Source organism: Petrocella sp. (assembly GCF_059865615.1).
Window position 1 is genome coordinate 1 of record NZ_JCBCDA010000113.1, and the last position, 115343, is coordinate 115343.

Sequence of the window (115343 nt, forward strand, 5' to 3'; positions counted from 1 at the left end):
GTGCTTCTGTCTCTGTTCCTGTTTCCGGCGTTTCTGTCTCTGTTGTTGGGGTCTCTGTTTTCCCACAGCCGGCAAACAATGCTGTTACCATTGCAAGTACCATTATCATTGTTAACAATTTTTTCATTTTTGTTCCTCCCTATTACTTTGTAGTTGTGTATTTCTGAAGGCTTGAAAAGCTTTTCATAAAATGATTTTAGTATAATATGCACATAATGTCAAGTGTTTTTTAGTTGTCTTTGTGCTATTTATTTTTATAATAACTTTTCTTTCTCTCGAACACATACTTTTACTTGTTTTCTTTTGCTATGTTTATTTAAATTTATGAAAATTTTCATAAGAAATGTTCTAATTAAATGATATTTAATATGCTTTTTTCTGGATTGGAAATCTTGAAAAAAACGCTCAAACACTATCTAATGATATTGTTTGAGCGTTTTTTATTCAATCCCTAATTCTACTATTTTATTTCTATCTTCTATTTGACCAATTATTGGATCCTGTAAGGCTTGATTTTTATGCTCAAATAAGTTCTTTTCTAATTTTAGTCGGATAATTTTTCTTACTGCCTCCTCTATTTTTATTTCTGTCTCTATGGAATTTCGAGCCTTTTCCATAAGATATTCATAGGCATTCTCCATATTCTCCGGCATAAGAAATAAGCTTAATCCGGCATCTAAACCCCGATCAATCATCAACTCTGTACCATAATAATCGACAATGCTCTTCATATTCAAGGCATCGGATATAACCAGACCTTCAAAACCCAATTCTTTAATTAAAATTTCTTGTATCATTATCTCAGACAAAGAAGCTGGTGTTGTGTCCCCAGTCACTTGGGGAACCTGTAAATGACCCACCATAATAACATCTACCCCATCCTTAATCGCCTCAATAAAAGGTACAAGTTCAACAGACATCAATCGTTCTATATCATGGCTCAGTATGGCTGTACCTAAATGACTATCCTCTTTCGTATCTCCGTGCCCTGGAAAATGTTTTATGACCGGGATGATTTCCTGTTCCTTATATGCTTTTATGGCTTCTATCACTTTTTCACCAACTATATGTGGGTTGTCTGAAAAAGCCCTATGCCCAATAATCGGGTTGCTTGGATTCGTGTGTATATCACCTACCGGAGCAAAGTTCATATTAAACCCCAAAGAACGGATTTCTTTTGCAATAACTTCATTGGCTAAATAGACTGCATTGGGGTTAGTGGCATGACCCAGCACCCATGCGTCGGGTATTTTTGTACCACCGATACTTGCTTCACCGGTTATTCTTGTTACCAATCCACCTTCTTCATCCAATCCTATAAAAGGAGGGATGTCTAGTTCACTTTGAATCTTACGAATTATTTTTTGGGTCTCTATAGCGGTTATCATATTGTGCTTAAAAAATATAATTCCACCATAGGGCAAACCTGTTGACTCGTAATCTTCTAAGGTTACATAAAACATCTGGGCCACTTTGGCTTCTAATGACATATTAAAAATTATCTCATCAATGGACATTTCTAATAAGGTCGCTTCGTCTAAAGCTTCTAATACTACATCTTCTTCCGATTGTTTTTCTCCTTCATCCTCTAATTCTACAACTGATTGCGTTGGTTGCTGCACGTTCTCTTTTACCTTTTGATCTTGTTGATTCAGTTTTTCCTCGCCTTTTTGACAACCACTCAATAGTAGAAATAATATCAAAATCCAGGTATATTTTATCATTCAACCACCTTCAAATTCTTGATTCATTGGCCATCAACTCTATTACATATATGCATCAATGGTGTCATAGTCAATGGGCGCCTTGTCCATAAAGGTTTTTAATGCTTGTAGATAAGCTTTTACGGTATCCAAACAAGTAAAACTTGGTACACTAAGGTGTTCAGCTAAATTTCTTAATTTGTAGCCATCTCGGGTGACATCTTTACCTTTTGTCGGTACATTAATGACCATGGCAATTTCATCTTTTTTAAACATAACCTGTAAATCGGACAAATCGGATATATTCACAGATTCATTGGCAATGCCTTTTTCCGATAGAAATCGGCTTGTCTTACTAGAAGCCACAATACTAAATCCAAGCCCCTCTAATTCTTGTACAAAAGGTAAGACCTCATCTTTAGAAGCATCGGACACAGAGACCAGCACTTTACCGGCTGTTTTAAACTTAAATCCTGCGCCTTGAAAGGCTTTCAGCAGTGCTTTTTCATAATTACTATCTACACCTAGAACTTCCCCTGTTGATTTCATCTCAGGTGTCAGTGCTGCGTCAACCCCTGCTAGCTTAACGAAGCTAAATACAGGTGCCTTAACCGCTATAAGATTGCTGGTCTTATATAAGCCAGTCCCATATTCAAGGACAGATAGTTTGTCGCCTAAGATGACCTGCATAGCGATTTTCACCATAGGAATTTTCGTGATTTTGCTGATGATTGGTACCGTTCTTGACGCTCTTGAATTCACTTCTATAATATATACTTTTTCATCCTTGATAACAAATTGAATGTTCATAAGACCTACGACCTGAAGTGCCATGGCAATCTTATAGGTATAATCGACAATAATTGTCATCATGTCCTCTGAAATATTTTGTGGCGGATAGACACAAAAACTATCGCCGGAATGAACACCTGTACGTTCAATATGCTCCATCACGCCTGGAATCAATATGTTCTCTCTATCAGCAATGGCGTCCACTTCAACCTCCATGCCATCAATATATTCATCAATGAGAATCGGTTGGTCTTCTGATAAGGATGCCGCTTCTTTTACATAACTCATAAGTTCAATGTCATTATGAACAATCATCATAGCACGACCGCCAATAACATAAGAAGGTCGCACCAGAACCGGATATCCTATACTTCTAGCCGTGGTGATGGCTTCATCTATATTGGTTACAGCTTTACCCATGGGTTGGGGTATATCCAGTTCTCTTAGTAATCGCTCAAAGCGCTTTCGATCTTCCGCAACATCAATAGAGTCCACCGACGTGCCAAGAACCTGAACACCACGACTCACCAACTTTGGTGCCAAATTAATGGCTGTTTGACCACCATATTGTACGATAACACCTTTTGGCATTTCTTTTCGAATCACATTCATAACATCTTCAATAAATAAAGGTTCAAAATACAATTTGTCGGCTATGTCAAAGTCTGTACTCACAGTTTCAGGGTTGTTGTTGATAATAATGGATTCATAACCCAACTCTTGAATGGCCCATACAGCATGGACCGAACAATAGTCAAATTCAATCCCTTGACCAATCCGAATAGGTCCGGAACCGATAACAATGATTTTTTCTTTTTTACTGATAATATTTTCTTCTTCATCTTCATATGTCGAATAATAATAAGGCGTTGAGGATTCAAATTCTGCTGCACAGGTATCCACCATCTTATACACCGGATACATACCATGAGCACGACGTATGGCATCAATAATCCGATAATCTTTGCCGGATAAGGCCTGAATCTCAATGTCTGTAAAACCCATCTTCTCTGCCTTTGCTAGCAGCTCTCCTGTTATTGGTTCGCTGGATAAGCGTTTTTCCACTTTAATGATGTTGTTGATTTTTTCCAAAAACCAATTATCAACACACGTAATTTCATTGATTTTTTCAACGGATACACCTTTTCTCAAGGCTTCTGCAACCACAAAAATCCGTTGGTCATCTACCATATCCAACATCTTAATAATGACTTCTTTAGACAGCTTAAGTAAGGATTCTTTCCTAAGACCTGTTTCTTTACCTTCTAAAGATATGATGGCTTTAAGCAGAGAGCTCTCAAAAGTACGATCAATGGCCATGACTTCGCCAGTTGCTTTCATTTGCGTTCCAAGAGTTCGATCTGCATAATCGAATTTGTCAAAAGGCCATTTAGGGATCTTGGTGACGATATAATCCAAAGCCGGTTCAAAAGAAGCTTTAGTCTTTTTCGTAACTGCATTGGAAATCTCATGGAGATGTAAACCAATGGCTATCTTGGCCGCTATTTTGGCAATAGGATAGCCGGCTGCTTTTGATGCCAGTGCTGATGAGCGGCTAACTCTTGGGTTGACCTCAATCACTATATAAGATTTGGATTTGGGATCTAGTGCCAGCTGAACGTTACAGCCACCTTCTATTTTTAGAGCTTTGATGATCTTAAGTGAAGCCGTACGCAACATATGGTATTCCTCATCCGATAAAGTCTGTGAGGGTGCAACAACTATGCTGTCACCTGTGTGTATGCCGACGGGATCAAAATTCTCCATATTACAAATGATAATGGCCGTATTGTTTTGATCTCGCATGACTTCATATTCGACCTCTTTCCAACCGGCTACAGATTGTTCTAGTAATACTTGGCTGATTCGACTGTGCATAAGGCCGGTATGCAAAAATTCTTTGAGCTCGTTCATGTTTTTAGCAATACCACCACCAAGACCACCCATGGTAAAAGCCGGTCTTATGATAATCGGAAAACCTATTGAATCTGCTACAGCTAAACCTTGCTCCATGGTTGTTACAATCTCACTTTTTGGAACGGGCTCACCGATATCCATCATAAGTTGTCTAAAGCTTTCTCGATCTTCAGCTTGATTAATTGCTTTTAGAGAGGTTCCAAGAAGTCTTACCTTGTACTTCTCAAGCACCCCTGCTTCGTCCAACTCTGCCGCCATATTAAGGCCAGTTTGTCCACCCAAAGTTGCCAATAAGCCATCCGGACGTTCTTTATCAATAATCCATGTTAATGCTTCTAAGGTTAAAGGCTGAATGTAAACATGGTCTGCTATATTGTCATCTGTCATGATGGTAGCTGGATTAGAGTTCACCAGAACCACTTCGATGCCTTCTTCTTTTAATGATTTACATGCTTGTGTGCCGGCATAATCAAATTCCGCTGCTTGTCCAATAATAATCGGTCCTGATCCAATAACCATAACTTTATGAATACTTGTATCTCTAGGCATGTGTCATCACCGCCTTTTCATAGCCTTTGACCCAATTTTCAAAGATATAATGGGCATCTTCAGGGCCAGGCCCTTCTTCAGGATGAAACTGTACGGATAAGACTTTATAGTGATCACAGCTTAAGCCTTCATTAGTTTCATCGTTGACATTATAATGGGTTACTTTGATGTGCTCTGTAAATGTCTTTTCATCCACAGCATAACCATGATTTTGTGAGGACATGAAGACTTTACCGGTTACTGTGTCAATAACCGGATGGTTGGCACCTCGATGCCCAAACTTAAGCTTATACGTATCGGCACCAAGTGCCAAGGCTAAGACCTGATGACCAAGACAAATACCCCACATCGGTTTCTGACCGAGTAATTGTTTGGCTAATGCAATAGCTGATGTGGCATCTTTAGGGTCACCGGGGCCGTTAGAAAAGAAGACCACTTCCGGGTTATGTTTTTGCACTTCATCTGCCGAGATATCATGTGGGAATACAGTAATGTCACAGTTCAAATTTTGTAATTGAAGGATAATACCCTTTTTTATACCAAGATCTATAAGTGCGATTTTTAATCCGTCTCCCGGATAATGCATGATTGTATCGCAAGAAACCTGTGCAATAATATCTTTAGGAAAACGATAGTTCTTAAGTTGGCTCATTAAATCAGGGGTGATTTCCTCTGTGGTAATGATGCCGTTCATAGTACCATTGTTACGAATAATCTTCGTTAATTTTCTTGTATCAATGCCTGAAATACCCGGAATATTGTTGGCTTTTAAATAGTCATCCAGTGAGCGCTTGCTTTGCCAATGATTGGGTATCTGTGCATATTCTTTCACAACAAATCCGGACACTTGAACCTGATCCGATTCATAGTCCACATCGTTAATGCCATAATTCCCAATCAAGGGATAGGTCATGGTTACAATCTGCCCGCCATAGGAGGGGTCTGTTAATATTTCTTGATAGCCTGTCATGCTTGTATTAAAAACGATTTCGCCAAATATGGTGGTTGTAGCACCAAAGCTCTCACCTTCGAAAATTGTACCGTCTTCTAGATATAATCTACATTTCATAAGATCCTCCTTGCCATTAACAATTAATCTGTGGTCAACACGGCTTCTAATATATGAATCATTTCGTCGATTTCTGTCTGCTTTATGGTAAGGGGTGGTACAAACCTAATAATATGTGTACCTGAATTAATAAGCATAAGCCCTTTGTCTAGAGCCCTAGCAATGATGTCACCAACAGGTCGGTCCATTTCAATTGCCATCATTAACCCCATGCCCCGAACCTCTAAGATGGAGGTTTGACGCTTTTTAAGTACCGTTAGACCGCCTTCTAAATAAGCGCCCATAGCTTTGACATGTTCTAATAAGCCATCATGTATGAGGGCATCCAGTACAACGCCAGCTGCTGTTGTGGATAATGGGTTCCCACCAAATGTAGAAGCATGAGTTCCAGGTTCAAAGCCTTTGGAGGTTTTCTCATTGGCTATGATGGCACCAATTACATAACCGGCACCTAAACCTTTGGCTAAGGTTACAATATCCGGCTTAACGCCATATTGTTCATAAGCAAAAACCGTTCCTGTACGTCCGATGCCACATTGGACTTCATCAAAAATCAAGACAATATCCAATGCATCGCATAAGGCTCTTGCTTTTTTAAGAAAAGACTGTTCCGCCGGTCTTATACCCCCTTCACCTTGGATGGGTTCAATCATTAAGATGGCTGTTTTTTCTGTTAATACCAATTCAAGAGCTTCAATATCATTAAACTCTGTATAGGTAATCCCTTCAAATAATGGTGCAAAACCTTCATGGTATTTAGTTTGTCCTGTTATGGAAACAGTCGCAATGGTTCTACCATGAAATGAGTTCTTCATGGTTATAATTTCCGTCTTATTCCCATTTACAAATTTATTAATATATCTTTTACCCAGTTTAAGAGCGGCTTCATTGGCCTCAGCACCGCTATTGCAAAAAAATACTCTACTTAAACCGCTAAGTTCGACCAACTTTTGGGCCGCACGAATACTGGGTTCATTGTAATATAGATTGGAACAATGGGTGATCTTATCTATTTGATCTTTTATTGCTTTTTTTAAGGGCTCGTAACTGTAACCTAAGGCATTGGTCGCAATCCCAGCCACAAAATCCAAATACTTATTACCTTCTTTGTCAAATATATAGTTGCCTTCTCCCCGTTCTATAACAATCGGAAGGGGTTTGTAGTTCTGCAAAAAAACTTCTTGACCTTTATCAATCCATGCCTCATGCATTCTGCTACCTCCTAATCAAATTCCTTGCAAAACATGGTTCCGACACCTTTTTTGGTAAAAATCTCAAGTAGCATACTATGGAGTACACGGCCATCCAAAATATGTACGCTTCGAACACCATGGTTTAATCCTTCGACACAACATTCTACTTTTGGAATCATACCGCCTGAAATAACGCCTTCCTTAATCAATGTTTCTACTTCATCCATAGCAATCTTTGAAATCAAAGAGGAAGTGTCATCTATATCTTTTAATACACCTTCAACATCTGTTAGAAATATAAGCTTTTCTGCTTCTAGGGCACCGGCAATAGCCGATGCTGCATAATCAGCATTTATATTGTAAGTATTGCCTGCCTCATCCGTACCAATCGGTGCAATAACCGGTATAAAATCATTTTCCAATAGTGAATCAATAAGTTTTGTATTGACTTTTGTAATCTCACCTACAAATCCTATATCTTCACCATCAACCAGTTTTTTCTTTACTTTTAATGTCTTTCCATCTTTTCCTGTAATTCCAACAGCGTTGATATCATGATTCTGAATCAGTTGTACAATGCTTTTATTCACTTTTCCAGCCAATACCATCTCTACGACATCTACTGTTTCTGCATCGGTTACTCTGAGTCCGTTTTGAAATCTAGATTCTATACCGATGGCATTAAGCATATCACTGATTTCTTTTCCTCCACCATGGACAATCACCGGCTGAAAACCGACTAATTTCATAAGTACAATGTCTTCTATTACCGATGTTTTTATGGCTTCGTCCACCATGGCTGAACCGCCATACTTTATGACCACCTTTTTACCGTTAAATTCCTTTATATAAGGTAAAGCTTCAATTAAAACCTTTGCTTTATTAATATATTTTTCCATAATTCACCTTAATGATGATGGCTTATGCCATAGTATCATAATTCCCTTTCTTATATTAATGGTTAGTAGGACCATAATTAGGTTCTATATTCCCCATTTATTTTTACATATTCATAACTCAAATCACATCCCCATGCTGTTCCTTTGGATGTACCTTCTTCCAAATAAGCATTCACCATTACTTCTTTTTCTTTTATAATGTCAAAAGCACGTTCCTCGTCAAATTTCTGAGGTACACCATTCACCATTAAATCAATTGTTCCGGCAGAACTTTCATAATTCAAGGTCACTTTCTTGGCATCAAATTTAACACCTGAATAACCCATGGCACATAAGACCCTTCCCCAGTTTGCATCATTACCAAAGAAAGCCGTCTTAACCAGATTGGATGTGACCACAGACATCGCCAAAGCCTGGGCTTCTTTTTTACTTCTTGTTCCATACATATTCACTTCTATGAATTTGGAAGCACCTTCTCCGTCTTTGACAATCAGTTTAGCTAAAGTCTTATTCACATAGTCTAAGGCCTTCTTGAAAATTAAATAGTCTTCATGCTCTTCAACAATCATTTCGTTACCTGCCATACCATTCGCCATAATAGTACACATGTCATTGGTAGAGGTATCGCCATCTACACTAATCATATTGTAAGCATCCTGGACACTTTCTTTGACTGCCTGGTCTAACATGTCAAAAGATATGGCGACATCGGTGGTCACATAACTTAACATGGTTGCCATATTGGGGTGAATCATACCTGAACCTTTTGCCATGCCACCGATGGTTACGGTCTTACCACTGATTTCAATCTCTACAGCGACTTCTTTGGTAAACGTATCGGTTGTACAAATGGCTTCTGCTGCTAAAAGGCCTGCTTCATAAGTCGACTTAATGTGGCCAATATTTTCTTCAATTCCGCTGACAATTTTCTCAATTGGTAATTCAACGCCAATGACACCTGTCGAACCCACTAAAATATTTTCTTTTTGGACACCTAAACACTTAGCCACTGTTATTGCCATTTTTTCGTTATCCGCATCACCTTGATCCCCTGTGCAGGCATTGGCGTTGCCGCTATTGACCACAACGGCTTTAACCAAATGCTTATGTTTATATACATCCATATTCCATATAACCGGTGCTGCCTTTACCACATTGGTCGTAAAGGTACCTGAGTATAAGGCCGGTACCTCTGATACTATCAGAGCGAGGTCGTTTCTTTTTCGTTTTATACCAATATGTGCCCCGTGCGCACTGAAACCTTTGGCCGCTGTTATGCCACCTTGTATTATTTTCATTTTTCGACTCCTTCCAATACCTAACCAATTATGCTTCTATCTCTGAGCTTATGATTTTTTAAACTATACTGCCTTCTATTTAGTTTATAATTATACATTTTAATTCATATTAATGCAAGATGTTTTCCCATTCTTTTTACTTCTCATTCACCTTTCTTTATTATTTCATGTATTCCACAGGGTTTCAAGTTATTCAATCAACTTTCTTATTCAATTAACATAGGGGTAAGGGTAAGGGGGGCAAAAACAAACACAATATAAAACTGTTGCATTACTTTCCAATATATAGGAGAATATAAGTGTATCCAATTGGCTACTTCAAGATTTTTGTATGGAGGACATGATGATTACTTATATAGCCACATTCACCCAAAACTATACCATTGTGCTCATACTGAACTTAATTTTTTCCATTATTATTATATCCCTTGAGCGTAGGAACCCCATTTCAGCTTTGGCTTGGTTGTTTTTTATGACTATGTTGCCGGGCATTGGTTTCTTTTTCTACCTTCTATTGTCACAAAATATATCTAAGCGAAAAATCTTCAAATATACCCATGAAGAATCCGCTGCTTACAACTTCGTCTTAGACAAACAACGTTTGGCTCTTGAAAAAGGGTTTTTTAAATACAATGACCCTGATATGGATATGTATCGTGACATAATAATTTTTCACAATAAATTAAGCGAAGCCTCCTTTACTCAAAACAATGACATTACCATTTTTACCAATGGTCAGGAAAAGTTTGATCGACTGATTGACGAAATGAAGGCAGCCAAAACTCATATTCATCTTCAATATTATATCGTTAAAAATGATATGCTTTCTTCACTTATTTTTGACGTTTGTAAGCAAAAAGCAAAAGAAGGTGTTGAAATAAGGTTACTTATTGACCATATCGGTGGACGTCATTTGCCAAAGTCCACAATCAATGATTTGAGGAATTCAGGTTGTGAGGTGTATTTCTTCTTCCCCTCTGTTTTCAAATACTTTAATCTAAAGGCAAATTATCGTAATCACAGAAAGATTGCCGTTATAGACGGATGTGTTGGTTATGTTGGCGGCTTTAATATAGGGATGGAGTATCTCGGACTCCGAAAGCGTTTTGGTAAATGGCGTGATACCCACATAAGAATCCTCGGTGATGCTGTTATTCAACTTCAAATTCGCTTTCTTCTAGATTGGCGTAGTGCATCCAAAAAACAATTAATTGATATTGCACGTTATATCAAATACAACAAAGACCACCCCGGTGACGCCGGTGTTCAGATTGTCAGCAGTGGCCCTGATTCCATCAACCAACAAATCAAGCAAGGCTACATTAAGATGATTAATAGTGCCAGAAAGTATATCTATATTCAAACACCTTACTTCGTTCCTGATGAAAGCGTTATAGAAGCTTTGAAAATAGCTGTTGTATCCGGTGTTGATTTAAGAATCATGTTCCCTAATAAACCGGACCACCCTTTTGTCTACTGGGCTACTTATTCCTTTATTGGCGAGCTTTTAATGTATGGTGCTAAAGCTTATATCTATGATGACGGTTTCATTCATACAAAGGCCATTATTGTAGATGATGCCATAAGTTCTGTCGGTACTTGCAATTTTGACATTAGAAGCTTTAGGCTTAATTTCGAAGTCAATGCCTTCATTTATGATAGGCCTACCTCACAATCATTATGTTCTATCTTCAACCAGGATATACTTGTTTCTAGAGAGCTTACCCTTGAAGACTATCTACATAGACCCTTCTGTATTAAAGTGAAAGAGTCCATATCCAGGCTTTTTTCACCCGTACTATAAAGATGGTAAAAGTAGAAATAAATTCAAGTAAGTGTTGTATAATTATTAATTATAATGTATAATTAACCAATATCAAACCTAAGTATCTGATATTCATCAGATTCAAATATAAGGAGGACAATCATGAACAATAAAGTTGTACTAGCCTATTCAGGTGGTCTTGATACTACCGTCATTATACCTTGGTTAAAAGAAAACTATGACTGTGAGGTCATCGCAGTTTGCGTTGATGTCGGTCAAGGAAAAGAAATTGATGGACTCGAAGAAAGAGCTTTATCCACCGGTGCCAGCAAATTGTATATAGAAAACATAACCGATGCATTCGTCGATGATTATGTCATACCTTGCGTCAAGGCAAATGCTGTGTATGAGGGCAAATACCTTCTAGGAACTTCAATGGCACGTCCCGGCATTGCTAAAGCGTTAGTTGATATTGCTCTAAAAGAAGGTGCTACTGCCATCTGCCATGGTGCTACCGGTAAAGGAAATGACCAAGTGCGTTTTGAACTCACTATAAAAGCCCTTGCACCTCATTTGGATATTATTGCGCCTTGGCGCATATGGGATATCAAATCTCGTGAAGATGCTATTGCTTTTCTTGAAGCAAGAAATATTCCAGTACCCATGAAAAAGAAAGAAAGCTATAGCCGCGATCGCAATCTATGGCACTTAAGTCATGAAGGACTTGAACTGGAAGATCCAAGCCTTGAACCGGTCTATGATAACCTACTTCAAATGTCCGTAACACCTGAAAACGCACCTGACAAACCAACATATATAGATTTAGAATTTGAACTAGGTAACCCCACTAAGTTAAACGGAGTACCCATGAAAGCTTCTGATATTATTGCCACTCTTAATGAGATAGGTGGCGCCAATGGCATCGGTATTATTGATATATGTGAAAACCGTGTAGTTGGTATGAAATCTCGTGGCGTTTATGAGACACCTGGTGGTTCCATACTCTACTATGCACATAATGAATTGGAATACCTCTGTCTTGATAAGCAAACACTGGCTTACAAAAGTCAACTGGCCATCAAATTTGCTGAGTTGGTTTACTCAGGCGAATGGTTCACACCTCTTCGTGAGGCCCTCAGTGCTTTTGTAGATGAAACACAAAAGACGGTTACAGGTACTGTAAAGTTAAAACTCTATAAAGGCAACATTATTCCTGCCGGAGCAAACTCTCCCTACTCTTTATACGACGAGGATATTGCAAGCTTTACAACTGGTGATCTTTATGACCATAAGGATGCAGAAGGTTTTATTAATCTTTTTGGTTTACCACTCAAGGTTAGAGCCATGATGAAAGAACGTTCCGGTTTGAAATAGATTGTCCACTTTACCTCTCAGATATAAAGGAGATTAACTATGAAATTATGGGGCGGAAGATTCGCAAAAAGCACCAATGTCATGGTGGATGACTTTAATTCATCCATTCGTTTCGATGAAAGATTATATAAACACGACATCATAGGTAGCATTGCCCATGTTACCATGTTAGCAAAACAAAATATTATCTCTAAAGAAGATATGAATACCATTAAAACAGGTCTTGAAGGACTTTTAAGGGATATTGAATCCGGACAAGTTGCTTTTGACATTCATGAAGAAGACATTCATATGAACCTTGAAAAACTTCTGATTGAAAAAGTAGGACAAGTTGGTAAAAAACTACACACCGGCCGTAGCCGCAATGATCAGATTGCACTAGATATTCGACTATATATGCGTGATGAGCTGACGCTAGTGGATGAAATGATTATGAACCTTCAAAGTATCATTCTTGATATGGCAGCAGAGCATCTAGATACCATTATGCCCAGCTATACCCATTTACAAAAGGCACAACCTATAACTTTAGCTCACCATTTAATGGCCTATTTCGAAATGCTAAAACGTGACCGTAGCCGTTTAGAAGATGCTAAAAAAAGAATGAACCAGCTGCCACTTGGTGCCGGTGCGCTTGCTACAACAACTTATCCTTTAGATCGGTATTTTGTAGCCGACATGCTTGATTTTGAGGGTATTTGTTTAAACAGCATGGATGCCGTAAGCGATCGAGATTTCTTAATTGAGGTCCTATCAACCTTCTCAGTCTTAATGATGCACTTAAGCCGCTTTTGCGAAGAAATTATTCTATGGTGTTCTAATGAGTTTCAATTCATCGAATTGGATGATGCTTATAGTACAGGCAGTAGTATCATGCCACAAAAGAAAAATCCGGATATCGCCGAATTGGTTCGTGGCAAGACCGGACGGGTTTATGGTTCTTTAATGAGCCTACTTACAACCATGAAGGCACTTCCACTTGCTTATAACAAAGATATGCAAGAAGATAAAGAGGTTACATTTGATGCCTTAGATACGGTAAAAATGTGTTTACCTGTTTTCTCCGATATGTTACGTACGGCTCGAATCAATAAAAAGAATATGTATGATGGTGCCGGTGGTGGCTTTACCAATGCCACTGATGCGGCCGATTACCTTGTTAAAAAGGGTATGGCTTTTAGAGATGCTCATGAGGTTATCGGAAGATTGGTTCTTTATTGCCTAAAACACAATAAAACATTAGAGACATTGACCTTAGATGAATACCAAGACCTCTCAGAAGTTTTTGAAAAAGATGTATATGAAGCTATTTCCTTAGAGACCTGTGTCAATAAAAGACAAGTCATAGGAGGACCTGGAAAAGATGTTATGAAAGAAGTCATTGCTATTAATAGAAAGTATTTAGGTAAGGTTGAGTAATTTAAAAAGAGTAATATCATTTGGGTCCATCAACTTGGACAAGTGACTTACTCTTTTTTTTATTTATTTATTTTTAATTATAATCTCTTGAAGGATATGTTATAATCATTTATGTACTTATCATATAATTAATACTTAAAATACATACTTAAACCTGTTTTTATGAACGCAAAATACTATTATATGAGAGAATAAACGCTTTGTTAGCGTCAGAGGGAGGCCATTAACATGGAACAATCACTGATCGACACATTGAATGCCTATATTGAGAAACAATTGGATACGCAACTTAATACTTCAAAGGAAGATCACAACCCATTGAGTAGCCTAGAAGATTATATTCATCTCAACCATATGCCTAGTTTTAGAGAACTACTCTTTAATTTGATCGATGAAAGCAATGCACTCGACTCAGATATTTTTGAGCGAGCCGGTATTAATAAGGACCACTTCATTGATATGCGGTTGCATCCTACTATTGCTGTGGATGTTAACACTGTCATAAGTTTATGTTTAGCCCTAGAACTAAACCTTGATGAAACTGAATCATTGCTCTATACAGCTGGATTCTCACTGGATACGACAAAAGTATTTGATCTTATTGTACAATTTTGTATCGAACATAAGATTTATGAAGTCGCAGATGTTAATGAAGCACTGGCTATATATCATATCGATCCACTTATTGTTGCAAACACATACTAGCATAATGGGTCAAAGCTAATTTTCACAAATTCACATAGAGTATATATATTTGACGCCTTAACCATGATATTGAATGGTATGAATTAAAATTTTTTGACTCGATTCACATATTGTGATATATTTATAGTATTATAGTCAACTATATCACGTAAGGAGTGATTCTATGTATTACTTAAAAATATTTATCGTGACATTTTCAATCTTTATCATTATAGATTTAATATGGCTGGGTGTGGTTGCTAAGAACTTTTACAGCAAACATTTAGGGTACATTATGGCACCTCAACCTAACTGGCCTGTAGCTATTACATTCTATGTGCTTTTTATAGTAGGTATGATGTTGTTTGTTCTATTACCTGCACTTAATGCAAATGATATGGGTCATGCATTACTCTATGGAATGCTCTTTGGATTCTTTACTTATGCGACCTATGATTTAACCAACTGGGCTACCCTTAAGGATTGGCCTTGGTTTCTTAGTCTTGTAGATATCATATGGGGTTCATCTTTAGGCGCTTTGACTTCTTCTATAAGCTATTACGTCTTAAAACATTTCTTTAAACTATAGACAATGGTTAAAGTGTCAAAACTATGTTTCTCCAAATAACATACAACATATAGATTGCATTGATACATTCATAACTATATATAGTATGTGAAAGTTCAACTGTATTTAAGAGCAAAGCGGTTACGCCTCGCTTCGTAAAGCAAATTGTTCCGGCATGAAAGATTTCCATAATAGTTAATGCGACGTTTAAGTATATATCTGTCTATTCTAAATTGTACCCTTATTGGCGATTTACCGTAGTAATTTCTCCATCCATCAATCTTCCGATTAAGTTTCTTGATGACTATCTTTAAGTCTTGATAGAGCGTTGCATCCTTTAGTTTCACTTTATGTTATGGTCTCTACCTTTGATAGAACCACTTGGGTCCATTTTCATGACGCTTCATGCATCACTTCTCAACCATACATGGTCATATATCTATCACGTCCCTTGGCGATTTCGTGAGTCGGACTTACACCGACTTGCAAGTGGCCGGCTTTGCTGGACACGCTCGTAGAGAACAAGAAAAAAGCAAATGACAATCACGTCATTTGCTTTTTTCTTTATAATTAGCCTTTAATTTGTCTAAGGAACCAGAGGTTCTTCTCGAAATCAGCTATATAATCTTCAAACATGCCAACCGCAGTAAAATCGCTTTCTTCATCGGCTAGGTTACGAATTTCAAATGCAAAATCACGCATCAGCTCAATATCACTTCCAACATAATCTAGTACTTCATTTGCAGTAAAATCCTTATAATCTAATTCTTCTATTGTCGCAACTTCAAGGTAATCCTTAACTTTGACCAATGGCTTAAAACCTTTGATCTTAATATGTTCTGCTACATCATCGTAGGCTGCAAAAGTCTTATCATACATTGCTTCCGTAAATTGATGTAAAGGCATAAATTGCATTCCCGTTACATTCCAGTGTAAATTATGAAGCTTAACATTCCAAACAGATAAATTCGCTAGGTACACATTCATTTTCTCAATATATTTCATTTTTTTCCTCCTTCAATTCATGATTGACTTGCTATATTCATAGTATATCTTATATAATAAGAAACAAAAAGAAACAAATATGTTCTTAAATAGAAAGGAGTTATAATGACAACAACAAACCAAGGTTTTGAAATAATACACGACATCATGAAACTAAGATGGGTGCCTGAAATACTCATGACCATATCCATGGGGTACTCCAATTACTCTGACATACTCAATCAGGTAGAGGGCTTAAGCCATACTGAACTCAATCGAAAACTGTCATTGCTTTCTGAAAAAAAAGCCATCGTCAAAGAAAGTGACCACTTAAGGTCCGGTTATATATTAACCGACTTCGGTTATGATTTAGAGCATATTTTTAAGCATTTTTTAGATATTGCAGAAAAATACGAACCGCTCCTAGCTGATTAAATCTAATACTCGCCTAGTGTTGATGTTCTTAGCACCAATGATAACCATAGGGAGGCATAACTAGCTTTTCTCCCTGCCAAACCATCTTATTACCTAATAAATCTTGTTTCATTCCATTCAGTTCTTTTATAGAAAAGAGCTGTTCTTTTTGTGATAGGTTTTGTAATGCCAAAATGGACTCATCTTCATAGGTTCTTCTATACGCTAAAATCCCTTTATTAACCACACCTTTTTCATCTTGAATATCAATAAAAGTTCTATCTCCACGTCCAAAGGCTTTAAAGCGGTTTCTAGTTTCAATCATTGTCTTAACACCTTGATAGGTTTTATATGCTAAAGTCTCTGAATCTGCTAGTTTTGATTCAACATCGGGCCAATCTATGATGCCACGTCCAAGATATCTCGTATCTTTATAGCCGGTTTCTTTGTACATTTTGTCATAATAATCTGTATCATTGCCTTTTGCAAATTCATCACCATAAAAAACAATGGGTGTACCAAGCAATGTAAACATAATGGAATTGGCAAGTAGAATTCGATCAAGATTTTGGTCCATCAGTTCTGCTAATCTGGCTGAAATACCTTCTCCTTGTCTGAAATCCCAACTAGGGTCTTTAGCGTAATACTCAAAAATGAACTTACGTTCTTCCGGGCTTACCATTTCAAGGGTCAATTCATCGTGGCATCTTAAAAACATAAACCATTGACTGTCCTTTGGAATATCCGGTGTAAAGCTAGGATGAAGGACCATTTCTATGGCGTCTTTTTTCCCCTCTGCTATGGCCTTATAAACTCTTGGCATAACTGGGAAATGGTAGGCACCGTTACACTCATTATCATTCCCAAAATAATCAACAACATCTTGTGGTGGTTGACATGCTTCTGCAAGTAAGAGTGTTCCTGGTTTCAGGTAATCTAAAACAGCTCTAAAAAACTGAACCACTTTATGCGTTTTTGGAAGATTTTCACATATGGTCCCTTCTTCCTTCCATATATATGGTACAGCATCCGCTCTAAAACCATCTACACCTTTGATTTGCCAGTTGACTAAGGCATTCGTCATTTTTAACAGTACTTGAGGATTTCTATAATTAAGATCTGGTTGTATTTCAAAAAAACGATGGAAATAATACTCACCTGTAACAGGATCTAGTTCCCAATTGCTCTCACACATACCCTTAAAAATTATCCTAGCCTCTTTGTATAATGATGTGTCTTTTGACCAAATGAAATAGTCTCTCATAGGGGAATCCACTGATTTTCTGGCTTCTTTAAACCATTCATGTTCTGTTGAACAGTGATTCATAGCAATGTCAAAAATAACTTTAATGCCCTTTTTATGCGCTTCATCAATAAAGTCTTTAAAAACAGTGTTCTTCTCTTTTGATGTAGCATCGTCTGGCAGACCAAGTAATGACGCTCGTATACTTTCATAGTCCGATATATCAAAACCGGCGTCTTTCATAGGTGACTCTAAGATTGGCAATAACCATAGACAATTTGCACCTAAGTCTTGAATATAATCTAGTTTTTCCTTTAGGCCTCTCAAATCTGTATTAAACAGATCACCATAGGTAGAGTAGACCACTGCATCTTTGTACCAAGTCTTATTTAATGTATAATCTTGATAAAAATGCTCTTTTTTTATTGCTTCTATTGATTCAAGAAACGGTTCGAGCATTTGATTTGCATTCTCATACAAATCACCATAAATTTCATGCCACACTTTAATAATATTTTCCATAGATAATCCTCCTAAAAAACAATTTCTTATCGTCATTTTTCGGCTTTCCTGTTTTAAGCATTGCTATTGAAGTAATGCTCTGTCATAACATTGTACCTTAAAAAATAAGCAATAACCTATAAAATAATGTCCATTCTTATGAAATGAAGACATGAAATATTATTTTCATATTTACTCGTTCTTATTATGGTTTATAATGATTATAGGTGCTAACTTATAAGCTCTTAGATAAGGTCTAATCACATGAAAGAAAATATAGATTTCAAAAAAAACGGAATGGCTAAAAATAATAACTATAGCAATCATTGTGACGTTTCCACCAAGTTTACTGCCCTCACTCTATGATTGGATTATAGCTTTCCTTATAATCCTTATTATTCTGTTTAGATTTGCCCACTTAAATAAGCATGAAGACTTATTAACCAAGCAAAAACTAAAAGAGCTTAGTACAAGCTCAAATGACCATGTTCGTATGCTCCGTTCTAAAAGAATTTTGCTGGAGCTAAGCAATACCATGATTCAAGTTAATGGGCTAAAAGAACTAATGTCCATTGTTCTAACCAAAGCCATTGAGGTCAGTCCAAAAGCCAAATTTGGTTCTATTCTGCTTTTGAATTGTGAGGGTAACTTAGAATTTCAAGCCATTTTCAGTTTTGATGATAATCTATACAACACGCTCGAGGCGATGAATTTATTGACCTATCACCACTTGATAAAAAATATACTGTTCATTTAGCTATGGTCTTGGGAAATTTTCAAAAGAGGGTGATATTTTAAAAACGCTATTTTATATTGCTGAATATAGAATATATGGTATGATATGAAACCCAAATAAGAAAGATTGGGTTATATTTATTAAAAAGATAGCAGATTAGTATAATAAATGTTAAAATGTAATTAATTCATTTTATAGGGGGAATAATTATGTTCAAATCAAAGCCTAAAAACAATGTCACAAAACAAGAACAAGAAGATATTTATGTATTGGTCAAAGAACTAGAAGCCATCAAATCCGGTCAACAAAAAAATTTTTCTCATTCGTATAAGGATATAGATCACAACTTACTAGATCGATTAAATATGGTCGCTTGCTCTAATTGTCCAAGTCATAATACTTTCATCAAACAAGTAAATCAACTCCTTCAAACCTTAATGAAGATGGACTTTGTTCGCTCAATGATTCATGAGGCGGACGAACAGGCCAATATGGTGGAAACTATAGCCGCAACCAGTGAAGAAATGGCTGCGAACATTGAGGATATTGCTTCCTTTGTTCGAAAAGCTCTTGTATCTGCTCATGATTCCAATTCCAAATCTGTCCATAGTAAAGAATTAATGAATATCAGTATGTTAGCTATCGAAGATAGTTTTAAAGAAACTGAAGTTGCCAAAGAACAAATCATTCGCGTGAACGAGCAAACAGAAAAAATTGATGAAATGGTAAATATTATCATGTCCGTAGCCGCTCAAACAAACTTGCTTGCTCTAAATGCTTCAATTGAAGCAGCAAGAGCCGGAAATAGTGGTAAAGGATTTGCCGTTGTTGCAAACGAAATCAAAAAGTTAGCTGATCATACTAAAGAGTCTGTCAGCTTTATTCAAGAGAGCGTCAATAGTCTCAGGACACAAATTCAAGGTTCAACCAGTGCTATCGAAAAAGCCAGTAAATCCTTTTTGAAAGGTAAGGAAACCTTAACACAAGTACTAAATGCCCTTGAAGAGGTGGAAGATTCCTCCAAAAAAATCGAGTCAAACATGGAACAAATTAACATGAACATTGAACAACAAACTGCTTCTTCTGAAGAAGTGTCCTCATCTATTCAAGTCATTAATGAAAAAACCAAATCACTTCACGAAGATAGTATTCGAACTGGACAAGGCTTCTTCACCGTATCTCTTGAAATCGATAATCTTAGAAAAAATATTATCCAAAAAGCCACGAACATTGATATGTACGATTCCTTAGACCTTGTTATTACGGACAGTTTGAATTGGAGATGGTGTGTTTATAACATGATTCTTGGTAATGCACAAGTTGATGTCTCTCTCGTTTCAAATGCTGATAATAGTCGTTTAGGTCGATGGATTACCAATTTTGGTTCAAAAGAACCTGCACTTAAAAACCTTATACGTATCCTTGATAAACCTAGGTACAAAATGCATGAGTTAGCACAAAAAGCACTTGAAGCTTATAACCTCGGTGATAAAAAATCCGCTGAAGACTATCTGGCGCAAGTTGATCGACTCGCTCTTGAAATCGATAATACTCTAAGAGAAATGCAATCCAAATATAGAAAATAACTCGAACAAATATTAAACAACAAGAAGCGATGCCATATGGCATCGCTTCTTGTTGTTTAATATTTGTTCGAGCCTAACCTGTCAAAAAAATGTAATCGCCATCTTCATAGTCAATATGTATGTCTGTTCCTTCTAGAATGGACCCATCTAATAATTTTTTACCTAGTTTTGTTTCTATTTGTTTTTGTATAAAACGTTTTACAGGTCTAGCACCAAACTGAGGGCTATATGCTTCATGGGTTACTTGCTGAATAGCCCGTTCACTCATGCTAATCTTAATATGTCGCTCATCCAGTCTTTTTTGTAAATCCTTTAATATCAAGTTAATAATGCCCGCTATCTGATTATAATGTAATGGCGTAAAAAGAACAACTTCATCTAAACGGTTTAATAGCTCTGGCTTAAAATATTGATGCATCAACGCTAATACCTCTTTTCTTGCCTTCTCATTTATGTCACCTTTATGATCGATCCCATCCAGAAGAATTTGGCTACCGATATTGGAAGTCATGATAATGACTGTGTTTTTAAAATCAACGGTCCGACCTTGGCTATCTGTTAATCTACCATCGTCTAGTAATTGAAGCAACACATTAAAAACTTCAGCATGGGCTTTTTCGATTTCATCAAATAGTATGACTGAGTATGGATTCCTTCGCACCGTTTCCGTTAGTTGACCACCTTCTTCATAACCAACGTAACCTGGCGGCGCACCAATCAACCTAGCTACTGCGTGGCGCTCCATATATTCACTCATATCAATCCTAACCATATTGGATTCACTGTCAAACAAGGCCTCCGCCAACGCTTTAGCAAGCTCTGTCTTACCTACACCTGTTGGACCCAAAAATACAAATGAACCAATTGGTTTGTTCGGATCTTTAAGACCCGCTCTTGCTCGAAGTATAGCATCACTAACAGCGCTAACAGCTTCTTCTTGACCAATGACCCTTTCGTGAAGCTTGCTTTCCAAGTATAATAATTTTTCTTTTTCAGACTCATTTAATTTGCTTAAAGGTATGCCAGTCCATTTAGATACAATCTCACTGATTTCATCTTCCGTCACCGCTTCTTTCAACATTTTTATAGTTGTTACGGCCTCTTTATTTTGTTCCTGAACAAGTCTTTTTTCTAATTCCGGTAAGCGGCCGTACTTTAGTTCAGCCAGTTTGCTTAAGTCATACACTCGCTCTGCTTCTTCAATATCTCGCCTAATATCTTCGATGGCTTGCTTGATTTCTTTTTCTTTGATCAACTCAGACTTTTCAAGCTCCCACTGTGCTTTCATAGCTTGGGATTTTTCCTTTAAAACTGCAATTTCATTTTCTAAAATCGTTAGCCTCTCTCTTGTGCCTTTATCTTTTTCTTTGATAAGCGCCTGTTTTTCTATTTCTAACTGCATCTGCTTTCTTAGTATCTCATCTAACTCACCAGGCATCGTATCAATTTCAGTTCTAATCATTGAAGCTGCTTCATCCATAAGGTCAATTGCTTTATCTGGAAGAAAACGATCCGTTATATATCTATGGGATAGAGTGGCACAAGCAACCAATGCTTGATCTGTTATATGCACACCATGGTGAATCTCGAACCGTTCCTTCAAACCTCGTAAAATAGAAATCGTATCTTCAACTGTAGGTTGGTTGATAACAATTGGTTGAAATCTTCTCTCAAGTGCAGCATCTTTTTCAATATACTTACGGTATTCATCCAGTGTCGTTGCACCAATACATCGTAGCTCTCCTCTTGCCAACATCGGCTTCAGCAGATTGCCTGCATCCATAGCCCCTTCTGTTTTACCTGCACCCACGATGTTGTGAATCTCATCAATAAAAAGAATGATTTCCCCATTAGATTTACTGATTTCATTTAGTACTCCTTTGAGTCTTTCTTCAAATTCACCACGGTATTTAGCTCCGGCAATCAGTGCACCCATATCTAAGGCATAAACTTTTTTATTTTTTAAGTCTTCCGGAACATCGTTATTAAGAATTCTTTGAGCCAACCCTTCAACAACCGCTGTCTTTCCCACGCCTGGTTCTCCAATTAAAACAGGATTATTCTTTGTCCTTCTGGATAAAATTCTAATCAACCTTCGCACTTCACTGTCTCTACCAATCACTGGATCCAATTTACCCGCTCTAGCCAATACAACTAAATCACGTCCATATTTTTCCAGTACATCATAACTCGATTCAGGGTTCTGATTGGTAACTCTCTGATCCAGCCGAAGTACTTTAAGAGACTTTAAAAAGCCTTCTAAGTCAATGCTATATTTCTCAAACAGTTTTGATGATGGTGTGTTCTTCTCCTTAAGTAAAGCGATATAAATGTGTTCAACACTAATATAATCATCCTTAAAAGCTTTTGCTTCATCTTCCGCTACAAGAAGGAGTTGGTTCATTCGTCTGGATCCATAAATCTGAATGCCTTCACCGGATACTTTAGGAATTTGTTCAATGATTTGCTCAAGGTCATGAGCATAAGCCTTAATGTTGACATTCATATGTGCAAGTACCTTCAATACTAATCCATCCTTTACTGCAATAAGTCCGTAGTGAAGATGCTCACCTTCAATATATTGATTATTAAGCTTAATAGCCATTTTTTGTGCCCACTCAAGGCTTTCAGAAGATTTTTGTGTAAATTTATCCATGTTCATTTTGACGCCTCCTTTCTTTAACCCAATGGATTTAATGGTATTGTTAGCACTCTCTAGTGACGAGTGCTAACCTAGCTTTATTATAAATCTAATGTGGTATTTTGTCAATAATAAGAAAAAGACCGAGAGGGTCAGTCTTTTTCTTATTATTCTTTAGGCATGCTTTGAGATAAAACAATTCCAATAACACATAAACTTATAATAAAATAAAATATCGCATTGTGGTGATTAAAATAGTCAAAAAGTAGACCTGAAACATAGACACCAGCTATAGCACCAATACCATAGGCTGTAAATACAACACCATAATTTTGACTATAATTTGTACTACCATACAATAATAGCGTCGATGTTGGTGCAATGGCAAGCCAGCCACCTAAATTCATCCAGAAAATAGAAAAAGATATAGCATAAATAAATACACTGCCATCCTTGGCAAAAAGCATTAAGACAGCACTTGATAAAATTAGGGAAAAAGATAATAACATTACTTTTTTATAAGAAAGCTTATCTGTTAACCATCCAAATAGTGGTCTTCCAACGCCGTTAAACACTGCAAAAACAGATACGAATAAAGGTGCCGTTAACACTGATAAGCCAATAAGATCAACGCCAATACTATTGGTCATACCTATAATGGTTAAGCCAATCATTGTGCCTAAGACAAAGCATATATAAAGGTTTTTAAAACTTTTTTGTTTAATCATATCTTGAGTTGTCATGATTTGATCTTCGTGACTCTGCTTAACCAAAATCAAAGGTTTTTCCGGCGGTTTTATAAACCATGACAGCATGGGTATAATTATAGCAAAGATGAAGCCCAATAGCTTAAAAGCATTTAAAACACCAAAACCTTCAATCAAAGCTTTTGCAGCTGGTGCGGTAATGAAGGGTGATAACCCAAAGCCTGTTAATACCAACCCAACTACGAGACCTTTTTTATTTGGAAACCATTTTGCGACTACAGATATCGGCACACCGTATATAATACCAACACCAATTCCAATGATTATACCGTAAGTTAGTGTTAACATATAAATATTAGTAGCAAAACCGGACGCAAACCAACCAATACCCACTAACAACCCGCCAACAGACATCATGCTCTTAGGTGAAAACCGATCAATGTATTTACCTGAAATCAACATTGAAAAAGCATAAAAAGCTAAAGAGAACATGTAAGGCATACCACTTTGAACGGTACTAACGCCAAACAAAGTCTCAATAGAAGCCCTAAAAATACTCCACGAATATACTGTACCTAAACACATCATGATAATAATGCCTAAAACAACGTATATCCAGGGATTGGTTTCTCGAATCTTTATAATCTTATATTCTTCTAGCATTTTCTTTACCTCATGGTTTTTATATATACATTTTTAATATAACATATAAGAGGCTTTTATAAAAAGAGTAAATTTAATTTAAGTCAACCTTTACCTGTCAATCTTATGCTATAGAAAAATCCTTTTCAATCATGTATACTTGAGCTATAACTAGTCAAGACAGGAGAGATTGCTTATGCATATCATTCAAAAATATATGCCTGGCATGCGAACATTCAAAACAGCTTTATCTGTTTTCCTTTGTATTATCATATGGCGCCTTTGGAATACAGATCTTCCTTTTTTTGCTTGTATTGCGGCTGTTATCACGACTCAAAATTCTATAGAGAGCACAAAACGTGTTGGACTCAACCGGTTCCTAGGCACTTTAATTGGCGCTTGTGTTGGTGCTTTAATTGTTTGGTTCTTACCAAATAACACCCTCATTTTAATCTTAGGTATCATCGTGGTCATCCATCTGACCACCTTGGTCAAAAAAGGTGGGTCAGCTGCCATTGCTTGTATTGTTTATCTAACTATAATGATTAATATTGGTGTCGAATCCATTAATACCTATATTTTATTGAGGGTTGTAGAAACAACCCTGGGGATACTTGTTGCCACAATTATCAACACCAGTATTCGACCTCCTGATAAAGCTGATACTTAATGGCCCTCTTTTTCTTCTCTAGTAAAGTCTATGCTAGAGCACTAACGGCATCTTCATAACTGATGACACCTCTTAAGCGGCCAGCTTTATCTGTTATTGCAACATCATAATTACTCTTATCCAACTTTCCCCATACTTCATGTAAATAAGCATTTCTATGTAAGCTTTCTACATCTGTTACAATGGCTTCATTAATATTGCTTTTATCCAACTTAATCAAGTCCTTATAGGCAACATACCCTAACAGCTTTCTGTCTTCATCAACAACAAAACAAAACTCTCTATCAAAGCCCTCCAGTTTTTTAATGACCGCTTCTCTTGACTCACCTTTTCTTGCGAGTGTAAAGGGTTCACGCATAACTGTTCTTACTCTCAGTACTCTCGATTTATCCACGTCTTCAATAAAGCTTTTCACATAGTCATTGGCCGGATTTTCAAAGAAATCTTTTGGTTGTCCGATTTGTACCAATTCACCATCCTTTAATAAGGCGATTCTATCTCCAAGTTTAAAAGCTTCATTCATATCATGGGTTATAAACACGATGGTCTTTTCCATATAATCTTCCATACTTAAGAGCTCAGATTGCATTTCTCTACGTATTAATGGATCCAAAGCACCAAAAGGTTCATCCATAAGTAAAATCTCCGGTTCATTCGTCAACGCTCTGGCAATACCAACTCTTTGCTTCATGCCACCACTTAACTGTCTCGGAAAATAATTTTCCCAGCCTTTAAGTCCGACAAGTTCTATGGCTTCCATAGCTTTTTTGGTTATTTCTTCTTCTGAAACACCTTGAACTTCAAGACCATATTCTACATTTTTCAGAACTGTTCTATGACTTAGTAAACCAAAATGTTGAAATACCATAGCCACTTTGTTACGCCTCATATCCATCAGTTGTTCTTTATTGTATTTGGTTATGTCCTCACCATCAATCAGTAATTGACCTTTTGTTGGTACATTCAGCATATTCATACACCGTATCAAAGAGGACTTTCCACTTCCTGACAGACCAACGATAACAAACATCTCGCCTTCACCAATATCAATATTGATATCATTAACACCAACAGCCGTACCTGTCTTCTCTCTTATTTCTTGTATCGTAATACCCTGTTCTAGCATTTTAAGGGCTTCTTCTTTTTTATCTCCAAATACCAAGGTCAAATCCTTGATTTCAATTTTCTTATTTTCCATAATTCATCACTCCGTTTCCTTAAGTCTGTTGGCAAACCCTTGCAAGACGCGATCTAGTATAATCGCTAAAAAAACAATACCTAAGCCTGCTTGAAAACCTTGTCCAACTTCAAGTCTACGAATCGATATTAATACTTGCAAACCAATACCTTCTGCTCCAATCATGGATGATATAACAACCATGGCCATAGCCATCATCGTGGTTTGATTCACACCGGTCATAATGGTTGAAAGTGCTTGTGGTAATTCGATCTTCATTAACATTTGTTTTGGCGTAGAACCAAAGGACAATCCCGCTTCAATAACTTCTTTATCCACATTAGAAATACCAAGATAAGTCAATCGGATAAGGGGCGGCAGTGCATATGTCGTAGTTGCAAATACAGCCGGCACTTTACCAAAACCGAAAAGCATAACCGCTGGTAATAGATATACAAAGCTTGGCATAGTTTGCATGGCATCAAGTATCGGCATTATAATCTGTTTGGTTCGATTGGATTTTGCCATGAATATACCCAGAGGTAATCCTAAGACTAGAGATACCAACACTGAAATAATGACAATTACTAAGGTGTACAGCATCATATCCCATAAGCCGAAAAATCCGATAGATAACAACATAGCTGAAAGCACAATGCCCATCTTAAGACTATATAATTTATAACCTGCATAAAATAAGGCAATTACCATCAGCCACCACGGTATGATGTTCAATGTTAGTTCAATTGCATTAAATATTGTCAATATGAACCGAGTGATGGCATCAAAGAAACCACCTAAATTTACCAGCAACCAATTGACAAAATCATCAATAGGACCGCTGATTTGAAAACGTAATCCTTCTGGAAAACTAAACATGTTACAATCAACTCCTTTTTATAAAAATGGCTAAGCCACATGAAGTGTTCAATATTATTTTACGATAAAAAAATTTTTATCGGCATGTATGATTAGATTATCAAAACTATATAGTTGAACTTTTGCATACAATATATAGTTATGAATGCGTCAACGTAATCTATATATTGTATGTGAATTTAGTGAAGCTTAGTTTTGACCCTTTAACCAACCATGTTTGCAGATAAAAATTATTTATCAGAACAAAAACTACGCGGTTATATCGCATTTTGTTTACAAATTCGGCAAGAAAGATCCTTGACACTTAAGCTTTTGTAGGACTTTCCTTTAGAATATAGAAATCAAAAGATGTCACCATCTTTTGATTTCTATATTACGGTTACATTATATATTACAATTTATTGAATGGTAGCCATAACTTTTTCAAAAGCGTCATCAGTAACCCAACCTGCCCATATGTCTTGTTTTTCTTGAAGAAACCATCTTGCGGCTACATCTGCTTCAACTTCGTTTTCTTGCATATATGCAAGGGCTTCACTTGTTAATTGTGACGAGGTTGTATATTGTTTTAGAAACGCTGTGATTTCTGGATACGCCTCCACAAATTCAGGTGTAGATACAACTTGTACGTCCACAGATGGGAATGATCCGATTCCGTCTGCAAAATCTTCTGCAGAATATGGGGTATCTTCTAGCAATACCAAGTCAAACAAGCCCATAACCCATGTTGGTTCCCAGTTATAACCTAACCATGGTTCACCTTTTGCATAAGCAGATGCAAGTGTTGCATTCAATGTTGCACCTGAGTCAATTGTCTTAAAATTATAGTATTCATCTAAGCCATAGGCTTCCATCTTAGTATGAAGGAACGCGGTTGCTGACCAACCTTCTGGTCCACCATAGATGATACCCATATCTGGATTTTCAGGATCCGTAAAGTATTCAACGTAGTCCGGTAAATCTTGTACAGATTTTAAATCCGGTAGTAAGGCATCATCGCCTTCAACCAAATACGCTGGTACATATAAACCTTGGACGTTATCATCAAAGTTAGTGGCTAATTTTACATAATCACCATTTTCAATATCTTCCGGATATGTTGGCACATTGTCCGCCCATAATTCCAAAGCCAAATCAATGGTTTTGTTTTTAAGTCCCGAAATCATAACCGCTGTATCAGCAATAATGACTTCTGTTTCAACGCCATAACCCTCTTCTATAATGACTTTAACTACTTGATCATGGAATGCATTGCTATCCCAGTCGCCTTCTCCAATAACAATTTTTTCCGGTTCACTGGCACAAGCACCTAAGCTTATAACCAACACAGCACTCATAAGTACCATGGTTATTTTTTTCCATATTTCTCGCTTCATAATAATCCTCCTATTTTTATGTATTATATTCAACATATACATTTACCAAACTAACAACCTCATTATGAATATAGGTTGTCTGTCCGCACAACATTTATTGTAGCATAATCCAAAATATTTGTAAAGAGAGATGTCCTCCCGTGCTTATAGTTCAAGTTTCTAAACTGTTGTTATAACTCGGGTGTAGGGTTTTTAAAAAACTTCATTTTTTTAATTTTTACTTTCTTAAAATTGGATTAAAACGTAAGTTTTATCATCATTTTTTCTTTTTGGTGTGCTATACTACTTTTGTTGTATATTCAATTTTCTAAGATTATGCCCAAGCTCTTGACTAGAAAACTAGCCTAATCTACATAAGGAACATTGAATTGTTTATTAAATCGTAAAGATATTAGAAGGGAGTATTAAATGAAAGGTAATAATTTCAATAAAATTCTTAAGCTTTTTGACTATTTCAAGATTGCTTTTCTATTGAATCTAAGTAACAAACAGCTTTACAAGCCGCAAATCATTTTTCTTGTTATACGAGGGCTTCTGATTATCACCAGTGCCTTCACTTTGCTCAGTATTGGTGACAAGATGATTCATCTTACAAGTATGGACTTTAATCGATTTATAAGTCTTTTTTGGTCCGAGTTCCAAGGTATACCTTTATTATTAACGCTCATCACGCTCTTGGTTATGATTCTAGGCTCAACTTATGTAGAATCCGGACTTTATCATATGTTCTTCAGAGCATACAAAGGCGCGCTTACAGATGGCGATTTTTTAACAGGTACTGGGTCTTACTTTCTAAAGTTTTTAGGTGGTAATATTCTCATATTCTTATTTTGGATTCTAGCACTTATACCTTATCTTATTACCGGTATCCTAACATTAACTATAGGCTTCACCTTGATTCCCATCCTAGTCAGTACTTTTTTACTGGTATGGAAAGCTTCCTTGGTGTCAGACGACAGTACACTTGGCAATGCCTTTAAAAAAAGCTACCAATTTGCTAAATCTAATTTTATACCTACCATGTCATTTGTTGTTTTCAGAAATGCCATGACAAGCATTGCTTCTAGTGGCAGCGGTAGTGGTTCAAACTTCTACCAAGCTTCAAATAATGCAACTACTTTTTTTCAAGATATGCCTTCCGATTTTCCTATACAAGTTAACCCCTTCTCGAATCGCTTTTTCAATTACGAAATCCTAAAAATTTTTGTTATTGGTATAACCACTCTAATCACCATCGGAACCATTATAACTGGACTAATACAAATGCTTTTTAACATTTTCTTTGGATTGACGACTATCGTTCTCTACAATGAAGGATGGAAGCTAGCTGCCCCGGATTATATGGACCTATCCACTCAAGATATTCAAGATGAGGAGGTGCAACCATGAAAAGCTTTAATGAGTTGATGGATGACATAAAGGAAGCTCTAACACTTAGTCATCGTTATAAAGGCCTTTTCCTACCTGCTTTAATCGCAAATCTGATTATGCTAGTACTTGGTTTTGTTATGTTTTTTATTGTTATCTTTTTTGTTATGGGTACCATAATGTCAATCAGTTCTTATGAAAGCAATTGGTCTTTTTTAATTAGTATTGCTGCCATAACTATACTTCTAATCTTAATCTTCAGTTTAATTTTTATGGCCTTGGATCTTGGTATCAACAGTATTGTTATTGGCTCAGTGAATGGTGAGAAACCTACTGTTCAAATCTTCTTCAAAGGCATTCGAAAATTCTTTTTTAAGGTGCTTATAACCAAGTTCGGTCTCTTTTTCCTATATACAATCGGATTTATTTTATTATTGGTACCCTATATATTATATTTATTAACCATGGGGGTATTAACTGGCGGTTATGGTGTTCTTTTCCTAACATGCTTACTCCAAGCTTTCCTTGGTTCCTGGACTCTGCTTCTCATGGAGAACGAAGATTATCCTATGAGTGGCTTTTCAAGTGTTGCAATGAATTTAAAGTTTGGAAAAAAATACTTTTGGCTTATGATTTTGGTCTTTTTTACTCGGTTACAGTTGACGGCTTATCTTCCTGGTTTGTTAGGCTTTTTGGGTGCCACTTTAGCATCTCTTTTCATAAGTTATATGGTTATGACTGTTTTCAAAATAGTGGTCCTACTTACCTACAGAAGATATAAAGAAACTATTTAGATATATAGATTTATGTGTCAAGTTCACTACCTCTTTTAGAAACTCGATTTCTGATATTGTTATTAGCATTAATGATGATAAAATGTTATAATCTAGACGTTGATTTATATATTAAAAATATGGTTAAAAGGTCAAAACTAAGTTTCACCAAATTCACCTATATAGTTTTGACGCCTTAACCAAATATATAACATAACTGAAAAACAAGGAGGTCATTATGTCATTTGATCATCTTAAAAAAATTTTTTTAAAACAGAACAAACGACATCTCTTAAGTTTACCTGAGGGTCTCGTTATTAGGACTATTCTTAATAATTCAGAAGATACCATTTACTTCAAAAATCTTGATTCTAAGTTTATACTAAATAGTAAAGCCCATGCATTTCAGCAAAATGAGCACGACCCTTCTGATATGGTTGGTAAAGATGATTTTGACTACTTTCCTTACGATTTTGCCAAAGCCGCTTATGATGATGAGCAACGCATTATCCAAACCGGGAAATCTATGATTGGACATATTGAAAAAATGGGTTCAAGAAGATGGTTCTGTCACATGGTTCTTAGCTTCAAAGTACCCTCTTCTTGACGATCAAAATAAGATTATTGGCACTTGGGGCACTTCCAAAGATATCACTGACCTCAAAATCGCACAAGAGCAACTGACCTTACTCAACAAGCAACTACAAGAAGCGAATCAACGTTTGGAGTTCTTATCTGTGCGCGACGGCTTATCCGGTCTTTTCAATCACCGTCATTTTTATGAATCCTTAAATATAGCCTTAACTCAAGTCTCTCGGCAAAGAAAAGCGCATCCAAAGAATGGCTTTACGATTTTGCTCTTAGATATCGATCATTTCAAAGTTATCAACGATACTTATGGACATCTGGTTGGTGATATTGTTATTCGTACGATTGGCGAAACACTTAAAAAATCAACCCGTATAGAAGATACCTGTTTTCGATATGGGGGCGATGAGTTTGTAATTATTTTATCCGATACTGAACTAAACTCCGGTTGGCATGTGGCCGAAACATTACGAAAAATGTTGGCCTCTACTCCTATAGTAACAGAAGGTTTGTCTTTTCATATCAAGGTCAGCTTTGGTGTTGTTAGCTCGCATAAGGCAAGCTCTGCAACAGAATTAGTTGAATTAGCAGACAAGCGCCTGTATCAATCGAAAACTGAGGGGCGTAATCGAGTGAATTAGAAGTACCACTAGAACAATTAGGCCTGTCACTAATGGTGAAGCATCGTAATTAATAACAGCAATATTTGTTTTGGATTGAACAAAGCCTTTTTCCCGCTCAGTTCTAGTAGCGCTTGCAATCAGAAGAGATATGACTAGAAAGAGACCAACATATATCATCATAACCGGCAACTTCTTTTTGAATATTTTAAGACATAGTCTAAATACTGGCATATTTTTCCCTCCTTGTAATTATGTTAGCCATATTTATCCGCTTAAAAAGTAGAGATATAGTTGGTTTTAAGGCAAAGTATTTTCGGCTTTTGGACACAAGAAAAGAGCTGTCCCTTAAGCTAGAACAGCAAAATCAAAACTTGATTGATAAACAAGATCATGAAATTCATATTGCCACCTTAAATGAAAGGAACCGAATCGCTAGAGAAATTCATGATCATGTTGGCCATCAGCTATCCTCTTCTTTATTGCAAATTGGTGCACTCATGGCTATTTGTAAAGATCAAGAACACTTAATGCGGTTAAATGGACTCAAAAAAACCTTAAGCCTTGGTATGGATAATATTAGAAATAGTATTCACAACCTATATGATCATGCAATCGACTTGAATGCACAACTTACTGAGATTCTTAAGGACTTTACCTTTTGCAAGGCAATATATAATAACTCTATTCTAGAAGCTCCCAACCAGAAACAAAGCTATGCCTTTATATCCATCGTTAAGGAAGCTTTATCTAATATTATGAAGCATGCCCAGGCTACTGAAGTTAGTATTTTACTTCGTGAACACCCTAGCATGTATCAATTAATCATCCGTGATAATGGAAGTGTTGCCGATTATAATCCTAATGATGGGATCGGTTTAAAAAAAATGGCACAACGGGTTGAGCTTTTGAAAGTCCATTTACAACTTAGAACACAAAATGGATTTGAAGTTTTTGTTTCACTACCAAAAACCTAATTACTGGATTTTATAACGATAGGAGATTCATATGAGAGTTATTGTTGTAGATGATGACCGCTTGGTAACATCATCCTTGAAAACCATCATAGAAGCTGACCCGATTATAAGTGTTGAAGGCATTGGCTATAATGGTCTTGAGGCAATCGACTTGTTTAAGCAGCTTCAACCAGATATTCTGTTAATAGACATACGGATGGAAGAAATGAATGGTATCGATGCAGCGCGTATCATATTAGAGCGTTATCCTGAGGCTAAAGTATTATTCTTAACCACCTTTTCAGATGATGAATATATCATTCAAGCTCTGAAAATAGGGGCAAAAGGTTATTTGCTTAAACAAAATTTTGAAAGCATTATACCTTCTCTTAAAACCGTTTACGCCGGCCAAAGGGTGTTTGGAGATGAAATTATTACAAAAATACCTTCTCTCTTAAATGATGCTTCTTCAAATCCTTTATCTGATTTAGAATTAAGTGATAAAGAGTTACTGATGATCACTCATGTTGCTGAGGGATTGTCCAATAAAGAAATAGCCGATCTGATTTGTCTTGGGGAAGGTACTGTTCGTAACTACATAAGTATCATCCTTGACAAGCTTAGTCTAAGAGATCGAACTCAACTGGCAGTCTTCTATTACAAGCGTTATCATAAATGACTTGACTTTGTTCTATAAAAAAGCCAAGTATACAATTTACGGCTAAAACAAGTGTTAAAAAAGCCCTTACCTTGATAAAAGTCAGTGTAAGGGCTCTTCTTTGTTTCGATCTTTATCACTTTTTTTCTTTACAATCAGGACAATAGCCGTATATTTCTAGACGATGACCCGATATGTCATAGTCTGTTTGTTCTTGTAGGATTTTTTCATAGGCGCCTAAAGGACATCCTTTAATGACTTGCATTTTTTTACAACAATAGCATATTAAATGGTGCTTATGTTCCATATTGTTTATCTCAAATACAGCCATATTATCTTCAGATAGATTTCTTTTTATAACCAGACCTTTGGATATAAAAACCTCAAGAATCCGATACACCGTTGATAAACTGATTTTTTCATCTAACTCTTTAAGCTTCAAAAAAATCAGTTCAGCTGTCACCGGTAAGTTTTCTTTCATTAATATATTATAGGTCATATTTCTTTGTTTTGTATTTTTTATGCCTTTTTCGGCAAATAGAATTTTATTTTCCTTATTTATCATATAAGTCAATCCTCAACATAAGGTGTATTTGATTAAAATGTTTTCAAATCCGGATCACCACCAAAACCGCATGCGCCTGTCAAATTAGCTATGTCTTCAACATCTCTTTCTTCAAGCTGAAAATCAAATATATCCGCATTGGCTTCTATTCTTGAGGGTGTTACTGATTTTGGTAGGGGCAAATAGCCTCTTTCCAAGCTCCATCTCAAGCAGATTTGAGCAATAGTCTTACCATATTTTTGTTCAAAGAACTGCATTTGGGGAATATCAAAAACTTTACCGGTACCTAAAGGACTGTAAGCTTCCAGTAATATATTATGTTTTCTACAAAACTCAACCGTCTCCTCTTGCAGATCTCCAGGACACAATCGAATCTGATTTACCATCGGTACTATTTTTGCCTGAGCCATAATTGCCTCTAAATGATGAGGTCTAAAGTTGCTGACACCAATCGCTTTGATCTTCCCGGCTTCATAAAGTTCCTCCATTGCCTTCCATGTTGCTGAGTTCACTTCTTCCCACTTATCCCTAAACTTAGGTGGGTTTGGCCAATGAATTAGATAGAGGTCCAAATAATCGGTATCCAAGCGCTTAAGACTTTCTTCAAAAGCCCTAAGGGTTGCTTCGTAGCCATGGTCGTCATTCCATAATTTGCTGGTGATAAATATTTCTTCTCTAGGAATGTTACTGGCCTTGATTGCTTTACCCACACTGACTTCATTGCCATATATGGCTGCAGTATCAATATGTCTATAACCCACATCCAATGCTGTTTTTACCGATGTTATCCCCACTTCATCGTTAGGTGTCTGCCATGTACCAAAGCCAACACAAGGGATTGTCACACCATTATGTAAAGTATAATAATCTGTTAAAGATTTCATTAAAATCACTCCTTTTTCATAACATCATTATAAGGATTCTATAGGATAACCATGTCTAATTATATACCAATCTGCTTCCATAAGGTATACCCTATTTTTCCTCACTGGTTTCTATCTTCTTCGGTTCTCTTTGCCCTTTTAATTTTTCGATTGGTTGAGGCTTAGAAAACAAATAGCCTTGAACAATACTAAGACTTGTTCCTTGAATCATCTCCAACTGTTCCATGGTCTCAACACCTCTTTATTGCATTGTTTCATTCTCGTTATAACATGTTTTTTAAATCTATTTCTATTTGGCAGTTTAGTCAACTCGTCATTATAAGCTAAATAGGTTAGCCTCTCTGTCTGTAAAGTAAGATTCTTTCTCGTTACCTCCATGGACGCCACCATAAGATTATAACCCTTGGTCAATTGGCCGATCTCGTCTTGAGAATTGACTTCCGGTATGGTCTGATACACTCCCTTGCTCACCCCACCCATGCCTTCTGACACCAGTATAACCGGCCGTGTCACCCGCCTAAGTATACCTGCAGCTATAACCGTTATAAGAATCATAAGACCTAAGTAAATGAAGACTAAAACAAAGAGTATGATGCGAGCTGAGGCATTAAAATCCATCTCATAGACCGTCGCCGAAACAATCCACCCCCAGTTAGGATAATAGCCTGCATAGGCAATCTTATCTGCAATTATATCTGAATGGGGTAATAACCACGAGTAATAAGTAAAACCACCACCATTTAGTCCTTTTTCTATCTGATCTCTTACGATATAATGGTTTGGATTTTTCATATCTGTAACATCTATAACATTTAAACCTTCCAAAGTCGGATGCATGATTTCCGTACCTTCTAGATCATAAATAATCATATAACCATTTTCTCCAAGATCAATTCTACCATGTAAGGTTCGGGTTCCATCTTCATTCATCGGACCCAGTAGAGCAACTTTAATATTTTCCTTTGCTTCTTCCTCTGTTGTTGCTCCAGTGCTTCTTCCTCTGTTGTTGCTCCAGCCAAGCTTTTATCATATTCTGCCTCAATAAGCTTCAAAGCCATAACCACTGCATTTTTCATGGTAACTTCACCTTTATCCTGAAGGGCCTTACATGCAATATAATACCCTGAGACCCCTATTCCAAAAGTAGCCAAAGACAACAAAACAACAAAAACCATCATCAGCTTCTTATTGAGTGAGTATTTGAATTTATTGGGTGTAGCCTTCATAGATGACCTCCATAAGATGTTATATTAATGCCTTAATTTCCTACCTTAGAACCCTTAATTATACGCATAGCAATGGAAAATAACAAGGATTACACGTATAAATTTTTTAACGTCATACAGGTTGTGGAAGGGTTTTCATGGGATCTTCTATACCCCTTCGCTGACATATATTTGATTTTTTCCAAGTTCTTTCGCCTTATACAAAGCCTGGTCCGCCAATGCAATCAGCTGCTCTTTATTAAGATCTTCACTTGGTACCAAACTTATTAAACCAATACTAATGGTTGTCCTAGGTTGTTCCTTCTCAGAATCAGCTTGGATTGGAATTTGACTAATTTCTTGCTGTATGATTTCACATAAAGCATAGGCACTCTTAGGATTGTTATCATATAGAATAATAATAAACTCATCTCCCCCATAGCGAACCGCTTTGTCTGTGCTTCGACTTAATAGTCTATGAACAGTATCTGCAACATCTACCAAGTAGTAGTCGCCTGCAATATGTCCATATCGATCATTAATATCCTTAAAGTTATCTATATCAAACATAATTAATGTCAGGTTGGTCTTTGAACGTTTTGCCAACTTTAAGAACTCATCTAATTTAAAATCCAGATACCTTCTATTGTAAAAATCTGTTAAGGCATCTTTAATCGATAGCGTTTCCAGTTCAACATTTGCAATCTCAAGCTTTTCATTGATTTTTGCTAGCTTAGAGTTTCTTCGCTTTAGTTCACTTGCCTCAATAATCTTAAAAATCCCATAAGCCAATAAAATTAACAACATAACATAAATAAAGTAGGCTATTGGTGTATTATACCAAGGTTTTTCAATAGTAAAATAGACACTTACCGGCTCTGATTTATTATAACGAATACCTTCTGCCACTACCATTAGCTGATAGTCACCAGAAGGTAAATTGGAATAAGATGCATAATCTCTCGTACCAGCATAAATCCAATCCTGATCAAAGCCAACCAACTTATATGAAAACATAATCTTATCCGGTGAATCATAGTCAAGCGCAACAAACTTAAACCCTAAAAAATTCTCTTCAGGGGCAAACTTCAACCGTGATTCGTTGTAATATGGGCGCTTTTCTTCAATGGGTTCTTGGAACAACTCAACTTCCGTAATATATAACCTTGGTGGGTTCATTTTGAATTCCGTGTATTCTTTGGGAATCACTGTAATACCGTGCACACCACCAAACATCATGCTACCATCTCTGTTTTTCAAATGTCCTTTGGAGAATTCCATACCCCCAATACCATCATCTGTTGTTAGTTTTCGAATCTCTCCTGTTATAGGATTCAAAATGGATATACCATCATAAGTAGCAATCCACAACAAGTTGTCATTACCTTCTAGCATACTAATAACCGCGTTACTTGAAAGTCCATCTTCATCTGTAAAACTAACAAAATTATGATTGAATTCATCATAGTAAGCAACACCACCATCTAGCATACCAAACCATACACGCCCAGTGGAATCTTCAAATATATCTGAGATTGAATTATTCGCCAACTGATTTTCTTCTCTTTGTCCTTTTTTAAAGACTTCAAATGACTTTGATGCTTTTTCAAGAAGATTAAGGCCATTATTAGTGCCGACCCATAGGCGACCTTTACGGTCGTGGTGGATCGTATATACAAGATTATCTGACAGGGTTTTATAATCATCATTAATAGAGCTATATTGTATGGTTTCATTGGTGTTCATATTGTAATAAAACAAACCATTGGTATAGGTTCCAATCCATAACTCATGTTCACTGACCTGTTCAATGTCATATATTCTCAAATTATTGGGTAAGATATTCCAAGGTATAAATGTATCCGTACTTGGATTATAAAATACCAGTCCTTTAGCCGTTCCTACTAGAATCCTTCCGTCTTCTAACAACTCCATGGCCATAACTTGGTTATCAATCAAGGATCCTACTTGGTTCTCCTTATACTTGTACTTGGTAATGGTCTCTGTCCTAGAGTTATACTTATTCAAACCATTATTATAAATTGCAAACCAGTAGTTGTCTTCTGCATCTTGAAATATAAAGTTAATCTTACCAATATCCATAGAATCGGGATTTTGAGGGTCATGTGAGAACTTCACATAGTCTCTTTTTCTTGGGTTCAACTTAGATATCCCACCACCGTTCGTACCAATCCACAATATACCTGAATCATCTTGAAGCATGGAGTATACTATCGGATGTACCAAAGCATGGTCATTTTCCCCATTGACAAAATGATGGGTCCTATTGTTTTTTTCAGTGGCAAATAGGCCACCACCCCAAGTGCCGACCCATAGTGTTCCATCATTTGTTTTTTCCATGCTATATACTCGGTTGTCTGAATAACTAAATGTACTCAATAGATTAAAGTCCAAATCCAAATTAACAACGCCACCATCCCAAAGTCCTAATGTTAATACATTTTCTTCAAAAGCCTTGATGACCATTACATTTGGTGATGGTAGTTCAGTCTCAATGGGAATCACTAGATCACCATCAGGGTCCATCATCAATAGACCATCATAAGTGCCAATCAACAAGCGTTCCCTCGAATCTATAAATAAAGCCCTTACAGTCTCTTTTGGAATATCATATTGCTTAACTGAACCATCTCTTGGATCCAATCGATTTAATCCGTTCATGGTTCCAAGCCATATATAACCTTCTGAATCTTTCTCTATAGCAATTATAATAGGATTAGATAGATTATCGTCTTTTACTGTATAATTCACGAAACGATTTTCATGTATTATATAATGTGATACACCCTGATAGGTTCCAACCCATAGTTCATGTAGTTCCATGTCATAGTAAATGGTCTGAACCAGATTGTGTGCAAGTCCGTCCTCTCTAAAAGGTACGGTTTTATAAACCATAATCTCTCTACCATCAAAGCGGTTTAATCCACTTTGGGTTCCAAACCATAAAAACCCATATTTATCTTGAACCATTGATGACACTGATAAATTAGATAAACCGGATTCTCTACCCATTCTTTCAAAAAGTATACCTACATCGTCACGTATAATAGGGGCTTCCAACATCTTTGCTTGACTATCATAAGCCATGATAGATACGACTAAAACAAAAAAAAGTACTGATATAATTTCTCTATGCCAAACTTTATACAAAGTTGTCATAAAACAACCTCCATATTTTTATAGAATCTTCTTTTTTATTATCACACATTCCTTGTTATTATACAACTCATGGTAATAACCCAACTTTTCATTTATCACTAAAGGTGGGTTATTCAATTGTTGGTTAAGGTGTCAAAACTATATAGTTGAACTTTTGCGTACAATATATAGTTATGAATGCATCAACGTAATCTATATATTGTATGTAAATTTAGTGAAACTTAGTTTTGACCTTTAACCATCTTTGGCATTGTTTTGTTTTTATAAGCTATACTTCAAAGCTTTTATACCAAATATTCATAGACTCTATGCCTCCAGATATTTGATTATTATTCCATAGTGTTCCACAATACTTATACCCACTTTTCCCAAAAATCTTATTCATGCTTGCCGAGCCAGCACGGGTCATAGTATATGCTGTTTTAATACCTGCTGCCTTCATAACCGTTTCCATTTTTTTCATCATATGCATACTATAATTATATCCACGATACTTAGGTAAGATTGCAAAGTCTGTCACCTCCACGTTTTCCTCATGAAAATTAACACTACAGGCACTAACACCAACAAGTTCATCATTATATACTAGACCAAAATATAATGTCTCTTGCCCCATATTCTCTTCAATGTAAGAAGGGTCCGCAACTGGGTATGGATGGGTCTTAAATATCTGATTATAAATGTCTGCAATCTTTTTTGCATCACGTAAGTCCAATAATTTTATTTCATAATTCTCTTTTAAAGGCATAAGCTTTTTTTTGTTGTCCTTCTTCTTTTTTGCCTCCCGTATAATTGATAAAAGCTCTTCTTTGTTCTTCACATTTTTTCTATTCGGATCGGTATATTTCGCCATAAAAAAACATGCTTTTTTCCCATTATAAAATCCGGGTATTTTTGCCTCTTGATCGAAACCATGTCTGATAAATTTGATTTTCGCTGCTTTTGGGGTTTTTGCAATAATTTTACCATACTCATGGTCTTCAATCAATAAATCCAATTTATTAATAAGATAGGGGTCCAAGGCATGTTTATAGTCATCTACAAAAATCCTATCATTGTGTTGTCCATATTGAACTTTACTCCTACCCATTACAACTATTTTTTCTTGTTCTTTCACAATTTTATCTCCTTTGTTTTCTTTTCACTTTTTTCAAATGATTGGTAACTAAGCATACCACAATTTGTTCTTACTTTTTAAGTGAATAATATTGACAAAAGCACCATAACCCAAAAGAGTTAGAGTGCCTTTACATCGCTCTCGCTCATATTATCAACCGCTTTTATCAACAGTTTAGGTCATACCATCGTCCAATCAAGCCCCAGTTCTAATTCTTATTTTCATACACCTTATTTTTGCTTATAATGTCTAATATATTCCCCAAGTCTAACACTTATGGCTGCTTCTCCAACATAAAGTAGCTTATCATCTTTATAAATCTTTTCATTGCTTGACGGTGATAATAAAATATTTCCATCTCTTTTTATGCCAACAATCGTAGCACCTGTATTTGTCCAAAAATCAAGTTCTTGTATGCTTTTTCCAATGACTTCTGAAGCCATATTAATGCTATATTCATGAACAGTTATATGCTCACTATGATTAAATCGACTTGTATAATCTATGATTGCATTCATTGTTTCATTCATTTTGTCTTCTATCACTTCTCGTTTTTGCATTAATTCTATTAATTCATCTTTTAATTCATTAACTGAAGAACGAATTCTATATCTCTCAATAAACTCTAAGGCCCTGTCAACAGACGCTACATATATGCCATTTCCATGTTTTACCTCAACGATATCCATATCCGATAAAAGTCGCATCGCCTTTCTAATGGTTTCAGGCGATACATTGTATTCTCCCGCCAGTGTGGATCTTCCACTGATTTTTGCTTGTTTTTTTATATCTTCACGACTGATTCGAGCAGCTACGTCCACAGCTACTTGCATATAAATCGGTGTAGAGTTTCTTTTTGCCATGGTTCACCTTCCTTACAACTTAATAATCATCTTCGCAAAAAGAGACAACTTTATTGTTTAATAAGATTGTCTCTATTTTTGTATCATTATACCTCAGGTATTTTGTTTTGTCAAATCCTATGCTGGTTTCACAGTCACGCTCTCATTGCTATTTGTTTTTCCAACTCCGGATAGGGCATGGGCTTTGCAAAATGATACCCTTGTCCAAACTGACAACCCATGTCATGGAGTAAAACGCCTTGTGCTTCATGTTCAATACCTTCTGCCACTGTTACAATACCCAATGCTTCTGTCAAACTTAATAATTGTTTCACAATAATATAGCCTTTGTCTTTATCCAGTATATCATCAATATATGATTTATCTATTTTCAACACATCAAAAGGAAACATACTCAAGTAATTTAGAGAGGAGTACCTCGTACCAAAATCATCTAAGGACACAGAAAACCCAATTGTTTTTAGTTGTGACATGACTTCTTTGGCCTTCGTCATGTTTTTTATAATTGAATGCTCTGTTATTTCAAAAGAAATTCGTTTCGTATTAATCTTATAGAGATCGACCATTTCTACAAGATATGGTATAAATTTTGATGAGTTAAAGGTTTGAGTTGATATGTTGATAGAAAGATTAAGATTACTAAAAATCTCATGTTCCGCAGATATACGCAAAAAAGCTTTTTCAATGACCCATCGATCAATTCTTAGTATTTGCCCTGTTTGTTCTGCAAACTCAATGAGCTTACCAATGTTCATATCTTTATGAGTGGTACCCTGCCACCTGAGTAATACCTCACAGGCATTAAAAGTTCTTTCTTTTAAATTGAATATAGGTTGATAATATAACTCAAACGCATTTTCTAACAAGGCAATGTTGATTTTCTTTTCAAGGCCTGCACGAAAAAAAACTTCCTCTAATAGTTCTTGACTGTAGAATTCATAACGGCCTCTACCATTGGCTTTTGCCTTATACAAGGCAATATCAAGTTGTTTTAATACTTCTGATACGTTTTTTTGACTCATAAGGCTGGTTACAACACCAACACTTAATGTCATCTGGTATTCTACTTCCACAAGTTCCCATTTACGATTGGATAAATTCAAAATATACTCCAGCATTTTTTGAATCTTTTCTTCATCTACAGTTTCTTGAATAATCAAAAAACCATCGCCTTGCCACCTGTAAGCATGGGATAACTCCAAAAAATTAAGTGTTTTGGATAACGCGACTAAGAACAGGTCACCGTAATCATGGCCGTGTATATCATTTAAGTCTTTAAAAAAATCAATATTTATATAATACACAGTATATGGCTTTTTCTCTTCTATGAGCGTTTCAATTTTTGCATCAAAAACCACACGATTATCTAGCCCTGTAACAAAGTCTTTTGTGGCCATCTCAATCAATTTTTGTTGTTGTTTATGTTCATCTGTCACATCGATGCCAAAGGATACAATTAGGGGCTCTTCATTTTTAGCTTCCATTAAGACATCGTTCCAAATCATATCCTTTACACTTCCGTCTTTTGCTCGCATTCGTGTCTCATAATTAATTAGTTGCTTCTTTTTATAAAGTAGGTTTATAAATGTTGATAGGTCAAAGTCCTCTTTGCTTGTTCTTGTATATTCAATCCAATTTTCTCCAACAAAGCTCTCATCATAACCTAACACTTCATAATAATGTTTGTTTAAATCTACAACTACTCCAGTGGTTCTCCAGATCATAATAGCCGCATTACTATTGTTATATAATAAGTCGAAATATTTTTTTTGTTTCTGAAGCTCTAGATTCATTTTATCCAGGCTTCTAACTTTTTCTACCAACTCATCATCAATGGCTATAAGTTCTTCTGAAGTAGCCAACAATTCTTCATTCTTATCTTGTATTTTTTGGTTTAATTGAAATATTCTATTATTATTAAGGGACGCAAAATAATAAAACAATATGCTGGTCATTGCTACATAGAACCATCCTTTATAAAGCTGCATCTCTTGATAAACCCGATGGTCTTGAACCAAGATACCAAGGATGCCGTCTGAAAAAAGAATCCATAACACACCAATAATTGTATAAACAAGGGTAATCCTCCAAGGGTTATACTCTTTTTTGGATATATGAGTGATTTCCTGATGATTCAGCAATTTTTTATGTACATGATCCAGTTTTTTTTCCAATTGTACACCTCTTAAATTTTGTCATCTATTGCTTGTTTTATAGAGCATTTTAGTTTAAAGCATTTAGTCTGCCTAAAGTTATTTCCATTATCTACATTCATACGAATATAATAAGATTAAGTTACCATTTCTTTTCATCTTACAAAGTTAAGTCTTTTAGGAGATAAACATCTACAAGGGTTCCTTTTTCAAAACTTCCTTTTTCAAGAGGTATTTTAATATAACCACTGGCTTTTGATAGTAAAGTCATCATGCCGGATTTTCCATTAAGCGGAAGGGCCTTCCATACGGTGTTTTCTCTGCTTAATCGAACCATTTGGTATGTTTCTCTACTTGGTGCAGCGTAAACATTATCGGTAAGTACCGCCTGAATCCGAATCACCTCTTGATGGTTCTTTTGAATGGTCAAAAAGTATTTCTTAACAAACAGACTAAATGTGACCAATGCTGATGCTGGATGACCTGGAAGTCCAACTACAAGTTTACCATCTATTTGTCCAAAAATCGTTGGTCTACCGGGTTTTATGGCTATACCATGTGCCCAAATACGACTGTACTCAAAAGATTCTATAACCTGTCTTGTATAATCCTTAGTTCCTACAGAACTACCACCGGATATTAATACTATGTCACTTATCTGCATACATTCTTTAAGAGCTTTTCTGATCAGTTCAAAATTATCTTTTACTATCAAGCGTTCTTCAACTTCACCACCTAATTGCCTAATCAATCCACCTAGAGCATAACTGTTAACTTCTCTTATTTGCCCTAATGACTGTTTTTCATGAAGATCAATAATTTCATCGCCTGTAGAAATAATAGAAAAAACTGGCTTAGTATAAACTTCTATTTGTTCAACACCCATTGAAGCAAAAAGCCCTAAGTCATATGCAGTTATTCTCTTTCCTGCTTTAATATAGGTTTCATCTTTGGATAAATCGTCACCGGTATAACTAATGTTCTCACCTTTTTGTATAGATTTATTGACAAGTATGGTTTCACTGTCAAGCTTTCTGGTATATTCGACCATGACCATGCCTTCGGCTTTTTCTGGTATCATACCACCTGTAGGTACATAAACAGTCTGGCCTTTTGTTAACACCTCAGTTACAACTTCACCCATCACGACTTCACAAACCAACTTAAGTAGTCTTGGTTCATCTTCAGTCGCAGTCATGAGATCTGCTATTCTAACTGCATAACCATCAACCGTTGAGCGATTAAATTGTGGTAAATCAACTATGGCCTTGTAATCTATAGCAACAATACGATCAATGGCATCTACAAGTGCTACCATTTCAGTTTTCATTTCATAGTTATTTGCTAACTCTTTTATAATTTGAACCGCTTCGTTCACAGATATCGCATTAAAAAAATCCATAGCCATCTCTTTTCTTTTTATTTTGGGTTTTCACCACATTCGAATGTATCACCTACAAGAATTTGCAAACCATGATGCAAGGGTTCTAAGATAAAAGTTAAGGATTCTTTGACAGCTTTGGGGCTTCCCGGTAGGTTAACAATGAGTGTGTTGCCGCGAATACCTGAAACACCTCTTGAAAGCATGGCTTTTGGTGTTATATTCAAGCTGTTATGGCGAATAGCCTCTGCAATACCCGGTGCTTCTTTCTCAATAATATTCATCGTAGCTTCCGGCGTCACATCCCGTTGACTGAATCCGGTCCCACCTGTCGTTAAGATTAAATTGATTTTTAACTCATCCGCCATAAAAACCATCTCATTGGATAACCCGATTGCATCATCCGGCAACATAATGTATTTCAGCACCTTATAACCTGCTTCAGTCATGATTTCTTCTATCAACTTACCACTAAGATCTATACGTTCACCTTTGGCGCCTTTGTCGCTTGCTGTTATAATCCCCACTGAATACATACGATTCCTCCCAGTCTAAGACATAATTACAAGATCAAAACTAAGTTTCACTAATTTCACATATATAGTATATGAACGTTCAACTATATCGTTTTTGATGCCTTTACCACACATAATGATTCAATATTATCTACTACTCATTATTTTACGCTAGACACAATCATATTACAAGACATATGCGTGTTTTATTCCTATAATACTCATATTTAAACAAAGCCACACCTAAAGGCATGACATTGTTTAAAATATAAGTTTTCGCTTTATTCTTAACATATGATAAGCTATACTTAAAGTAATTGTTTATGAATGGAGGCTGTATCTATGCAAACCACCTATTTCCCTTTACAAGACATGACATCCAGTTCATTACCTATTTATTTATCCAGTTTAGGGTATGACTATATAGAAGGACACATGCATAGACCTGATGGTTTTGGACGTTATCAATGGGTGCATACCACTAATGGTGAAGGTGAGCTTTCTTTAAATGGAAGATCATACAGCCTGCCAGTTGGACATGGAATGTTCTTATATCCGAATGTTCCTCATACTTATTACCCTAAATCAGCGCAGTGGACCACAGAGTGGTTAAGCTTTGACGGCAAAGATATTGCACAGCTCATAGACGCCATTGGTTTTCATTCAAGTGGTGTTTATCAATTGGAACACCTTGATCAGTTTAAAATGCTTTTAAGAGAAGGCTATCGATTGGCTACTTCTACTAATCAATATAGCTCACTAGATTTGTCATCATTTCTATATAGTTTCCTTATTGAGTTGATAAAAAATATAAAACCCTTACATAAGACTTCTAGATCAAATCAGTATGACAAGTTACAACCTATTCTACTATATCTTGAAGTTTATTATTCACAACCTATTGTACTTGAAACTTTAGCAGACCTGATTCATGTAAGCCCTCAATACCTTTGTACTTTATTCAAAAAAGTCTTTAATACAAGACCATCTGTCTATCTAAACCACCTTAGGATTAATAAAGCTAAAGAAATGATGCTAACTCAGCCTCACAAAAGCATTGCCCAAATTGCAAAAGAAGTCGGAATAGAAAGCCCTAGCTATTTCAGTGCCTTGTTTAAAAAGCATGAAAAAAGGACACCCAATGATTTCATATCCTTACATAGGCCGCAATATGATTAATTCTTTTACCTCTGTATCAACGTTTTTTTAATATCGGAAGCAAAAAGAAAAAGCAAGCCACAAAAAAACACCTACCTGTCTCTGAATTATATGCTGCCTATCTTCTTTAATGGTGCGATTCTAAATAAAGCTTTCCCTTCGATTTGTCGTGCTGAAACCAAACCAAAATGACGACTGTCTCGGCTAACATCTCTGTTGTCTCCCAATAGGAAATAATAGCCTTCGGATAGAGTAAGTGGATACTGAATGATGCTTGGAAAGGTTAAGTCCTCAGTATAGTTTTCGTCTAATAGGGTGCCATTAACGAAGACATACCCATCCTTTATGTCAATACTATCTCCCGGAATACCAATGACACGCTTAACCAAACGCATCCGCTTTGAATTGCCGGTGAATTTTGCAATCATATCTTCGTAAAGCACGTTAATCTTCTTAAAAAAGTTGTCTGTGACATACTCATTTTCAACAAATACGACAATATCTCCTTGCTTTGGTGCTTCAAAAATCATGCTAATTTTTTCGATGACTAGAACATCGTTTTCCATCAGAGTGGTTTCCATTGAGCTTTGCTTAACCGTAGAAAATGTAAAGACCAATGTATTTAGTAACGTGGTAATCACCAAAACAAAAAACAGGAGCTTTAAGTAATCAATAATCTCTATTACAATTTTGTTTTTCATATGCTTTTCCTTCCTACTTAATCAGCATTGCATCCCCAAAGCTAAAAAATCTATAAGAAGATTTTATGGCCGCTTCATATGCTTCAAGAATAAAGTCTCGTCCTGCCAAAGCACTTACAAGCATGATTAGAGTCGACTCCGGTAAATGAAAGTTCGTTATTAATGCGTCAACAATTTTAAATGAATAACCGGGGTAAATAAATATATCTGTCCAACCACTGCTTTTTCTAATAATTCCGTCCTCATTAGCCACCGATTCTAAGGTTCTGGAACTTGTTGTACCTACTGCAATGATTCTACCGCCCTTTTTCTTAGCCAAATTAATTTTTTCTGCTTCTTCCTCTTCAATAAAGTAATATTCCGAATGCATGTCATGTTCCAGTACATTCTCAACCTTTACCGGTCTAAATGTCCCCAGCCCCACATGCAAGGTAATATAAGCTATTGCTATACCCTTTTCTTCAATTTTCTTCATCAAATCATAGGTAAAATGTAACCCTGCAGTAGGTGCCGCTGCTGAACCACTATGCTTAGAATAGACGGTTTGATATCTTTCTTTATCCTCTAACTGTTTTGTGATATATGGGGGAAGTGGCATTTGACCAAGTTGATCTAGGACTTCCTCGAAAATGCCTTCGTATGACATAGATACCAATCTATTGCCACCATCCATAATCTCCAGCACTTCTGCTTGAATCATACCGTTTCCAAACTCTATAAGATCACCTACTTTTGCCTTTTTCCCTGGCTTCACCATAACTTCCCACTGATTCTGCTTTTTTCTACTTAAAAGTAAAAATTCCACTTTACCATGGGTGTCAGGTTTTTCTCCTATCAGTCTCGCCGGCATGACCCTTGTATTGTTAAGTACTAAGCAATCTCCTGAATAAAGTTCATCTAATAGGTCTGTAAATTTTTTATGTTCTATAGAATGATGTTTTCGGTCCAGTACCATGAGTTTTGAACCTGACCGATCTTCTAAAGGTTCTTGTGCAATTAATTCTTGTGGTAATTTAAAAGAAAAGTTACTTAACTTCATCGTATACTCCTTAATTTTAATACATCATTTTTACACTGCCTCTCATTATATAAAAAAAGACTTAAGGCGTCAACTGAATTAGATTTTAAGAGGATTTATTTAAGAAAACTAAGTTATATAAATTTTTAATGTAGAAATAATAAGAATACCCTTACATTATTTCTAAGTTTGTAGTAAAATATCAATATATACTTATTACTCAACTTCCCACCTGTAGAATCTCATTAGGCAAAGTTGAGTTGTTTGTGGCCGTGGTATTATTATTACCGTTCACCTCTACTACATGCAATAAAATTTAATCAAGGATAGCATTTCATTTATTTTAGATTTTCATAGAAACGGAGTTGATCATGAATGTATCAATTGTCCCATCTCGTTAAACAGAAAATATTAGATCTACCGCTCATCGAATCTCTCGCAAAGACACTGTATTATGGTACAGGACTGTCGTTAACGGTTATAGATCAAAGCCACAATAAGATTTTCTCTCATGGCCCAAATGCCCATGTGGATGATTTTCTGGAAGATATCTTTCACCCTTTTGTTGGGTTTGTGAAGGATACCATTAAAAATCATGGTAACGGTGTCTACACTTATGATTCTGATTATGCTTTATCATATCTTGTCACTGTTGTCGCAGATTCATCTAGCTATTATGGTTCAATATTACTCGGTCCATTCCTGAATAAAGAGGTTAACGAACACTTAATAAACGAAGTCATGCACGAACAGAACTTTTCCATGTCTAAACGCGAACAGCTCAAAGATCTTTTCAATCTAATACCTATTCTCAGCTCTTCGCGAAACTATTACATTCAGCAGTTAGTAGCCGCTATTGTTACCAACCCACACGTGGTTGATTTATACCCTGAGGCACATCTTACCGAGCTAACAGAAGAGATGGCCGATACTTTTGATCACACTATTGAAATTGAAAAAAGTGATCACAATCATGCTCTTGAGGTTCTTTTTCTAACTAAAGTTCAAATCGGTGACATTGAAAAAGTTATTGATTTATACAATGAGCATATCAAGGCTCAATACTTTAGTCAAACTTCACCAAATCATCTTAGAAATTCAAAGAACAAGGCTATTGCGTTTTCGACTTTACTTTCAAGAACTATTATAACCGGTGGGGTTGAAGCTGAAAAATCCTTATCTTTAGCTGAATACTATGCTCAAAAAATAGAACATTCTCATAATTTTGAAGAACTCATCGATATCATCGAACGAATGATTATCAAATATACCAACAGTGTCTTACAATTATCTAATATAAACCATGTTAGTGTCATCAAAAATGCTTCAAAATTTGTCCACCTACATCTTTCAGAACCTATACGACTCAATGATGTAGCTAATTATGTCAATCTCTCACCTAATTATTTTTCATCCTTATTTAAGAGAGAAATGAACCTTTCCTTTGCTGACTACGTTAATCAGACTCGTGTCAAAGAGAGTCAGTATTTACTTGAAACGACCAACTACTCTATTTTAGATATTGCCATTTCAGTCGGCTACAACAATCAGAATTATTTTACAACCATTTTCAGAAAATTCACAGGTATAACACCTAAGCAGTATAGAATGAGAAGTGCGAAGTAATCGTAAAAATAATACTTAAAAAAAGAAGTACAAAAGACTGACTCAGATTAAATTTCTATTTGAGTCAGATTTTTTTGTATTATAGTAGGTCCCATGAAAACCTTTCCACAGTCTGTATGATTACGGCCTACTGTTTGCTTCAGCGCGTCATATAGTAATTTACGCATATTCTAACCGAATGAGTCGAAGAAAAGCTGTGTGTTACATCTACGATTATAGCCTAGAACCAAAGTCAAAGCGTTATTTTGCAAAACACCTTTATTTCACTTTAGCACCTTTATAGTAATATTCCAATATATCCTTATAAGTGTAACCTGCCAGTGCCATCCCTTTTGCCCCGGACTGACTCATACCGACACCATGTCCATAACCAACACCAGCTAAGATAAATTTACCGGTTTCCCCCGAAATCATAGGTTGATTAATGATATTATCTGCACTCATAACAATAACTTGTTCCTTCTTACCAAGAATTTTTTCGGATTTTCCACTACTATTCATAACATAAGCATTATTGTAGTCCACTACGCCAATGTAATCCTTCCTAGAAATAACCGAGTGTTTTAGAAAAGGTACATCCATTGGCTTTATTAAGGTGAATTTACGACTATCCATGCCCAACCACTGGCGCATGGTTTCTTTTTTCAGAATATATGTACCTCCACTACCTATCACTTTTAATTCAAGGACCCTTCCTGCATTAGTATAACCCATCGTCTCAAGATCTAGGACTGTACCTATTGTTATATCTCTTTTAATCAAGGCACTTTCTATTTCTGCAGGTGTATACATCTTAATCCAAGGTGGTCTAGCTGGTTCTGTTTCATAAAGATCCGGCATACTTTTTAAATATGGTACAGCTGCTGACCATACATGCTCACTGGCTTCTGTACGTCCGCCGCTTGTCGAAAAAAAGTAAGCAGGTATGACAGTTCCATCATAATAAATCATTTTTCCTCTTGTGCCATCCACTGCGACCGTTACCCTTTTATCTTCAACACCATAGCCTTTATATACTTGTGAATTCACTGTATCATCTAAAGCATAAGGTTCATTGGGGAATTTTTTTGCAACCGTAACATAATAGATTGCAAAGGTACGTGCTGCAACTGCTTGTGCCTTAATGCTTTCTATCGGCCATGATGCATAGATTTCCGAAGCGACAACACTATAGAGGTAGTCTTCAATATCAACGATATTGACTGCCAGTAGTCTATCTTTACCATAACGGCCAATCTCTATCTTGCCTCGGTAAGTCCCTTTACCAAGATTAAGAACAGATGTATCACTTATCTTATCCTTGGTGCCTATAACCACCTTATCCAAACTGTTATCAAAAACTATTCCTTCAACCTGGTCATAAGTCATGATTATCCGTTCATTATTATGAGGTGCCTCTAAGAAGTTAGTATCATATACTGTATTTATTTGATCCAGTGTCATTTGAACGTCTACTGTTTCAACATAAACTTTCCATGTATTGATATCCAATAAAGAGGGATAAGCGGTAAATCCATCTGCCTTTAGTTGATCTGACTTAGCCTTAGCATCCTCGTAATCCTTATAATTCTCATCTGACATTAGATAGGTCGCTATTGAAGGCCTATAAGTAAACATCTGGCCTGGTGAAATAATCGTGGTTTCCGGCATCCAAGTGCCTTTTTTATAGAATCCAGGTACTATCGATTTATTAAATACTTGTATATTGTCCTGGTCTTTAAACTGAGTCACCAAACCAACCCTTAAAGTGTCAAAATCTGCGTCTTTTTCATTTGCACTTATTTCTATAATACTCATAAAAATCATCAAAAAAGAAATCATAATGATAATATGGCTTTTTTCCTTGAGTATTGTTAATTTTTCTTTAACCAAATACTTTTTTCTAATCATAAGAAACCCCTTTATAATAATGATATCTCTCATTATTATAAAGGGGTTTACTTAAAAAAGCTAGTCAATATAAGCCTATTTTCTTAAAGTGGCACCTAGTTCATTCTTAAGACCTTTCAAAATCTTTTCCATGGTTTTACTGATTTCCTTTTCTTGTAGGGTACGATCAGCCGCTCTAAAGGACAAGGCATATGCCACTGATTTATAGCCTGCTTCAATCTGTTTGCCTTTGTAGACATCAAATAATTCTAATTTTTCAAGCATTTTTCCCGAGCGTGCTCGAATGACTTCTTCAATGGCACCTACCAATATTTCTTCTTTTACTAGCATGGCCACATCCCTGTTAACCGCTGGATATCTAGGTACCGGCGTGTATTTATGGTCTAATGATGCTTCATCTATTAAATCTTTCATATCAATGACAGCAATATATGCTTTTTCATGAATATCATAAGCATCCAATACATCCGGATGCACCTCACCAATATAACCTATTTCTTTATTTTTCATTATGACTTTGGCTTTACGTCCGGGGTGAAGGTAAGAGACCTCGATGCTCGGATCCCATTTTGCATGCTTAAGACAATTGAAGGCTTCAAATAAGGTCTCCAGAATTCCTTTTAGTTTGAAGAAATCACAATCACCATACATACCAATTGTCAACTTCTGTGACTCTTTTGGCAATTCTTTAAGAGGTATGACTTTTGGTTCATAGATGGTGCCGATTTCATATAAACCAACCTTTTCGTTTCGTTTGGCATAATTATTAGATAGAGCTTGTAGCATACCATTAACCGTTGTAGTTCGCATGATACTAAAATCTTCTCCAAGTGGGTTATCAATCTTCACCGCTAACCTAAGATGGCTATCCAGACCAAGATTTAGCTTTTCATATACTTTCGGCGACTCAAAAGAATAGGTCATAGCTTCATTAAGACTGCAGTCTTCCATGATTTGCCTTGTTAGGTCTTCCATTCTTTGAGTGAAGCTTTTTTTGCCAACCGTTGGTGTTCCAGTTGCTAAGGTTGTCGGTAGACGGTCATAACCATAAAGCCTTGCCACTTCCTCAGCCAGGTCTGCCTCACATTCGATATCAGCTCTAAATGTAGGTGCTAAGATTTCTTTTTGATCTTCGTCAACCACAAACTCCAAACGTTTGAAATAAGTTACCATTTCTTTTTCAGAAATATCCGTACCCAGTAGTCTATTTATGTTTCCAACATTATATGCCACTTTATTTGGCTTTCTTTCACTCTTATTAATATCTATAATACCTGCCATAACACGACCGGCACCTATCATTTCTGCCAATTGACAGGCACGTTCCATAGCTATCAATGCCGTATTCGGATCTAGGTGCTTTTCGAATTTCGTGGACGCATCCGTTCTTAGTCCGATTTTTTTCGAAGTTTTTCTAATACTGGCCGGATCAAAGTTGGCTGCTTCAAGTAGAATCATACCTGTATGGTCTTTAACCTTTGAACCTTCGCCACCCATAACACCAGCCACACCAATAACTTCTTCTTCACCGGCTATGACTAACATGGTGTTATCTAATTCTCTTTCTTCACCGTCAAGAGTCATCATTTTTTCTTTGTCATTTGCACGCCTTACAATAATTTTCCCATGTATAAGCTCTTCTAGGTCATAAGCATGCATCGGTTGGCCCATCTCAACCATGACAAAATTGGTTATGTCTACTAAGTTATTGATGGGTCGAATTCCTACAGACCTTAACCTGTCTTGCATCCATTTTGGTGAAGGCTTTATATCCACATCTACTAAGATTTTTGCAATAAATCTAGGGCATAGGTCGCTGGCTATCACTTCAACAGAAGCATGCTGATTCATATCACCTGCCACTTCGTTATACTGTATTTTGGGATAATGAAAATCTGTATTTAAGGTTGCTGCTGCTTCTCTTGCTATGCCAAGTAAACTAAAACAATCTGGACGGTTCGAAGTAATCTCAAACTCAACAATGGCATCACCCAGTCCAAATATAGGTTTTGCATCACTACCTAATTGATAGTCGCCTTTAATAACATAGATACCGTATTCCGGTGCATCTGGAAAATGTTCCGGGTTCAATCCCAGTTCTTCTAATGAGCACATCATACCATTGGAGGCTATTCCTCTAAGTTTGCCTTCCTTGATTTTTAAGCCTTCTGCCAGATTTGCTCCTGGAAGGGCAACCGGCACCAAATCACCAACCTTCATATTTTGTGCACCTGTTACAATCTGAATGCTTTTTTCTCCCACATCCACTTGGGTAACAACTAACTTATCTGCATCCGGATGCTTTATGATTTCAAGCACCTTACCAACAACCACATCCGTTATGGCTTCTCCCTTTTTTTCTATACGATCCACATTCGAGCCGGACATGGTCATCTTGTCCGCGAATGTCTGTACATCACAATCTATTGTTACATATTCTTTTAACCAATTCATTGATACATTCATAATCCGCTACTCCTTTCTGTCCACCTCATTAAAACTGCTTTAAAAATCGAATGTCATTTTCGTAAAAAAGTCTCAGATCCTCAATGCCGTACCTTAACATGGTTATACGCTCAAGTCCCATACCAAAAGCAAACCCACTATATTTAGTTGAATCAATGCCTGACATCTCAAGGACTTTAGGATGTACCATACCGCAACCCAGGATTTCTATCCATCCCGATCCTTTACATATGTTACAGCCTGTACCGCCACATTTGAAACAGGATACATCTACCTCAGCACTGGGTTCAGTAAAAGGAAAATAATGAGGTCTAAACCGTACTTTTACATCTTCTCCATATAATTCTTTGACGAATTCCGCTAATGCGCCCTTAAGATCTGCCATGGTAATATGCTCATCAACAACCAAACCTTCTACCTGATGAAACATAGGGGAGTGAGTTGCATCTACCTCATCTGAACGGTATACTCTACCCGGAGCAATGACACGAATAGGTGGTTTTTCATGTTCCATGACATGCACTTGTGTCGGTGATGTTGATGTTCTAAGTACAAAATTTTTATCTATATAGAAGGTATCTTGTTCATCTCTAGCAGGATGATCTTCCGGTATATTCAAAGCTTTAAAATTATAATAGTCTTCTTCAATTTCCGGACCCTTTGCTATCTGATAGCCCATACCTATAAAAATGTTTTTCAAATCTTCAAGGACAATATGCATAGGGTGACGATGTCCTAGGACCTTTTTGTTTGAAGGCATGGTAACGTCAATAATTTCTTCCTTAAGTTGTTGATCTCTAGCTTTTGACACTAGACTGTTTTTAGCGGTTTCAATGGCTGTCTCAATATCCGCTCTCACCTCATTCACCAAGGCTCCAATCATAGGACGATCTTTGGGTGCAACATCTTTCATTCCTTTAAGTATAGATGTCAATTCTCCTTTTTTCCCTAGAATGTTAATGCGAACCTCTTCAAGTGCCTTTAAGTCAGCTACGTTACTTAGACTTTTTACAACTTTGATTTTAATTGCTTCCAGCTGTTCTTTCATAAGGACTCCTTTCGTTTTTCCGTGTATGATTTTTCACAATAAAAAAAATCCATCCCTAACAAGGGACCGATTCTATCGGCGGTACCACCCTAATTCCTACAATAGCAGGCACTTTGGACGCTTAACGTGCGTTACCGGCATGGCCTACTTGATTCAGTCATGCAGCTCAAGTGGGAAATTCAATCATCGGCCGAACCTATAAGTGCTCACAGCCTAAGACACCTATTCTCTAAAGGAAACCGATCATCTACTAAGAACCGAAAGTTAAGGTTCCAAACACCGTCATCGCTTTTACAGTTGACTATATTGTAACATATTTGACCTAACTGTCAAGAATTAAGTGACCAAACTGTCAAAAAGTATTAAGTGACCAAACCGTCAAAAAGTTTCCTTTAGAAATGACAGTTTGGTCACTTGTAGTCTTTATAGTATGCCCTTTTGATACATTCCGAGTAATATCTTAAGGTTGTTGATGTCCTCTTTTAGTTTTTTTCCTATATCCGTTTCACCAACCAATACCCTATGATCAGCTTTATGTATAATACTAATCTCAGATATTAGGTCAACGTTATGGTCAATAGCTTCTTTGGTGGAATCAAAGGGCTCATGGGTTGCTAATAAAAGACCGTGAGAATTATAGATTAAGGTATAGCCGGCTATATTCGTAACAGGTTGATAGGCTTTTGATAACCCACCGTCTATGACAATAAGTTTACCATCTGCTTTAACCGGCGACTCGCCTTTTCCAACTTGGACCGGAACATGGCCATTCACAATTCGGGATACTTTTTTATTCATTCTAAATTCATCAAAAACTCTATCACAATAATCCGGACTGAAGTAATGTTTATAATAGGGATTTTTATACTCTTTATGCGTTATGCTATCTTTAATAAAATATCTCTCAAAAGTTTTCATCACACTTTTACCAAATAGAGATGAGTACTGCCCCATCCACAAATAGTAAAAAATATCGATGTCATAATCGTCCACCGCTTCAAACCTTCTTGCATAACTACTTCTTAGCATTTTTTCATAATAATCCAACAGAGCTTTTCCTGAGTAGGTACCACCATCTAAAGTTACTCTTGAAAATGTACCATCGTCATCCGTTGGAATACAACCATGAAAGAGCAAATTATTATTATAATTCAAGTAGATACTGCCTTTTAACATCATAAAATCAATATGTGCTTTTAGTTTTTCATTTGTCATAAAGGAAGTTTTTAACTTAAGTATAATTTCCATTTCTTCATTCGACAACTCATAGGGATGCTTAGGGTCTATGGTTGAAGAACCAAACCAGTCCAGTTTATAAGTTTCTCCATCTAAATTGATGGTGTCATTATCATAATCAATGAAATTAAGTAGCAATCGATTCTGAATATTATACTCTGGATGTCGCATTATAAAATGACCTTCTAATTTGAACATGATGATAGATATTGCTTTATGCATCTGTCCAATTAACAGAGCATCTTTTTGATTTAACTCACTAATCACTTTGGGCATAAACGACGGTTCAACATATTTATACGTCTGCATGGCGAACTTGGCCAAAGGTAACAAGTTAATACCATAATTCTCTTCTAATAATTCATGATTGCCATAACGCATGCTTATCCTTATAACATTGGCGATACAGGGTAAGGATCCTGCATAGGCACCCATCCACACAATGTCGTGATTTCCCCACTGCATATCGATTGAATGGTACTTCATTAATGTATCTAGAATAATGTGAGCACCGGGGCCTCTGTCGTAAATATCTCCTATTATATGAAGATGGTCAATGGCAAATCTTTGAATCAATTCACTAATAGCAATAACAAATGGCTCTACTTGACCGACTTCTATTATGGTGCTTAAAATACTGTCATAATAAGCTTGTTTGTTTTCCACATTATCCTGTTCATGCAAAAGTTCTTCAAGTATATATTCAAAGCCTTTGGGAAGGGCTTTTCTGACTTTTGATCTTGTGTATTTAGAAGATGCCTCTCGGCACACACTAACCAATTGCTTCAATGTTTGATGGTACCAACCGTCATCCACTTTATTCTTACTTTGCTTCATATGAAATAAAGTTTCTTTTGGATAATAAATCAAACTGGCAAATTTTTTTATTTCTTCTTCAGTTAATACGTCACCAAAGATTTCTTCAACTTTACGTCGTACCACACCCGAACCGTTTTTTAGGATATGAACAAAAGCCTCATGTTCACCATGGACATCTGACAAAAAATGTTCGGTCCCTTTAGGCAAATTTGTAATGGCCTCAAGATTAATAATCTCACGGCTAACATCCTGTATAGTAGGAAATTGACGACTTAATAACTCATAATATTTCTTTTTCTCTTTTGATAAAAATATATCTTGCATAAAAACCCTCCTTTTATTGGTGCATAAAGCACCTTCAAAAAAACAATCTTATACTTGCCTAGAACCGTCATAAGTTAGAATAGGTTTATATAAATCAGGTCGACGATCTCTAAAAATCCCCCATTCAATACGTTGTTTTTCGTATTCTTCCAAATCAAATTCGGCTAGTAGAATGGTTTCTTCATCACGTGAAGCTTCTGCAAGCTTATTTCCAGTTGCGTCTGTTATAAATGAAGATCCATAAAAGATAATCGAGGATCCATCCTCTTTTTCTTCCCCAATACGGTTAGAGGCAATCACAGGTATAAGATTGCAAGCCGAATGCCCAATCATACAACGTTGCCAATGGTCTTTTGAATCGACTTCCGGGCTATGAGGCTCTGAACCGATGGCTGTAGGATAAAAGAGCATTTCTGCACCCATTAGAGCCATAATTCTAGCCGCTTCCGGAAACCATTGATCCCAGCAAATACCAACACCGATAACACCGTATTTCGTCGACCATACTTTAAATCCTGTGTCACCTTGATTAAAATAGTATTTTTCTTCATAGCCCGGGCCATCAGGGATATGGCTTTTTCTATAAATCCCCAATACTTCACCGGTTGCATCAATGATAGCAATCGCGTTATATCTTGCATTGTTCTTTTTTTCATAGAAACTAATCGGTAAAACCACCTCAAGTTCTTTGGCCAAGACTCTAAAGTGTTTGATGGCCATATTTCCTTCAACGGTTGAGGCATATTCGTAATATTTCGGTGCTTCAATTTGACAAAAATATGGTGTCTCAAATAATTCTTGAATTAAAATGATTTTTGCACCCTTTGATGCTGCTTCTCTCACCAATCTATCCGCTTTAATTATGTTTTCCTTTTTATCCGACGTACAGCGCATTTGTGTTGCTGCAACAATGACTTTTCTCATAGCGAACCCTCCTTCATTTCACTTGTTGCTTTTGAGGCATTTGTTGGGTGATACAATGCACATTGCCACCTTCTGTTATCAGTGACATACCATCCACAGTTACTACTTCTCTGTCAAAAAAAACTGTCTCTAAAATACATTTCGCCTTATCATCTGTGTCTGTGGCATCCCCTCCAAACACCGGCAAAATAATAGCCTTATTGACTATATAAAAATTCAAATAACTAAGAGTTAAGCGTTTATTTTTATAGTAACGCGGTGGGGGCGTTGGTAGCTCTATGATTTCCAGTATTCTTGATTTTGCGTCTTTGGTATGTTTCAACACTTCTCTTGCTTTTTGAGTGATTTCATAATTAGGATCCTTCGGGTTATCACATGCTTGTAATAAAACTGTGCCAGGTTTTGCAAAGCAGGCAATGTTATCAATATGCCCATCGGTTTCATCACCATATAGTCCCTGATCCAACCAAATAATTTTAGATATATTCAAGTGTTTTTTTATCATTTGTTCTATAGCTGTCTGATTTAACTCCGGATTCCGATTGGGATTAAGAAGACATTCTCTGGTTGTTAGTAGTGTACCTTGACCGTCTACATGAATAGATCCCCCTTCTAATACCAAGGGCACCTCTATACATGGTACCTCCAGTAGATTCAACAATGCTGGTGCTAGCTTATCATCCAACTCATAGGGCAGGTATTTCTCACCCCAAGCATTGAATCGCCAACTGATTCCGTGAAGCTTACCCTTCATGTTTCTAACAAAAGTAGGCCCATTGTCCCTTGCCCAAGCGTCGTTATGGGGTATTCTAATTATATCTACCTTAGATGTGCATAGACTACGAATCTCTTCTTCATCTTCTGAATTAATAACTACCGTTACCGGTTCAAATGCACTTATAGCATTTACAACTTTGGCATAACCCTTACATACTATTTCATAGTTGTCTTGCCATACAAGAGATGCTTTTACAGGCCACGCCACAATAGTTCTCTCATGGGCCTCCCACTCTGCAGGCATTATATATTTTTCTTGATTCACCATAACCCGCTCCTCTTATTATCAAAATCACTTTATTTTCTCATTTTGTCTATTATACCTTTACCGAGCCCATAAAACAATATATAGGCATGTCTTTATTCTGTTCTTTAAACACTCAGGACACTTGCTGTCCAATTACTTGACCAAGAATCAATAAACTTTACAAACCATCAAAGTAATCCATTAATTAGGTTGAAAAGTTTTATCTTCTCCAAATATTTTCTTTTTGGATTGTCATCGATTAGTATCATTTGCCCTCAATGAGTCCTACTATATTAATGTCATATAGGCGTCAATATAATACTAATAACCAGGTTCAACATTACCAATATCTTGTACATGGGCTTATAGGACTGAAAATATACATAATTTATGACGCATTCATTTCCTGTTTTTTGCTTTGTTATCTAGAAAAAAAAGACAAAAAAAATAGAGACCACATTAAGTCTCTATTCTAATTCTCAAATTGTTTTTGCTTTTATTCGTCTTCGCCTACTAATGCTGGTTCAACCACTTCAGCTGCATCTGCATTTTCGTCTGGCTCCTCAACTTCGAGAACTTTCAGATGATTCACAACACCATATACCAATTCCAAATCATCTGTTACAAGACTTTCATCTAATTTAAAATCTGCATAAGTGATTTGGTCACCTAAGTTCAATGTACTTACATCTACTTCAATGGCTTCTGGCATCAACGTCATGTCTCCCGTAATTGTAACCTCATGTTTATAAATCTGAAATTCCAACTGATTGATCTTCAGTGAATCTTCACCAACAAAATGTATCGGAACGTGAAGTTGGATTTTTTGATCCTTGGCAACCATTTGGATATCAATGTGCAATAGTCTTCTTGAAAGTGGATCAAATTGTACTTCTTTTACAAAACCGAATTTTTTCGAACCTTTATATTGGACCCAAACTTTGGCGTTTGAACCATGATGGGATATAAGCTTTCTAATAACCAATGCATCAAATTTGACGGATGTGGTTGCTTCAATGCCTTCTCCATATAATACACCAGGCATGAAACCTTGTTCTTTAAATTTCCCTGTTTTTTTTTGGCGCTCTAACGCTTCTATTATAATCTCTTCCATATTTTTCTCCTTCGGCCTTTAACCTTTGTCATCTGATAATTTTCTCATTATTAAGTATACCTTTTTTCATAAGAATAGTCAAATCGGATAAATCATACACAGTTGTCACATTAATCAAATATCATGTATAATATAGTTGGTTAAAGGGTCAAAACTATATGATTAAACTTGATTTTTGTCCGGTTAAGAAAGAGGTGCTTTATGAGAAAATATACAATTGTTTTAGTTATGATATCTGTTTTATTGGTAGGTTGTAATCAAGAAAGTGTGCGCCTAACAGCCAATGAGGCCAAAACTATCATGGATAATGAAGATGACTTCCTACTTGTAGATGTTCGCACACAAGAGGAGTATGACTCAGGTTATATTCCAGGTGCTCTTTTAATCCCTCATACAAACATTCGGGAAATGGCGCCTGACTTATTACCCGATCCAAATCAAAAAATTCTTCTTTATTGTAGAACCGGTCGTCGAAGTGAAGCTGCCTCTAAAGCCTTAATTGATTTGGGCTATACAAATGTTTTTGATATGGGTGGCATTAATGATTGGAACTATGATATTATAAAACCATAAAAACTTGCTACTATCACACCAAGTTTTTTATGGTTTTAGTATAAGCATCCGAAAATATGTCTTTGCCATAAAGATGAAATGTTGTCGATACGGATAGAGCACATACGATAAGCGCCGGTATTAGCATTTCATATTGTCCAGAAAACTCAATAATTAAAATGATACCAGATATTGGTGCATTTAAGTATCCTGCAATCATAGCTCCTATTCCTAATAATCCAAAAAGCGAATGATCTACACCATAAGGCTTTAGAATTTTCCCGCAAGCCATACCTAAAGAAGCGCCAATAGTTACCCCCGGATAGAAATTACCACCAATATATCCTGAACCTAAGGTAATACCCGTTGCCAATATCTTAATCAAACCAATGGCCATCAAAAGACCTAACCCAAACTCACCTGATAACACTTTGTAAGTGGTGTTGTTATGTATTTCAAAGTTTAGTGGAAAAAAATAGCCTATTAAACCAATTGAAATGGCTGCAACAAAGAGACGTAAGCTGATATGCTTCACTTTGAGGAAAAGTCCAGTAAAAAGCTGTATAGACATCATATACAGAATGGCAAAAAGACCCATAACCAAACCAAAAATAACGTATCGCCAAATCAACTCCCAAGAGATAAGTGAAATGCTATCCAGTTCTACGGGAAAAGTCTGACCATTTTGCGTGGCCCTCCCTATAAAATTTGCTACTACACTTGCCATAACAATGGGTGCAAAAAAATCTGCAAATTGCTTCTTATATAATACTTCTAGAACAAATACCGCAGCAAATAGCGGCATATGAAACACTGCAGCTATAGCTGCTGCTGCACCACAACCAATAAGGAGTCTAATGTCTTTAGACTCTAACTTCAAATAATAAGCAATGTTTGATCCAATGGATGCACCTAAGTGTACAATAGGACCAAAGCGTCCAGCAGAAAAACCAAAAATCAAGGTTACTGTCGCTCCAACAACATGCATTAAGACTCTAAAGGGACGCATCAACTGCGTTTTTATGAATTCTAATTCTACTAGGACCTGTACGATACCTAAGCCTATTTGTCCTTCTTTCAGATAAATTATATATATGCCCATACTTATAAGGCCACCAATAATAGGAAGTAAAATCACACTCGGATTCTGGTCTATCAGCCAAGACCTCGTCAAAGCAACCCCTCCGTTTATAGCAGCATTAAAAAAAATAGCTATCATGCCCACAACCAAGCCTATCGTCAAAGCCATACCACTGTTTCTTATAAGTCTAAAGAATCTATTCATGTTGTCCACCTCATTTACGTGTTCTTTTTATCACTTATGATTTTACATCATTATTAGATATATTACCAATAAAAAGCCTCATAAAACAAGAATTTCCTGTTTTATGAGGCTTAAATATTTCATAACCTAGTCTTCAAGTTGACCGACAAAATCCACCAATACCTTTAGAGAAGCTTCTTCATCAACGCCATCCGTTGTTATTACTACTTTACTGCCTTGTCCTATTGCCAAAGTGAGTATACCCAAAATACTTTTTGCATTGACTTTTTTACCGTCTTTCTCTAAAAAAACTTCACATTTTTGAGCCGTTGCAAGCTTAGCAAATCCAGATGCAGGTCTTGCGTGCAAGCCTGTTGCATTCTTTACTTCTACTATTTTTGACTTCATAATCATCAATCTCCTATTTTTTCCTAATTTTATTCTTCTATTTCCCATCCCAAAAGGCATCCATTAAGACCTTAACATCTTCCTGCGTGCAGGCTTGTAATGCCATGTCCGCTAGTCCCTTTGCCTTAATACTATCTATCTGTTTAAGGCTATATCTCGCTCTTAATATACTAGGCGCACTCATACTCAGTTCATCCAAACCCAAACCAATTAGTAGTGGCAATGCTTGAATTTCACCGGCCATTTCTCCACACATACCTACCCATTTTCCTTCTTTATGCGCTGCTTCTGTAACCATTTTTATGAGTTTCAGAAGTGAAGGGCTATAAGGTTGATAGAGGTAGGATACATGTTCATTCATCCGATCTGCAGCGAAAGTATATTGAATCAAATCATTGGTGCCTATGGAGAAGAAATCAACCTCTTTGGCAAATACATTTGCTAACAATGCTGCGGCAGGTATTTCAATCATAATACCTGTTTGATAATTCTTAGAATAAACTATTTTTTCCATCTCAAGTTCTTGTTCTACTTCATATAAAACTGCTTTCGCTTTTCTAAACTCATCAATCGTCGCAATCATTGGGAACATAATGTACAAGTTGCCGTGAGTAGCCGCTCGCAATAATGCTCGAAGCTGAGTTTTAAACATATCCATGTTCTGAAGACAAAGTCTAAGAGCTCTATTACCCAAAAATGGGTTTAACTCTTTTGGCATATCAAAATAGGACAATTCCTTATCCCCACCAATATCAAGGGTTCTTATGACAACCGGCTTTTCACCCATTTTTTCAAGTACGGTCTTATAGCTTTCGTATTGTTCATCTTCTGTTGGAAAGTTTTTTCTTCCCATATATAGGAACTCCGTTCTATAGAGTCCGATACCATCGCCATCGTTAAAGATAACACCATCAATATCTTCTGGACTTCCTATATTAGCCGCCAAATCAATGTCTTTGAAATCTTTCGTCGTACTTTTTCGACCAACGCATGCTTGCCATAATGATTTTTCTCTTTTAAGTAATGTGATTTTTTCCTTGTAATTTTTAATATCCTCTTCAGAAGGATGGATCATGATTTCACCCTTCATACCATCTAGGATAACTAAATCACCATTATCTAATTGATCAAATCCATTTACAGTACCTACAACAGCCGGTATTTCCATGGTTCTGGCCATAATTGCGCTATGACTGGTTCTTCCGCCAATCTCCGTAATGAAGCCTAATACAAGTTCTCTATTTAGAAGCGCTGTGTCTGATGGTGTTAAGTCTTTAGCTACCAGTATTATGGGTTCATCAATTTCTGATAGACCTTTTGATTGTACACCTTTTAGAATCATCAAGACTCTTCTGGTCACATCTTTAATATCTGCAGCTCTTTCTCTTATATAAGCATCTTCCATGGCTTCAAAAATAGCAACAAAACTATCACTTACTGTTTTTAAGGCATATTCTGCTTTTACTTGCTCAGATGCTATCTTATCAGCTACAGCTATGGCCAACTCAGGGTCTCTTAGGATTTCAATATGTGCACCAAATATCGCCGCCGTTTCTGCATCCATTTCATTTTCTGTCTTTGTTTTTAGGACTTCTAAAGCTTCTATTCCGGCTTTAATACTATGGTCAAATTTCAGTTGTTCTGACTTGACATCTTGACATATTTCTCTGGTTATCACGATCTCTACAGGTTCGTACTTATATACTTTTCCAATAGCAATACCGTCGCTTGCACCAATTCCTTGAATCATACCCTTGGCCTCCTACTTTAACTTATCATTGAGCTGCAATACATGGTTTAAAGTTGCTTCATCGGATATTAACGTGTCAATGAGCCCACCTCTCAAAGCACCTAGAATCGCTTTGGCTTTTTTCTCACCTGAAGCAACCGCAATAATCTTTTTGTTTTTAATACTTTCCGTCTTAATGCCTATGACGTTATCGTTCACTTCCATGTCCAAGAAATTGCCATTTTGATCAAAAAAATGGGCCAATACAAAACCAATTCCACCATTGTTTATAATCTGACTTTTCATTTCATTGTCCACATAGTTATCCCATAAAGTCTGTAAAGTATTACTATATATGGAACCGATTCCAGTAAGAATCAGGTCACAATTCTCTATCATGTTCAGTGTTCCTTTGATAAGTGGTGTTTCAACAATCGCTTTTCTCGCTATTGGATCATTGATATAGATTGGAGATGGTAAGGGGTATAGCTTTCCACCTAACTTACTGGATATACTTCTACCGATACTCAACATGTCTGTTTGGTCCAAATCATAACTAATGGCGCCAAACAATTCAACAATGCGCATATTCTCATAGGACTTTTTCTTTAAATACTTTGCCGTCGTTCTAACGTGTTTGCCCCATGATATGCCTAGTGTCATATCTTCATGAATCAACATTAGCAGCTCTTTTGCTGCTGCTTTACCAACTTCAATTAACGTATCGTTTTTATCCGATAGAGTTTTTGTTATGACCACATGAGGTAAATCAAATGTTCTTCTGATTTCACTTTGTAGTTTTTCAAATTCATCACTTTGATAATTGATGGTAATATCTACAATCTGAAGTTCTCTGGCTTTTTTTAACAGTCGTGATACTTTGGGCCTTGACAAATATAAGGTCTTCGCAACTTCACTTTGCGTTTTACCTTCTAAATAATACAAGACCGACGCATCAATGATCAGCTGATACTCCTCTTTATCTAACATCTTATTCACCTCACAATTTACTGTCCGTAATAGGCATTTTTACCATGTTTTCTCAAATAATGCTTATCTAATAAAGCCTGACTGATCGGCTCTATACGTCTGTTGATTTGTTCTGTATAATAAGCCATTTTTGCGATTTCTTCCATGACTTTCATATTATGCACAGCCAAAGTTGCGTCTTTACCCCAACCAAATGGGCCATGATTTGAGACAATCATTCCCGGCAGTTCATCTGGAGATTTATTATTTTCAGCCATAGTTTCAATCATAACCCTACCTGTGTTAAGCTCATAATCCACTTCAATTTCTTCTTTCTTCAAAGCTCTGGTACATAGTATTTTCCCAAAAAAATAATCAGCGTGTGTGGTCCCGTAACAAGGTATATCTATGCCAGCTTGAGCCCATGATGTAGCCCACTCAGAGTGGGTATGAACCACACTGCCTATGGTATTATAAGCTTTGTAAAGGGCTAGGTGAGTAGGTGTGTCGGAAGATGGCTTGTAAATACCTTCAACTATATTGCCTTCAAGATCCAAAACCACCATATCCTCAGGCTTCATGGTGTCATAATCCACACCACTTGGCTTGATAACAATCAGATTGGTTTCCCGATCAATCGCACTCACATTACCCCAAGTATAAATAACCAATCCTTGTTTTACAAGCTCAATATTAGCTTTATATACTTCTTCTTTCAATTCTAATATTTTTTGATTAAGCGCTAGCATAAAACCCTTCACCTGCTTTCTCAGTCAACCATATTCTTGCCTCTTTAATCTTGGATATGCAAGTATCGTAATCCTCTTCAAAATCGTTGTCTGCCCACATCTCAACTAAAAATGGACCTCTGAAATCTAGGGCTTCCATCTTATTAAAAAAAGCTTCAAAATCAACTGTACCTTCACCAAAAGCGACGCACTTAAATTGGCCCGGTAACGTGTCCTTTAAATGAATGCCAACTATATGATGAATACCAAGTGCCAGTTCTTCCTCTGGTTTCTTAGTCCATTGGCTCAGATTACCAATATCCGGATAGATTTTTAACCATGGAGAACCCACCTCTTCGATATAAGGCATACATCTGGATATGGTTCCCATAAAAGGGGTATCCATAATTTCTATGGACAACATAACATTGGCACTGGATGCCATTTGAGTTGCTTCCTTTAATCCCTCTAAAAATAAAGCTTTGGTAATATCATCCGAGGACTCATAGTAAACGTCATACCCAGCGAGTTGTATGTTCGAAACACCCAAATCTCTTGCCAATCCAATAGTCAGCTTCATAATATCTAGAGCTTTTTTTCTTACAATTGGATCTTTGCTTCCAAAGGGATACTTTCTGTGACCACTTAAACAAATGGAGTTGATATAAAATGATTCTTGCCAAAATAAGTCTTTGATATATTTTCTTTTTTCCTTGCTCCATAGCAGTCGGTTCAAGCGTGCATCGGTTTCATCTATGGACATCTCAATAAAATCATACCCTGCCGCTTTTGCAATTTTAATCTTCGTGGCCCAATCATATCGATTAGGTATGGCTTTTTCATAAATACCAATTGGTCTTTCCTTAATTGTATACATGTCTCTCTCCGTGTGTGCTTATGATTTTAGTGCCGCTTCTACTTTTTCTTTGATTTCTTGTTCTGACAAAAGATTAATGAGACCAATGATTTTTGCTTTTCCTGAATTCGCAAATTCATTTACGAGCATATGAGATACCAATACCAAATCAAAGTTCCTTGCATCCGATTTAGCTTGACCTACGCTTGCGTGATGAACTTCACAATCCAAGCCCATGTCTTTTAATACCTTCTCAATCTTCATTTTTATAATCAAACTTGAACCCATTCCATTACCACATGCTGCCAATACCTTCAACATTTTCATTCCTCCTGTTTTTATTGAAACCACTTATGAAATTATAGTTTAGTTTTGATGTTATACTTAAGTATAACATCAAAACATCTAAAACCTACAACAAGGACTTAAATGGTAGATCCGGTTCTATTACAAATGCATCATGAAAACCTCGGTCATACATATATTCCATAGCATCCTTATCTTCCGGCCATGTGAACTTGCCACCTACCTGCCAAATAAATGGCTTAAACTGGTACTTCAATCGGTCTTTTTTCATGTTCCAAAGTGTTGTGATTTCTTTAGGGTCTGCCATGAAGTTTGTCCATATATCATGGTGAATTGGAATGACAACCTTTGTTTTTAGACACTCAGCCATGCGCAAGATGCCTTCCGCTGTCATTTTGTCCGTCATACCTCTTGGGTTCTCACCAAAAGATCCAAGAGCAACATCCACTTGATGGTCATTACCATGTTTTGCAAAATAATTCGAATAATGAGAGTCACCACTGTGATATAAATTGCCACCAGGTGTTATAAATAAATAATTCAATGCCAAGTCATCCATTTCTTGAGGCATTTTACCTTTTAGTATTTCTCCCTTTTTGGCTGTAACCAATTCCGTTCTATCAAAAGAATCCAAGGCAACAACTTCAATATCACCAACTTTATAGGTGTCACCCGGTCTTAATGTTACCAGTCTTTCTTCTTCAACACCCCATCCTCGCCAAATATCTGTACATGCTTTTGGGCCTATGAATTTGACGGAGATATCTGTGTTCTGACATACCGCTGCAGCTACGTTCTCATCTATATGATCACCATGATCATGGGTTGACAACACCGCATCAATTTCTTTAATCATAAAAGGATCAATAACGACCGGTACATTTCTAAGATTCGGTTGAAGGGCTTTACATCCAATCATTCTCTGATGTTGGTGTTGATCTGTCATTAACCCATTGCCATGGGATTTTTTACCGGCCTTTACCCAAAGATCCACACATAAATTGGTTTGGTTCTCAGATTTTAACCAGATACCGGTGCATCCTAACCACCACATAGCAAAAGTGCCTGGTTTTACAATCGTACTTTCTATTTCTTCATTCAGCCATTGTCCCCACTCTGGAAAAGTGCTTAGTATCCAACTATCTCTAGTAATCTCATTTATTTTACTCATAATCAATTCCTTTCTTGGTAAAATTCAGTCAATGCATCAAAACTAATTAGAGCGTTTTGATACTTGAATCTTATCTAGTTAAAAATGTCTAAAATCTGTTTTGGAGTTGTTGATGTAAATAGGGCATCCTGCTTATCCTGATCCGATAAAACAGTGACAATTTCTTGCAGCATTTCCAAATGACGTTCAGAATCTACACAGGATAATGCAATAAATAGAGCTGCATCATTGGCACCATCTTCAGTGAATGAAACCGGCTTTTTAAGTACCATAACGCTATAGCCGACTTTTAATGAACCCGTTTCCGGTCTGGCATGGGGTATGGCAATATTCGGTGCAATAACAATGTATGGACCATGCTCTTTCACCGACTCAATCATACCATCAATGTAGGATTGCTTAATCTGCCCACCAAGCAACAAAGGTTCTGCTGATCTAATAACCGCTTCCTCCCAGCTAGGTAATTCTTCAAAAAATTGTATATAGTCCTCTGTGAGTTCAAAGCCTTGTATCATGATTTACCTCCTTGATTAACTTATACCTTTATCTTATGCTTTATCTGCACATTTGTCAATTATATATAGTATATTGAACATTTGTTCATTAGTAAAATAAGCTGCCGGTTTAAGGCAGCTTATTTTATAGAGGGGAGGTTTAGTTATCTCTCATAGTTGTAAAGTACGTCTCAACATGTCGTTTGTATTGTAATTGAGGAATAATAAGTAATAATGGGATTAAAACAATCGGAACAATAATACCAAGATATTTTGATAATACAGTTGTACCGGCAAATAGTGTCGCCCAGTCAAACATACCCATCCATCCAATAACCTCTGGAGGACCAACTAAGAAAGTGAGTACCAATGCAGATCCAAAAACTTGAATCAAACCTGCGATAAAAGGTATAATGGCTGCCGCCCGTCTTCCACCGGCTTTATTTGCAAATACCGCTAATGTACCATTATCAAAGAAAAGACAGATGAAACCGGCAATAATCAACACAGGTGATTGTATAGCAACAAGCGTGAAAATAGCTATTAACTGACCAAAGAAGCCAAAAATAAATCCAAAAGTAGGCGCTTGTGGTGAGAATCCGAATGTAACCGCACAGTCAACTGCTGGAACTGCACCTTTTAGTAGCTTATCAGATATACCTTGGAATGATGCTGTTAACTCAGCAACGAACATCCTAACACCTGTTAACAATATTGTGATATATACAGCAAAGAATGCACAAGTTTCCCAGATATAGGTAGCAAAGAAATAATTGTTCCTATTATAGGTAAAGGTCTCTTCTCCTAAGATTACCATGATAACACCAACAAAAAAGGTCATGATTAAGGAGTTTGCAACAACGTTATCATTAAGGATGGACAGGAATCCAGGTGTCTTAACATGATTCACATCATGGTCTTTATTACCAACTAGTCCGCCAAGCTTATAGGCAACCCAAGCCCCAAACATCTGTTGATGACCAACGGTAAAACCGGCACCATCTGTAACTTCTTGAGTGGCTTCAATGATTAGGTTAGACATAACCGACCAGTAAGTACCCATCAGTAATCCAGTGACAATAACCAATGGTGCTGAAACTGGTTTTCCCATCGTCCCTTCAATAACCCAGTAGAGTGCCCAAAGAAGAACCGCTGATTGTTGATACATAATATGTCCTGTGATAAACAATGTACGAATTTTCGTAAATTTTCTAAAAGCTACCAGTAAGATATTGAAAGCAAAAGCAATCATCATGACATACCCTACAAATGCTAATGAACCCATGGTATCTAAAAACTCTGTTGCAGATGTTTGTCCAAAGTATGGGTCAATAACCAATGCTTGAATACCATATTTTGCACTAAGCGACTCAATGATTGGTCTAAAGGTTGCCACCAAACCACCGGTTCCGACTTGAAGGATTTTAAAGCCAACAAATGTTTTAATAAATCCTGCAAGTGCCTCGTAGCTTTTTTTGCCTAACAATAGATACCCAATAAACACAACAGTACCTAGTAGCAAAGGTGCTTGTCCTAGAAATTTGTTAACAAAGCCTAAAAAAACGTTTAGTAGTAAATCCATAATTTACCCCTTTCGAATTATGGTTAATGATCAACAAAATCGTTTTCACAACTTAACCAAGTATGTAATTGTTTTTTCACAAGACGTCTTGTTCTTGCATCAGTATAGCAACTCAAAGAACATCTGTCTATATATTTACTATTTTTGAACGTATGTTCAGTGCTTTTTTGTTTATTATAGCCTCAAAGCCCCATCACTTGATATCGATTATCATAATATTAAACAAATTCATTAAAATTATTCATTTTTTCTAACTCTTATAGACAAAGCCCACTGTTTTAGAAGAACGTGCTAATTTTTAGTTATTTCGTAAATTGCCACTTCACCAATCTGTCTATTTGCAGCCAGTATCACATCTTTATTATCAAGATTAATCACATCTATATTACTTGGACCACCTGTATGGTCAATAAGCGTTTCCTGAATTTGCCCCTTTTCATCCATGGTAAACAAGATGAGTTCCATATCACCTTTACGTCCGCCTATAATAAAGGCTGGCTTATCTTGTATCTTACCACCCCATACCACATGACCGAACTCATAGTTATGGCTATGAATCATCTCCCATTTTCCATTGATTTCTTTATATATTTTCCCAAGTTCACCATGGAATTTTTCTATTGTAGCCAGTTCCAATTGACCATCGCCATCTATGTCACACATAGAACAGTCACTAACTTCAAAGTCTAATATTTTTTCCACTTCCCACAATTCGCCTTGATTATTTGGTACATATGCCGCAAATACCCCTTCTACACCTGTAATCAAATACGCCTTCCGATTCTTCCATTCACCCGCATAAAAGCCATGATTTTTAGTAATGCCATCATAAACCGTTGTTAACTTAAAGGGTTGAGTAATGTCTTTCTCAAGCTTCCCCACTATAATACATCCTGGGTCCGACCAATCCTCCAAAAATGCTTTACTTTTGCATAAAACACCTCCAATAAGGTATAGCTCATCCTCTATAAGAAGTAAATCAAAGCGGTGAAGGTAAGGGATGGTCATAACTGGTGTCACTGTCCAACTGTTGTCCTCATTTGCTTTTCCATGAACAATTCGGCTTTCCTGTGCATTAAAAGTGGGGGCAAATTTTTGAGTTGCATAGAATTCATTTTCCCTTCCCGGTATCGGCACAATATTCATCGTACCACCTGGTTCCTCCCAAACAACTGTTTCTGCAAGACTTTCTGCGTCATAAGCAATACATTGATTCACACCTTCTGAAGCTACAATATAGTTTAATCGTCCATTGACTTCCATAATTGTAGTTGCATATACACGTTCTAGCTGCCCTAATACTTTTTTAGTTATTTTCATAAATGACCTCCTGAAATAGTATTTATTTATCTTGGTAAGTGTCAAAACTATGTTTATCTACTTTCAAATATCATACACTATTACCAACCATAATTGCATATATGTAATTATTTTGAACATAATTTCACTTTTATATGCTATTTACTTAGCTTCTTATGTTTCTAGAGAAATAAAAAAACAGCCTAGGTGAGTATATCACTAAGGCTGTTGCTATAAAAATATTTAAAATGCATGCCACAAAACAAGTACATGAAAAATACCTACAATGAGATTAAGCGCAATCCCAAAGTGTGCCGTCATTTTAAGCTTATCTTCTCTTGTCTCGCCCATAGTGCCAAGCGTCAAGCCTGCAAAACATAGCATCATGGCCACAAGTTCAAATAATCCTATCAGTACCTCTCTACCTTCAAGATTATATGCAGATTGATAAACCGCCCACAAAAAAATCGCTAAAGAAATCCCACCCAGGCAAATGGATATAATGCCATATATTGTTTCCGTCCTGTTGTTCACCCTAAAGGATGTTTTTTTATCCATAATAATATACCAACCCACTTCTTAAAATGGTCAAAATAAAACCCATACCACCGAAAATGATGCCCACCCATGCAAGTCCGTCACGGTCATCTTCTACAGCATAAAGACCTAAGCCAATAGCAACTGTATTCACTATAAATCCAATTAAAGGTATCAACCAGGATAATAATCCTACAGACCCAACTATTGTTGCTGTTTGTCCGTATATTTCTGTGTTTTTATTTATTCTCATAAGGCATCCTCTTTTTATCAATTCAAAATAGACATCACCCTTATTATAGGTTATGGCAAACTTTCATGCAAGATAAAGCCATTATTTTCTCATCAAGATTCTACCCCATAATCCGTCAACCCAAGTACCACCTTGACATTTAACCATTTCATGATTTAATAGATCCCAGTAAGAACCTACTAAAGTATCTGTGTTAATATAGGTTTTATCTGTTTTGGCATTAATCATGACATTTAGCGTCTCACTTTCATAAACTCTTTTAAAGCCGATGGTTTCATGGGTTAAATGAAACGGCTCATAGTTGCCCAAGTGCAAAGCTTGATTTTGGCTTCTTAATCCGGAAAGCCTTTCTATAACATGGAATAAATTCTCATCCTTTTGCTCCATTATCTTCCTCCAAGATGGACGAAGATTGGTATCCGATGTCTGATTTTTTTTGCCCATTATACCATACTCACTGCCATAATATAAACTTGGAGAACCAGGTATTGTGTATAACATAATGTACAACGGATAGATCTGACCTTTGTTGACCAATACTTCTGCCACCCTATTCACATCATGGTTATCAACAAAATTGTAAAGGCCTTCTCCCTGATAAACACCTTTTTGACCAAACTGACGGTTCAGTGCATAGGCTACTTCATAATAATTTTTATCATTTAAGCTGGAATATAGGCCTTTATATAACTCATAATTGGTTACCTGGTCCATGCCCCCTTCATTTAGCCATATATTGTAGTCACCATGAACCACTTCTCCTATCATACAAAAATCAGGATCTATCCCTTTCATAGATCTGCTCAGTTCTCTAAGAAAATCCAAAGACATGACATCTGCAGCGTCCATTCGCAAACCGTCAATGCCATAGGTCTCTTTCCATGACATGGCTGTATTTATAAGATATTTTCTAACCGGTTCATAATCCAAGTTCAACTTAACCAAATGCTGATGCCCATCCCAACAAGCATAAGAAAAAGAATCACCAAAAGAAGATTGGCCATTAAAATCCACATCCAAAAACCAGGCTTTATAAGCGGATTGGTCCTTATTATCCTTTAAATCTACAAAAGCAAAATGACTTCTGGAAACATGATTAAATACACAATCCAAAATAATATGAATTCCTGCATTATGACAAGCCTTACTAAAGTCAATCATATCCTGACGGGTGCCAAGACGCCTATCAATACGATTGTAGTCGACTGTGTCATAGCCATGGGTTTCGGATTCAAAAATAGGTCCAAGAAGTACATCTGTAATGCCAAGTCTAAGCATTTCAGGTATATGACTTTCAATGTCTCTAAGCGTACTTCTACAGTTGCCATCATTGGTACTTTGATTGGCACCTGTATAACCAAGTGGAAAAATGTGGTAAATGTTTTTATATTTCATATGTCCTCCTATACTTACCGTTCGGTATGTTATTTATCCATTAATGTGTATCTTATCTTTTATTATGCCGTCATGTTTTGTGACGTCTTCCAATCCTTATGCAAAAACGCCATATAAAAACTGTTTGACCACTTGTCTGCATTTTTCATCTTCCAAATCTTCTAATGACCCTAGGGTCATATGATGAATAATATATGTATCTATGAGTCCTAGCAAAGAATAAGACATCCAAGTTGTCTTGGTCTTAAGATTCGTATGGTGGTTGGCCGCTTCCGTAAAAAAAAGTTCCAAACGCATAAGTAATTGCTTATAAAAAGGCTTTACAATTCTATAAGAATCGCTTTCAACTGGGCTTTGATAGAGCTGCTTATAGAGTCTAAAAAACAAAGGGTATCTTTTTACAAATTGTATATAAGCAATCACAAAACGATCGATGGCATAACTTAAGTCTCCTGAATAATGAAGTTCCTCTTTAAAAATATCTATAAATTGATTGCCATATACCTCTAAAACACTAGAAAGCAAACCTTCCTTGCTTCCAAAATGGTGATATAAGGATGGTTTGGTTACACCCACTTCTATTACAATTCGAGATACGCCTGTATTTTCAAAACCCTCTTTTGCAAAAAGCTCCACTGCTTTTGCAATGATTTCATTTTTTACTGTCATTTTTTCTCCTTCGTATCATAATTGACTACCAAGTCATTATACCATTCGGTATATAATATGGCAAGAAAAAAATAGACTCCCGTCTATTTTTTCTACTTTTACCACTTTATATCAATCAATCAAATGTTTCTTACTTGCTAAAACTTTACCACCATAAACAATGGTCACTGTTCCAAGTGTAATTCCAACTACAATCATGAGAATACCTACAATTATATTGGCAGCACCGGCTCTACTCAATCGATTGTATACTTTTTCATTAAATTCCAACATGTTTTCCACTCCCATCTTTATCCTAAAGAATCATCTCATAACTCATATATTGAATTTAATTATAGCACTTGGCCTGTTTAAAAACAACCATCAATCCTACATGAAATCTTAGTATTATTTTGGTGGTTTTCTGTCTAATAATGTAGCACGTTTAATGCTACTATAGCCATACTTATTGCGTATTTCGTCTAACATATGATCGACCTCTGCTTTTTCAGTTGTCATCTCCACATCAAAGAGCGATACTTGACGGTAGTCCGATGCATCAAAGCCACTAACAGTTACGCCAAGTAGGCGCAGGGGGTTTTTCGTCCATGCCTGCCGGATGAGCGCCATTGCCGTTTCAAAGATGATTTCAGTATGGTGGGTTGGTGCTTCTATGGTTTTTGACCTTGTCATGACTGAAAAATCACTGTATTTTAGTTTTACCGAAACCGTCTTGCCACTCAACATTTTTCTTCTAAGTCGATACCCCACACGATCTGCCAGCAATAAGACTTCTTCCCGAATCAAAGCCATCTCCAGAATATCTTTAGAATAGGTCATCTCATTTCCAATGCTTTTGGGTTGTTCCATAGATCCGTCCACCACATCTGTACCTATACCATTGGCGCTTTCATGCATATACATACCTGTCTTATACCCAAAAGTATCCACCAGTATATTTACTTTAGCATTAGCCAAATCCCCTATTGTCTTTATGCCCATTGCCTTTAATTTGGGCACTGTTTTTTTCCCAATTCCATATAGCTCACCAACTTCAAGTGGCCATATTCTTTTACGAAAACCTTCTTCAAAAAGTGTGGTGATACCCATAGGTTTTTTATATTCCGATGCCATCTTTGCTAGAAGCTTATTGTTGGCAATTCCAACGGAACAGGGTAAGTCCAGTTGCTTTAGAATGTCGTCTTGAATTCTCTTTGCTGCCACTTTTGGCTCTCCAAAGAGATGCTCTGTTCCAGTCATGTCCAGAAAAGCTTCGTCAATAGAAACTTGCTGCTTAATAGGGGTGTAATCATCAAAAATTGACATAACTTTTTGGGACATCTCCACATATAGATCGTGGGAGACAGCAATAACCTTTCCTCTTGGGCAAAGTCGCATTGCTTCATGAATCAACATCGTTGTTTTGACACCATAAGCTTTTGCATCATAGGAAGCTGCAAGTACGATCCCGCGTCTTGTTTCAGGATCACCACCTACAATAAGGGGTACCTGCTTAAGTTCAGGATTTCTTGCTTGTTCGCAAGAAGCAAAAAAGGCATTCATGTCGATATGAAAGATTGTTTTGGGACACATATTTATCACCTGTTTTCATCGTGCAATCAAGCCACCTGGTAAAGCGGTTTAAAAAAACCGCCTTTATAGGCGGCTTTATATAGTCTTTATCCTATTGGTTTACTTTAAGCGTCCAATTGTATGAATCTTCAATAGCACCGCTTTGAACGCCGGTAATGGTATCATACAATCTACGTGCAACCGGTCCTATTTCTCCGTTATTAACTATCAATTGACGTCCATCCCAGTCAAGTAAACCAACCGGAGAAATAACCGCTGCTGTACCTGTACCGAACGCCTCTTCAAGACGGCCTTCATCATGTGCCAAATACAAATCATCAATAGAGATTCTTCTCTCAGATACATTCATCTTCCAATCTTTTAACAATTGGATGACAGAATCTCTCGTCACACCCGGTAATATGCTACCTTCTAGGGAAGGGGTGATTATCTCACCGTCTATTTTAAAGAAAACATTCATGGTGCCTACTTCTTCAATGTATTTTCTCTCAACACCATCTAACCATAGTACTTGAGCATAGCCTTTTTCTTTGGCTTTCATCTGTGCTTTTAAGCTGGCCGCATAATTGGCTCCGGTTTTTGCAAAACCTACGCCACCTTTAACTGCTCTTACATATTCAGTCTCTACCCATATTTTTACTGGATTCATACCTTCTTTGTAATAAGCGCCAACAGGGGATAAAATAATCATCAGTTTATATCTATTGGCTGGACGAACACCTAAGAAAGGATCCGTCGCAATAATAAATGGACGTATATATAAAGACGTTCCCGGTAGGCTTGGTACCCAATCTTTATCCATTTCTACAATCGCTTTTATGGCTTGTAACACATCCGCTTCATTCACTTCTGGTATGCAGATCCGTTGATTGGTGGTATTGGTTCTTTTTATATTCATCTCCGGTCTAAAAAGTAAGATCTCATTATCTTTTGTCCTATAGGCTTTCAACCCTTCAAACATCTCCTGACCGTAATGGAATACCATAGCTGAAGGTGCCAGCACCACGTCTTGATAGGGGACAATCCTGGGATCAATCCATCCCTTACCTTCTTCATAATCCATGATAAACATATGATCTGTAAATATATTGCCAAAACCCAATTGATTGGGGTCTGGTTTTTCCTTAAAAGTTGTTGCCTTTTCGATTCTTATATTGAGCATGGATAAGCCCCTTTCCCATTTCTATTTCCACAAATGACTGCAGAAATTGCGTTACTCCATATTATAACAGTTCTTCAAAATAATTCAACAGATTTTTATCGTCTTAACTTGTTAAAGTGTTTCCAATTAAGCAAGGTCAAAGTATATGAAATACACATAGAAAAATCGCAAAGCTTGATTCCAATGTTATCTTAATTGAATGGTTAAGGCATCAAAACTATTTTGACCCTTTAGCCATTTAATGCTTCTTTCATATTTAAGATGGCACACATTTTCCCACACATGGAACAAGTTGTTTCATCTTCAAGTTCTGTATGCTCGCGGTAAGCCCGTGCTTTTGAAGAATCTATGGCCAAATCAAACATAGACTTCCAATCCAGATTAACTCTAGCTTTACTCATCTGCTTATCCCAATCTCTTGCGTGTGGTATTTTCTTAGCGATATCTGCCGCATGAGCTGCAATTTTTGTTGCGATGATGCCTTCCTTCATATCTTCAACTGTTGGTAAACGTAAGTGTTCCGCCGGGGTTACATAGCATAAGAAATCCGCACCGGCCGCTGCTGCAATCGCACCACCTATAGCACCGGTGATGTGGTCATATCCAGGCGCTATATCCGTCACAAGAGGACCTAACACATAAAATGGTGCGCCATGACAGAGTTTTTTCTCAAGCATGACATTGGCTTCGATCTCATCCATCGACATATGACCCGGTCCTTCAATAATGACCTGTACATCTTTATCCCACGCACGTTTTGTGAGTTCTCCAAGTGTAATTAGTTCTTGAATCTGGCTGGCATCTGTAGAATCTGCCAACCCCCCTGGTCGACAAGCATCACCTAGACTTAGTGTTATATCAAATTCTGCACATATATCCAATAGATCATCAAAATACTCATAATAGGGATTATCATATCCGGTTAGGCGCATCCATGCAAACATCAAAGAGCCACCTCGTGAAACCAAGTTCATCAGACGTGGGTTTTCAAGAAAGGTCTCTGACGTCCTACGGTTCATACCGGCATGAATGGTCACAAAATCCACACCATCTTCTCCGTGCTTACGTACCATGGCCAAAAAATCTTCAGGCTGGACATCTTTAAGCTCTTTTTCAAAAAAACCAAAAACATCATATACCGGCACCGTGCCAATCATGGCACCGGACATTTCGATCAGTTTTTTTCTAAACTGCTCGGTCTTTCCATAGTTACTTAAGTCCATAATGGATTCAACACCCATATCCAGTGCAGCTCGGACTTTCTCAAGTTCCATTTCCGGATCATTACAGTCCTTTGATATACCCAGATTCACATTCATTTTGGTCCTTAACCCTTCACCAACACCTTCAGGATCAATGGACAAATGCTTACGGTTGGCCGGAATGACAACGGTTCCTTTTGCGATTTTTTCTCTTAAACCTTCGACATCCATATTTTCTTTTTTAGCTACTATTCTCATAATATCCGTGATAATGCCTTGCTTTGCTGCGTTCATTTGTGTTGTATAAGTTTGCATCGTTTTCTCCTAAAATTTCTTCTTTATTTGATGGATTCTTTTTGCAATGTTTTCTTTTTTTTCTTGATAGATGGTTGACACCATAGCAACACCATCTAGGTACCTGGTATGTTCTCGTGATAAAAGATTGGCTGTGATACCACCAATGCCATATAGAGGCAAAGTTACATGATTATAAATGGACTGTAGTGTTGGCAGATTCATTGGTATAGCGTCTTGCTTTGTTGACGAAGAAAAAAGTGCCCCAACACCAAGATAGTCTGCGCCATAATCCGCTGCATAACGGGCTTGTTCTAAGGTTTTGGCCGTTGCTCCAATAACGACATTTGGGCCCAGTTCTCGCCTTGCTTCTCGAATGGAGGTATCGTGTAGGCCAAGGTGAACACCATCTGCTCTAATTTCTTTTGCTAACTCTACATCGTCGTTAATTATAAAGGTCGTACCATATTCCCTTGCCATGGCTTGCAACTGTCGACTCTCTTTTAGTTTTTCTTCCCAAGTTTTATGTTTCACACGGTACTGAAGATACCCTACACCGGATTGTAATGCTAATTGAGTTTTTGATAAACATGTAGATCTAAACGCCCGTTCATCTTCAGTCTCTTGAGTGATTAGGTATATAGGTGCATTTCGTTTGGCCACCTCATCCATAAGTTGTTGCTTGTAAAGTCCTAGTCTTTGCTGATGAGCGATCTCTTGTGCAGCCATCTGACTGCTCCGATTCATGCAATCGAGAGCTTTTAATATGGCTTCATGTCGATCCATACTTGAGGCACATACACGTGTTATGATCAAACTGTTTAACATGCAACCTGTTCCTGTCATACGTTGTTGTAAAGCACTGCCACCTGTAAGTTCCCAAACGCCTTTTGATGAGGCTACATAATCTGTAGCACCGGTAATAACCACAATGAATTCAAGGTTGAAGACTTCATACTTTTTCCACAGGTTTTGTGCCAGTTCATAATGCTTATCCCCTATATCTATCTGACTATCTACACCGTAAAATGTTGTACTGATTTTTTCATTCAGCAAGGCTTTTGCCTCTTGGGTATTACACTTTAGAATAGATACCCCACCGTTTTTCAAAGCTTTGATTGATTGGTTCATACGAAACCGGCTTGCGCTACATCCAACTGGGTCCAAAAGAAGTGTTTTATTATGTTCCTTCGCTATTTGATGTGCATAATCCATTTTATTAAATCGCATTTGATCTGCCGTTCCGATGTTAATAACAACACCATCTACTTTGGGAATGATTTCTTCATACTCCATTGAGGCTTCGGACATGATTGGCCGCCCACCAGATGCTATACACATATTGGCCACGTCCGCCATGGTGACGTAATTGGTCAAAAAATGGATGATCGGCTTTTTAGTTTCCAAGTGCATGAACAACCCCCTCGCCTTGACCCACAAGATAGCCATCTCTTATGGCCTTTGTGACCGTTTTTTTTGCGCCGCTTATAGCTTTATTAAGTGTTTTACCGGATGCTAACTCACAAGCTATGGCTGAAGAAAGACAACACCCTGTTCCATGTGTACAATTACTAGCCAAGCGTTTTTCTCTAAAGGTTACCATCTTATTGCCATCATAGAAAAAATCAATGGCCTGATTTTCCCAAGTAAAATGACCGCCTTTTAATAAAACCGGTGTATGATACATTTGATAGAGTTTTTTACAAGTCTTTTCCATATTTATCCCTTTTTCAATCTGGATACCGGTTATTCTCTGGGCTTCAAAAAGATTGGGTGTTATTAATGACACTTTACTCATTAACTTATCAAGGGCTATTAAAGCCTCTTCCCTAATGAGCTGTTTTCCCGTTGATGCATACATCAAAGGGTCTAAGACAATGGGACACTTTTGATCTTCAAGCCATCTTATTACGGCAAGAATGTTCTCTAACGTATAAAGCATACCTATTTTGATGGCTGAAATCACAAAATCTTCATCCATAACAGAGAGTTGTTCTCTAACTTCAATAGGTTGAATACAATGAATCCTTTGGGTGTTTTGAGCGGTTATGGCTGTTATGGCTGTTATAGCATGATGGCCATAGGAGGCTATGGTTTTTACATCTCCTTGTATGCCTGCGCCACCAGATGAGTCTGATCCTGCAATCGTGAGTACATTTTTCATATTCTTTCTTTCCATTTTCTTATTGGTTTCAATATATTAGTGGCTTCAAGAATAATCAGCGAAAAAATACTACCTACCAAAGAACTGATTCCAAAAGGTACAATAAAGAAAAAAAGACCAACATGATTGCCCATCAGATAACTTGCCACCGGTGCTGCAATCATACTCCCTCCGATTCCAGTTCCCAAGACTTCACCTAAACAAGCCATCCGATGATTAGAAAAACCTTGTTTAGAAAACCGTTGATATAGAAAGCCTGCCAACGCGGCGCCTATCATACTTCCCGGAAAAGCCAACAAAGAACCCATACCCAACATATTGCGTATTAATGAAATCAAAAATGCATTAATCACCGCGTAAGCCGGTCCAAGTAGCACAGCGCCGATGACATTAATAAAATGTTGAATCGGAAAACACTTAGCAACACCAAAGGGAATATAAAAGGTACTCAGTATAACCCCTAGAGCTATTAACATACCTGAGATTGATAGCTTCAATGATCTGTTGTTTTTTGCTTTGTTCATCATAACCTCCATCTTGTGAATGATTTGATGATTCGGTTTATGCAGTTTTGAAAACATTCAGAAGTCTTTGAAAAAAGAAAAAACTATTATACAATTTTAACCTGTATAATAGCCTTATATTTGACTTAAGCTTTCCTACGTCGGCATGATCCGAATCAGGTCAAGGGTCAAAGACAATGGTCTTCCTCTCAGCCAGCATATCCGGCTCCCCTAGCGTTCTATTTAATTGAGTTACGGGTAAAGATTATCATAAAGATGCGTATACGTCAATACTCGGTTGTCATTAATTATAATTTTGTAGGTCTATTCATATGAAAAAGCTAATATTTTATTCTACTTAGGTCGATAATATAGATAGAATAAGAATTGTGCGCTTTATTATAGGAGATGATCTTATGAATTATTGGCCACATGATAAACACATCATTGATAACAGGGAAGGACCTGATTTTTGGATGAAATGGATAAAAATCGCATCTATTTTAGGCTGGATTATGGTCGGTGCTATTGTCGTGATGTTTGATCAGGCAAGACCTCAGATTTACTCAATTTTAGACATACATTATAATAAGGTTTCAGCTAGTACTTGGAATCAAGATATTCTAATGGGTACATTTATATTATCTATCTGTACATTTCTTTTTATCTTGATATCCTTATTGGCCAACGCTCAACGTCTAAAGAGAAAAGTGGATCGCGTTCGCATATCTTTAGTGATTACCATGTTTATATCCCTAAGCTTTATGCTAGGACTATTCATATGGTACTTGGGTACTTTATAATAACTTGTTCAATCTCATCTATTGTGAATAGGAATGTACTGACCAATCCACAGCCTCATACCCCATCTTTATGAGATGGTTATTAATATTGCTAAAAGGTCGACTACCAAAAAATCCCTTCCTTGCAGAAAAAGGGGATGGATGGGGGCTCTTTAGAATTCGATGTATTGGATTCGTAATTAGAGCCTCTTTTTTTATGGCATGGTTTCCCCACAAAACAAAAACCATGCCTTCTTCACGTTCATTCAATACTTCTATGACCCGATCAGTAAATCTTTCCCATCCCAGATGCTTATGAGATGAAGGTGCACCGGCTCTTACAGTACATATGGTATTCATCATCAAAATCCCTTGCTTGGCCCAGTCAATAAGGTACCCATGATCCGGTATTGGAATCCCAAGATCAAAAGCTAACTCCTTATAGATGTTCTTGAGGGAAGGTGGTAACTTCATATCCGGCATAACAGAAAAGCACAATCCATGTGCTTGCCCCTCACCATGGTATGGATCCTGTCCAAGTATAACCACTTTAACCTGATTATAATCCGTCATTTCAAAAGCTGAAAAAACTTGTGTTTTAGGTGGATATATCCTTTCATGCTCATAAGCATCTTCAAGAATTGACCACATTTCTTTATAATAGGTTTTTTCAAATTCTTCTTCTAATCGTGTTGCCCAATGTTTGTTTTTTATCTTCATACTCATAAGCCTTTCCAGAACAATGAGGATTCTAATAATGACCTGGATACATAATCTTATACTTATTATAATGCACTTTGTGAACATCAAGTTCCTCTAAGTCGTGAGGTGCTTTTTCCTCATCCGGATAGCCTATAGCAATTATTGCTTCAACCATGTAGTGTTCCGGTATAGATAAAAGTTCCTTTATATAGGTCTCTGATGAAGTACCCTTCTCTGTTAATCTTTCTCTGATTTGAACCCAACAGCTACCAAGACCAAGGCGTTCTGCTTCTAATTGAATATAAGTAGCCGCTATGGCACAATCTTCAACACACATATCACTTACGCTTGTATCACCGATGATAACAATGGCCATAGGTGCTTTGCTCACAAACGTAGATCCATGTGTCTTGGCCTGTGATAGTTGGTTTAGGATATCTTCATCATCCACCACCAGAAAACCCCAAGGTTTTCTGCCTCTTGAACTGGGTGCAAGTAGAGCCGCCGTAACAAGCTTGTCCACTTTCTCATATTCTATTTTTTGGGTCTTGTACTTTCGAATGCTCCGTCGATTAACCAATAAACGAATCATATTTTCACCTCTTATTCGATCACTTAAGCTTTCATGTTATCTAAATCATTTTTCAATTTTTCTAGACCGATTCTAATACGTTTTATAGATTCTTCTTTACCCAAGATAGCAGCTATGTCAAAAGCCCCTCCCGGTGTGGATTCTTTTCCTGAAAGTATGGTTCGAAGTGGCCATAAAATACGTCCGTTCTTCATGCCCTTTTCTTCTACAAAAGCCATAACCAAGTCATGCAAACTCTCAATCGTCCATGTTTCATGGGCTTCCAACATCGGTAGCAATAAAGGCAGATCTTCTAGAGCTGTTTGGGGACTAGTTTTCATACGTTTATGATTATACATATCTATATGGTACTCCGGCACTTTTTCAAAAAAATCAATCATATTTGGGATTTCATTGAACTTCTCAATTCTAGGTTGTGTCAATAGAGCAATGGTTTTTTTATCCAGATGATTATTATATAAGACTTTATCTATTTCTTTCATAGCGTAGGACAAAAATGTTGCTTCATCCATGTTCTTGATGTACTCACCATTCATCCATGTGAATTTCTTCATATCAAAGACTGCTGGTGCTTTATTTATATGTCTATAATCAAAGGCTTCTACTAATTCTTCTAAAGTGAATATTTCTCGATTGTCTGAAGGCGACCAACCTAGAAGTGCAATAAAATTGACTATCGTATCCTTTAGGAAACCTTCTTCAACCAGGTCTTCATATGATGAATGACCACTACGCTTTGATAGTTTTTTATGGTTTTCATCTGTAATCAGTGGCACATGGACATAGGTCGGTACATCCCATCCAAAAGCTTCGTAAAGTCTATTGTATTTCGGGGAAGAAGAAAGGTATTCATTCCCTCTCACCACATGGGTGATTTCCATAAGATGATCATCCACCACATTAGCAAAATTATAGGTGGGAAACCCATCGGATTTCATAAGGACCATATCATCCAATTCAATATTATCCACTGAAATATCTCCATAAATGACATCTTTGAAAATTGTTTTGCCTTTGGTTGGATTGTTTTGTCTTATAACATAAGGTATATCTGCGTCTAATTTTTCTGCAATCTCATCCATGGTCAAGTCTAGGCAATGTTTGTCATATTTAAAATTTTCTTTGTTCTTTTCAGCTGTTTTTCTAAGCTGTTCCAATCTTTCTTTGTCACAAAAGCAGTAATACGCTTCTCCTTTGTCAAGAAGCTTCATAGCATGTTCTTTGTATATACCTGTCTGCACACGCTCACTTTGGATATATGGACCAAAACCACCATCTTTATCCGGACCTTCATCATGAATCAATCCAGTACCTTCCATAGTTCTATTGATGATTTCTATGGCACCTTCAACCAGTCTCTCTTGATCTGTATCTTCGATTCTAAGAAGGAAATCACCGCCTTCATGTTTCGCTATTAGATAAGCATACAAAGCGGTTCTCAAATTACCAACATGCATCCTCCCAGTCGGACTCGGTGCAAATCTTGTTCGAATTTTACTCATCATCTCACTCCATCTTTATGCTCAACATTCACCATCAATGTCTTATGAGCTTAATATACCTTGATAAACAAGGCATTTGAACGTCATACTTTCATCATTATAACATAGGTTACTATGGGTCACAATCCGATTTTTGAATCGAAAATCTATGGCAATACGCATTCGCCAGTTTACTATTTACCACTCAAAGGCTATAATGTTAAAGACACCCTTTTCTTAGAAGATGTCCTAGTTATCGGTTAACATAATACACTACACTTCCATCTCATAACTAACATCGCTTGGTTATAGGTAAACATATATTGGAGGCACTAAAACCATGAAAAAAATTCATATACTCATTATGATACTCGTCCTGTTTATCTTGACAAGCTGTAGGCCGGCTCTTACATTCGATGACCTTGTACAAGCTACTGTATATTTTCCTCAATCGAAGGGTCATCTAATAAAAGTTGATACCCTTACCCCTGAAGATGGTTTGTCAGACCTATATAACCACCTACTGGATGCACCCGTGAAAGCAGCAAGTATTAAGCCTGACCTTATCTATCTACTGGACTTGGATACCATTCATGGCATCATGAAATATGATCTGAGCTTCGATCTAACAAACAAAGAAGCACGAGCACAAAATATCAATGGTACTTACATAATTCCTTTTGAATGGGTTGATACCTATTTAAAAAAATTACCTATTCATAATCATTTTTCTTATTTGATGCCATCTAAACCCCAACTAGTTATTAATGATAGGACTGTGGACTATGCTTACAATCAAGATTGGCAGATACATGCAACAGATAACGTAACCTACGATATTAAGGATCAGACTACGCATTATGAAACCTATTATACAGACACCGATGCTGTTGATATTTCCCTGAAATTTGATCATAGGTCTCCGAATCAGATTCTCTTGGCCATAGATAATGGAAGAGAAGAAATCACCTATACTATAGATGACATCGGTAACTTACCTGTCCCGGAAAAATCCGGTCGCTTTACCTATACCTTATTGGCGATATGGGATGATGCTACTTTAGATTATTCCGGTAAGATTAACTATACCTTTGGACTGGACCTTCATCTTAAAGAATCCTTGCATCTTAATAAAACAACTTTTGAGCCAGGAGATAGTATTGGGGTTCTCATTGAACAGCCTTTTGGTCTTGACTACAGAATTGAAACCCCTATATTCAAGAATACCATTGGTGTTTTTTATCACGAAAACGAACTGGTTGCACTGGTGCCTATCGATAGCCGAACCGCTCCCGGTGCCTATAGTCTAAGTCTATATGAAGCTTCGACCAATACGTTTTTAGAGAAGATTGAATACCAGATTATCGAAAAGATTTTTGAAATACAACATTTGACTACTAATACCTCCACCGCTTCTCTTAGATCCGATGAAAATGCCCGAAAAGACGCAGAAAAATTTAAAAATGCAAAAGCTTATTCTGTTGGTGAAAAGCTATGGGATAGTCCTTTTATTCAGCCTGTTGAAGGCCGTATATCCACAGAATACTCGGTCATTCGATATGTTAATAACGGACCAGAAAGCTCTAGGCACAACGCCATTGATATTGCTGCACCTCAAGGTACACCTATAAAAGCCGCTCATAACGGTATCGTCACATTCTCCTCTGACCTTATTATATCCGGTAACGTGGTTGTCTTGGATCATGGATTAGGGCTTTTTACCACCTATGTGCATATGCATAAAATCTATGTAGAGGATGGACAAGAGGTAGAAAAAGGGGAGATCATCGGTGAAGTCGGCTCCACTGGCTTTTCAACCGGTCCTCATCTACACTTTGCTGTATCTAAAAATGGTGTCAATCTAAATCCTTGGAAATTCATGGAAGAAGACCCTTTAGTTTTTCCAACATGGAAACCAACGCCTTAAATCAAAGCGGTAAAATAATTATGGATCGGATATTTTGGATATAACATATGATATTGATGAATTATGACTTTTGATCGAATAGTGGCAAGGGATTCCAAAGTGTCATAGCCAAATAACCACTGGGCTAAGGATTCAATATCCACTGTGATATCCGGTGCTTCATGGGTAATGCTCACTTTTCCATCTATTCTGTATATATGGTTGTTCTCAAGAATCTGGTCATCTATGACCTTGATGGTACAGGTTCCTAAGAGATCTGCCATGGCTTCAAAAAGTAATTCTACGTGAAGTATACGGGCCATCATAAAAGGTTTTTCTATTCTTTCATGTTCTTTCATATGGGGAATTAGATGTTTTAAGGGATTGTTTTTTGGCATTTGCCATTGAATCGCTTTTCCCTCTGCAATACTTCCCATATAATCTAAGATGTTCATCAGACCTTCATCGGATGTATAAATACATTCTCGAACAAAAACATCCTCAAAATCGTAATAAATCACATATCCATCAGGCACAATAACCACATGCCCCTTTTCCGAATGTACTTCTTTTAATAAATGTTCAAAATCACGCATGCCTCTGTTTTGAGATAATGTTAGTGTTTTCTTATAATCATTGTATATCGGTAGTAACTGAATGCTTGTTTCTACGCTTATTTCTTCATTTGGTACTGTCCTTATGATTCGCTTAAGGTTCTGATAATGGAACTTATAAAGCGCTACGTCCTGAACAAAACCAAAACCGAACTGATCATACAGTCTTGAGTCTATAGGCATAAGGACTGAGAAGACATCGCCTGCATCATATCTTTCTCTTAGCAACCATGTCATCATTTTTCTCATTAGACCTTGCCGTCTATGGGATTGTTTTGTTGCCACGCCCACCACATAGGAAACATTATAGAGACAACCTTGCCACATTAATTGGTATGGGTTTAGGTGCGCCATCGCGATAAGGCTATCACCTTCCATATAACCTGCTACTTGGTTCATATGAATATGGGTATTAAAATAATAGGCCACCAGAGATGGCCCATCTTCTACAAATGTTTCTTGCCATAAATCTATGGCTTTATCTTTTTCCCGTTCATGCAGCCTTCTAATCATAGCGCCTCCATAGTCATATTAAACTTTCTCACGGATGTTGTATTTCTTGATTAAGTCGATGGGGTAGTAACTTAATTTTGCTTTTCTAAGGCCTTCAAGTCCTAAGTCATCCTCGCGGTTAACAAATTCTACATTTGGATAGGCATGTATCAAAAACTCCTGATTGATGACTTGATAAAGACCTCGTACTTCTGGATCTGCTTTTTCAATATGTATCACCGCTTCTCTATCATGATTCATTAGAGAGCCAATGGTCACTGCTTTTAACACATCGTCAATGTATATCGCGCCCACTTTAACTTCTAGAATGGTCATTTGTTCGATAATCTTACAGATACCGACTATTTCATCAGCTAGCATACCAGCGTCTTCTCCTTTGCTTTCTCCCCAAGCCTTTACAAACTCACAGATCTCATGATTTCTATCACTAGAAATCTCTTTATACCGCCATCTTCCCTCATATTCTCTTTTGAAGCTATTTAGATGGTTTCTCTTTTTACTGAGTTTTTTACCCTTAAGTGTTCTTAGAGCCTCAGCATCATATAAATAGTCATATTGCTTTCTATCTGTTGTAATATCAAATTGACCCTTATAGTTTATTTCAATAAAATCTTTGTAGATTTCGTCTGTTACCAAAATCTCAATGGGTTGACGAATACTATGAAAATAATCAATTAAAGTTTCTGTGGCTTCATAGAAATAGCTTTCTTCACAAAGGGGCATTACGGCATAAGTCTTGCCTTCAAACTCTTCAATCAACAGTATATAATGCTCAAATTTGGCGTATCGTATGTTGTATCTATTATTCCATAAATATAGGGTGGCAAAACAATACTCACAATTTGGGATTGAACGTTTATCAATATAGGGTGTTAATATTTCCTGATCATCAATGGTTAATGGTTTTAGTTCCATGTTGTTCTCCAATCTATGGGCTTGATTCTTACTAGCTTCATATTTTCAATTTTATTCACTTTTTGTCAGTAAACAGATGGATTGGGCACTGATGCCTTCTTTTTCACCGGTAAAGCCCATTCCTTCTTCCGTTGTTGCTTTTATATTGATATTACTTATGCTGGTTTTTAAGGTTTTCCCTATAATCATACGCATAGTATCTATATATGGGGCCATCTTAGGAACTTGAGCAATAATGGTAGCATCTATGTTCACAAGCTTATAGCCATTGAGGACCATAAGGCTTTCAACTTCTTTTAGAAGCATAATGCTATCCGCATCTTTGTATTTCTCATCTGTATCCGGAAAGTGCTTGCCGATATCACCTAAAGCCATCGCACCAAGTAAACTGTCCATAATTGCATGGGTCAATACATCTGCATCACTATGTCCTAAGAGCCCATGGATATGGGGAATGGTCACGCCCCCAATAATCAAATCTCTACCTACAACCAATCTATGTACATCATATCCCATGCCTATTCTCATATAATTTTCTCCCAATTCTATTAGCTCGATTTTTAATGCGACAAATAGTGGGTTAATAGATGATCCATGTGCTCAATATTCTCATTTAAGAGTTTTAAGGTTTCATAGGATTTATCTCTTGAGCCCACCACTATAATACTCGTGACGTCTCTATTGTGAATGATACAATCTAGTTTTTCAAGAAGCTGATCCATACGGTGAAGAATATGTTCAAAGCATTCTACAAATTCTGGCTCCTTATAACCATGATCACCTTTGGACAATCTAAAGCAAATGTCATATGTTATATGAGACATTTCCCTAAGTAAGGTGGTCATTTTTATGATTTTCTCAAGTTTAACACTTTTTTGCTCATTCTTAAACGTAAAAAAATCTTTCTGGTAATCCATGATTGTTCCATTAATCCAATTGATATTATTAAATAAATCCCCATAATCTTTCATGATTTTATGAGTATCCTCATAATTATTAAGGCTTAATATTTGATAAATGGCTTTTGTTTTTTTACTGATTTGTTCTAATAAGTGATAGACTCTTTTTTCCATCATATGTTTGTAGCCCATAAATGAAAAAAGCAGATTAACAAACATAGCAATGGTAACACCTGTTATTAAGGCGGTTATTCTAAGCTTAAAGGTTTCAAATTCACTTGGATTACCAAGCATGTCCAATTGAACATATTGAGTCATATAGATAGATGTAAATACTGCGACAACTGAAAATTGACGCCAATTGATTAACAAACTAACATACAAGGTAACCGTTATAGATAATGCCGCTGACCATGGATTATAGCCTAAAACTGATAAGATGATACCCGTTATTAATGCGCCAATAATAGAGGCTTCGACTTGTTTAAAGCCACTTCGAATGCCTGTTAAATTAACCGGTTCTAAGGTTAACATCATACCGAAAAGTACAGAAATCATATCTTTCGATACATATGGAATGCTTTCCCCCACAAAAGAACCAATCAAAACCGCAACAAAAGCTTTCAATAGAAACTCCTTTGTATCGAAGAGTCTTGCTTCCTTATTAATTAGAATATAGTTTAACAACTTCATTTTATGCCTCATTTCTTTTAATCGTTATTGTTCCATCATCATACAACGAAATCAAGAATAAAACAAGATATGTCATGACATATTCCTATTACTTTTCCTTAAGTACCGCTTCATAGACCTCATACGTTTTTTCATACGTATTATCTAGGGTAAAGCTGTGAACAATATTGGTGCCTTGCTTGATTTTCTCTTCAATTTTATTATTATTCACAGGATCTAGCACCCATTTAATCTGTGCTTTCATCATAGATACGTCATTTGGATTGAAATAGATACCCGCATCCTGTGCTACTTCTCTAAAACTACCAATATCACTTAATATTGTCGGACATTTCATAGTAAATGCTTCCAATATCGGTATGCCAAATCCTTCATATAGAGAAGGATAGACAAAAGCTAAAGCTTGACGATAACAAGCCGCCAATACTTCGTCATTCAAATTACGTTGCCCTACTTGTCTGTTAATACCAAGTTCAGCAATCTCTTTACGTTCGTTTTCTGTAAACTCACCACCTCCAACACATAAAAGATTTAGGGTTTCATCTTCTAACAGAACCATCGACATGGCCTCTAAAAACAACTTAAAGTTCTTATTGTCTGTTCTTTGTCCTACAAACAGAATATAGCGTTTTGGTAATCCTCTTAAGGTAATATTGACTTTTCCAAATCTTAAAGGTAGGCCATGGTAAACAACGGTAATCTTCTCAGGTTCTAGATGATAAAAATGAATTAAGTCTTCTTTCGTATTATTTGAAACTGCAATTATATGATCTGCGGCCATAATCAGCTTTTTTTTCTCTTCCAATAAAGTATCAATATTGCCATAATACTGAGGCAATAGTTCTCTACCTAAATCATGAATTGTAATTACTACTTTTTCGTTTTTAATATATTTCAAAAAATAGGTATTATAATTCGTTGGATGAAAGATATCCACCTGTTGCTTACTCAAAGTTCGTTTGGTCAAAAACTTTGAAATCCAATTATTAACCTTCTCAACTAACATGCTTTCATATTTATGATCAAAATTATCATTTAATTTATTATAGTAATAATTTTTCGAATGAAATACCGGTACAATCACATCTTCCTTATCTGAGCATTGGATCAGATTGGTGAAATATCTGGATATGCCTCCATAACGTTGTGTTCTGAATATTTGATAATCATATAATACTTTCATAATTCATCCCTTCATCTATCAAACTTATCCTGACATTTAGCCGCTTACAGCTTTCTCCTTCTACAATCTTAACCTATTTTATACAATTACGTCAACTAAAGAAGCTTTAATTAAGAAGAATGACTTAACGTGGTTAAAGCATTAAAATAAGCTTCTTAAAACCCCAATAAAAATAAGCGCCATAAGGCACTCATTTTATTCATTAATTCGATTTTCTTTCTTGCATGATACTTAAGAAGTGGCAATCCACAGTTAGAGTATATAGATGCTTCTTCATTGTGGATTAGGCTAGCCAAAATCTTTTAACCATAGGATAGAAGCACGAATCAATTACAGCAATAGATTATAGTTTTCTTTGTAAGTGCGTCCAATTGGTATCATATTATCATAATGCTTAATTTTGATCATACTTTGGCTATTGTTTTTATTAACATAGTCAATGAATAATAGATTCACAATATAACTTCGATGAACACGAATGAACTGTTCTTTCGGCAACTGTTCCTCAAGTTCACTCAGTGTCACTCTCCCAATCGGGTACCTATCATTTTTCATGTAAATATAAGCAACCTTATCTACCGTCTCAATATAAACTATCTCGCTATGGTTAAAAAAATAGTCTCTTGATTTACGTCTGATTTTAAGCCTACTTAATTGATCTTGAACAATTACTTTTTTGTACAAGAGTTCTTCTAACATATCCGTTAAATAATTCATTGAAAACGGTTTTCTAATATACCGATTACACTTAGATTTGTTATATGCTTCTAAGATATTCTCAGTTGGCTCTTTGATGCCTGTAACAATGACAACCCAAGCCAAGTCATATTGTGGTAGCTTTCTAATGGCATCAATAAAAGCATAGCCATTACCATCCGGCAACAGAAGATCTACAATAAAAATGCTTATTTCGTTCTTTTTTGTCATATCCAATGCGTCTTTAATGGTGGTTGCTTCAAGAACATAATCGAAAAGCTTTTTTATGCTTACCGCTTCTTTAATCTGCTCACTTATCTCCGGTTCGTCTTCTAAAATCAACAATGTCATATATGGCCCCCCAATGCATTTAGGACTCCTCATCAGCCCTAATTCTTAGTGTATTACTGTCAGATCAAAATAGTAAGTTATGCTAACAAAAACATTTAACACTTGAACACACTAAACTAAGTCGCTAATCTATCGCCATACTTTATGTCAACAGGTATTATTGACTACTTAACCATAGTATAACCTCATGAATTTCTTTAAACAAGTGCAATGTACCCATTTACTTTTAACCTGTCCTAAAGGATTTCTTACCTAGGACTTTCGTGTCGGTTTTGATACATTATGACAACCAATGATATGCTGTATTTTATTTTCAGGAATTAAAAAAGACCTCATAAGAGATCTTTTTTAGTAGCGGAGATCGGATTCGAACCGATGACCCTCCGGGTATGAACCGAATGCTCTAGCCATCTGAGCCACTCCGCCGTATATGTAGTTATAGAGCTTTCACTCTAATGGGCGCAACAGGGCTCGAACCTGTGACCCCCTGCTTGTAAGGCAGGTGCTCTCCCAGCTGAGCTATGCGCCCGGGAAATTAATAATTACCATTATGATAATAACAGGGGCAGTAGGACTTGAACCCACGACATCCGGTTTTGGAGACCGACGTTCTACCAACTGAACTATACCCCTATACTTATTGAAAACTCGACAAACCCACTTTGAAGCCCCATTTTTTATTGGAGCAACGAAAAGAATTATAACATCCTGATCTTCATTCGTCAATAGCCTTTTATACTTTTCTGTGTTTTTTGAATCTTTTTTTTTCTATTTTCTTTTCATACCATGATATCATACGTTTCCCTATAAAAGATACTACTATTGTTAAAAGAATTAATAAAATGGATTTGTAAGGTTTTGAAATAAATGCTCCAATATTATAGCCAATGAAGCTCAAAGAAAAGACCATAATTAATTTCCCAAAAAACAAAGCAAAGAAATAATCATCTTTCTTCACATCTGCCAGTCCTGCTAAACCGCAAACAATAATAGAGGGGGTAAAAGGGAAAGCCAGCATTACAAAAATCGGTACAAAACCCTTCTCCTTAATCCAATGCAGTAAATTGTCAAACCGTCTGCTTTTATGCACCAAACGACTAAAGCGGCTGCGTCCAAATCTTCTTATAATCAAAAAGACCAACCATGAACCAATAAATGTCCCAATGAAAGAATATAAATAGCCTTGCCAAAACCCATAAGCCAATACATTGATGGTGACAAAAACAACCAATGGCAATGGCGGAAAAAAAGCCTCAACCATGGCTAAAAGAATGCCGGCAAATGGACCGTACTGAGAAAACCTAGCCACAAACTCTAGAACTAACTCATATTGTTCCGTTAATGCTACTGTATCAATGTCCATGCTAATCACCTTTCCCAAATATAGAAAACCCATCTTCTCTAGATATTTAGATGAAAAGATGGGTTACAAGTCTGTTATTCGATTGTTATGTCTTTTTCATCTACTTTTTCATTGACTGAAGCTTTTCCTGCTACTTCTTCTGTCTTTTTTTCCTCTGTATTTTTTATTTCTGTTTTTTTCTTACCTTCTTCACCTTTAGGTATAATAAAACTTAGACCAATAAGTATGATAATCATAGGGATCATCATTTCTCCAACACTCAAATTACTTAAATACTTAATGTTAAGGTTGTCCAATTGAAATAATGTACCAATCAAGATGAGTATTAGACCAAACAGATTGGAAGATTGATAGTCCATTAAGTGCTTGATACCCAATAATATAAGTATGAGTGGCCAAAAAGTACTATATAGATCCCAAGACTCGACATAACCTAGGCTACTTAGTAATGATATAATACCGACCGCTATAAGAATAATACCAAATACACTACTACTCGATACTTTCATTTTTTTCATAATCGTTTCGCTCCTTCTTATATAGAAATCTAGTATGGTTCTTTGACCTTTTAACCATATCTGTATTGTACAACAGTTTTATTAATAAACAATTAGAAAAAAATTATAATAACACTTAATTCAATCTCTTAAGTAGGCTATGGATTCAGGAGGTCAAAAAAGTTCGTGACCTCATGATCAATTTTCTCTTTGACGGCTTTTGTATAACCAATCTTATCCGTTGCATCGTCTATGAAATCCAGCATTCGGACATAATCTTTTGGCCTAAGCACTTTAAAGTTTCTTTCATCATCTATGCTATAAGCAAAGCCAGGCAAGCTCGTTTCCCCTCTGCCTTGAAGACGGCTTACATATATATCATGTCCAATTTTTGATGTAAGATGACTTTTATGATTACTCTTTAGCACAAATACAATCCAGTCTTCTTTTTCCTCATAAGGTTCACCGATTATCACCTGATGATCACCTCTTAAAGTGTTCACTGATTTTAATATAATTATATCATGAAGATATAAACTTGTCATGACCATGACAGATAGAACCAAGAGCATAATGGGTACAATAATACAGGCTTCAATGGTGATACTTCCTCTTTTCATAACATCTCCTAAACCCAAATCAAAAACAAATGCGCAGCAGCAATAAACGGTACAAATGGCAAAAGTGTCTTGCGATTGGCTTTACCAAACATCAAGCATATCAGGCTAAAAACACCGGACATGATTAATGCCATCATGCCTAATATCAAAACATATATACCGCCATAAAATAAGCCTATGAGTGCCATAACATAAGCATCACCTTCACCAAAACCACCTCTTGAAATGCGGCTCAACGCGACAAGTAGAACTAATGTCACCAAGGCACTAACAAGATTGATCCATCCACCCAGTGCTGGCAATGTCATATTTAAACATAGACCCAAGCCCCCACCTACTATAATCAGATCCATTGGCACTAATAATTCACGATAATCTTTATACCCTATCGTTAGTAATAAAACTGATGTTAGATAAAAAGTTAAATAGGATGTCGTATCTGTAAATTGATAAGTACATATACTGTGCACCCCCATGCTTATAACTATTGTGCAGAGCATCCATAGCGTTTTAATTTTATTATTTTTTTCCCCGTTACTAAGGTAGTTCCCAGTCATCCCACCAATTATAACTGCACCTAAATACTCCATACTATTGGGCCTCCCTCTTCTCAATACAGCCATATTTTTTACAGGGCTGATAACCTCTTTTTTCGGCTTCTTCTTTTGTTACCGCCTCAATCTTTATCGCCCTTATTCTAGGACAGCTTTTACTCAAATGAACTTTAGATGTTTTGCTGGTATAATAGATTGGGTATATATCTTTTTCCTCTTGACTTACCGGTATGTTATAGTTTGATTTGCAATAGATACACAAGTCCTCATCATCTAGAACACGTTCACTGTACCGATCTTCTTGAAGCTCTTTTACCAAACATGAATAAACATGATAACTATAATTATCCGAAGAGGCTGTGGCAATAAAGTATAATGATTCTTCAGGCGCTTCTTTTTTCCCCACCGAGGTATTGCCGTCATAACTACCTGTGAATGCTCTAACCTTTACGGATTGATAAATTGGTATCCCCTCTTTTATAAAACCGCCCAAAGGCAAATCAATACGATAGCGTGCTATGATTTCTATGGTATCATCATAAAGCATAAAGGAGGATGCTGAGAAATCAATGATGCCTTTTTCACTAAATACCCCCCATCCCCTTAAACGTTCGTCGTCCAAATATTCCCTAAACATTATCTTAGATATTTGGGAGGCAACTATAGCGTTTGAAAATTCCATTAATTCTGTTATCGCCAGCCCTTTTCCATAGGTTAAAGCTTCTCCGTAATGCCGTTTAGTTTCTGATATAAGATTAAGCATTTGACTATGAATGGTGTCTATTTGTTTAGCTAATTCTATGGGCTTCCATCCCTGCTCGTCGGGTCTTTTTACCTGTTCATCTGGGCTTCCTAGGATTGTATCTAACTTAAACAGTTCTTGACCATACGTGGACCTATTGAGGCTTTGAAGAACTGCTTCTACTGACGACTTATAATCACGAGATGCATAAGCATGAATATATGCTTCTTGTTGGGCATCCACCAAACCCGTTTTCTCGAATGCATATACATGAACTGACATATCGTGAGCCATTCTCGTCATTGCCCCATCTATTTCCGATTGAATGTAATAGATTTTCATAAAATACAATATAAAACCCAGGGTCACAATAACAAAGGGTAATAAAATGGAAGCCTCAATTGTTAAGGCACCTTTTTGCCTACTCATAACCATTGCCTACTTCTACAGCTAGTCTATGGTAACCTTTAAAACGGCTTTTTCGTTCTTGCATAGCAGGCATGATATTGATGAATCCATATCTAACCTTAAAGGTCGCTCTAATATCTATACCGAATACATAATTACCTAATGTCCATGATTCATTAGCTCTAGCTGTTTTTATATTGATTTCTATCACATCTAACATACGCAGCACTCTATCATCCAACGCCTTCCAATCCATCAACATAAAGAATCTTAAATAATCTTCGTAACTGGCTGCCGGAATAAATTCAGTCAACTGTTCTCCTTTAACTTTTGTGTCTACAGCCGGACTTTTTTCCAGCAATTTATTACTTGTACTTTTTTTTATCTGTTCTGTCTTCTCTATAATAAAATCAGCGGATATTTGTTCACCTTTTTTTCCTAGAGCTTCAATCTCTTGGTTGATTGTAAGCTCCAATAGATCAAGGCCTTGACCTGTAACCTCTGATGCTTCTTGAATGATTTTCTCTTTATGTATTTGGATTTTCTTGGTATAGGCTGCTTGTAAATCTCTCTTGATATTAGATAATAATGAATGGGTAATTTCCTTGTTTCGAGTACCGGTTGCGACATCTTGTTTGAAGGTCTCTAATATTTCATATCGGCTATCTGTTCTTGGGTAGTCTGATATAGAACCATCATAAACATTTGTCCCCTCATTATATGATAGTAATATGGCATCCATCCTCCTGAGTAAATCGTCTTCATAACTTTGTGCCATAGCATCGGCCATCTGAATCCCTTCCATCTGCATAACTTGAATCTGCTCTTCTAGTAAGCCGTTAACATCCTCACTAAGAGCATCCTTTAGTCCCACTACCCATTTTTGTGCTTCATCTTGAAGCCCATTTAGTGTATCCTGAGTCTTTTTTACTGCCATCTCACTACCTTGTTCAATGATGTTAGATGTTAGATTCTCAGGACCTAAGAACCAAGAGGTTTTAGTTTTTAGTAGTGGCACTTTTCGACCTTGTAGAAGCATCACTAAATCTACCAAACTCTCTGCGGTAGCCCATAACAAGCCAATAATTAGTGCTATTGCTAAGGCTAAGGCACCTAAACTCCACCAACCGGCAACTGCATTTGCAAGGTTCATAATGATTGTCCTTTTTGATGGATCCGTTACTAAATGTATAGTGTTTAATGCTATTCTCATCGCCACTATTTTGCCGGATATGGTGGTGACTGCATCCAATTGGTCTGTTTTTCCTGTAATTATATACTCAAGTTCCGAATCCAATATATGGTTCTTTTTCTTATAACCAGACAAAGTTAAGGCCTCTTGATCTTCTTTATACTTCCCAGCCATAGAAGTAAACATGCCAATAGCATATTCGTTCAATAATAATTGGTCTTTAAATCCCGATCCAATATGGATGAGATTAGAAAACAACTTCCCATCTAAAGCTTTCAGCTCAACTTCTTCAGATGCTTGGTCTTCTTCATGTGTTGTGGCACCATCATAAGGCATTAAAAAAGAAGGTAATGTATTATCAAAAGGGTACTCAGTCGGTAACACTGCATCAAATAAACTTCGAACATCTAAATCTGAAACATTGCTTTTTACATTCTCAAAAAAGCCTTTACCATCCACCAATGTCCCATTAATGTTCGCTTGACCATCTAAACCATAGTCTGAGTAATCAAAATACAGGTCTTTTCGATAATAAGTACTCACCAGATCACAGACGTTCTGAATGTCTCTTTTCATAGTTGAATAGCCCATTGTCTTGATTTTATAATGTTCCATTCCGACTTTTAGAGGACCATACCTTTGCCCTTTGTTTAGAATCATCAACGCCTGTTTGGATAAACCAGCATCTTTAAAGCATTCGGCAATCATTGCCGGGTAATCATTAATTATCTTTTGTATTATGGGTTCTTGTTTTTCTAATAATTGAATGTTTTCCACAAGGCGTTCATGCATATAAGTAAGATTCCCCAATGTGTCAAAGTTATCTTTACGCATATCGGCCCCATAAGATGTTTTTATGGTTTCAAGCTCTTCCATAGCATGATCAAAGGTTCTAACAATATAGTCCTCCTTATTTTGGTTTTCTTGGTGAACAAAACCATCAATCTCCTGCTCCAATATTTTACCTTTTTCTTTAATCCACTCAATCTCATCTCGTGCCTTCCTATTCATTCCTAGCACACTATCGTCTCCAAGGGTTAACCCACCAAAATCCTTCATTTTTTCATCCAGAGTCCCAAAAATAATCGTTAATTCTGTCACTTGTTTTTCTTTCAGAGCCACTACCGTCTTGATCTGACTATTAATCTCTTTAATCCTTCTTTGTTTGTTGCTGATTTCTTTTTTGATGGACGCAGCCCGATCCGGATCTTGTTCACCTGCCCCCAGCTTCGCTCTAAGTGACCGAATCTGATCTCTCACTTTGTCCTGTCTTGCTTCTAAATCTGCATGCTTATCTTGTGATTCTTGCAGTTCTATTACCAATGCCTTAAATTGGATATAGGCCGCATCAAAAGATGAAGCCAGCCTGCTTATATCAATTTCTTTTTTTTCTAGACTTTTTTCAATTTCATTCACCTGAATAACAGATGTTTCAGGTGCTTGTACCTTGACTTTCGGTAGGACTATTTTGACAAAATTATCATCTACCACCCTTATCTTACCGGATGGGTTTATATCAATACCTTCAATCCACCTATACAGATTCATATAGGCTTCTTCAATGTCAAGGGTTTCCTCAACGATAGTATCTTTTGTCTGAATAAAGGTGGTTGTCTTTCCAAGTTTTTCTATAACCAAGACTTTTTCTAAAAATGGCTCTAATAACAGTAAAGGCGCTCTTAATTCCATAAAAGCCACCATGTCTCTTTTTACATAATCAAGACCCTCATGGCTAATGAGCTGACGGCCGCCTATAACCTTCACATCCTCAAGTTCCAAAGGAATCAGCTTATAAGGTGATGGATGTTTGACCGAAATATACTCATTCAAAAGACTTTTATCTGTAAGATTAGGGTCATTATGAATATTCCCTTCAAGGTAATAGGTTAAATCATTTGCCATAGGGCTTTGGTTTTTATCGTGGACATTGTCATATCCATTTATATAATACAGATCACTATAGTTGGTGTCTCTGGCAAAAATACCATATTCATTTTTGAGTATATGATCATAACCGCCTAGAACAGATTGGCTAGCCGATAACAACGCTCTTTCTGCTTGTATCATTGCTATCTGATATCTTGTAATCTCAACAATGGAGCATGAAAAAGCCACCAAAGAAAGAAATACAATTGCTAAAAATATAGATATGCCCCCTTGTTTATGCTCCAAAGTCTCGCCCTCCCAACCCATAAAGCTATGTGTTTTCTCTAAGCTCACTTAAATATTATACATAACAACAAATCAGTTGTCTATGCTATTTAAGATACTTTATTATATTTTGTTATCTAATTGTTGCATAATTTAGCTATTATTTACATATATGGGGATAAATGGAAAAATAAAAATAGGCTATCCCAGATTAAAATCCGAGATAGCCCTAGGCTATATATTTATTTCGAATACATATTACGTTTTACATAATGCGTGTGAAGCAATTCATGGGATTTGTGTCCCAGTGGGGCTTTCAAATAAGTTTCATACAAATGGATAATGGCTTCATTTTCATGGGATTTTCTTAATATCTTACCTTCATCTTCTCGGTAAATGGCTTCCATTCTTTTTTCTCTAATTGCTTGTGTGGTTTGCCTTGGTTGACCGCCACCACTGATGCACCCGCCAGGACAAGCCATGATTTCTATAAAATGGTAGGGCGATGTGCCTTGTCTAATCTGATCCAGTAATATTTTGGCATTGGATAAACCACTTGCTGCTGCATATCTAACCGTAACACCTTCAAGACCTGACCATTCCGGCGTGGTCTTGTCTATTAACAAACTACCTTCTTTTATACCTTTAAAACCCATTATTGACTGTACATGTAGGTTTTTATAAGGCATCTCAGTACCCGTTATAATCTCATATACGGTTCTAAGGGCTGCCTCCATGACACCACCTGTGGCTCCAAAAATATCCGCCGCTCCGGATGACAAACCCATCGGGTTATCAAACCGCTCATCCTCTAGATGAACAAAATCAATACCGGCGTCTTTAATCATTTTTGCTAACTCTCTTGTCGTCAAAACAGCATCCACATCACCAAGCATTTCTTCTCTAGTAATCTCATATTTCTTCGCTGTACAAGGCATAACAGACACTACAAACATGTCCTTAGCATCCATATCCAACTGATCTGCGTAATAGCTTTTTGCCAAAGCGCCAAGCATCATATGAGGCGACTTACAGGAAGATAGGTGGTCTAATTGATCGGGAAACTTATGCTCTACGTATTTAATCCATCCAGGACTACAACTGGTAATCATCGGCAATGAGGTTTTATCACCGGATATCAAGGCTTTTAACCGCATTAAGAGCTCTGTACCTTCTTCCAAAATAGTCAGGTCAGCAGCAAAATTCGTGTCAAACACATCGTCAAATCCAAGTTCTCTTAGTGCTGCAGCCATTTTCCCAGTTACTAAAGTACCTGGTTCATATTTAAATTCCTCACCTAGTGCCGCTCTAACTGCCGGCGCTGTTTGAACGACAACCCTTTTGTTTTTATCCAGTAGGGCTTCCCATACATTTACTGTTGCATCTCTTTCTTTAAGCGCACCAACCGGGCAAACCGTTGTACACTGGCCACAGAAGGTACAATTAATATCCATCAGTTCAAAGCCTTCAGTCGGACCTATAAAGGAATCAAAACCTCTATTCTGATTCTCCATAATCCCTATGCCTTGTATTTCGTTACAGACCGTAATACATCTTCTGCAAAGAATACATTTTGATAAGTCTCTCTCTATGGATGGGTTACTGATGTCTTTGACACCTAACTTTGAATGGGCACCTTGATATGGATTCTCTTCTTGCAGTTGTATCCATTCTCCAAGTTCCTGGAATTCACAACCACCGCTTCTTGAACAGACAAGGCAGTTGTCATCATGATCTGACATCATCAGTTCATAGACAACCTTTCTGACTTTTCGAACCTCTTTTGTATTGGTCTTAACCATCATACCTTCTCTTATCTTTGTAATGCATGATGCTTGAAGATTCCTAGCACCTTCAACTTCAACGACACAGATTCTGCATGATCCGACTTGGTGTACACCTTCTAAATAACATAGGCTTGGAATCAATATGCCATTGGCTTTGGCCGCTTCCATGATGGTTGAATTTTCATCTGCCTGTATTGTTTTGTTATTAATTTTTAACGATACCATGATTCTACCCCCTTACCGTCTATCACATCTTAAGCATCGCATAGCTTCTGCCATGGCATTGAGTTTATGGTAGCCTTTTGAAACCTCTTTAAAGTTATTTTTACGGTCATCTACTTCAAGCATACGTCGGTCAAAACGCATATGTTCATCCGGCGAATCTTCATCTCGTGCTTTTGGTATGTCGATTTCTTCACCTTTGTTTAACGCACCGTCTCCACCTAAGTAAGTATCTATAGCCACTGCGGCTCTTTTACCATCTGCAATAGCCCATATGGCTGTATCCGGGCCTCTTACCACGTCACCGCCGGCAAATACACCTTCCATTTTCGTCATGCCACTGATGGCATCCACGACAAACGTTCCCCATGCTGTCATCTCAATCTCATCTTTATCGATAAATGGTAAATCACTATGTTGACTTACTGCCGGAATCACCATGTCTATATCCATGTAGAATTCTGAGCCAGACTCCGGAATTGGCCTTCTTCTTCCGGACCCATCAAATTCACCTTGAGTCAAATGAATCAACTTGATCGACTTTACTTTTTCATCACCTTCTATGGCAATAGGTGCCACCAAGGTATGAAGGATAAGCCCTTCTTCTATACCTTCTTCGATTTCTCTCTTATCTGCAGGCATATCCGTTAGAATTCTTCGGTATAAGACATGCACTTCTTTTGCACCAAGTCTTATCGCTGTCCTAGCCGCATCCATGGCCGTACTACCACCTCCGATAATTGCCACTTTTTCACCTACTTTAACGTCTTTTTCCATATTGACATCTCGTAAGAAATCAAGACCTGGATAGACATTGACAAGGTCCTCACCTTCTATACCCACATTGTTACTGTATTGAGTGCCTGTGGATATGTATATGGCGTCATGATTGGCGCGTAAATCTGCAAACGTAATATCTTTTCCTATTTCAGTATTTAGGAATATCTTAACACCCGATTGCTTAAGTGCATCTATTTCCTTTTGCAACATTTGTTTCGGCAACCTATATTCAGGTATACCAAACCTTAAAATACCACCTGCTTGATCCAGTGATTCATAAACACTGACCTCATAACCTGTTTGCGCTAAATAAAAACCACAAGTCAAACCTGAAGGTCCTGCTCCTATTATGGCAACTTTTTTACCCTTTGCAGGGTACTGAATTGCTCGATATGGTTCATTCATACCATAGACTTTGTCAGCAATAAAACGTTTGACGTCAGCGATTGCCAATGCTTCATCTAACTGGCTTCTTCTACACTTACTCTCGCAAGGATGGGTACAAACGCGACCACACACAGCAGGGAAAGGGTTTTCACGCCTGATTAAGTTGAACGCGTCTACAAATCTACCTTCACCTACAAGTGATAAATAGCCAGGTACGTTGACTCCTGCCGGACATGAATTTTGACATGGCGATATGAATAAATCCATACAAACACCTGCGCTACAACGCTTTTCTTTTATATGGGCTTCATATTCTTCTCTAAAATAATGAATGGTACTAAGAACAGGATTCGGAGCTGTCTGGCCCAAGCCACACAGTGCTGAAACTTTGATGCTCTCGCCCAGTTCAATGAGTTTTTCAATATCACCTTCTACGCCATCGCCTGTCGTGATACGTTCTAAAATCTCAAGCATTCTTTTCGTGCCCAGTCTACATGGAACACATTTGCCACAAGATTCTTCTTGAACAAACTCCATAAAAAACTTAGCCACATCCACCATACAGTTATCTTCATCCATGATAATCAGGCCACCCGAACCCATGATGGCACCTTTTTCTATAAGTGAGTCATAGTCTACCGGTGTATTTAGAGACTCGCAAGTTAAACACCCACCGGAAGGTCCACCTGTTTGTGCTGCTTTGAAGTTTTTATCTTTTTTCAATCCACCGCAGATATCAAAGATGATATCACCTAGAGTCACACCCATCGGCACCTCTACCATACCTGAATTTCTAATTGCACCTGCAACAGCAAATATTTTCGTACCTTTACTTTTTTCTGTACCGTATTGTCTAAACCAATCTACACCATTTAACATTATCATGGGTATATTGGCTAAAGTTTCAACGTTATTGATAACCGTTGGCATGCCATAGAGACCTTTATCTGTAGGATAAGGAGGCTTCTGACTGGGTTCACCTCTCTTGCCTTCTATAGAGTGAAGCAGTGCGGTTTCTTCACCACAAACAAAAGCACCTGCTCCTGTCCTTATTTCAACATCAAATGAAAAATCACTGCTGAAAATATGTTCACCAAGCAAGCCTTCCTTTCTTGCCTGCTTAATTGCCACCTTCAGTCTTTCTACTGCCAAAGGATATTCTGCTCGAATATAGATAATACCGGTATTGGCACCTATAGCATAACCACCTATGGCCATACCTTCTATAATTGTATGAGGGTCACCTTCTAAAAGGCATCGATCCATAAAGGCACCTGGATCCCCTTCATCTGCATTACATATTATATACTTTTGATCACTGACTGATTTGTATGCGGCTTCCCATTTTAGTCCAGTTAAGTAACCACCACCGCCTCTACCTCTAAGTCCCGAGGCCATAATGATATCAATAACTTCCATCTGTGTTTTTTCTTTGATAATGTTATACAGGCTGTGGTAACCGTCGCTACCAATATACGCCTCTAAGCTATAGTAATCCATAACACCACAATTTTTCATGACACTTTTTTGCTGTTTGCTAAAGAAAGGTATGTCTTTTAAGTGTTCAAAAGTCTTGTCCAGCGTTTCATCATAATAACATTTTTCTGTTACAACTTGATTGCCTATCAAATGAGTTTTAACAATGTTCTCAATATCCTGTGGCACCAGCTTACAGTAATAAATATCATCTGGTAAAATATACAGGGATGGACCATAATCACAGGCACCAATGCATCCTGTCTGATTAATCTTCACCTTATCTTCAATACCAAATCTATTAAGACTTTCAAATAATGCCTGATAAATGGCTTCACATTTTGCTGATATACAACCGGCTCCAAAGCATACATTTATAATTCTTTCTTTCTCTTTGATCATCTTGTTATGATTAAATTTGATTCTGTTGAGCTCTTCAAAGGTTTTTATCATTATGCTTCACCACCTTCCAGATTTTCTAATATATCCAGAAGCTTATCCGGATTCACTTGCATATATAATTCTTCATTAATGGACATGGCGGGTGCTAATCCACAAGCACCCATACATCTTGTTATTTCCAAAGAATACTTAAGATCTTCCGTGGTTTCTCCAAGCTTAATTTTTAGTATTTTTTCAAGACGTTCTATAACTCTTTTACTACCTCTAACATAGCAAGCCGTGCCTAAACAAATTTTAATAACGTATTTGCCTTTTGGTACAGTTGTGAATAAACTGTAAAAGCTAACCACACCAGACACTCTTGATAAGGGTATGTCTAATTGATCTGCAATTAGTTCCTGGACTTCTATGGGCAGAAAACCGTATACATTCTGGGCCACATGAAGAATCTGAATCAGACTACCGGGATCATGATCATAATCTTCTATTACATCTTGAATAAACTTTAACTTCTCCTGTTCTGTCATCGCTTCACAATTACATGTTTTTTCTATCATCATTTAGCCCTCCATTCATTGCCTTTTCAACCATTATTCTCACTTTACCTCTGCTTTAGTTTAATCTGTGTCCATTATGCATGTCATTAGATCAGTCAAGTTCGAGTGGTTTTGATGCAACCGGATGTTGCGTTCTATCAGATGATGCTGTTAATTAATTAACTTATAAGTTAATTAATTAACAGATAATAAAGAGTTATCTTCTAATAAGTATAGCATATGTCATGCATTTTGTATATATGTCATATTTTTTAGTTATTATACTGTATTTTCCGAAGTTATTAGGTAAGCTTGATTATTGCTTCACTTCTCAAGAGAAAGAACTTATTATTGTGTCATAAAAATATCAAAAAAAGTAGTAACTCTAGGTTGATGCCTAAGTTACTACTTGTCTTACTCGTCTTTATATTAATTGGTAAGTATTTTTAGTTCTTCATCAATATCTTCTAATTGATCTTTGATCAATGCAATATTTCTTTCATATTCCTTAATTTTTGCTAAACGCTCCAATTTAAGATCTTCAAGTTCTTTGGTGGATGGTTTTGACAAAAGCTTCAACTCTGTTTCAACTTTGTCCAGGTTTAACTGATACTTTTCCCATGCTTTTTCAAGACTTGAGTCATAGTCGCCTACCTCCATGTACTTTTTAATACAGTTCATGTCATATACTATTCTACTTTTTTTCCTCAAGAGTTCTAGTCTTTTTTCCATATTCTTCTCCTCTCAATCTTTACTTATTGGATATTGTTCTTATACAGCCATTATAGCATGACGCTATAAAATTGTACATAGCTTATACATACTTATGTACTTTAAAAATACACAACCCTACTCCTTATATCGATCCTGGATTTCGTAAATACGATCAATGCCTTTAAAAAATGCCTCTACAACCTTTGGATCAAAATGTTTCCCAGATTCTTGTCGTATATAAATCAAGGCTTCTTCTGTTTTCCAAGCTTCTTTATAAGGTCTTTTGCTGGTTAAGGCATCAAAAACATCCGCTAATGCTGTTATTCTCGCAAATAAATTGGTCTCTATACCTACCAGTCCTCTAGGATATCCTTTTCCGTCCCATCTTTCGTGATGCTCTAAGGCAACAATTTTGGCGGTTCTAAGCAAGTCAGATTTATGGTCACCAATAATGGTCGCACCGATTATAGTATGTTTCTTAACAATTTCAAACTCTTCTTCTGTTAATTTTCCCGGCTTCTGAAGAATTGAATCCGGTACTCCAAGTTTGCCGATGTCATGCATAGGAGATACATTTCGTAATAGCTCTGCTTCACTTTCTGGAAATCCATAATGAAGCGCTATGGTTTTGCAAAATTCACTAACACGATAGATATGCATACCGGTTTCATTATCTCTAAACTCAGCTGCCATTCCTAGCCTTCGTATAATCTCAATTCGTGTTTCAGTTAGTTCCTTAGTTTTTTCTGCAACTTGAAATTCCAAGGCCTTGCTTTGACTGTATAGACTCAAATGTGTCTTAATCCTAGATAATACAATGGATGCACTAATAGGCTTTGTAATATAATCGACGGCGCCAATTTCTAAACCTCTTGCTTCATTAAAGGCGTCTCCTTTAGCTGATACAAATATAACGGGAATGCCTTTAGTAACCGGATTACTTTTTAATCTTTTACACACTTCATAACCATCCATATGTGGCATGACGATGTCTAGTAAAATAATATCCGGAGATGTTTTTTCAGCGATTTTTAACGCCATTGCACCGCTTTTGGCCACCTTAATATGGTAGGTTTCATTTAGGACACCTTCAAGGATTTCAATACTATCCGGTATGTCATCCACAATTAAGACCGTCTGCTTTTTATACATATACTTCACCCTAGCCTTTAACTCTTGAATTTTTCTTTAATTATTGTACTTGCTTCTTCAAACTCATAACTGTTGATATGATCAGTCAAATCTTTGAAGTCCTGATTAGGAAAATGCTTTCTTAGACTGTGTGTCATTTCCAAAAAGATTTTTTTGGCTCTTACATCATAAGCCTCTAGCATTTCATTTAATAATGGTAATTTTTCATAGAAAGCATTTTCTTCCATCGTCTCTTCTAAAACACTATCCTTCTTTAACTCAAGAAGTACTTCTTGAATCTCATCACAAACCAAGTAAAGTAGCTCTTCCAGTTCTTTAAGCTGATCATAATAATCTTTTTTTTGGTAAGCGTTATCTTTGATCATACGCTCTATAAGTTCAAAATGATGTTCCAATGTTGATGATCCTATGTGAGCCGAAAGTCCTTTTAGGGTATGAGCTGTACGAAATTTTTCCCCAATATTTCCAATATTAACATTTTCAAGCTCTTTGCAGACATTTTTATAACCTAGAAACCTTTCCATAATACTCATATAGAGTTGCATGTTGCCTTTATAGTATTCTTGAATAATATTTCTATTTATATGACTCGTTTGAGGGTATATAGAATCCTGCTTTTTTTTCATATGCCATGATAGATTTTCAGGACTCACGATACCTTTTGTCCATTTATTAATCATAGCATATAGTCTATCCGGTAAAATTGGTTTAGTTAAGTAATCATCCAGACCTTTTGCCAACACTTCAATCCTTGTATCCGACATAGCATCAGCCGTTAAGGCTATTATGGGAATTTTAATATGTTCTAATTCGTTTTTGATTTTTTGAGTCGCTTTATAACCGTCCAAAATGGGCATGTGTAAATCCATCAAAATTAGGTCATAAGTCTCATCACTGTCATTTAGTTCTCTAAAAGCATCCAAGCCATTAGAAACCACTTTGATTGTACCACCTTCATTTACAACAAATTCGCTAACAATCTGCTGATTGACTTCATTATCCTCTGCCAATAGTATTCGTACCCCTTTAATATCCCAAGTTTCCTTTATACCTAAATAAGTTGTCATACTTTGCGTCAGCGACAACTCATTTTTACATAACAACGACAAAATGGTGTCAAATAATATGGACTGATTAATCGGTTTCATTATAACTTCATCAAATCCTTCATACTTGGCCTGTGTTACCACTGCATCTCGTATATTTGCGGTTAACATAATATATTTCGTTTCCTGCAAATTTGATTTAATGGCTTTAAGCTGTCTTAAAGTTATTATGCCTTCATGGCCGGACATATTACAGCCAATTAAGACCATATCAAATTTTTGTTTATTTTTCACACATTTCAAAGCCCTCTCCTTGTCTGTAGAAACCACATGCTCAAAGCCAAAATTTTTCGTATATAACTCCAAAACATCTCTAACACTTCTATTTTCTTCTACAATCAATAAAGATATTTTTTTTAGATTGTCCGGAATCTCTTTTTTTTGATGAGCATTGGGTGCTACTGTAAAATTAGCGGTAAAAACAAAGTTACTTCCTTTACCTAATTCACTGCTGACATATATGTTGCCTCCCATTAACTCGACGATTTGCTTGGAAATAATTAGGCCTAACCCAGTTCCACCATATTTTCTTGTGGTGGAAGTATCCCCTTGAGAAAAAGCTTGAAAAATACTTTTTTTTTGAACCTCGGTCATACCAATCCCCATGTCTCTTATTTCAAAAAGCAAAGTGATCTCTTTTTCTGTTTTTTTCTTCGTGGTCACATTCAAAAATATTTCGCCTTGATCTGTAAACTTAACTGCATTATCTGTGATGTTTAGTAATACTTGACCCAGTCTAAAGGGATCGCCAATCAAAGTATTGGGTATTAAAGGGTCTTGCATGACAATCAATTCCAGACCCTTTTTATAAGCTTTTACGCTTACCATGTCCATAAGATTGTTCATAACATCCTCTAGATTAAATACGGTTTCTTCCATTTGCAGCTTACCGGCATCAATTTTGGAAAAATCAAGAATATCATTAATGATGTGTAGTAGTCTGTGGGCCGCATGATCAATCTTGTTTATGTAGTCTTCTTGCTTATGATTTAATGGTGTTTTCCGCAACAAGCTTGAAAAACCAGTAATGGCATTCATAGGCGTTCGTATCTCATGGCTCATATTTGCTAGAAAGGCGCTTTTAGTCTTTACAGAAGCTTCCGCTTGTTCCTTTAGAATCTTTAATTCATTGTTTCTCTTGTTAATGACTGCATTTGCATCGTCTATTTCATCTAACAACTTGGTCAACATGAGTTGATTTTTGTCTTTCATTTCTTGCAGATGGAGTCGGTTAACTTCAGATCGCTTTAACTTTTTTTCAATAATCCTCAACTTCTTTTCCATGATTCTGATTTCTTTTTCATATTCTTCTATGGAATATTCATGTCCTTTATGTTCCATCTATTCTTCTCCTATTAGTAGCACGGCTATAGTACCATTGTGAAAATAGCTTTCTCTACTATTTTCTAGAGGACAAATCTCTCCATAAGTATAGAAACCACATATTGGGAAACTTTCCGGCATGTTTTTTTGTAAATAGTGATATTCCTTATCTACATTCAATCCCAAAATGGCTTTTCTAGCAGAACAGGTAAATACTAGTGCCGCTTCTGGTTTGTTACCATTATAACTTTCAATAGCATCCTTAAGTGCTGTTTCAGAAGCAACGCTCATTTTTTCAATAGATCCGGAAACCAGTTGAACCACAACATCTTCCGGAACATCACCAAAAAAAGTTACACTTCTATTGTCTTCATTAAAAGTATAAGGACTTCTTATATAGTATTTTTCACTGTATTCGTTTGGGAAAACTGCCAAAGGATACTCAGTTGGCACTCTTTTATAATTACCGCCGACATAGCGGTTGTAGAAATCTAGAATTGGTTCTTGGTCAACTTCATAGACTACATTGCCGTCAACTTTTGTAATTCTTTTTTTATGTCCAATAGGAGTCCATCCACTGGCCAATCCCGAAGAAAAAATAATGTCTCCGGCAAAAAGAAGAACAAGTATGCTATCTGTTAATATCTCTCTTTTATAGAACTGATATGTTTTCTTCATAGACCACTGGTCCGCCGCCAATCCTCCAAAAATGGGAAATTCATGGCCTAATATACTTTTTAATGCATTAATCACCGATACGCCACCAACAGTCACGCTTTCTGCAAGTGTTATACAAAAGCTTGGTGATTTTGACATTTTTACTTCTGCTTGATTAATTGCATTCATTGCCGTTTGATGCGCGTCTTGGGATAAATAATTACCCATGCCTGCTTGGATCTCAATGGTATCCGAATGAAATAAAATTAAAGTAATAGAATCTTCTACACATCCTAAAATAGATGAGATCTCTCCATCTGTTGTACAACCAATCAACTCTAGCTTTGGAAATGTATCCATGATTGTGTCCAACACTTTTTGATGGTCCATGTGTATGGCATTATAGACAATACCTGCATGGGGGATTATTTCTCCCAACGCCTTTTGACACTGTTCCAATACGTCCATAATACAATCTGTCGCTTCTACGTCTTCGCTATGACCTACTACAACTTTAATCATATAAATAACCTCCTGTTTCATCCATCCTACACATCAAAAAACAAGTGTTTTTATAGTATGTTCAAGACGTCTAACTTAGTTATAAAGCCTTAATTATGTTATAGGCATAATATAAAAGGGACTTATAGAACATAAGCCACATTTATATTGTATCATTTTCATATGTTTTTTTCTATCTTTTTGGTTATTATATATATAAATAAAATTCACATCGGCATTCAACCCATAAAGCAAAACGTTTAGCGCGACTTTTATGATTGACTTCCTGATTGACAAATAGATATTATAACCCTATTATAAGAATAAATATTATATTGTGGTTAGGGTGTCAAGACTATATCTTTAACATTTTAATCATTTTTTGAGAGTGAGAATTAGATAATGGAAGAAATGTATGTTCATTTGCTGAAAACATTGCCCACAATTGTATTAATTATCATTGCCATCGTGAGCCTAACAATCCTGAGTAAAAGTGCTGATTTTCTGGTTGATGAGGCTGTAAGCCTATCCATTCAATGGGGAATCCCTAAATCTATTATTGGTGCAACTATTGTTTCTCTTGGCACCACTCTACCTGAAGCCTCTGTTTCAGTACTTGCAGCAATGCAAGGCAACCCTGACCTCGCACTTGGCAATGGCGTAGGCTCAATCATTGCAGATACTGGACTCATACTCGGGCTTGCAGCTATAATCGGTTACTTACCCATAGATCAAAAAACTCTAAACCGCCAAGGTCGCATTCAATTCGGCTCTGCTGCACTATTGGTCGTATTGGCATTACCTATGTTCGGTAGAAATAACGAAGGCATCATTCATCAATGGATGGGGTTTTTACTGCTGACTCTGCTTATTATTTATTTGTATATGATGATCCGTTGGGCTAAAAATGGTACAGAGGCATTTGAAAAACTGGATATTGTTAAAAGTCCAGCTATCTTTCAAATTGCAAAACTTATGTTTGCTATATCCATGGTCATTTTATCTTCTAAGTTATTAATACCAAGTATTGAGTTAACCGCCGTTCGTTTCGGTATTCCCCAAAGCATCATTGCCGCCACACTTGTTGCATTCGGTACCAGTTTACCTGAACTTACTACCGCTATTGCAGCGGTAAGAAAAGGACATGGTGAACTCGCAGTGGGAAATATTATCGGTGCTGATATTCTGAATGTACTTTTTGTTGTTGGTGCTGCTGCAGCTGTCACATCAAAAGGGCTTACTGTCGGTGCAAGTTTTTACAAATTACAGTTCCCTGCTATGATGATTATCCTTTTGGCTTTTAGGCTATTTGCTAAATCAAAAGACCATCACATTAATAAAAAAGAAGGGGTTGTCCTTGTATCTCTCTATTTAACTTATATTATTTTGAGTTACACATGGGTTTGACAAACTCAAAGTACTTTCGTTGAAGCCCCATCCCTGATATGTATAAATGCATGAATATTCTCGAGTATGATATCCGCTAGTTTCGGATCAAAATGCTCACCACGTTCTTGATGAAGTAAATCGATAATCTGTTCTATAGACCACACCTTCTTATAGACTCTATTTGTGCTTAATATGTTAAACACGTCTGCTAAGGCAACAATTCGCCCATATAAATGTATCTCGCCTTTTGCAAAACCTGCCGGATACCCTGCGCCATTCCATTTTTCATGATGCTCTAGGGCAATTAGAGCGGCTGTTTGGATGAGGGTATTTCTTGAATCTTTCATCATTTCAAATGGCAGTTAATACCGCTAAAAAAAGATTATCTCTATATACATTTATTCTATTTTTCTGGTCATGACCCGCAATCTTTTTTATCCCTTCTTTTTCATTAAAAAGATTGTTCCAGACTAAAAAGACGCTTTATCTGAAACAACCTTCGATGATCCATGGGTGGCTATAGCTTCAAAACTTAGTTTCTCTAAATCACACACAACATCAAGGTTACGTTGATACACTCATAACCAATATTGTATGTATAAGTTCAACCATATAGTTTTGGAAATTTAAGCATGGGTGCTTATACTATATCGTACCTTTTTCTGTATCTATAATGCCTTCTACAACTTCTTTTGCTTCATCACTTATTTCTTCTACCACTTCTACAACTTGAACATTAATTTCCCCAACTTCATCAATGACGTCATTAACCGCTTCTTTAATTTCTGGTTCTTCTGCTTTAATTTCATCCAACTTCGTTTTTTCTTCGTCTTGAATCTTAGCAATCTGTGTCTCTAATTCGGCCACTCTTATGTCAGCTTCGCCTATGTTGGTAATCAAGTCCTGTACTTGGCCAACGTCAAATGTACCCTCTTGATATAAAGTAAATACTTTTGTCCCCAACTCCAGTAGTGTTTCCTTTTTAACTTTTTGAGTTGTACTGATTTCTGATTTTAGCTTATTCACTTCAATCATTGTTGATGATTTTGTGCTTACAATTGCTGTCCCTTTATCGATGCTTTTTTTTAATTTACTAAAAAAATCTGCCATACTAAGTCCTCCTCGTCGCGGTAATCCCGCTTTTTATAGTGTTAATAAAAAATCTAAAGTTTTAAATTTTTTATTTAGGTTTAATGGAACGAACTGATTCATAATAAATTCAAGTTCTATTAGCGATTCCTGTTCTAGCTCAAAGGAAAAGATATCCTTCATCGGTTTTGACAATATGTACCTTATGGCATACAATGTTGCCTCATTGATTTTGATCTTATCTTTGACCGGATGGTTTTTATCATGACATAATAGCCCTCCGACCTGAGTACTGAAAAATATAATATTTTTATCATTATGGCAAATGGCACAATCATTCACCAAAGGAGTATAACCCAGTATGCTCATAGCCTTAAGTTCAAAAATTCTGATCGCCAATCTTGCTGACATACGTTTGTGGTTAATGGCATTTAAGGCATAGAGCAACAAATGCATCAAATCCACATTGTCCATATCTTCGTGAGTTGTGTACGCCATAAACTCCACAAGGTACATACCATAAGTCAAATCCTCCATGTCCATTCTTAGACCATGAAAGTATTCAATCAGTTGAGCCTCATAAACATTATAACAGTTTTTGCCTTTTGAAACAATAAAATCACCATAGGCGAAAACCTGAGCACAAGATAGCATTTTGCTGTTAGATCTCCTAACGCCTTTAACAAAAACCGTAATTTTACCAAGCTCTTTTGTTAGGAGTACCAACCGTTTGTCATAATCACCAATAGGCATTTCATGTAATACAATTGCCTTTGTTTTTATCTGATTTCCCATTTTTTTGCCTTCCAATAGCATACTTTTTCACTTTTATTATATCATAAAAGTGAGTTTTGACAACTTCATATCCTGCAGATTCCTCGTCACTATTAACTGCTAAA

103 protein-coding genes, 3 tRNA genes and 1 riboswitch are annotated in these 115343 nt (G+C 36.7%); of the genes, 21 read left to right on the forward strand and 85 right to left on the reverse strand.

What is annotated here, in order from left to right; translation table 11 throughout:
• Positions 1 to 440 precede the first annotated feature (440 nt).
• From AC6F8J_RS12820 to argJ, 6 genes are all read right to left on the reverse strand, one after another.
• Positions 441 to 1724 carry a glycoside hydrolase family 3 N-terminal domain-containing protein gene (locus tag AC6F8J_RS12820; protein ID WP_500723805.1) on the reverse strand — a complete coding sequence of 428 codons (1284 nt, stop codon included), beginning with the start codon at positions 1722 to 1724 and terminating at the stop codon, positions 441 to 443.
• Positions 1725 to 1766: 42 nt separating this feature from the next.
• Positions 1767 to 4961, reverse strand: coding sequence for a carbamoyl-phosphate synthase large subunit (carB, locus tag AC6F8J_RS12825; RefSeq protein ID WP_500723807.1), 3195 nt, complete (start codon positions 4959 to 4961; stop codon positions 1767 to 1769).
• Positions 4954 to 6030 carry a glutamine-hydrolyzing carbamoyl-phosphate synthase small subunit gene (carA, locus tag AC6F8J_RS12830; RefSeq protein ID WP_500723809.1) on the reverse strand — a complete coding sequence of 359 codons (1077 nt, stop codon included), beginning with the start codon at positions 6028 to 6030 and terminating at the stop codon, positions 4954 to 4956. The genes carB and carA overlap by 8 nt, the downstream gene beginning before the upstream one ends.
• A 23-nt stretch (positions 6031 to 6053) precedes the next feature.
• Positions 6054 to 7241: an acetylornithine/succinylornithine family transaminase gene (locus AC6F8J_RS12835; RefSeq protein WP_500723810.1), complete on the reverse strand. Its 1188-nt coding sequence runs from the start codon at positions 7239 to 7241 to the stop codon at positions 6054 to 6056.
• 11 nt (positions 7242 to 7252) lie between these two features.
• The gene (argB, locus tag AC6F8J_RS12840; protein WP_275843193.1) at positions 7253 to 8122 is read right to left on the reverse strand and encodes an acetylglutamate kinase; all 870 of its coding nucleotides are present in this window, start codon (positions 8120 to 8122) and stop codon (positions 7253 to 7255) included.
• 77 nt (positions 8123 to 8199) lie between these two features.
• Entirely contained in the window at positions 8200 to 9420 is a 1221-nt protein-coding gene (argJ, locus tag AC6F8J_RS12845; protein WP_500723812.1) for a bifunctional glutamate N-acetyltransferase/amino-acid acetyltransferase ArgJ, read from the reverse strand.
• Positions 9421 to 9763: 343 nt separating this feature from the next.
• Between argJ and cls the strand changes: the two genes are divergently transcribed.
• The 5 genes from cls to AC6F8J_RS12870 all read left to right on the forward strand — a co-directional run bounded on the left by cls (position 9764) and on the right by AC6F8J_RS12870 (position 15251).
• A complete protein-coding gene (gene cls, locus AC6F8J_RS12850; protein WP_500723814.1) occupies positions 9764 to 11224 on the forward strand; it encodes a cardiolipin synthase in 1461 nt (486 codons plus the stop codon).
• Positions 11225 to 11347: 123 nt separating this feature from the next.
• Positions 11348 to 12559, forward strand: coding sequence for an argininosuccinate synthase (locus AC6F8J_RS12855; protein ID WP_500723815.1), 1212 nt, complete (start codon positions 11348 to 11350; stop codon positions 12557 to 12559).
• A 39-nt stretch (positions 12560 to 12598) separates the two neighbouring features.
• Entirely contained in the window at positions 12599 to 13978 is a 1380-nt protein-coding gene (gene argH / locus AC6F8J_RS12860; RefSeq protein WP_500723817.1) for an argininosuccinate lyase, read from the forward strand.
• A 228-nt stretch (positions 13979 to 14206) separates the two neighbouring features.
• Positions 14207 to 14683: a hypothetical protein gene (locus tag AC6F8J_RS12865; RefSeq protein WP_500723819.1), complete on the forward strand. Its 477-nt coding sequence runs from the start codon at positions 14207 to 14209 to the stop codon at positions 14681 to 14683.
• 163 nt (positions 14684 to 14846) lie between these two features.
• Positions 14847 to 15251: a DUF2177 family protein gene (locus AC6F8J_RS12870; RefSeq protein WP_500723820.1), complete on the forward strand. Its 405-nt coding sequence runs from the start codon at positions 14847 to 14849 to the stop codon at positions 15249 to 15251.
• A 95-nt stretch (positions 15252 to 15346) separates the two neighbouring features.
• Here the strand turns inward: AC6F8J_RS12870 and AC6F8J_RS12875 are convergent, their stop codons facing one another.
• Both AC6F8J_RS12875 and AC6F8J_RS12880 read right to left on the reverse strand, forming a co-directional pair.
• On the reverse strand, positions 15347 to 15577 hold the full coding sequence (locus AC6F8J_RS12875) for a group II intron maturase-specific domain-containing protein (protein ID WP_500723822.1): 231 nt from the start codon (positions 15575 to 15577) through the stop codon (positions 15347 to 15349).
• A gap of 223 nt (positions 15578 to 15800) precedes the next feature.
• Positions 15801 to 16235, reverse strand: coding sequence for a ferritin-like domain-containing protein (locus tag AC6F8J_RS12880; protein ID WP_500723824.1), 435 nt, complete (start codon positions 16233 to 16235; stop codon positions 15801 to 15803).
• A 105-nt stretch (positions 16236 to 16340) separates the two neighbouring features.
• Here AC6F8J_RS12880 and AC6F8J_RS12885 point away from each other — a divergent pair, with 105 nt between their 5' ends.
• Entirely contained in the window at positions 16341 to 16649 is a 309-nt protein-coding gene (locus AC6F8J_RS12885; RefSeq protein ID WP_500723826.1) for a winged helix-turn-helix transcriptional regulator, read from the forward strand.
• Between the two features lie 28 nt (positions 16650 to 16677).
• Here the strand turns inward: AC6F8J_RS12885 and AC6F8J_RS12890 are convergent, their stop codons facing one another.
• Positions 16678 to 18393: an alpha-amylase family glycosyl hydrolase gene (locus tag AC6F8J_RS12890; RefSeq protein WP_500723828.1), complete on the reverse strand. Its 1716-nt coding sequence runs from the start codon at positions 18391 to 18393 to the stop codon at positions 16678 to 16680.
• Between the two features lie 307 nt (positions 18394 to 18700).
• Here AC6F8J_RS12890 and AC6F8J_RS12895 point away from each other — a divergent pair, with 307 nt between their 5' ends.
• Together AC6F8J_RS12895 and AC6F8J_RS12900 are read left to right on the forward strand one after the other, a co-directional pair.
• A complete protein-coding gene (locus AC6F8J_RS12895) occupies positions 18701 to 19129 on the forward strand; it encodes a hypothetical protein (RefSeq protein ID WP_500723830.1) in 429 nt (142 codons plus the stop codon).
• A 188-nt stretch (positions 19130 to 19317) separates the two neighbouring features.
• Entirely contained in the window at positions 19318 to 20694 is a 1377-nt protein-coding gene (locus AC6F8J_RS12900) for a methyl-accepting chemotaxis protein (protein ID WP_500723831.1), read from the forward strand.
• Between the two features lie 73 nt (positions 20695 to 20767).
• Here the strand turns inward: AC6F8J_RS12900 and clpB are convergent, their stop codons facing one another.
• Both clpB and AC6F8J_RS12910 read right to left on the reverse strand, forming a co-directional pair.
• Positions 20768 to 23356, reverse strand: a complete 2589-nt coding sequence (gene clpB / locus AC6F8J_RS12905; protein ID WP_500723833.1) for an ATP-dependent chaperone ClpB — start codon at positions 23354 to 23356, stop codon at positions 20768 to 20770.
• A 146-nt stretch (positions 23357 to 23502) separates the two neighbouring features.
• Entirely contained in the window at positions 23503 to 24705 is a 1203-nt protein-coding gene (locus AC6F8J_RS12910) for an L-lactate MFS transporter (protein ID WP_500723835.1), read from the reverse strand.
• A 175-nt stretch (positions 24706 to 24880) separates the two neighbouring features.
• Between AC6F8J_RS12910 and AC6F8J_RS12915 the strand changes: the two genes are divergently transcribed.
• Positions 24881 to 25354, forward strand: a complete 474-nt coding sequence (locus AC6F8J_RS12915; RefSeq protein WP_500723837.1) for an aromatic acid exporter family protein — start codon at positions 24881 to 24883, stop codon at positions 25352 to 25354.
• Positions 25355 to 25382: 28 nt separating this feature from the next.
• Here the strand turns inward: AC6F8J_RS12915 and AC6F8J_RS12920 are convergent, their stop codons facing one another.
• From AC6F8J_RS12920 to AC6F8J_RS12930, 3 genes are all read right to left on the reverse strand, one after another.
• The gene (locus AC6F8J_RS12920; RefSeq protein WP_500723839.1) at positions 25383 to 26552 is read right to left on the reverse strand and encodes a betaine/proline/choline family ABC transporter ATP-binding protein; all 1170 of its coding nucleotides are present in this window, start codon (positions 26550 to 26552) and stop codon (positions 25383 to 25385) included.
• 6 nt (positions 26553 to 26558) lie between these two features.
• Positions 26559 to 27410 carry an ABC transporter permease subunit gene (locus tag AC6F8J_RS12925; RefSeq protein WP_500723841.1) on the reverse strand — a complete coding sequence of 284 codons (852 nt, stop codon included), beginning with the start codon at positions 27408 to 27410 and terminating at the stop codon, positions 26559 to 26561.
• A 398-nt stretch (positions 27411 to 27808) separates the two neighbouring features.
• Positions 27809 to 28786 (reverse strand): glycine betaine ABC transporter substrate-binding protein, encoded by a 978-nt coding sequence (locus AC6F8J_RS12930; RefSeq protein ID WP_500723843.1) that lies wholly within the window; start codon positions 28784 to 28786, stop codon positions 27809 to 27811.
• A 408-nt stretch (positions 28787 to 29194) separates the two neighbouring features.
• Here AC6F8J_RS12930 and AC6F8J_RS12935 point away from each other — a divergent pair, with 408 nt between their 5' ends.
• The 4 genes from AC6F8J_RS12935 (at position 29195) to AC6F8J_RS12950 (ending at position 32156) form a co-directional block, all read left to right on the forward strand.
• Positions 29195 to 30175 carry a hypothetical protein gene (locus AC6F8J_RS12935; RefSeq protein ID WP_500723845.1) on the forward strand — a complete coding sequence of 327 codons (981 nt, stop codon included), beginning with the start codon at positions 29195 to 29197 and terminating at the stop codon, positions 30173 to 30175.
• A complete protein-coding gene (locus AC6F8J_RS12940; RefSeq protein WP_500723847.1) occupies positions 30172 to 30948 on the forward strand; it encodes a hypothetical protein in 777 nt (258 codons plus the stop codon). The genes AC6F8J_RS12935 and AC6F8J_RS12940 overlap by 4 nt, the downstream gene beginning before the upstream one ends.
• A 217-nt stretch (positions 30949 to 31165) precedes the next feature.
• Positions 31166 to 31534, forward strand: coding sequence for a hypothetical protein (locus AC6F8J_RS12945; RefSeq protein WP_500723848.1), 369 nt, complete (start codon positions 31166 to 31168; stop codon positions 31532 to 31534).
• Positions 31458 to 32156, forward strand: coding sequence for a diguanylate cyclase (locus AC6F8J_RS12950; RefSeq protein WP_500723850.1), 699 nt, complete (start codon positions 31458 to 31460; stop codon positions 32154 to 32156). The genes AC6F8J_RS12945 and AC6F8J_RS12950 overlap by 77 nt, the downstream gene beginning before the upstream one ends.
• Here the strand turns inward: AC6F8J_RS12950 and AC6F8J_RS12955 are convergent.
• Positions 32100 to 32369 (reverse strand): hypothetical protein, encoded by a 270-nt coding sequence (locus tag AC6F8J_RS12955; RefSeq protein ID WP_500723852.1) that lies wholly within the window; start codon positions 32367 to 32369, stop codon positions 32100 to 32102. The two genes, AC6F8J_RS12950 and AC6F8J_RS12955, sit on opposite strands and share 57 nt — an antisense overlap.
• A gap of 89 nt (positions 32370 to 32458) precedes the next feature.
• On the opposite strand from AC6F8J_RS12955, the gene AC6F8J_RS12960 reads away from it, so the two are divergent.
• Positions 32459 to 33112: a histidine kinase gene (locus AC6F8J_RS12960; RefSeq protein ID WP_500723853.1), complete on the forward strand. Its 654-nt coding sequence runs from the start codon at positions 32459 to 32461 to the stop codon at positions 33110 to 33112.
• A 31-nt stretch (positions 33113 to 33143) separates the two neighbouring features.
• Positions 33144 to 33770: a response regulator gene (locus tag AC6F8J_RS12965; RefSeq protein ID WP_500723855.1), complete on the forward strand. Its 627-nt coding sequence runs from the start codon at positions 33144 to 33146 to the stop codon at positions 33768 to 33770.
• A 115-nt stretch (positions 33771 to 33885) separates the two neighbouring features.
• Here the strand turns inward: AC6F8J_RS12965 and AC6F8J_RS12970 are convergent, their stop codons facing one another.
• From AC6F8J_RS12970 to AC6F8J_RS13020, 11 genes are all read right to left on the reverse strand, one after another.
• A complete protein-coding gene (locus tag AC6F8J_RS12970) occupies positions 33886 to 34314 on the reverse strand; it encodes a Fur family transcriptional regulator (RefSeq protein ID WP_275842071.1) in 429 nt (142 codons plus the stop codon).
• Between the two features lie 32 nt (positions 34315 to 34346).
• Complete coding sequence (locus AC6F8J_RS12975) at positions 34347 to 35198, reverse strand: aldo/keto reductase (RefSeq protein WP_500723857.1); 852 nt, start codon at positions 35196 to 35198, stop codon at positions 34347 to 34349.
• A 91-nt stretch (positions 35199 to 35289) separates the two neighbouring features.
• On the reverse strand, positions 35290 to 35424 hold the full coding sequence (locus tag AC6F8J_RS12980) for a hypothetical protein (protein ID WP_500723859.1): 135 nt from the start codon (positions 35422 to 35424) through the stop codon (positions 35290 to 35292).
• Positions 35406 to 36152, reverse strand: coding sequence for a cache domain-containing protein (locus AC6F8J_RS12985; protein WP_500724010.1), 747 nt, complete (start codon positions 36150 to 36152; stop codon positions 35406 to 35408). Before AC6F8J_RS12985 ends, AC6F8J_RS12980 begins: the two co-directional genes overlap by 19 nt.
• Positions 36125 to 36424 (reverse strand): hypothetical protein, encoded by a 300-nt coding sequence (locus tag AC6F8J_RS12990; protein ID WP_500723861.1) that lies wholly within the window; start codon positions 36422 to 36424, stop codon positions 36125 to 36127. The genes AC6F8J_RS12985 and AC6F8J_RS12990 overlap by 28 nt, the downstream gene beginning before the upstream one ends.
• A 147-nt stretch (positions 36425 to 36571) precedes the next feature.
• A complete protein-coding gene (locus tag AC6F8J_RS12995) occupies positions 36572 to 39583 on the reverse strand; it encodes a two-component regulator propeller domain-containing protein (protein WP_500723863.1) in 3012 nt (1003 codons plus the stop codon).
• Positions 39584 to 39851: 268 nt separating this feature from the next.
• The gene (gene ablB / locus AC6F8J_RS13000) at positions 39852 to 40700 is read right to left on the reverse strand and encodes a putative beta-lysine N-acetyltransferase (RefSeq protein WP_500723865.1); all 849 of its coding nucleotides are present in this window, start codon (positions 40698 to 40700) and stop codon (positions 39852 to 39854) included.
• A 230-nt stretch (positions 40701 to 40930) separates the two neighbouring features.
• On the reverse strand, positions 40931 to 41563 hold the full coding sequence (locus tag AC6F8J_RS13005; protein ID WP_500723866.1) for a TrkA C-terminal domain-containing protein: 633 nt from the start codon (positions 41561 to 41563) through the stop codon (positions 40931 to 40933).
• A gap of 134 nt (positions 41564 to 41697) precedes the next feature.
• The gene (locus tag AC6F8J_RS13010; protein WP_500723868.1) at positions 41698 to 43737 is read right to left on the reverse strand and encodes an EAL domain-containing protein; all 2040 of its coding nucleotides are present in this window, start codon (positions 43735 to 43737) and stop codon (positions 41698 to 41700) included.
• Positions 43738 to 43876: 139 nt separating this feature from the next.
• Positions 43877 to 45118 carry a molybdopterin-binding protein gene (locus AC6F8J_RS13015; protein ID WP_500723870.1) on the reverse strand — a complete coding sequence of 414 codons (1242 nt, stop codon included), beginning with the start codon at positions 45116 to 45118 and terminating at the stop codon, positions 43877 to 43879.
• 17 nt (positions 45119 to 45135) lie between these two features.
• Positions 45136 to 45633, reverse strand: a complete 498-nt coding sequence (locus AC6F8J_RS13020; protein WP_500723872.1) for a molybdenum cofactor synthesis domain-containing protein — start codon at positions 45631 to 45633, stop codon at positions 45136 to 45138.
• Between the two features lie 321 nt (positions 45634 to 45954).
• Here AC6F8J_RS13020 and AC6F8J_RS13025 point away from each other — a divergent pair, with 321 nt between their 5' ends.
• Positions 45955 to 46791, forward strand: coding sequence for a helix-turn-helix domain-containing protein (locus AC6F8J_RS13025; RefSeq protein WP_500723874.1), 837 nt, complete (start codon positions 45955 to 45957; stop codon positions 46789 to 46791).
• Between the two features lie 86 nt (positions 46792 to 46877).
• Here AC6F8J_RS13025 and lepB read toward each other — a convergent pair whose 3' ends face one another.
• A complete protein-coding gene (gene lepB, locus AC6F8J_RS13030) occupies positions 46878 to 47471 on the reverse strand; it encodes a signal peptidase I (protein ID WP_500723876.1) in 594 nt (197 codons plus the stop codon).
• A 13-nt stretch (positions 47472 to 47484) separates the two neighbouring features.
• The gene (gene queA, locus AC6F8J_RS13035) at positions 47485 to 48510 is read right to left on the reverse strand and encodes a tRNA preQ1(34) S-adenosylmethionine ribosyltransferase-isomerase QueA (RefSeq protein ID WP_500723877.1); all 1026 of its coding nucleotides are present in this window, start codon (positions 48508 to 48510) and stop codon (positions 47485 to 47487) included.
• Positions 48511 to 48864: 354 nt separating this feature from the next.
• Here queA and AC6F8J_RS13040 point away from each other — a divergent pair, with 354 nt between their 5' ends.
• Positions 48865 to 50115, forward strand: coding sequence for an AraC family transcriptional regulator (locus AC6F8J_RS13040; RefSeq protein ID WP_500723879.1), 1251 nt, complete (start codon positions 48865 to 48867; stop codon positions 50113 to 50115).
• A 258-nt stretch (positions 50116 to 50373) separates the two neighbouring features.
• On the opposite strand, the gene AC6F8J_RS13045 is transcribed toward AC6F8J_RS13040, so the two are convergent.
• The 7 genes from AC6F8J_RS13045 to AC6F8J_RS13075 form a co-directional block, all read right to left on the reverse strand.
• Positions 50374 to 52005: a SpoIID/LytB domain-containing protein gene (locus AC6F8J_RS13045; RefSeq protein ID WP_500723881.1), complete on the reverse strand. Its 1632-nt coding sequence runs from the start codon at positions 52003 to 52005 to the stop codon at positions 50374 to 50376.
• 75 nt (positions 52006 to 52080) lie between these two features.
• Positions 52081 to 54471 (reverse strand): phenylalanine--tRNA ligase subunit beta, encoded by a 2391-nt coding sequence (pheT, locus tag AC6F8J_RS13050; RefSeq protein ID WP_500723883.1) that lies wholly within the window; start codon positions 54469 to 54471, stop codon positions 52081 to 52083.
• 28 nt (positions 54472 to 54499) lie between these two features.
• A complete protein-coding gene (gene pheS / locus AC6F8J_RS13055) occupies positions 54500 to 55519 on the reverse strand; it encodes a phenylalanine--tRNA ligase subunit alpha (RefSeq protein WP_500723885.1) in 1020 nt (339 codons plus the stop codon).
• Between the two features lie 423 nt (positions 55520 to 55942).
• A complete protein-coding gene (locus AC6F8J_RS13060) occupies positions 55943 to 57898 on the reverse strand; it encodes a fructose-bisphosphatase class III (RefSeq protein ID WP_500723887.1) in 1956 nt (651 codons plus the stop codon).
• A 48-nt stretch (positions 57899 to 57946) separates the two neighbouring features.
• Complete coding sequence (gene aguB / locus AC6F8J_RS13065; RefSeq protein ID WP_500723889.1) at positions 57947 to 58822, reverse strand: N-carbamoylputrescine amidase; 876 nt, start codon at positions 58820 to 58822, stop codon at positions 57947 to 57949.
• 13 nt (positions 58823 to 58835) lie between these two features.
• Complete coding sequence (locus tag AC6F8J_RS13070) at positions 58836 to 59867, reverse strand: agmatine deiminase family protein (protein ID WP_500723891.1); 1032 nt, start codon at positions 59865 to 59867, stop codon at positions 58836 to 58838.
• A gap of 475 nt (positions 59868 to 60342) precedes the next feature.
• Positions 60343 to 60960: a 50S ribosomal protein L25 gene (locus tag AC6F8J_RS13075; RefSeq protein ID WP_500723893.1), complete on the reverse strand. Its 618-nt coding sequence runs from the start codon at positions 60958 to 60960 to the stop codon at positions 60343 to 60345.
• Positions 60961 to 61161: 201 nt separating this feature from the next.
• Here AC6F8J_RS13075 and AC6F8J_RS13080 point away from each other — a divergent pair, with 201 nt between their 5' ends.
• On the forward strand, positions 61162 to 61533 hold the full coding sequence (locus tag AC6F8J_RS13080) for a rhodanese-like domain-containing protein (RefSeq protein ID WP_500723894.1): 372 nt from the start codon (positions 61162 to 61164) through the stop codon (positions 61531 to 61533).
• A 13-nt stretch (positions 61534 to 61546) separates the two neighbouring features.
• Here the strand turns inward: AC6F8J_RS13080 and AC6F8J_RS13085 are convergent, their stop codons facing one another.
• From AC6F8J_RS13085 to thiW, 22 genes are all read right to left on the reverse strand, one after another.
• On the reverse strand, positions 61547 to 62797 hold the full coding sequence (locus AC6F8J_RS13085) for a chloride channel protein (protein ID WP_500723896.1): 1251 nt from the start codon (positions 62795 to 62797) through the stop codon (positions 61547 to 61549).
• Between the two features lie 126 nt (positions 62798 to 62923).
• Entirely contained in the window at positions 62924 to 63184 is a 261-nt protein-coding gene (locus AC6F8J_RS13090; protein WP_500723898.1) for an HPr family phosphocarrier protein, read from the reverse strand.
• 37 nt (positions 63185 to 63221) lie between these two features.
• Positions 63222 to 64934: a phosphoenolpyruvate--protein phosphotransferase gene (gene ptsP / locus AC6F8J_RS13095; protein ID WP_500723900.1), complete on the reverse strand. Its 1713-nt coding sequence runs from the start codon at positions 64932 to 64934 to the stop codon at positions 63222 to 63224.
• 12 nt (positions 64935 to 64946) lie between these two features.
• Positions 64947 to 65903 (reverse strand): sugar-binding domain-containing protein, encoded by a 957-nt coding sequence (locus AC6F8J_RS13100; protein ID WP_500723902.1) that lies wholly within the window; start codon positions 65901 to 65903, stop codon positions 64947 to 64949.
• A 17-nt stretch (positions 65904 to 65920) separates the two neighbouring features.
• The gene (locus AC6F8J_RS13105) at positions 65921 to 66631 is read right to left on the reverse strand and encodes an L-ribulose-5-phosphate 4-epimerase (protein ID WP_500723904.1); all 711 of its coding nucleotides are present in this window, start codon (positions 66629 to 66631) and stop codon (positions 65921 to 65923) included.
• Complete coding sequence (locus AC6F8J_RS13110) at positions 66618 to 67487, reverse strand: L-ribulose-5-phosphate 3-epimerase (RefSeq protein WP_500723906.1); 870 nt, start codon at positions 67485 to 67487, stop codon at positions 66618 to 66620. Before AC6F8J_RS13110 ends, AC6F8J_RS13105 begins: the two co-directional genes overlap by 14 nt.
• A gap of 18 nt (positions 67488 to 67505) precedes the next feature.
• On the reverse strand, positions 67506 to 67787 hold the full coding sequence (locus AC6F8J_RS13115) for a PTS sugar transporter subunit IIB (RefSeq protein ID WP_500723908.1): 282 nt from the start codon (positions 67785 to 67787) through the stop codon (positions 67506 to 67508).
• A 91-nt stretch (positions 67788 to 67878) separates the two neighbouring features.
• Positions 67879 to 68943, reverse strand: coding sequence for an L-ascorbate 6-phosphate lactonase (gene ulaG, locus AC6F8J_RS13120; protein WP_500723910.1), 1065 nt, complete (start codon positions 68941 to 68943; stop codon positions 67879 to 67881).
• A gap of 74 nt (positions 68944 to 69017) precedes the next feature.
• A complete protein-coding gene (locus tag AC6F8J_RS13125) occupies positions 69018 to 69458 on the reverse strand; it encodes a PTS sugar transporter subunit IIA (RefSeq protein WP_500723912.1) in 441 nt (146 codons plus the stop codon).
• 139 nt (positions 69459 to 69597) lie between these two features.
• Positions 69598 to 71019, reverse strand: coding sequence for a PTS transporter subunit IIC (locus AC6F8J_RS13130; protein WP_500723914.1), 1422 nt, complete (start codon positions 71017 to 71019; stop codon positions 69598 to 69600).
• A gap of 291 nt (positions 71020 to 71310) precedes the next feature.
• Positions 71311 to 72339: a hypothetical protein gene (locus AC6F8J_RS13135; RefSeq protein WP_500723916.1), complete on the reverse strand. Its 1029-nt coding sequence runs from the start codon at positions 72337 to 72339 to the stop codon at positions 71311 to 71313.
• A 222-nt stretch (positions 72340 to 72561) separates the two neighbouring features.
• Positions 72562 to 72876: a hypothetical protein gene (locus AC6F8J_RS13140; protein WP_500723918.1), complete on the reverse strand. Its 315-nt coding sequence runs from the start codon at positions 72874 to 72876 to the stop codon at positions 72562 to 72564.
• The gene (locus AC6F8J_RS13145) at positions 72869 to 73108 is read right to left on the reverse strand and encodes a hypothetical protein (protein ID WP_500723920.1); all 240 of its coding nucleotides are present in this window, start codon (positions 73106 to 73108) and stop codon (positions 72869 to 72871) included. Before AC6F8J_RS13145 ends, AC6F8J_RS13140 begins: the two co-directional genes overlap by 8 nt.
• An 81-nt stretch (positions 73109 to 73189) precedes the next feature.
• The gene (locus AC6F8J_RS13150) at positions 73190 to 74503 is read right to left on the reverse strand and encodes an alpha-amylase family glycosyl hydrolase (protein WP_500723922.1); all 1314 of its coding nucleotides are present in this window, start codon (positions 74501 to 74503) and stop codon (positions 73190 to 73192) included.
• A gap of 96 nt (positions 74504 to 74599) precedes the next feature.
• On the reverse strand, positions 74600 to 75172 hold the full coding sequence (locus AC6F8J_RS13155) for a TetR family transcriptional regulator (RefSeq protein WP_500723924.1): 573 nt from the start codon (positions 75170 to 75172) through the stop codon (positions 74600 to 74602).
• 111 nt (positions 75173 to 75283) lie between these two features.
• Positions 75284 to 75445 (reverse strand): hypothetical protein, encoded by a 162-nt coding sequence (locus AC6F8J_RS13160; RefSeq protein WP_275843013.1) that lies wholly within the window; start codon positions 75443 to 75445, stop codon positions 75284 to 75286.
• Between the two features lie 114 nt (positions 75446 to 75559).
• Complete coding sequence (dinB, locus tag AC6F8J_RS13165; RefSeq protein WP_500723926.1) at positions 75560 to 76744, reverse strand: DNA polymerase IV; 1185 nt, start codon at positions 76742 to 76744, stop codon at positions 75560 to 75562.
• A gap of 91 nt (positions 76745 to 76835) precedes the next feature.
• Positions 76836 to 77906 carry a branched-chain amino acid aminotransferase gene (locus AC6F8J_RS13170; protein WP_500723928.1) on the reverse strand — a complete coding sequence of 357 codons (1071 nt, stop codon included), beginning with the start codon at positions 77904 to 77906 and terminating at the stop codon, positions 76836 to 76838.
• A gap of 230 nt (positions 77907 to 78136) precedes the next feature.
• The gene (gene thiC, locus AC6F8J_RS13175) at positions 78137 to 79423 is read right to left on the reverse strand and encodes a phosphomethylpyrimidine synthase ThiC (RefSeq protein ID WP_500723929.1); all 1287 of its coding nucleotides are present in this window, start codon (positions 79421 to 79423) and stop codon (positions 78137 to 78139) included.
• 9 nt (positions 79424 to 79432) lie between these two features.
• A complete protein-coding gene (gene thiM / locus AC6F8J_RS13180) occupies positions 79433 to 80815 on the reverse strand; it encodes a hydroxyethylthiazole kinase (protein ID WP_500723931.1) in 1383 nt (460 codons plus the stop codon).
• A complete protein-coding gene (gene thiD, locus AC6F8J_RS13185; protein WP_500723933.1) occupies positions 80799 to 81581 on the reverse strand; it encodes a bifunctional hydroxymethylpyrimidine kinase/phosphomethylpyrimidine kinase in 783 nt (260 codons plus the stop codon). Before thiD ends, thiM begins: the two co-directional genes overlap by 17 nt.
• The gene (gene thiW, locus AC6F8J_RS13190) at positions 81563 to 82090 is read right to left on the reverse strand and encodes an energy coupling factor transporter S component ThiW (RefSeq protein WP_500723935.1); all 528 of its coding nucleotides are present in this window, start codon (positions 82088 to 82090) and stop codon (positions 81563 to 81565) included. Before thiW ends, thiD begins: the two co-directional genes overlap by 19 nt.
• A 115-nt stretch (positions 82091 to 82205) precedes the next feature.
• A riboswitch (TPP riboswitch) is annotated at positions 82206 to 82312 on the reverse strand.
• 173 nt (positions 82313 to 82485) lie between these two features.
• On the opposite strand from thiW, the gene AC6F8J_RS13195 reads away from it, so the two are divergent.
• On the forward strand, positions 82486 to 82872 hold the full coding sequence (locus AC6F8J_RS13195) for a hypothetical protein (protein ID WP_275843406.1): 387 nt from the start codon (positions 82486 to 82488) through the stop codon (positions 82870 to 82872).
• A gap of 18 nt (positions 82873 to 82890) precedes the next feature.
• On the opposite strand, the gene AC6F8J_RS13200 is transcribed toward AC6F8J_RS13195, so the two are convergent.
• From AC6F8J_RS13200 to gltX, 3 genes are read right to left on the reverse strand one after another with little or no spacing between them, the layout of a single operon-like run.
• Positions 82891 to 83571: a uracil-DNA glycosylase gene (locus AC6F8J_RS13200; protein ID WP_500724012.1), complete on the reverse strand. Its 681-nt coding sequence runs from the start codon at positions 83569 to 83571 to the stop codon at positions 82891 to 82893.
• Between the two features lie 31 nt (positions 83572 to 83602).
• Positions 83603 to 84145, reverse strand: coding sequence for a nitroreductase family protein (locus AC6F8J_RS13205; protein ID WP_500723937.1), 543 nt, complete (start codon positions 84143 to 84145; stop codon positions 83603 to 83605).
• A 23-nt stretch (positions 84146 to 84168) separates the two neighbouring features.
• The gene (gltX, locus tag AC6F8J_RS13210) at positions 84169 to 85647 is read right to left on the reverse strand and encodes a glutamate--tRNA ligase (protein ID WP_500723939.1); all 1479 of its coding nucleotides are present in this window, start codon (positions 85645 to 85647) and stop codon (positions 84169 to 84171) included.
• 319 nt (positions 85648 to 85966) lie between these two features.
• Here gltX and AC6F8J_RS13215 point away from each other — a divergent pair, with 319 nt between their 5' ends.
• On the forward strand, positions 85967 to 87553 hold the full coding sequence (locus AC6F8J_RS13215) for a peptidoglycan DD-metalloendopeptidase family protein (RefSeq protein ID WP_500723941.1): 1587 nt from the start codon (positions 85967 to 85969) through the stop codon (positions 87551 to 87553).
• Here the strand turns inward: AC6F8J_RS13215 and AC6F8J_RS13220 are convergent.
• The 22 genes from AC6F8J_RS13220 to AC6F8J_RS13325 all read right to left on the reverse strand — a co-directional run bounded on the left by AC6F8J_RS13220 (position 87550) and on the right by AC6F8J_RS13325 (position 111987).
• The gene (locus tag AC6F8J_RS13220) at positions 87550 to 88659 is read right to left on the reverse strand and encodes a GNAT family N-acetyltransferase (protein ID WP_500723943.1); all 1110 of its coding nucleotides are present in this window, start codon (positions 88657 to 88659) and stop codon (positions 87550 to 87552) included. The two genes, AC6F8J_RS13215 and AC6F8J_RS13220, sit on opposite strands and share 4 nt — an antisense overlap.
• 18 nt (positions 88660 to 88677) lie before the next feature.
• The gene (locus tag AC6F8J_RS13225; protein WP_500723945.1) at positions 88678 to 89574 is read right to left on the reverse strand and encodes a phosphatidylglycerol lysyltransferase domain-containing protein; all 897 of its coding nucleotides are present in this window, start codon (positions 89572 to 89574) and stop codon (positions 88678 to 88680) included.
• A 51-nt stretch (positions 89575 to 89625) separates the two neighbouring features.
• Positions 89626 to 90102, reverse strand: a complete 477-nt coding sequence (ispF, locus tag AC6F8J_RS13230; RefSeq protein WP_500723946.1) for a 2-C-methyl-D-erythritol 2,4-cyclodiphosphate synthase — start codon at positions 90100 to 90102, stop codon at positions 89626 to 89628.
• Positions 90103 to 90134: 32 nt separating this feature from the next.
• Positions 90135 to 91166, reverse strand: a complete 1032-nt coding sequence (locus AC6F8J_RS13235) for an aromatic acid exporter family protein (protein WP_500723948.1) — start codon at positions 91164 to 91166, stop codon at positions 90135 to 90137.
• Between the two features lie 88 nt (positions 91167 to 91254).
• Positions 91255 to 92349 (reverse strand): glycosyltransferase, encoded by a 1095-nt coding sequence (locus AC6F8J_RS13240; RefSeq protein WP_500723950.1) that lies wholly within the window; start codon positions 92347 to 92349, stop codon positions 91255 to 91257.
• Between the two features lie 330 nt (positions 92350 to 92679).
• A complete protein-coding gene (locus AC6F8J_RS13245) occupies positions 92680 to 93396 on the reverse strand; it encodes a LytTR family transcriptional regulator DNA-binding domain-containing protein (RefSeq protein ID WP_500723952.1) in 717 nt (238 codons plus the stop codon).
• Positions 93397 to 93748: 352 nt separating this feature from the next.
• Positions 93749 to 93822, reverse strand: a tRNA-Met gene (locus AC6F8J_RS13250).
• Between the two features lie 30 nt (positions 93823 to 93852).
• Positions 93853 to 93925, reverse strand: a tRNA-Val gene (locus AC6F8J_RS13255).
• Positions 93926 to 93956: 31 nt separating this feature from the next.
• Positions 93957 to 94029 (reverse strand) — tRNA-Trp (locus AC6F8J_RS13260).
• A gap of 100 nt (positions 94030 to 94129) precedes the next feature.
• Complete coding sequence (locus AC6F8J_RS13265; protein WP_500723953.1) at positions 94130 to 94759, reverse strand: VTT domain-containing protein; 630 nt, start codon at positions 94757 to 94759, stop codon at positions 94130 to 94132.
• A gap of 74 nt (positions 94760 to 94833) precedes the next feature.
• A complete protein-coding gene (locus tag AC6F8J_RS13270; RefSeq protein WP_500723955.1) occupies positions 94834 to 95277 on the reverse strand; it encodes a LiaF transmembrane domain-containing protein in 444 nt (147 codons plus the stop codon).
• A gap of 137 nt (positions 95278 to 95414) precedes the next feature.
• Positions 95415 to 95876 (reverse strand): hypothetical protein, encoded by a 462-nt coding sequence (locus AC6F8J_RS13275; protein WP_500723957.1) that lies wholly within the window; start codon positions 95874 to 95876, stop codon positions 95415 to 95417.
• Positions 95877 to 95884: 8 nt separating this feature from the next.
• On the reverse strand, positions 95885 to 96466 hold the full coding sequence (locus AC6F8J_RS13280) for a prepilin peptidase (protein WP_500723959.1): 582 nt from the start codon (positions 96464 to 96466) through the stop codon (positions 95885 to 95887).
• 1 nt (position 96467) lies between these two features.
• Positions 96468 to 97601 carry a TadE/TadG family type IV pilus assembly protein gene (locus AC6F8J_RS13285; RefSeq protein WP_500723961.1) on the reverse strand — a complete coding sequence of 378 codons (1134 nt, stop codon included), beginning with the start codon at positions 97599 to 97601 and terminating at the stop codon, positions 96468 to 96470.
• Complete coding sequence (locus tag AC6F8J_RS13290) at positions 97594 to 100944, reverse strand: DUF5702 domain-containing protein (protein ID WP_500723963.1); 3351 nt, start codon at positions 100942 to 100944, stop codon at positions 97594 to 97596. Before AC6F8J_RS13290 ends, AC6F8J_RS13285 begins: the two co-directional genes overlap by 8 nt.
• Before the next feature lie 221 nt (positions 100945 to 101165).
• Positions 101166 to 102935 carry an NADH-dependent [FeFe] hydrogenase, group A6 gene (locus tag AC6F8J_RS13295; protein ID WP_500723965.1) on the reverse strand — a complete coding sequence of 590 codons (1770 nt, stop codon included), beginning with the start codon at positions 102933 to 102935 and terminating at the stop codon, positions 101166 to 101168.
• Between the two features lie 12 nt (positions 102936 to 102947).
• Complete coding sequence (locus AC6F8J_RS13300) at positions 102948 to 106028, reverse strand: NADH-ubiquinone oxidoreductase-F iron-sulfur binding region domain-containing protein (RefSeq protein ID WP_500723967.1); 3081 nt, start codon at positions 106026 to 106028, stop codon at positions 102948 to 102950.
• Positions 106028 to 106534, reverse strand: coding sequence for an NAD(P)H-dependent oxidoreductase subunit E (locus AC6F8J_RS13305; protein WP_500723969.1), 507 nt, complete (start codon positions 106532 to 106534; stop codon positions 106028 to 106030). Before AC6F8J_RS13305 ends, AC6F8J_RS13300 begins: the two co-directional genes overlap by 1 nt.
• A 408-nt stretch (positions 106535 to 106942) precedes the next feature.
• A complete protein-coding gene (locus AC6F8J_RS13310) occupies positions 106943 to 107245 on the reverse strand; it encodes a hypothetical protein (protein ID WP_500723970.1) in 303 nt (100 codons plus the stop codon).
• A gap of 117 nt (positions 107246 to 107362) precedes the next feature.
• Entirely contained in the window at positions 107363 to 108379 is a 1017-nt protein-coding gene (locus AC6F8J_RS13315; RefSeq protein ID WP_500723972.1) for an HD domain-containing phosphohydrolase, read from the reverse strand.
• A gap of 17 nt (positions 108380 to 108396) precedes the next feature.
• Complete coding sequence (locus tag AC6F8J_RS13320; protein ID WP_500723974.1) at positions 108397 to 110826, reverse strand: response regulator; 2430 nt, start codon at positions 110824 to 110826, stop codon at positions 108397 to 108399.
• Positions 110827 to 111987 (reverse strand): FIST N-terminal domain-containing protein, encoded by a 1161-nt coding sequence (locus AC6F8J_RS13325; RefSeq protein WP_500723976.1) that lies wholly within the window; start codon positions 111985 to 111987, stop codon positions 110827 to 110829.
• Between the two features lie 381 nt (positions 111988 to 112368).
• Between AC6F8J_RS13325 and AC6F8J_RS13330 the strand changes: the two genes are divergently transcribed.
• On the forward strand, positions 112369 to 113373 hold the full coding sequence (locus tag AC6F8J_RS13330) for a calcium/sodium antiporter (protein WP_500723977.1): 1005 nt from the start codon (positions 112369 to 112371) through the stop codon (positions 113371 to 113373).
• Positions 113374 to 113378: 5 nt separating this feature from the next.
• On the opposite strand, the gene AC6F8J_RS13335 is transcribed toward AC6F8J_RS13330, so the two are convergent.
• From AC6F8J_RS13335 to recO, 3 genes are all read right to left on the reverse strand, one after another.
• The gene (locus tag AC6F8J_RS13335; protein WP_500723979.1) at positions 113379 to 113702 is read right to left on the reverse strand and encodes an HD domain-containing phosphohydrolase; all 324 of its coding nucleotides are present in this window, start codon (positions 113700 to 113702) and stop codon (positions 113379 to 113381) included.
• 298 nt (positions 113703 to 114000) lie between these two features.
• Entirely contained in the window at positions 114001 to 114465 is a 465-nt protein-coding gene (locus tag AC6F8J_RS13340) for a hypothetical protein (RefSeq protein WP_500723980.1), read from the reverse strand.
• A 33-nt stretch (positions 114466 to 114498) separates the two neighbouring features.
• Positions 114499 to 115239, reverse strand: coding sequence for a DNA repair protein RecO (gene recO / locus AC6F8J_RS13345; RefSeq protein WP_500723982.1), 741 nt, complete (start codon positions 115237 to 115239; stop codon positions 114499 to 114501).
• Between the last annotated feature and the right edge of the window lie 104 nt (positions 115240 to 115343).

Excerpts from the sequence above, each read along its gene's own strand:
- AC6F8J_RS12820 (WP_500723805.1), bottom strand. The coding sequence starts at position 1,724 with ATGATAAAATATACCTGGATTTTGATATTATTTCTACTATTGAGTGGT.
- carB (WP_500723807.1), bottom strand. The coding sequence starts at position 4,961 with ATGCCTAGAGATACAAGTATTCATAAAGTTATGGTTATTGGATCAGGA.
- carA (WP_500723809.1), bottom strand. The coding sequence starts at position 6,030 with ATGAAATGTAGATTATATCTAGAAGACGGTACAATTTTCGAAGGTGAG.
- AC6F8J_RS12835 (WP_500723810.1), bottom strand. The coding sequence starts at position 7,241 with ATGCATGAGGCATGGATTGATAAAGGTCAAGAAGTTTTTTTGCAGAAC.
- argB (WP_275843193.1), bottom strand. The coding sequence starts at position 8,122 with ATGGAAAAATATATTAATAAAGCAAAGGTTTTAATTGAAGCTTTACCT.
- argJ (WP_500723812.1), bottom strand. The coding sequence starts at position 9,420 with ATGAAAATAATACAAGGTGGCATAACAGCGGCCAAAGGTTTCAGTGCG.
- cls (WP_500723814.1), top strand. The coding sequence starts at position 9,764 with ATGATTACTTATATAGCCACATTCACCCAAAACTATACCATTGTGCTC.
- AC6F8J_RS12855 (WP_500723815.1), top strand. The coding sequence starts at position 11,348 with ATGAACAATAAAGTTGTACTAGCCTATTCAGGTGGTCTTGATACTACC.
- argH (WP_500723817.1), top strand. The coding sequence starts at position 12,599 with ATGAAATTATGGGGCGGAAGATTCGCAAAAAGCACCAATGTCATGGTG.
- AC6F8J_RS12865 (WP_500723819.1), top strand. The coding sequence starts at position 14,207 with ATGGAACAATCACTGATCGACACATTGAATGCCTATATTGAGAAACAA.
- AC6F8J_RS12870 (WP_500723820.1), top strand. The coding sequence starts at position 14,847 with ATGTATTACTTAAAAATATTTATCGTGACATTTTCAATCTTTATCATT.
- AC6F8J_RS12880 (WP_500723824.1), bottom strand. The coding sequence starts at position 16,235 with ATGAAATATATTGAGAAAATGAATGTGTACCTAGCGAATTTATCTGTT.
- AC6F8J_RS12885 (WP_500723826.1), top strand. The coding sequence starts at position 16,341 with ATGACAACAACAAACCAAGGTTTTGAAATAATACACGACATCATGAAA.
- AC6F8J_RS12890 (WP_500723828.1), bottom strand. The coding sequence starts at position 18,393 with ATGGAAAATATTATTAAAGTGTGGCATGAAATTTATGGTGATTTGTAT.
- AC6F8J_RS12900 (WP_500723831.1), top strand. The coding sequence starts at position 19,318 with ATGTTCAAATCAAAGCCTAAAAACAATGTCACAAAACAAGAACAAGAA.
- clpB (WP_500723833.1), bottom strand. The coding sequence starts at position 23,356 with ATGAACATGGATAAATTTACACAAAAATCTTCTGAAAGCCTTGAGTGG.
- AC6F8J_RS12910 (WP_500723835.1), bottom strand. The coding sequence starts at position 24,705 with ATGCTAGAAGAATATAAGATTATAAAGATTCGAGAAACCAATCCCTGG.
- AC6F8J_RS12915 (WP_500723837.1), top strand. The coding sequence starts at position 24,881 with ATGCATATCATTCAAAAATATATGCCTGGCATGCGAACATTCAAAACA.
- AC6F8J_RS12920 (WP_500723839.1), bottom strand. The coding sequence starts at position 26,552 with ATGGAAAATAAGAAAATTGAAATCAAGGATTTGACCTTGGTATTTGGA.
- AC6F8J_RS12925 (WP_500723841.1), bottom strand. The coding sequence starts at position 27,410 with ATGTTTAGTTTTCCAGAAGGATTACGTTTTCAAATCAGCGGTCCTATT.
- AC6F8J_RS12930 (WP_500723843.1), bottom strand. The coding sequence starts at position 28,786 with ATGAAGCGAGAAATATGGAAAAAAATAACCATGGTACTTATGAGTGCT.
- AC6F8J_RS12935 (WP_500723845.1), top strand. The coding sequence starts at position 29,195 with ATGAAAGGTAATAATTTCAATAAAATTCTTAAGCTTTTTGACTATTTC.
- AC6F8J_RS12940 (WP_500723847.1), top strand. The coding sequence starts at position 30,172 with ATGAAAAGCTTTAATGAGTTGATGGATGACATAAAGGAAGCTCTAACA.
- AC6F8J_RS12945 (WP_500723848.1), top strand. The coding sequence starts at position 31,166 with ATGTCATTTGATCATCTTAAAAAAATTTTTTTAAAACAGAACAAACGA.
- AC6F8J_RS12955 (WP_500723852.1), bottom strand. The coding sequence starts at position 32,369 with ATGCCAGTATTTAGACTATGTCTTAAAATATTCAAAAAGAAGTTGCCG.
- AC6F8J_RS12965 (WP_500723855.1), top strand. The coding sequence starts at position 33,144 with ATGAGAGTTATTGTTGTAGATGATGACCGCTTGGTAACATCATCCTTG.
- AC6F8J_RS12970 (WP_275842071.1), bottom strand. The coding sequence starts at position 34,314 with ATGATAAATAAGGAAAATAAAATTCTATTTGCCGAAAAAGGCATAAAA.
- AC6F8J_RS12975 (WP_500723857.1), bottom strand. The coding sequence starts at position 35,198 with ATGAAATCTTTAACAGATTATTATACTTTACATAATGGTGTGACAATC.
- AC6F8J_RS12980 (WP_500723859.1), bottom strand. The coding sequence starts at position 35,424 with ATGGAACAGTTGGAGATGATTCAAGGAACAAGTCTTAGTATTGTTCAA.
- AC6F8J_RS12990 (WP_500723861.1), bottom strand. The coding sequence starts at position 36,424 with ATGAAGGCTACACCCAATAAATTCAAATACTCACTCAATAAGAAGCTG.
- AC6F8J_RS12995 (WP_500723863.1), bottom strand. The coding sequence starts at position 39,583 with ATGACAACTTTGTATAAAGTTTGGCATAGAGAAATTATATCAGTACTT.
- AC6F8J_RS13005 (WP_500723866.1), bottom strand. The coding sequence starts at position 41,563 with ATGGCAAAAAGAAACTCTACACCGATTTATATGCAAGTAGCTGTGGAC.
- AC6F8J_RS13015 (WP_500723870.1), bottom strand. The coding sequence starts at position 45,118 with ATGGATTTTTTTAATGCGATATCTGTGAACGAAGCGGTTCAAATTATA.
- AC6F8J_RS13020 (WP_500723872.1), bottom strand. The coding sequence starts at position 45,633 with ATGTATTCAGTGGGGATTATAACAGCAAGCGACAAAGGCGCCAAAGGT.
- AC6F8J_RS13025 (WP_500723874.1), top strand. The coding sequence starts at position 45,955 with ATGCAAACCACCTATTTCCCTTTACAAGACATGACATCCAGTTCATTA.
- lepB (WP_500723876.1), bottom strand. The coding sequence starts at position 47,471 with ATGAAAAACAAAATTGTAATAGAGATTATTGATTACTTAAAGCTCCTG.
- queA (WP_500723877.1), bottom strand. The coding sequence starts at position 48,510 with ATGAAGTTAAGTAACTTTTCTTTTAAATTACCACAAGAATTAATTGCA.
- AC6F8J_RS13040 (WP_500723879.1), top strand. The coding sequence starts at position 48,865 with ATGTATCAATTGTCCCATCTCGTTAAACAGAAAATATTAGATCTACCG.
- AC6F8J_RS13045 (WP_500723881.1), bottom strand. The coding sequence starts at position 52,005 with ATGATTAGAAAAAAGTATTTGGTTAAAGAAAAATTAACAATACTCAAG.
- pheT (WP_500723883.1), bottom strand. The coding sequence starts at position 54,471 with ATGAATGTATCAATGAATTGGTTAAAAGAATATGTAACAATAGATTGT.
- pheS (WP_500723885.1), bottom strand. The coding sequence starts at position 55,519 with ATGAAAGAACAGCTGGAAGCAATTAAAATCAAAGTTGTAAAAAGTCTA.
- AC6F8J_RS13060 (WP_500723887.1), bottom strand. The coding sequence starts at position 57,898 with ATGCAAGATATATTTTTATCAAAAGAGAAAAAGAAATATTATGAGTTA.
- aguB (WP_500723889.1), bottom strand. The coding sequence starts at position 58,822 with ATGAGAAAAGTCATTGTTGCAGCAACACAAATGCGCTGTACGTCGGAT.
- AC6F8J_RS13070 (WP_500723891.1), bottom strand. The coding sequence starts at position 59,867 with ATGGTGAATCAAGAAAAATATATAATGCCTGCAGAGTGGGAGGCCCAT.
- AC6F8J_RS13075 (WP_500723893.1), bottom strand. The coding sequence starts at position 60,960 with ATGGAAGAGATTATAATAGAAGCGTTAGAGCGCCAAAAAAAAACAGGG.
- AC6F8J_RS13080 (WP_500723894.1), top strand. The coding sequence starts at position 61,162 with ATGAGAAAATATACAATTGTTTTAGTTATGATATCTGTTTTATTGGTA.
- AC6F8J_RS13085 (WP_500723896.1), bottom strand. The coding sequence starts at position 62,797 with ATGAATAGATTCTTTAGACTTATAAGAAACAGTGGTATGGCTTTGACG.
- AC6F8J_RS13090 (WP_500723898.1), bottom strand. The coding sequence starts at position 63,184 with ATGAAGTCAAAAATAGTAGAAGTAAAGAATGCAACAGGCTTGCACGCA.
- ptsP (WP_500723900.1), bottom strand. The coding sequence starts at position 64,934 with ATGATTCAAGGAATTGGTGCAAGCGACGGTATTGCTATTGGAAAAGTA.
- AC6F8J_RS13100 (WP_500723902.1), bottom strand. The coding sequence starts at position 65,903 with ATGTTAGATAAAGAGGAGTATCAGCTGATCATTGATGCGTCGGTCTTG.
- AC6F8J_RS13105 (WP_500723904.1), bottom strand. The coding sequence starts at position 66,631 with ATGCTAGCGCTTAATCAAAAAATATTAGAATTGAAAGAAGAAGTATAT.
- AC6F8J_RS13110 (WP_500723906.1), bottom strand. The coding sequence starts at position 67,487 with ATGTATACAATTAAGGAAAGACCAATTGGTATTTATGAAAAAGCCATA.
- AC6F8J_RS13115 (WP_500723908.1), bottom strand. The coding sequence starts at position 67,787 with ATGTTGAAGGTATTGGCAGCATGTGGTAATGGAATGGGTTCAAGTTTG.
- ulaG (WP_500723910.1), bottom strand. The coding sequence starts at position 68,943 with ATGAGTAAAATAAATGAGATTACTAGAGATAGTTGGATACTAAGCACT.
- AC6F8J_RS13125 (WP_500723912.1), bottom strand. The coding sequence starts at position 69,458 with ATGATACAAGGCTTTGAACTCACAGAGGACTATATACAATTTTTTGAA.
- AC6F8J_RS13130 (WP_500723914.1), bottom strand. The coding sequence starts at position 71,019 with ATGGATTTACTACTAAACGTTTTTTTAGGCTTTGTTAACAAATTTCTA.
- AC6F8J_RS13135 (WP_500723916.1), bottom strand. The coding sequence starts at position 72,339 with ATGAAAATAACTAAAAAAGTATTAGGGCAGCTAGAACGTGTATATGCA.
- AC6F8J_RS13140 (WP_500723918.1), bottom strand. The coding sequence starts at position 72,876 with ATGGATAAAAAAACATCCTTTAGGGTGAACAACAGGACGGAAACAATA.
- AC6F8J_RS13145 (WP_500723920.1), bottom strand. The coding sequence starts at position 73,108 with ATGAGAATAAATAAAAACACAGAAATATACGGACAAACAGCAACAATA.
- AC6F8J_RS13150 (WP_500723922.1), bottom strand. The coding sequence starts at position 74,503 with ATGAAATATAAAAACATTTACCACATTTTTCCACTTGGTTATACAGGT.
- AC6F8J_RS13155 (WP_500723924.1), bottom strand. The coding sequence starts at position 75,172 with ATGACAGTAAAAAATGAAATCATTGCAAAAGCAGTGGAGCTTTTTGCA.
- AC6F8J_RS13160 (WP_275843013.1), bottom strand. The coding sequence starts at position 75,445 with ATGTTGGAATTTAATGAAAAAGTATACAATCGATTGAGTAGAGCCGGT.
- dinB (WP_500723926.1), bottom strand. The coding sequence starts at position 76,744 with ATGTGTCCCAAAACAATCTTTCATATCGACATGAATGCCTTTTTTGCT.
- AC6F8J_RS13170 (WP_500723928.1), bottom strand. The coding sequence starts at position 77,906 with ATGCTCAATATAAGAATCGAAAAGGCAACAACTTTTAAGGAAAAACCA.
- thiC (WP_500723929.1), bottom strand. The coding sequence starts at position 79,423 with ATGCAAACTTATACAACACAAATGAACGCAGCAAAGCAAGGCATTATC.
- thiM (WP_500723931.1), bottom strand. The coding sequence starts at position 80,815 with ATGCACTTGGAAACTAAAAAGCCGATCATCCATTTTTTGACCAATTAC.
- thiD (WP_500723933.1), bottom strand. The coding sequence starts at position 81,581 with ATGGAAAGAAAGAATATGAAAAATGTACTCACGATTGCAGGATCAGAC.
- thiW (WP_500723935.1), bottom strand. The coding sequence starts at position 82,090 with ATGAACAAAGCAAAAAACAACAGATCATTGAAGCTATCAATCTCAGGT.
- AC6F8J_RS13195 (WP_275843406.1), top strand. The coding sequence starts at position 82,486 with ATGAATTATTGGCCACATGATAAACACATCATTGATAACAGGGAAGGA.
- AC6F8J_RS13200 (WP_500724012.1), bottom strand. The coding sequence starts at position 83,571 with ATGAAGATAAAAAACAAACATTGGGCAACACGATTAGAAGAAGAATTT.
- AC6F8J_RS13205 (WP_500723937.1), bottom strand. The coding sequence starts at position 84,145 with ATGATTCGTTTATTGGTTAATCGACGGAGCATTCGAAAGTACAAGACC.
- gltX (WP_500723939.1), bottom strand. The coding sequence starts at position 85,647 with ATGAGTAAAATTCGAACAAGATTTGCACCGAGTCCGACTGGGAGGATG.
- AC6F8J_RS13215 (WP_500723941.1), top strand. The coding sequence starts at position 85,967 with ATGAAAAAAATTCATATACTCATTATGATACTCGTCCTGTTTATCTTG.
- AC6F8J_RS13220 (WP_500723943.1), bottom strand. The coding sequence starts at position 88,659 with ATGATTAGAAGGCTGCATGAACGGGAAAAAGATAAAGCCATAGATTTA.
- AC6F8J_RS13225 (WP_500723945.1), bottom strand. The coding sequence starts at position 89,574 with ATGGAACTAAAACCATTAACCATTGATGATCAGGAAATATTAACACCC.
- ispF (WP_500723946.1), bottom strand. The coding sequence starts at position 90,102 with ATGAGAATAGGCATGGGATATGATGTACATAGATTGGTTGTAGGTAGA.
- AC6F8J_RS13235 (WP_500723948.1), bottom strand. The coding sequence starts at position 91,166 with ATGAAGTTGTTAAACTATATTCTAATTAATAAGGAAGCAAGACTCTTC.
- AC6F8J_RS13240 (WP_500723950.1), bottom strand. The coding sequence starts at position 92,349 with ATGAAAGTATTATATGATTATCAAATATTCAGAACACAACGTTATGGA.
- AC6F8J_RS13245 (WP_500723952.1), bottom strand. The coding sequence starts at position 93,396 with ATGACATTGTTGATTTTAGAAGACGAACCGGAGATAAGTGAGCAGATT.
- AC6F8J_RS13265 (WP_500723953.1), bottom strand. The coding sequence starts at position 94,759 with ATGGACATTGATACAGTAGCATTAACGGAACAATATGAGTTAGTTCTA.
- AC6F8J_RS13270 (WP_500723955.1), bottom strand. The coding sequence starts at position 95,277 with ATGAAAAAAATGAAAGTATCGAGTAGTAGTGTATTTGGTATTATTCTT.
- AC6F8J_RS13275 (WP_500723957.1), bottom strand. The coding sequence starts at position 95,876 with ATGAAAAGAGGAAGTATCACCATTGAAGCCTGTATTATTGTACCCATT.
- AC6F8J_RS13280 (WP_500723959.1), bottom strand. The coding sequence starts at position 96,466 with ATGGAGTATTTAGGTGCAGTTATAATTGGTGGGATGACTGGGAACTAC.
- AC6F8J_RS13285 (WP_500723961.1), bottom strand. The coding sequence starts at position 97,601 with ATGAGTAGGCAAAAAGGTGCCTTAACAATTGAGGCTTCCATTTTATTA.
- AC6F8J_RS13295 (WP_500723965.1), bottom strand. The coding sequence starts at position 102,935 with ATGGTATCGTTAAAAATTAATAACAAAACAATACAGGCAGATGAAAAT.
- AC6F8J_RS13300 (WP_500723967.1), bottom strand. The coding sequence starts at position 106,028 with ATGATAAAAACCTTTGAAGAGCTCAACAGAATCAAATTTAATCATAAC.
- AC6F8J_RS13305 (WP_500723969.1), bottom strand. The coding sequence starts at position 106,534 with ATGATAGAAAAAACATGTAATTGTGAAGCGATGACAGAACAGGAGAAG.
- AC6F8J_RS13310 (WP_500723970.1), bottom strand. The coding sequence starts at position 107,245 with ATGGAAAAAAGACTAGAACTCTTGAGGAAAAAAAGTAGAATAGTATAT.
- AC6F8J_RS13315 (WP_500723972.1), bottom strand. The coding sequence starts at position 108,379 with ATGTATAAAAAGCAGACGGTCTTAATTGTGGATGACATACCGGATAGT.
- AC6F8J_RS13320 (WP_500723974.1), bottom strand. The coding sequence starts at position 110,826 with ATGGAACATAAAGGACATGAATATTCCATAGAAGAATATGAAAAAGAA.
- AC6F8J_RS13325 (WP_500723976.1), bottom strand. The coding sequence starts at position 111,987 with ATGATTAAAGTTGTAGTAGGTCATAGCGAAGACGTAGAAGCGACAGAT.
- AC6F8J_RS13330 (WP_500723977.1), top strand. The coding sequence starts at position 112,369 with ATGGAAGAAATGTATGTTCATTTGCTGAAAACATTGCCCACAATTGTA.
- AC6F8J_RS13335 (WP_500723979.1), bottom strand. The coding sequence starts at position 113,702 with ATGAAAGATTCAAGAAATACCCTCATCCAAACAGCCGCTCTAATTGCC.
- AC6F8J_RS13340 (WP_500723980.1), bottom strand. The coding sequence starts at position 114,465 with ATGGCAGATTTTTTTAGTAAATTAAAAAAAAGCATCGATAAAGGGACA.
- recO (WP_500723982.1), bottom strand. The coding sequence starts at position 115,239 with ATGGGAAATCAGATAAAAACAAAGGCAATTGTATTACATGAAATGCCT.